We start from the raw sequence: 114,159 nt of genomic DNA, 5'->3' as shown, positions 1-114,159 counted from the left end.
GCGCCGGGTCGCGTGCGCGAGGGCGGCGACGGCGTCCGGACCGGCGAGCCCGACGGTCGCGTCGGTCAGGGCACGTGTGTAGTCCTCGACGGACACGACGGCGATCTCGCGCCGCAGGGCCGCGAGCGAGCCGACGTGCTTGTAGAGGCTCGGCGTCGCGACGCCCGCCTGCGCGGCGACCTTCGCGAGCGTGAGGTCGGCGAAGCCGGTCGGCCCGCCCGCGTCGACGAGGTCGACGGCGATCCGCACGACCGCCGCGTGCGAGAGCCCCGCCCTAGCCACGGGTGCCCTCCGTCCCTTCGCGGCGCGCGCCCGCCGGGCGCGCGGCGCCGTCCGGCAGCTCCGCGAGGAACGCGAGCGTCGCGGCCACGACCTCCTCCGGCGCCTGGAGCTGGGGGTAGTGGCCCACCTCGGGCAGCACGAGGGTCGTCGCGCCGAGCGACTCCTGCGCCCACGCGGCCTCGGCCGCGGGGTCGGCGTAGTCGGGGTCGAGCGCGCCGAAGACCGCGAGCGCGGGCGCCTCGACGTGCGCGACGCGGGGCTCGACGACGCGGTGGTCGAGCTGGAGGGTCAGGTCCCGGAAGGAGCGCAGGCGCCCCGGCTCGGAGAGGTTGGCGCGGATCGCGGCCTGGTGCGCGGCGAGGCGCGCGGGCGTGCGGCCCTTGTTCAACGAGCCGTAGAACGAGGACCAGAACGCGGCGCCCCAGGGCCGGGCGAGCGCGAGACGGTACAGCACGCGCATCGCACGGAGCTTCGCGGGCGACGACGGCTCGCGGAGGAACCCGTCGAGGAGGACGAGCCCGCGCACGAGGTCGGGACGCTCGGCCGCGGCGATCACGGCGGCCGACGCCGCCATGGAGCTCCCGAGCAGGACGGCGGGGCCCGCGCCCAGGTGCTCGACGAGCGCGACGTAGTCGGACGCCGTCGCCTCGTCGCCGTGGGTCGAGAACGTGGTGTCGCTGTCGCCGTGGCCGCGCAGGTCCGCGACGACCACGCGGTAGCCCGCGGCCACGAGGTGCGGGGCGACGTCGTCGTAGGTCGAGCGCAGGTCGCCCATGCCGGGCGAGGCGACGAGGAGGGGACCGGTGCCGGCGTCCGTGTAGGCGAGACGTCCCTCGGCCCGGGCGAGGTGGTGCACGGTGGACTGCTGGCTCGTATTCATAGCCACAAGGCTAATGCCATTAGCCGCAGCGCGCAAGAGGTCGGGTGCAGGACGCCCCGGCCGCCCCGGAACGACCCGCGTAGGGTAGGGAGACCCGCGTCCGCGCGGGCTTCCTGCACCCGACGAGAGGCAACCTCGTGACCGACCAGCCCACCCTTCCGACCGCATCCGGATCCTTCGGCGACAAGCCGACGCTCACGTTCCCGGAGACGGACGCGCCCAGCGGCCTCCAGGTCGTCGTGCTCAGCGAGGGCGACGGCCCGGCCGTCACGTCGGGGCGCAACATCGTCGTGCACTACCTCGGCCAGACCTGGGGCGGCCACGTCTTCGACAACTCCTACGACCGTGGCGACACCATCGCCTTCCCCATCGGCGTCGGCGCCGTGATCGGCGGCTGGGACAAGGGCCTCGTCGGCCAGAACGTCGGCTCGCGCGTGCTGCTCTCCATCCCGCCGGAGCACGGCTACGGCCAGCGCGGCGTGCCGCAGGCCGGCATCGCGGGCACGGACACGCTCGTCTTCGTGGTGGACGTCGTCGACGTCCAGTGACGCTCCCCGCTGAGCGCTGGGGGTCCGTCGTCGGCGAGCCGTCCTGACGACGAGCACCCAGCGCTCAGCGGCGCGTGGAGCGGGTGACGGTGAACTGCGGGCCGCGCGCGACCTGGGTCGTCGGCCCGACCGCGCGCTCCAGCGCCGGCCGGTAGCGCAGGTGCGAGTTCCACACGCACCACAGCTCGCCGCCCGGGCGCAGCACCCGCCCCGCCGTCGCGAACATGCGGTGCGCCGCGTCGGTGCGCAGGGCCGCGCCGTCGTGGAACGGCGGGTTGAGCAGCACGACGTCGGCGCTCGCGTCGGTCAGGGTCGCGCCCGCGTCGTCGCGCACGGTGCGCACGCGGTCGCCCACCCCGTTCTGCCGCGCCGTGAGCGCCGCCGACCGCACCGCCGCGTCGGAGCGGTCGGCCGCGACGACGTGCGCCTCCGGCCAGCGCCGGGCCGCCCACGTGGCGAGCAGTCCGGTCCCGCAGCCGAGGTCGACGACGTCGCGCGGGCCCGCGCCCGACCCGCCGGGCGCCGGCCCGTCCGGGCCCGCGGCGCCGAGCTGCTCGAGCAGGAACCGCGTCCCGAGGTCCAGGCCCGCCCCCGCGAAGGCCGCCCCGAACGCCGCGACCCGCAGCCCGTCGTCGGGCAGGTCGGCCGTCACGGGGTAGGTGAACCCGCCGCGTGCGGGGCGCGGCGACGACGCGAGGAGCACGCGGGACTTGCCGCGCGCGAGGCTCGCGCGCACGTCGGCGAACGACTCGCCGAGGACGTCGTTCATGGCACGGGTCATGTGCTTGACGCGTCCGCCCGCCAGCAGCACGACGCCCGGGTCGGCCTCGCGCGCGACGTGCTCCGCGACGTCGCGCAGCGCCGCGAGGCTGCGGGGCAGGCGGAGCAGCACGACGCGCGTCCCGGCGAGCAGCCCCGTCCCCAGGCCGTGGCGCGCGTACGCGCCGGCCAGCCCGAGCGCCGCCGCGTTCGCGTCGAGCGCGGCCTCCGCGGTGCACGCGTCCTGGTGGACGCGCACCCTCGCAGCAGGCATGTCGCCCGATGCCGGCCCCTCCTCGGTCGACGCCGTGGCGGTGAGCAGCGCGGCGCCGAGCGTGAGAGCCCCGTACCGGTCGTCGATGATCGCCACGGCCTCCGACCCGGCACCCGCGAGCCTCGGTGCCGCCTCGTCGAGCAGGAGGTCGAGCAGCAGCCGGTCGACGGGGTCCACGGCGACCGGGGCGTCCTCGCGGTCCGGGCCGGTGTCGTCGGTACGCAGGCGCGCGAGCAGCGCGGCGAGGTCGGACGGGGAGGTGGTCACCGGTCCAGTCTCCCCGACGGCGCGCCGCTCCCCGCCCGGTCGCGCCCGCGCCGTCGCTCCACCGAGCCTCACCCGGCGTCGCCGTGCCGTGCGCCGCCACGAGCGCTACTGTGCGGTTCCCGGACAGCGAGGAGGCACCCGTGGACGTCCCGCGAACCCTGGCCGAGTCCCGCGCGGCGGGGCGCGCCCTGCGCGACCGGGTGCCGCGCCGCACCCAGGGGGCGCTGCTGCTCCCCGAGCGCGACCCGGTCGCCATCATCGAGGAGCAGAACCGCGACCGGCTCCAGGAGCTCGTCCCGCTGCGGATCGGGCGGATGCTCGAGTCGCCGTTCGCGTTCTACCGGGGCACGGCGGCCACGATGGCCCACGACCTGCGCGACGGTCCGCAGACCGGGGTGCACGTCGTCGCGTGCGGCGACGCGCACGTCTCGAACTTCGGCCTGTTCGCGTCGCCCGAGCGGCGCGTCCTGTTCGACCTCAACGACTTCGACGAGGCGTCCGACGCGCCGTGGGAGTGGGACGTCAAGCGTCTCGCCGCGAGCATGTACGTCGGCGGCCGGGACAAGGGGTTGTCCGAGGCGGACTGCGCCGACGCCGCGCGCAGCGCCGTCCGGGGCTATCGCGAGACGCTCGCCGAGGCGTTCGCGCGCAGCGCCCTCGACCGGTTCTCGTTCCAGATCGACACGGACCTCATCGAGCCGTTGCTGCTCAAGGAGGGGCGCCAGGAGCTCCAGCGGACCCTGAAGAAGGCACGGCGGCGCACGTCGGAGCAGGTGGTCCAGAAGATCACCGGGCAGACCGAGGACGGGCGCACGCGGATCGTCGACCAGCCCCCCGTCACCCAGCACGTCACCACGGCGAGCCTCGACGAGCTGACCGCCCTGTTCGAGACCTACCGCGAGCCGCTGCGCGCCGACGTCCGGCTGCTGCTGAGCCAGTTCACGGTCGTGGACTACGTGCTGCGCGTCGTGGGGGTCGGGAGCGTGGGGACCCGCTGCTACATCGTGCTGCTCGAGGGGCCCGCGGGCGAGCCGCTCGTGCTCCAGGTGAAGGAGGCGACGTCGTCGGTGCTCGCGACCTACGGAGGGATGGTCGACGCGCTCCCGGCGGGTCTGGTCCCGGCCGGCGCGCTGCCCGCCCAGGGGCGCCGGGTCGTGGCCGCCCAGCGGATCCTCCAGGCGCAGTCCGACCCGTTCCTCGGCTGGACCACGGTCGAGTCGCCCGAGCGCACGGGGCGCCCGCGCGTCGACTTCTTCTGGCGGCAGTTCCGCGACATGAAGGGCTCGGTCGAGCTCGACCGGCTCTCCGCGAACCAGTTCGTGCGGTACGGCGAGCTGTGCGGGCGCGTGCTCGCCCGCGCGCACAGCCAGTCGCCGGGCACGCGGGTGGCCTCCGGGTACCTCGGTCGCTCTGACACCTTCGACGACGCGATCGCGCACTGGTCGCGCGCCTACGCGGACGTCGTCGAGAGCGACTACGCCGCGCTGGAGGCCGCCGTCGCCAGCGGGCGGCTGCCCGCCGAGCGGGACGCCTGAGGAGGGGCGCCCACCCGTAGGCTGGGCGCCATGACCGACGACGCCGGGTCGCCCGGACCCGAGGCCACCGCGCCCGCCGACCCGCCGCGCGGGACCGCGCGCGTCGCGGTGGAGTACTGCACGCAGTGCCGGTGGCTCCTGCGCGCCGCGTGGGTCGCCCAGGAGCTGCTCCAGACGTTCCGCACACGGCTCGGCGAGGTCGCACTGGTGCCGGGGACGGACGGCGTCTTCCGCGTCACGCTCGACGCCGGCGACGGCCCCGTGCTGCTGTGGGACCGCAAGGCCGACGGCGGGTTCCCCGAGATCCCCGACCTCAAGCGGCGAGTGCGCGACGCCGTCGCCCCGGACCTCACGCTCGGGCACACCGACCGGGCCGCGGCCCGGTCCGCCGGGGTGGGCGAGGCCACGCCCGCGGAGTGACGCTCCGGGCGGCTCAGGCGCCGGGCGGCCGCTCAGCCCTTCTTGGCGCGTGCGGCGGCGAGCCGCTCCTCCTCGGCGCGGACCTTCTTCTGCACCTCGCGCTCGGTCGCGAGCCACGCGGGCGGGTCCTGGCGCAGCGCGTCGATCTCCTCGGTGGTCAGCGGCTCGGTGAGCCCGCCGCGCGTGAGGCCGGAGATGGAGACGCCCAGGCGCCCCGCGACGACGGGCCGCGGGTGAGGGCCGTTGCGGCGCAGGTCCGCGAGCCACTCCGGCGGGTTCTTCTCGAGCTCCTCGAGCTGGGCGCGCGTGATCGTGCCCTCCCGGAACTCCGGCGGCGTGGCGGGCAGGTACACCCCGAGCTTCTTCGCCGCGGTGGCGGGCTTCATGGTCTGCGCGGACTGCTTGGGGGTCATGGGCTCCAGGGTAGTCGGCCGGTCGGGCATCGACGGCGCGCCTAGGCTGGTCGGGTGGACGACGACGCGGGCACGGCCCCCGAGGTGACGAACGGCGAGACCCCCGACGACGGCGGGGTGCGGCGGTTCCGGCTCGCGTACGTGCCCGGCGCGACGCCGGCGAAGTGGGTGCGCACGTGGCGCGAGCGCCTCGCCGACGTGCCGCTCGACCTCGTGGCGGTCGAGGCGGGCGACGCCGAGCGCGCGCTGCGCGACGGCGAGGCCGACGCCGCGATCCTCCGCCTGCCGGTCGACCGCGACGTGCTCAGCGCGATCCGGCTCTACGAGGAGGCGCCGGTCGTGCTCGTCTCGCGCGACCACCTGCTCGCCGCGCTCGAGCCCGAGGAGGCGGTCGCGCTCGCGGACCTCGCCGACGACGTGCTGCTGCGACCGCTCGACGACGTCGTGCCGTGGGCGGGCGAGCCCGGCGCGGGGGACGACGCCCCGGAGCCCCCGGGTCGGCCGGCCGTCGAGCGTCCGGCGACGACGGGCGACGCCGTCGTGCTCGTGGCCGCGAACGTCGGGGTCGCGGTCGTGCCGCAGTCGCTCGCGCGTCTGCACCACCGCAAGGACGTGACGTACCGGCGCCTCGACGACGCGCCGACCGCCCCGGTGGCGCTCGCGTGGGTGGCCGACCGGGACGACGAGCTGGTCGAGGAGATGGTCGGCATCGTGCGGGGCCGCACGGTCAACAGCTCGCGCGGCCGGCGCGCCGGTACCGTGCCCGAGGAGGCTGCGACGCCTCGCCCGCAGAGCGGGCGCGGCGGCACCGGGGGCCAGGGTGGGCGCGGCGGGTCCGGGCGTGGGGGAGCGGCCGGTGGGCGGGCCGGCGGAGCCAAGCAGGGGCGCGCCGGGAGCCAGAAGGGCCGGGGCTCCCGCGGGCGGGGCGGGAAGCGGCGGTGACGGCCCGGCCCGGGGCGCGCGCGACGACGGGCCCGCTGTCGCCGGGGTCCGACGGGGACGGCTCGCTCGGGCTCGTGCTGCTCGACGCCGTGCCCGGCGACGAGCACGACGACCTCCTCGCGGCGGCTCTCGCGCTGCGGCTCGGCCCCGGCCAGGACGCGTTCGTCCCGCCCGCCACCGACGTGGTGGACGCGGCCCGTGCCGACCCTGACCGGCACCTCCTGGTCGCCCGCGCGGCGTCGGGCGACGTCGTCGCGCTCGGGGTGCTGCACCCGGGCGGCGCGCCCGCGGAGGTCGTGGCGCTGCTCGGCGGCGTCGGCGCGGACGACGTGGTGCTCTTCCGCGGCTTCCTCGTCGACGTCGCGTCGCAGGGCGCGGGGGTCGGCACGCGCGTGACGTCGCTGCTCCCGGGAGCGGTCGCGGACCTGGCGCGCGTGCGCCGTCGGGTCGCCCCGTACGCCGCGCTGGTCCTCACGGTCAACGACCGCAACGCCGCGGGCCGCCGCGCCTACGCGCGCGCCGGCCTGACCGACCGCGGTGCCTACCTCGGCGGGAGCGCCGGCCCGCAGCGCGTCATGGCGAGATCCCTCGATAGGGCTTGACTTATATAAGTCGGAAGTGAAGCATGAGGGTCATGGAAGCGTTCGACGTCCTCGGCGACCCGGTCAGACGCCGGTTGCTCGAGCACCTGGCCCGGGGAGAGCGTCCGGCGGGGGAGCTCGCCGCGCTCGTGGGCGAGGAGTTCGGGATCAGCCAGCCGGCCGTGTCCCAGCACCTCAAGGTGCTGCGGACGAGCGGCTTCGCGACCGTGCGGCCCGAGGGGACCCGACGCGTCTACGCGCTCGACCCCGCGGCGCTCGACGAGGTCGAGGACTGGGCGGCGGGACTGCGCCGGTTCTGGGAGCAGCGGCTCGACGCGCTCGGCACCGAGCTCGCTCGCGGTGCCCGCGAGCGGCGCCGCGCCGCGGCCGCCGACGAGGGGGCCGGACGCCCGACCGACACCACCAGGAGGACAGCATGAAGGACTTCATCGCCGAGCTCGAGGCCGCTCGACGCTCCGTCGGGACGGGGACGCTCCCCGCGGGCGAGGCCCGCGTGCTCACGATCGAGCGGACCTACCCTGCCGACGTCGAGGACGTGTGGGACGCCGTCACCGACCCCGAGCGCATCCCGCGCTGGTTCCTGCCGGTCACGGGCGACCTCCGCGTCGGCGGCACGTACCAGGTCGAGGGCAACGCGGGCGGCGAGATCCGCGCGTGCGACGCGCCAACCCTCCTCCGGCTCACGTGGGTCATGGGCCCGCCGACGCCGGAGGACTCGTCGGTCGTCGAGCTCCGCCTCGCGCCCGCGCCTGACGGCGGCACGACACTCACGCTCGAGCACACCGCCGTCGTGCCGCCGGAGATGTGGGACGTGTACGGCCCGGGCGCCGTGGGCGTCGGCTGGGACGGCGCGCTGCTGGGCCTCGGCCTGCACCTCGACGGTGCCGGACCGCTCGACCCCGAGGAGATCCTCGCGAGCCCCGAGCTGCGCAGGTTCAACGTCGCGAGCAGCGAGGCGTGGGGAGCGGCGCTCGCGGAGGCGGACGGGCTGGGCGCGGACGAGGTCGCGGCGCGCGTCGCCGCCACGACGGCGTTCTACGTCCCGGCCGACGACACCCCCGACGCGCGGTAGGTCCGGCCCCGGGGGGACGGCCGGCGGCGGACGTCCCCCGTGGGGCGGATGTTCACCTGCCGTTCACCCGGCTTACCCTCGTGCGATGACTCCGCCCGATTCGTCCCGTCCCTCGACCCTGCTCGACCGCCCCGACGCTCCGGACGTGACCCGTCCGGCCACGCGCCCGCGCGTGCTGCCGGACCCGCCCGCGGACGCGTCGTCCCGGGTGGCAGGTCAGGTCCTCGTCGCGGTGTCGTGGCTGGTCGGGGCGGCGCTAATCGTGCTGGTCGCGCGGCTCCTGCGCGGCCCGAGCGAGACGGTCTACCTCGCGATCACGGCGCGGACCGCCGAGCTCCCGGGGTCGGGGCTCGTCGCGGAGGGCGGGGTGCTCGTGCTCCTCGGGCTGTGCGCGGTCGTCGCGTGGCGGGCGCGGCGCGCGGGCGCGTCCGCCGTCGCGACGACGCTCGTCGCCGGGGTGGGCGCCGTCGCGGCCTACGCGGCGAGCGAGGCCGTGAAGTCCCTGGTCCGCCAGCCCCGGGGGTGCTGGGAGCTCGTCGAGGTCGCGCACTGCCCCGCGGCCGGGGACTGGTCGTTCCCCAGCAACCACACCGCCATCGCGTTCGCCCTCGCGACGGCCGTCGTCCTGGCCGGTGCGCCCGCCGTGCGCGTCCCCGGGGCGGTGCCCGCCCGGCACGCCTACCGGTCGCCGCTGCGCCAGGTCGCGGTGTGGGTCGTGCTGCCCGTGGCGCTCGCCGTCGCGGTCGCCACGGCGCGGGTCGCCGAGGGCGTGCACTTCCCGCACGACGTCGTCGCGGGCGCGGCCGTCGGCGTCGCCGTGGTCGTCGCGGCGGTGACGGTCCTGGCCGGACCGGCGACGGTCGCGGTCACCGCGGCGTGCCGCGTTGATGGTGTCCGCAAGGTCCTGCTGGCGCGGCCCGCCTGAGGAGCCTCAGGGGCGGCGGCGGGCGCGGGCGATCCCCGTGACCCCCAGGGCCACCGCGGCGACGAGCAGCACGGTGCCGAGCGCGGCCTGCGGCACGTCGACCGACGGCCCGACGGCGAACGTGCCGTCCGTCGTCGTGCCGTCCGACCGGCACGTGAGGGTCACGCCGCCCGCGTCGCTCGCGAACGAGGACTGCGCACGCCAGTGCCGGGGCACGCGGAGGTCCTGCTGCGACATCGAGACGCGGAGCCCGACGTCCTCGCCGTCGGGTCCGGTGCCCTCGCACCGGACCTCGCCCCAGGCGGCGGCCGTGTCGGCATAGACGGTGTGGTCGCCGGCGGAGAGCTCGAGGCGCGCCGTCTCGCCGAACGGCGTCGCGCCCTGGACCCGGAAGCCCGGGAGCGCCCACAGCCACAGCACGCCCAGCAGGCAGGCGCCCGCGAGCAGCAGGGGGACGAGCCCCGGGCGCGGGTGCTCGCGTCGTGCGGTCATGCCGGCACGGTACCGGCACGGGAGGCCGGGCGAGGCCAGGGCGTCGCCGTCAGCGCGGCGCGGTGACGAAGACGTCGAACAGCTCCGGGTGGTGGGCGTGCACGAGCACCGCGAACACCACGACGTCGAACAGCAGGTGCACCGCGACGACGTACGTGAGCGACTTGCTCCACGAGAAGATCCAGCCCTGGACCAGGGCGAACGGGACGGTCAGGAGCGGTCCCCACTCGCGGTACCCGAGCTCCCACAGGAACGACACGAAGACCGCCGCCTGCAGGAGGTTCGCCGTCCACAGGCCGAAGTGCTCGCGGTACAGCGCGAACACGACGCACACGAAGAACAGCTCGTCCCAGATCCCCACTGCGTTGACGCCGACGAACAGCCGCGCGATCTCCTGCCCGCCCGTGATCTCCGGCCAGTTGCCGTACGCGCCCGAGCCGATGAAGTAGAACGGCAGGATCAGGTACCCCGCGACGACGACCACGAGGAGGTACACCACCTGTCCCCGGGTCCAGCGTCGCCCGGTGGCGACGGGGAACCGGATGACGTCCTCGCGGAGCACGAACCGCGACAGCGCCCACGGCACGAGCACCGCGAGGGACAGCACGACGGCGAAGCGCACCATCCCCGCGTCCGACAGGTCCGCCTCGAGCGAGATCGTCGAGATGATCGCCATGCCGGTGCCGACGAGCGCGAGGTCGCGCCCGAGGCGGCGGTCCACGGCGAGCCCGAGCGCCACGCCGAGCACGAGCGGCACGTACCCGAGCGGGCGCACGTGCACCGCGAACAGGAGCACGGCCGAGCCGGACACGAGCAGCGCGGCGAGCAGCCGCAGCGGCGAGCCGACCGCCCAGGGCGGTCGCGCGGCGTCGGGCACCGGGGCGAGGGCGGGGGACGTCACCCGCACACGGTGCCACGACCGGCGGGTCCAAGCACGTGCCGCGGCGGGCGGTGGGTTCAGAGCTCCTCGTACACCGCGGGGTCCTGGTCGTTGGTGCGTCCGTCGGGCCGGGCGAGGCCCGTGAGGGCGTTCATCTCGTGGGTCGTGAGCTCGAACGAGAAGACGTCGAGGTTCTCGCTCTGACGCTCCGGCGTCGACGCCTTGGGCAGCGGCACGACGCCGAGCTGCACGTGCCAGCGCAGGATCGCCTGGACGGGGGAGACGCCGTGCGCGGCGGCCACCGCCGTGACGGCGGGGTCGCGCAGGAGGTCGTTCGCACGGCCGATCGGGCTCCACGCCTCGGTGACGATCCCGCGCTCGGCGTCGGCGGCCCGCTGCGCGGGCTGCGGAAAGTACGGGTGCAGCTCGACCTGGTTCACGACCGGGGTCACGCCCGTCGCGGCGATCACCGCGTCGAGGTGCTCGGGCAGGAAGTTCGACACGCCCACGTGACGGATCAGCCCCCGCTCGCGGCACTCCACGAGCGCCTCGTACGCCTCGACGTACCGCCCGACGCGCGGGTTCGGCCAGTGGATCAGGTACAGGTCGATGCGGTCGAGACCGGTGCGGAGGAGCGACTCCTCGACGGTGCGGATCGCGTCGTCGTGGGCCTGGTGGCGACCGGGGAGCTTGGACGTGACGATCACGTCGTCGCGCGGGACGTCCGCGCGTCGCACCGCCGCGCCGACCGCGCCCTCGTTCTCGTAGCTGAACGCCGAGTCGATCAGCCGGTAGCCCGCGTCGATCGCGCGCGCGATCGTCGCCGCGCCCTCCTCACCGTTGAGGCGGTAGGTACCGAACCCGATCGCCGGGATCGTCGTGCCGTCCTGGGCGCTGAGGGTGGGGATCGTCATGGGCCCCATCGTGCGTCGGACCCGTCGCGGCACGCACCCCGGCGGGCGGGGCGCCGTGGCGTCGCGCGGGCGAGACGGGACGTGGCCCCCGGTCCGCAGGGACCGGGGGCCACCTCTCACCCCTCGGCGGGTGCTACGCGGCGCTCGGGAAGGGGACGCCCGTGGTCGCGTGGCAGCGGTAGCCGTTCGGGTTCTTGTCGAGGTACTGCTGGTGGTAGTCCTCGGCGTAGTAGAACGGGCCGGCCTCGGCCGCGGGGCGCATCTCCGTCGTGACCGGGTCGTAGCCCTTGGCCTCGAGCACCGCGGAGTAGCGCGCCGCGGTGTCGCGGACCGCCTGCTCCTGCTCCGGCGTCGTCCAGTAGACGGCGGAGCGGTACTGGGTGCCGACGTCGTTGCCCTGGCGGTAGCCCTGCGTCGGGTCGTGGCGCTCCCAGAAGATCTTGAGGAGCTCCTCCTCGGAGACCTTCGTGGGGTCGTACGCGACGAGCGCCGTCTCGGTGTGGCCGGTGCGCGCGGTGCACGCCTCCTCGTAGGTGGGGTTCGGCGTCGTGCCGCCCATGTACCCGACGGCGGTGCTCACCACCCCGGGGACCTGCCAGAAGATCTCCTCGGCACCCCAGAAGCAGCCCATCGCGAGGTAGAGCACGCGCGTGCCCTCCGGCCACGGACCGGTGATGGACGTGCCGAGCACGGTGTGGGGACGCGGGGTCTGCAGCACGGGCGACTGGCGCCCGGGCAGCGCGTCCTCGGGGGCGATCATCGTCGTCTTGCCGGACGAGCCGAAGATCGCGTCGAAGATCGAGTTCATCGCTTACCTCCTGAGGTACCTGGACGACCGGGGCGCTGGCCCACGACGCATCGTCCTGGCACGGGGTAGAACGTCCCAGGGGCGGCGGGTGTTCCGGGCCGACGCGGCGCGCAGGTGCACGACGGTCCGCCGCCTGCTCGGTGCAGGGGGGCGCGCCGTAGGCTGGGCGGGTGAGCACATCGAGCGAGCACCCCGACTGGACCACCACCGGTTTCTCCACGCGTGCGATCCACGCGGGGCAGGACCCGGACGCGACGACCGGCGCCGTCGTGCCGCCGATCCACCAGGTCTCGACGTACAAGCAGGACGGCGTCGGCGGGCTGCGCGGTGGCTACGAGTACTCGCGCTCCGCGAACCCCACGCGCACCGCGCTCGAGGAGGCGCTCGCGGCCGCGGAGTCCGGCGGCCTCGGCCCGACGGCGGACGGGTCGCCCGCCGCGCGCGGGTTCGCCTTCGCGTCCGGCCTGGCCGCCGAGGACACGCTGCTGCGCGCCGTCGTGCGACCCGGCGACCACGTGATCGTGCCCGACGACGCGTACGGCGGCACCTACCGGCTCATCGCCCGGGTGTTCGGGCCGTGGGGCGTGGAGCACACGCCCGTCGACCTCACGGACGTCGAGGCGGTCCGTGCCGCGATGCGCCCCGAGACGCGCGTCGTGTGGGTCGAGACACCGACCAACCCGCTGCTCGGTGTCTCCGACATCGCGGCGCTCGCGGGCGTCGCGCACGACGCCGGGGCGCTGCTCGTCGTCGACAACACCTTCGCGACGCCGTACCTCCAGCAGCCGCTCGCGCTGGGCGCGGACGTCGTCGTGCACTCGACGACCAAGTACGTCGGGGGGCACAGCGACGTCGTCGGAGGAGCGCTCGTCGTGGCGTCGGGCGCGCAGCTCCCGGGAGGGCTCGAGTCGCCCGCGGGCGGGACCGACGTCGCCGGCGCGGTCGGGTTCCACCAGAACGCGTCGGGCGCCGTCGCCGGGCCGTTCGACGCGTGGCTCACGCTGCGCGGCCTCAAGACCCTCGCGGTGCGCATGGACCGCCACCAGGCGAACGCGGCGGCCGTCGCGGACTTCCTCGCGGCCCACCCCGCGGTCACCGAGGTGATCTACCCCGGCCTCGCGTCCCACCCCGGGCACGAGCTCGCGGCGCGCCAGATGAGCGGGTTCGGCGGCATGGTGTCGTTCCGCGCGGGCAGCGAGGCGAAGGCGCTCGACGTGTGCGCGCGCACCCAGGTCTTCACGCTCGCGGAGTCACTGGGCGGCGTCGAGTCGCTCATCGAGCACCCGGGCCGCATGACCCACGGCTCCGTCGCCGGGACGGCGCTCGAGGTCCCCGACGACCTCGTCCGCATCTCCGTCGGCATCGAGGACGTCGAGGACCTCGTCGCGGACCTCACGCAGGCGCTGGGGTAGCACGTGACGCCCCGCCCGGGCGGGGAGATCCTGCGCACACCGGGCGCGTCGCGGGTATTCAGCGCCGCGAGCCGAGGGTCGCTCACCTAGGGTTGCGCTGTGAGCGCGCAGACGGACCAGCACAGGACCCCCGACCCGCTTCCTCCCGGGCGCCCCGGCGCCGCGGCGGTGCCCGACTCGGTGCGCTCGGCCGCCGCCTGGTCGTGGCGGCTGCTGCTCATCGGGCTGACGATCGCGGCCGGCCTCTGGCTCGTCACGCAGCTCAAGGTGATCGTCGTCCCCATCGCGGTGGCGCTCTTGCTCACGGTGCTCCTCACGCCGGTCCAGCGGTTCTTCCGGCGTCACCTGCGCATGTCGCGCGGGCTCGCGTCCGGAGCGGCGCTCATCACGCTCGTGGTCGTCGTCGCGGGGCTCGTGGCGATCGCGGGGCAGCAGATCGTCAGCGGTTTCCAGGACCTGCGCGACCAGGCGGTCGAGGGGTTCGAGCAGTTCACCGAGTGGCTCGCCGACGGGCCGCTCGGGCTCGACTCGACGACGATCTCGCACTGGCTCGACCAGGCCGGGACCGCGGTCTCGGAGAACCAGGACTCGATCGTCTCCGGCGCGCTCGGCGCGGCCACGACGATCGGCCACGTGGTCGCCGGAGCCCTCATCGCGCTGTTCTGCACGTTCTTCTTCCTCCTCGACGGGCGCACGATCTGGTCGTGGGTCGTCGGCCTGCTTCCCCTGCGTGCCCGCGACGACGTCCACCAGGCCGGCCGCCGTGGCATCGTGACGCTCGCCGCGTACACGCGCACGCAGATCCTCGTCGCCGCCGTCGACGCCGTCGGCATCGGGATCGGCGCCGCGTTCTTCGTCCCCTCGCTCGCGCTGCCGCTGGGCATCCTCGTGTTCGTCGGGTCGTTCATCCCGATCGTGGGTGCCATCGTCACCGGCTCGATCGCGGTGCTCGTCGTGCTCGTCGCGCAGGGCTGGGTCCAGGCGCTGGTCATGCTCGGCATCGTGCTGCTCGTGCAGCAGATCGAGGGACACATCCTCCAGCCGTTCCTCATGGGCCACGCCGTCTCGCTGCACCCCGTCGCCGTGCTGCTCGTCGTCGCGGCGGGCAGCTTCGCCGCCGGCATCGTCGGCGCGCTGTTCGCGGTCCCGATCGCCGCGGTCCTCAACACCGTCGTCCTCTACCTGCACGGGCACGACAAGTTCCCCGAGCTCGGGACGGACGACCGCGTCGTGGTGCGGGGGAGCCCGCAGCCCCCGGTCATCGCGCGCGCGGAGGCGGACCTCGAGGACGCGGGCGCGCGCCGTCGGACCCGCGCGGGCGCCGGGGAGGACTCCGCCGTCGTCGACCCGCAGGACGCCGGACCCGTGGAGGACGCGCCCGGGGAGGTGCGGTGACCTCCGGTCCGGTACCGGTCACGCTCGACGACGTCCGCGACGCCGCCCGCCTGCTCGACGGGGTCGCGTACCGCACCCCGGTCCAGACGACGCGCGCGATCAGCGAGGCAGCCGGCGTCCGCGTGCTGCTCAAGTGCGAGAACCTCCAGCGCGCGGGGTCGTTCAAGGTGCGCGGCGCGTACGTGCGCATGGCGCGCCTGAGCGACGACGAGAAGGCCCGCGGCGTCGTCGCGGCGAGCGCCGGCAACCACGCGCAGGGCGTCGCGTTCGCTGCCGGTCTGCTCGGCATCCGCGCCGTCGTGTACATGCCGGTCGACGCCGCGCTGCCCAAGGTCGCGGCGACGCGCCAGTACGGCGCCGAGGTCCGGCTCGTCGGCGCCGACGTGGACGAGACGCTCGCCGCCGCGCGGGCCGAGGCCGACCGGACGGGCGCCGTGTTCATCCACCCGTTCGACCACCCCGACGTCGTCGCCGGTCAGGCGACGATCGCGCTGGAGGTCCTCGAGCAGGTGCCCGACGTCCGGACCGTGATCGCGCCGCTCGGCGGCGGCGGGCTCGTCGCGGGACTCGCCGGGGCGTTCGCGCAGACGGCGCCGCACGTGCGCGTGATCGGGGTGCAGGCGGAGCGCGCCGCCGCCTACCCGGGCTCGCTCGCCGCGGGGGAGCCGACGACGGCGCGGCTCGCCGCGACCATGGCCGACGGCATCGCGGTCGGGACGCCCGGGCACGTGCCGTTCGGGATCCTGGCGCAGCACGGCGTCGAGGTCCGCACGGTGACCGAGGAGGAGATCTCCCGGTCGCTGCTCATGGTCGCCGAGCGCGCGAAGCTGCTCGTCGAGCCCGCCGGGGCGACCGGCGTCGCCGCGCTCCTCTCGGGGACGGCCGCCGTCGACGCGGGCGCGGCGGACCCGGTCGAGGGGCCCGTCGTCGTCGTGCTGTCCGGGGGGAACATCGACCCGCTCGTGCTGCTGCGGGTCGTGCGGCACGGACTCGCGGCGGCCGGCCGATACATCCAGCTCCAGGTGCTGCTCGACGACCGTCCCGGCGCCCTCGCGCGCATGCTCGAGGTCATCGCGACCAAGCGCGGCAACATCATGCACATCGACCACGACCGCACCGACGTGGGCCTCGCGATCGGCGAGGCGTGGGTGCGCATGCAGGTGGAGACCAAGGGCCCGGAGCACTGCGACGAGCTCGTCGCGCACCTGCGCTCCGAGGGCTACCGCGTCGAGCGCAGCGACGGCGGATCGCCCGGCCTCTGACGAGAAGCGAGAAGTGGCCCTTCCGGGACGTCCCGGAAGGGCCACTTCTGCCGTCTCGGCTCCCGTGGACGTCCCCGTGCGCGGTCGACGACACCGGATCAGACGATCCGGCGCGCCGAGGTGACGACTCGCGAGCGCGTGTCCGCGTCGTGCGCGTCCGGGACCTCCGCCGGGCGGACGCCGCGGTCGAGGAACGCCTGGAGCACCCGGCCCTCGGTCGACGTCCAACGGCCGAGGACGTCGTAGGCGAAGAGCACGATCACCCGCCAGCCCAGGCGTTCCATCTCCTCCTGTCGGGCGACGTCGTTCAGGCGCTGGCGCGCGGAGGTCAGGTGGTGCTGCCCGTCGTACTCCAACGCGATCCGCAGGTCCGGCCAGCACAGGTCCGGACGCGCGAGCCAGCGTCCGTCGTCGTCGAAGACGTCGGCGCCGACGACAGGGCAGGGAAAGCCGGAATCGATCAGCCGTAGGCGCAGTCGCGTCTCCATGGGCGAGTCCACGAAGCGCCGGGCTCGGTCCAGCGCGGACGCGAGCGGGACGGTTCCGCGCCGACCCCGCACGCCTCGCAGGCGCTCGGCCAGCCGGTCCGGCGGGAACGGACGGACACGCCCTCGGCCGCCGAGCACCGAGTCCACGACGACGACGAGGTCGGTCTCCGTGAGCCCGTGCCCGCCTGCGGCGACGAGGGCCGCCAGATCGGCGATGGTCCGGTCCCGACCGGTCACGTCGAGGCCGTGCCGGACGACGACGTCGCGTGCCGGCAAGCCTCCGTGAGAGACGACGCCGGCGGCGTCGAGGGGCCGCGTCCCGGACGGTCCCGACACGTGCAGCGGATCGAGGCCCGTGACGTCCCGGGGCAGCGGCAGGTCCCACAGGGCTGCGGCTGTCGTGTGGGAGAAGGCGGCCGTCCGCGGGAGCGCGAGTCGGACGGCGGTGGCGACCGACCGCACGTCTTCTCGCCGTGCGGAGTCCATCCGGACACCCCTCACCGGGGCGTGGAGCCGAGGTGATCGCAGCTGCTTGCGGGTGACACCGAGACGGAGCGCCTCGCTGACGAGGAAGGGCGGGTCGGGGACGGGAACGGACATCCCGAGAGTCTGGCCGAGGACGCCACCGGGACGCTGACGAGCGGCGCGGACCTGTGGACGACATGGGCACGAGACCTCGAGATACGAGAAGTGGCCCCTTCGAGAGGTCTCGGAGGGGCCACTTCTCTCGTCTCACCGAGCGGTGCGGCCGCGGGTGGCGCGTCAGCCCTCGAAGGGCTTCGCGGCGACGATCTTCACGGCGATCTCGTTGCCGTTGGGCGCGGTGTAGCTCGTCTCGTCGCCGACGGTCTTGCCGTCGATCGCGGCACCGAGCGGCGACGTCGGCGAGTACACGTCGAGGTCGGTCGTGCCGGCGATCTCGCGCGAGCCGAGGAGGAACGTCATCTCGTCGCCCGCGACGACCGCGGTGACGACCATGCCGGCCTCGACCATGCCGTCGTCCGGCGGGGTCCCGACCTGCACGTTGCGCAGCTTCTCGGTGAGCTCGCGGATGCGGGCCTCGTTCTTGGCCTGCTCCTCACGCGCGGCGTGGTAGCCGCCGTTCTCCTTGAGGTCGCCCTCGTCGCGCGCGGCAGCGATGCGCTCCGCGATCTCGGTACGGCCCTCGCCGGACAGGTGGGCGAGCTCGGCCTGCAGCCTGTCGTACGCCTCCTGGGTCAGCCAGGTGACGGTGGTGTCGGTCACGGTTCGCTCCTTCCTTTCCATGGTCGACGGCCGGGTCGGTCGCACGGCCGTACGGGTACGGGCAGCCGGGGCGCGTGCGTTCGCGGTGCGCCTGCCTGCCCGGGTCGGTGACGCTGGCCGGGTGGCAGCGCGTAGGACTGGTCTCCCGCTGGTCGCCGGGGCGCCCGGAGGACGCGTGCCTGTCACCGGCACGCAGTCTCGGGCTCCACACGATCGGGTGCGGGAATCCCTCAGGATAGCAAAGCACAGGGTGCCGACAGCGACGTCGCAGGTCAGCAGGCGCCCGGGGCCGACGCCTCGGGGTGCGTCAGGGGACGACGCGGCAGGACTGGACGATGCCCGTCGTGGCGAGCTCTGAGGTCGCCACGCTCACCGTGTACCGGGACTCCGTGACCTCGACCGGGCCGACCGTCACGTCGACCGTCCCGACCTGGGCGAAGCTCTCGGCGAGGGCGTCGAGCGTGCACGTCGCCGTCGTCCCCGGGTCCATGTAGACCTCGAACGTCACGTCGACGCGCTCCGGGCTCACGACGGTGTAGCCGAAGTCCTTGAACCGCACCGGCTCGTTCGCGTACCGCAGCCCGATGACGAGCGTGATCGCGAGCCCGACGATCGCGACGAGCACGATCCCGACGACGGCCAGGCGTCGGCGCCGCTCGGTCGGCTCGGGCCCGTAGCGGCCCGCCGGCGGTCGCAGGGGGGCACCCGGGCTCGGCTGCGGGGCGGTGGTCTCGTTCGTCATGGTGCGGTCCCGTGGTCGGTGCCGCCGCGTCCGGTCACGGACCCGGCGTCCTGCCGGTGGTCCCGGCGGTTCGTCAGGTGTGGGCGCGGTGGGGGATCATGTCCTCGACCCATCTTCGCAGAGCCCGGACGCTCGTCGTGCACCCACGACAGGTCCGGCCGCGCGAGGAGACGTACGACGTACCCGGGAGGACCAGTGGCCGAACCCGCGGCCGGATCGACCACCCACCGCGAGCAGCCGGAGACGCTCCGTCTCCTGGCCGTGCACGCCCACCCCGACGACGAGTCGAGCAAGGGCGCCGCGACGACCGCCCGCTATGCGGCCGAGGGCGTCGACGTGCTCGTCGCGACGTGCACGGGCGGTGAGCGCGGCGACATCCTCAACCCGAGCTTCGGCGAGGGGCCCGACGGCATCGAGGGCATGCGTGCGCTGCGCCGCGTCGAGATGGCCTCCGCAGCGCGCGCGCTCGGCGTGCGTCAGCAGTGGCTCGGGTTCGTCGACTCGGGCCTCCCGGAGGGCGACCCCCTGCCCCCGCTGCCCGAGGGATCGTTCGGCCTGGTGCCGCTCGAGGAGGCCGCAGCGCCGCTGGTCGAGCTCGTGCGCGAGTTCCGCCCCCACGTCGTGACGACGTACGACCCGTCGGGCGGCTACCCCCACCCCGACCACGTGATGTGCCACCGCGTCGCGTTCGAGGCGTTCCACGCCGCGGGCGACCCCGACCGCTACCGCCGCGAGGGCGGGGCCGCCCCCTGGGCGCCGCTCAAGCTGTACTACAACCACGACTTCTCGATGAACCGCATCCGCACGCTGCACGAGGCGATGCAGGGCGCCGGCCTGGAGTCGCCGTTCGGCGACTGGGTCGAGTCCCGGTCCGCGCGGGAGATCCCCGAGCGCGAGGTCACGACCCGCGTCCACGTCGCGCGCTACTACGCGCAGCGCGACGCGGCGCTCATCGCGCACGCCTCGCAGATCGACCCCGACGGCTTCTTCTTCGCGATCCCGCGCGACCTCGAGGTCGACGTGTGGCCGTTCGAGGAGTTCGAGCTCGCCGAGTCGCGCGTGCCCACGCAGCTGCCCGAGGACGACCTCTTCGCGGGCGTCCGCGAGCTCGTCGCGAGCGAGGGGGCGGCCTCGTGACCACGACGACGTCCCTCGCGGGCTCCCTGGCGGTGACCGGTGCGGGCGGCCCGGGCTGGGCGGCCGGCGTCGTGGCCGAGACCGCGACGCCGAGCCCCTCGGACGACCCCTTGCGCGAGGACCTCGACCCGAACGACGTGTCGCCCGGCCTCGTCGGCTTCCTCGCGATCTTCGCGGTCGCCCTCGCGACCGTGGGCCTGTTCTTCGCGCTGTCCCGCCAGCTCCGGCGCATGCGGCACAACGCCGAGGTGCAGGGCATCGGCGCGGACGGTCCGCTGGAGCCGGGCGACGGCACGGCCTCCGACGGCGAGTCGCCCGACGGCACGACGGGTCACGACGGCACGCCCGACGGCAGCGCTCCCGACGGAGCACCCGGCAGCGGTCCCGCGCGGCAGGGCTGACCGTGGCCACCGGGGCGCGGGTCACGATCGGCCAGCTCGAGGTGTCGGCCGACCACGCGGCCAACCTCGTCACCGTCGGCGCCGCGTTCCGGGAGGCGGCACGCGTGCACGCGGACCTGCTCGTGCTCCCCGAGTACGCGGCCGGCTTCGACCCGCGAGGCACGGGCGTCGAGCACGCCGAGCCGCTCGACGGGCCCTTCGTGACGAACGTGCGCCGGCTCGCGCGCGAGCACGGGGTCGCCGCGGTCGCGGGCACCCTCGTGCCCGGCAGCGCGGCGGGACGTGCGGTCAACGTGGTGGTCGCCGTCGACGCGTCCGGCGAGCTCGTGGGCACGTACCGCAAGGTCCACCTCTACGACGCGTTCGGGCACCGCGAGTCCGACCGGCTCGACGCCGGCGACCCGGCCGCGCCCCCGCTGGTCCTGCGCCTCGGCGACCTGACGTTCGGCGTCATGACCTGCTACGACCTGCGGTTCCCCGAGAGCGCGCGGCGGCTCGTCGACGCCGGCGCGGACGTGCTGGTCGTGCCCGCGGCATGGGCGGCGGGCGACCTCAAGGCGGACCAGTGGCGCACCCTGGCCCGGGCGCGGGCGATCGAGAACACCGCCGTCGTCCTCGCCGTCGGGCAGGCGGGCAAGGGCGTGACCGGTCGCTCGCTCCTCGTCGGCCCGGACGGTCAGGTGGGTCTCGAGCTCGGCGAGCGCGCCGAGCTCCGCAGCGCCGACCTCGACCCCGAGGCCCTGGCGAGCGTGCGCGAGCGCAACCCGTCGCTCGCCAACCGCCGCTACGCCGTCGTCCCTCGGGACTGAGCCCGCGGCGGCGCGCTCAGCGCGCCGCGACCGCCGCCAGCATGATCGCGACGTAGTGGCACGTGAAGCCGACGACGGTGAGCACGTGGAAGATCTCGTGGAAGCCGAACCAGCGGGGGCTGGGGTTCGGCTTCTTGATGCCGTAGACGACGGCGCCGAGCGTGTAGGCGAGCCCGCCCGCGGCGACGAGCCAGACGATCGCCGGCCCGTTCGTCGTGGTCCAGAACTGCGGCATGTAGCCGACGGCGACCCAGCCGAGGGCGACGTAGACGGGCACGTAGACCCAGCGGGGGGCGTCGAGCCACAGGATCCGGGCGAGGAGGCCGAGGACGGCGCCGCCCCACACGATCGCGAGCAGGATCGTCGCGGTCCGCTGGGGGAGCAGGAGCACGGCGAGGGGCGTGTACGTGCCGGCGATGATGAGGAAGATGTTGGAGTGGTCGGCACGCCGGAGCACCCCGGCGACGCGCGGCGACCACGTGCCGCGGTGGTAGACCGCGCTCGTGCCGAAGAGCAGGCACGCGCTGAGCCCGAAGATCGCGCACGACACCTTGCCCGCGACCGGCGGCGCGACGACGACGAGGACGATGCTCGCGACGAGGACGAACGGGAACGTCCCGGCGTGGATCCATCCGCGCAGGCGCGGCTTGACCGCCTCGGCGACCTTCTCGACGGCGTCGCCCACGCTCTCGCGGGCGTTCTCCAGGACGCCGGCGTCGGGTGCGCTGGGGGTGCGGTCGCGGTCGGTCGGTCGGTCCACGGCGTCTCCTCGGGGTCGGGCCGGATCGGGCGCGGTCAGGGTCGTGCACGGTCTCACGGGCGGGCGGCGCGCGGCGTCGCCCCGCCTACCTACGCCATCGTAGGTTACGGCAGCGTAGGTAGACGACCGGGGACGGCGCCGCGGTGTGAAGATCCTGGGCAGGGGCGTGCGCGGCCGCCGCAGCCCTGCCGTCCGGGCGGCGCGGGGCGGTAGCGTGTGCGGGTTCGGCCCGCGCGTCCCGACCAAGGACCAGCCCGCCGGGCGACACCCGTCCTTCCATCGTCGAGGAACCGTCGTGCGCCTGCCCCGCCCTGTCTACGGACTCTACGAGCGTCGCCTCGCCGCGACCCTCTCGCACGAGAGCGTGCCCCGCCACGTGGGCGTCATCCTCGACGGCAACCGGCGCTGGGCTCGCTCGTTCGGCGAGTCGACGGCGACCGGCCACCGCCGGGGTGCGGACAAGATCGCGGAGTTCCTGGGCTGGAGCGAGGACCAGGGCGTCGAGGTCGTCACGCTGTGGATGCTCTCGACCGACAACCTCTCGCGCTCGCAGGAGGAGCTCTCCGCGCTGCTCGACATCATCGAGGACGCGGTGCGCGACCTCGCCGACTCGGGCCGCTGGCGCCTGCGGGTCATGGGTCGGCTCGACCTGCTCCCCGAGCGCCTCGCGGCCGCGCTGCGCGAGGCGCAGCAGCGCACCGCCTCGGTCGACGGTCTCCAGGTGAACGTGGCCATCGGGTACGGCGGCCGGCACGAGATCGCCGACGCGGTGCGCTCGTACCTCCGCGAGCAGGCGGCCGCGGGCGCGCGCCTGCAGGACCTCGCGGAGAACCTGGACGTCGAGCACATCGAGGAGCACCTGTACACCAAGGGCCAGCCGGACCCGGAGCTCGTCATCCGCACGTCGGGCGAGCAGCGCCTCGGCGGGTTCCTGCTGTGGCAGAGCGCGCACTCCGAGTTCTACTTCTGCGAGGCCTACTGGCCCGACTTCCGGCGCGTGGACTACCTGCGTGCGCTGCGCGCGTACTCCCAGCGCGAGCGTCGCCTCGGCCGCTGAGCCCGCCCACGACCCGGTAGGGTCGATGCGAACGCATCGATCGAGTCGTCCGGGGGGTGTCATGATCGAGCAGGGCCACCACGACGACGGACCCGTGACCGCACCCGGCCACGCGAGCCCGCGCCTCGCGGTCGAGACGTGGGAGTCGCTCTTCCGGGCGCAGGTCACGATCATGCGCAGGCTCCAGTCCGACCCCGTCTGGGACGGTCTGACCCTGCGCGAGTACGACGTGCTCTTCTCGCTCACCAAGGGCCCCGACGAGGGGATGCGCCTGCGCGACCTCAACGTCTACATCCTGCTCAGCCAGCCGTCGCTGAGCCGCATGGTGGACCGGCTCGCGACCCGCGGTCTGGTCGACCGGACGTCCGCGCCCGACGACGCGCGCGGCACGCTCGTCCGGCTCACCCGGGCGGGCCGGGACCTCCAGCGGGCGACCGGCCGCGCGCACGCCCGGGCGATCGCGACCTACGTGGGCGGGGCGCTCGACGACGACGAGCTCGCGACGCTCGGCGAGCTCCTCGAGCGGCTGCGCGCGGCGCAGAGCGGCATCCCCGACGCGGTGCCGGACCCGCGGGCGGCCGAGCGGCGCCCCTGAGCGCTGTGGCGGGGAACACGTCCGGTCCGTCCGTTCCCGGGCGGACCGGGAGGGCCCGCGCTGCCTAGGATGCGAAGCGTGTCCTCAACGCCGAGCACCACCCAGACCGGTTCCCCGCAGCGCCCCGACGGCCCGCTGCGCGTCGTCGTCGCGCCCGACTCGTTCAAGGGCAGCCTGAGCGCCGCGGACGTCGCGCACGCCGTCGCCGCCGGGGTCCGCAGCGTCGTCCCCGACGCCGAGGTCGTCGAGCTCCCCATGGCCGACGGCGGCGAGGGGACGCTCGAGGCGCTCCTCGCCGTGTGGGGCGTGCCGGCGCGCGAGGTCGCGACGGTCGACGCGATCGGGCGCCCGCGCACCGCGCGGTACGGGGTCTCCGCCGACGGGCGTCTGGGCGTCGTGGAGCTCGCGGAGGCGAGCGGCCTGCCGCAGGTGAGCGACGTCGCGCTCCAGCCCCTGCACGCGCACACCCTCGGCACCGGGGCGGCGGCCGCGGCCGTGCTCGACGCGGGCGTGGACGAGGTGATCGTGTGCCTCGGCGGGTCGGCGTCGACCGACGGCGGCTCGGGGATCCTCACCGGCCTGGGCGGGCGGCTCCTGGACGCCGCCGGGGAGCAGGTGCCCGACGGCGGAGAGGGCCTCGCGCGCGTCGCGCGCCTCGACCTGTCCGGGCTGCACCCGCGTGCCCGCGACGTGCGCTGGCGCCTCGCGGTCGACGTGACCAACCCGTTGCACGGCGAGCGGGGCGCGGCGCACGTGTTCGGCCCGCAGAAGGGCGCTCAGGAGGCGGACGTGGCGTTCCTCGACGACGCGCTGCGCCGCTGGGCGGGCGTGCTCGTCGAGGAAGCCGGGTTCGACGTGTCGGAGCTCCCGGGCGCCGGGGCGGCGGGCGGTGTGCCCGCGGCGATGGTCGGCGTCCTCGGTGCCGAGCTGGAGCCCGGCGCGCGGCTCGTGGCGGAGGCGGTGGGGCTGCCGGACGCGATCCGTCGTGCGGACCTGGTCGTCACGGGCGAGGGGTCGTTCGACTCGCAGTCGGTCAACGGGAAGGTGGCCGACGCCATGGGCGCGCTCGCAGCCGAGGCGCCGCACCGCCCGCCGGTCGTCGTGCTCGCGGGGCGCGTCCTGCTGCCGGCGCACCAGGCGCGCGATGCCGGCATCGCCGCGGCGTTCAGCATCGCCCCCGGCCCCATCGAGCTCGACGAGCTGCTCGACCGCACGGCGTCCCGGCTGACCGACCTCGCCGCGACGGTCACGAGCCTCCACGTCGCCTCGCGGCGCTGAACGCCCCGCCGAGGCGAGGGCTCCCAGCCCGGGGCCCCGCGCGGCCGGAGTCACCGCCGGGGCCAGGTCCAGGGCGGCTGGTCGAGCAGACCCTCGCGCCCGGCGACCGTCGTCTCGCCGAACGGCGTGCGGACGAGCTCGACCTCGAGGAGGTCCCCGGGACCCGGCAGGTCGGCCGCGCCCGACGCCGTCGCGTCCCGCAGCGCCTCGACGAGCGGCGTCGCATGGGTCACCACGACGACCTGCGTCTGCCGGGCCGCGGCGTGCACGAGCGCACCGAGCGCCGGGAGCAGGTCGGGGTGCAGGCTCGTCTCCGGCTCGTTGAGCACGAGGAGCGCGGGCGGTCGCGGCGAGAGCAGGGCGGCGACGAGAAACAGGAAGCGCAGCGTCCCGTCGCTCAGCTCGGCGCCGGTGAGGGGCCGCAGCAGCCCGTGCTGGTGGAGGGAGATCTCGAACCGCCCGTCGTCGGCGTGGACCGCGAGCCGGCTCCCGGGGAACGCGCGGGAGACGGCGGCGTCGAGCTCGTCGCCGCGGCCGAGGTCCCGCACGGTCTCGAGCGCCGCAGCGAGGTCGGCGCCGTCGTGCGCGAGGACCGGCGTGCGGGTGCCGACCTGCGGCGCGCGCGCCGGGGCGTCGGCGTCCGTGCGGAGCTGGTCGTAGAAGCGCCACGAGCGCAGGGCCTCCCGCACCGCGACGACCTCCGGCGCGCCCACCGGGTCGACGAGCTCGGTGAGCACGCTGTCGAACGACCGGAGGCGAGCGGGGGAGGTGACCCAGACTCCGGCGTCGTCCCGCACGCGGACGGCGGGGCCACGCCGCTCGACCTGGAGCGTCGCGGGGCGCGGGGCCGGTCCGGACCAGATCGTCTCGACCTTGAGCTCCGGGTCGAGGGCGAACGCCGACCCCGGGTGCTGCGGCAGCCCGAGGTCGACGGCGTAGCCGAGGTCACCCGGAGCGGCGCCCGCGAACCCCAGCCGCAGCGCGACGGGCGCGGTCCGCCGGGTGCCCTGCACCGGTCCGCCGCCACGCAGCGCACGGCTGCCGCCCTGCTCGGGCCCGGCCCACAGCGTCGAGCGCAGCCCGCCCTCGCGCGCGACCGCCCCGACCGCGCCCCCGAGGGCGCACTCGGCGAGCAGGCGCAGCGCGCGGTACAGGCTCGACTTGCCGGTCCCGTTGGCCCCGGTCACGACCGTCAGCCGGTCGAGCGGCAGTACGAGGCTGCGCAGGGAGCGGTACCCCTCCACGGCGATCGTCGCGAGCATCGTCACCTCCGCCGCGCACGCTACGCGTCGCCTCCCACGCGGGCGCGGCCGGTGCCGCGGACGCCCGTACCCGAGGTTGCGGTCCTCCGTATCCAGGAATGCGGGAATGCGCGTCCAGGAATGCCGGGAACCACGTCCGGAAATGCCGAGACCAGCGTCACCACGACGCACCTGGACGCATTCGTCCGGCGGTTTCTAGGCTGCTTTCTCGTGGGAATTCTCGAGCTCGTGGTGGTTGCCGTCGCGCTCGCGGCGGACGCGTTCGCCGTGGCGCTCGCGCAGGGCACCCGGATGCGCCGCCCGACGTGGCGCGAGACCGCGCGCGTCGCTGTCCTCTTCGGCCTCTTCCAGGCGCTCATGCCGCTCGCCGGGTGGGCGCTGTCCACGTGGTTCGCCGGCGCGGTCTCCGGTGTGGCGCCGTGGATCGCGTGCGGGATGCTCGCCGTCGTGGGCGCGCACATGGTCAAGGAGGGCCTCCGGGACGAGGCCGAGCACGCCGTCGAGCACGTGGAGGGACCGGCGGGAGCGCAGGCCGCGGCCGCGGACGGAGGTGTCCTCGGCGCGCCGGGCGCCGTCGCGACGCTCGCGCCGGCCGTCACCCGGCGCCCCCGCGTGGCCTACCGCGTGCTGCTCCCGCTGGCGATCGCGACGTCGATCGACGCCGCCGCCTCCGGCGTCACGTTCGCGGTGCTCGGCGTCCCGATCCTCCCCGCCGTCGCACTCGTGGGCGTCGTGACGCTCGGGCTGTCCGGCCTCGGGGTGCGCCTCGGCGCCCGCGTGGGCGAGCGCCTGGGCCGCTGGGCGACCGTCGTGGGCGGCGCCGTGCTCGTCCTGCTGGGCCTGCGCATCCTGCTCGCGCACCTGCTCTGACCGTCGACCGGCTGTGGGCATGAAATGGGCCCGGTTCTCGACCGAGAACCGGGCCCATTTCATGCCCATAGCGCGGGGCGGGATCAGTCGGTGATGGCGAAGGCGTCGATCTCGACGAGCATCTCCTCGCGGGGCAGGCCCGTGAACACCGTGGTGCGGCCGGGGAGCACGCCCTGGGTGGTGTGCTGCGCGACGAACGCGCCGTACGCGTCGTTCATGATCGGGAAGTCCTCGCGCTTCGTGAGGTAGACGCGCAGCATGACGACGTCGTCGAACGTCGCGCCGGACGCCTCGACGATGGCCTTGACGTTCTCGAGCGTGCGCGTGGTCTGCGCGGCGACGTCACCGGGGTACAGGTACTCGTTCGTCGCGGGGTCGACCGGGCCCTGGCCCGAGACCTGGACGAACGGGCCCTTGCGCACGCCCTGGTGGAACGTGTGCGCGGGGGCCGGGGCGTCGGGGGTCGAGATCGCGGTCTTCTCGCTGGTCATGGTGTCCTCTCGGTTCTACGGGCTCGCTGGCTGGAGGTGGTCACGGGCGATGGTCAGAGATCGATGGTCGCGAGGTCGACGACCTCGTCGCCGCGCACGACGGCGGCGACGCGCCAGCGGTCGAACGTCGTGCAGGGGTGGGAGATGCCGAACCCGACGACGTCGCCGGGGCGGACCTGGGCGGTCGCGGGCCCCGTGACCTGGCCGGCACCCGCGTCGAGCGCGAGGTAGAGGTGCTGGTCGTTGAGCGCGGTGACGCGCGTCCCGGCGAGCTCGCGCGCGGGCAGCCAGCCGTCGTCGGACTGCGAGCGCAGCCACAGCGCGACGGGCAGGTCGATGTCGAACGACACGTCGCGGCGCCCGATGCCGCAGATCGCGAGACCCGGCTCCGGGACGGACAGGACCTGGCCCCAGACGATCGCCGCGCCCCGGAGCGGCTCGGCGCCGGGGATGCGGCTCCACGGGTCGGTGCGCGAGTAGAAGCCGTGGTCGTGCGTGACGTACGCGCCCGAGCGGACGACGACGCGGACCTCGACCTCACGGCCGTCGGCGCCGGCGACCGGACCGGGCAGCTCGGCCAGCACGACGTCGAGGAACGAGCTGCCGCCCGCCGAGAGCACGAGCGGCTCGTCGACGCCCGCGAGGCCCTCGCGGGCGAACGCGGCGCCGAGGTCGCGCAGCCCGTCGCACCACGCGGCGACGGCGGCGAGCTCGTCGTCGGTCGTGCCGCCCGCGACGGAGCCCTCGTAGCCCGTCACGCCGAGCAGGCGCAGACCCGACGCGCGCACGGCGCGCGCGAGGTCCAGGGCGGCCGCGGTGCTGCGCACACCCGTGCGCCCGCCCGCGACGCCGAGCTCGACGAGCACGCCGAGGCGCGCCCGGACGGCTGCGGGCGCGTCGGCGAACCCGCGCGCGAGCAGGTCGACGCCGTGCGGCGAGTCCACGCACAGCCACACCTCGTCGGGGGCCCCGTCGAGGACGCCCGACAGGTCCTCCCGCAGCCCCGCGATCTCGCGCGGGTCGAGCAGCTCGTTCGCGAGCAGCACGCGCGGCACGCCCCAGTCGCGCACCGTCCGGAGCTGCCCGGGGGTCGCGACGGTCGCGCCCCACGCGCCCGCCGCGGCCTGCCGCGCGTAGAGGGCGCGCGACATCGTCGTCTTCACGTGCGGCGCGTGCTCGACGCCGCGCTCCGCGCACACGCGCGCGACGACGCCGACGTTGTGGTCGAGCGTCGCGTCGTCGAGCGCGAGCAGCGGCCAGGAGAAGGCGCCGTCCGTGACGCGCGGCGAGCCCGTGAGCACGTCCGCGACGGTCGCCGGGGCGTCGAGCCGCAGCCCCTTGGTCCGGGGCCCGACGACGTCGCGCGCCCACGGTCGGTCGGGTGCGGGACGTGCGGCGTCGTCCGTCGTGCCGGTCATGTGGTCCTCCTCGGGAGTCGGGCTCTCGTGCTGGACGGCTCGCGGCTCACGCTGCAGGCCCGCTCGCGCCCGCCCCCGGGCGCAGCGGCCGGCCCGCGAGGGCGTCGGTGAGCGAGCCGTCGCGCAGGACGGGCACGCCCGCCACGAGCACGTCGTCCACGCCCGACGCCGGTCGCCGCGGGTCCTCGTACGTCGCCTCGTCGCGGACCCGGTCGGGGTCGACGAGCGCGAGGTCCGCGACCGCGCCCGGCGCGACCACGCCGCGCCCGGCGAGCGCGAACCGCTCGGCAGGCCGCGTCGACAGGTGCGTGACGGCGTCGTGCCACGTCCAGTCCCCGAGCGTACGCACGTGCTCGGCGAGGAACCGCGCGAAGGCGCCCCACCCGCGCGGGTGCGGTCGGCCACCGCCTCCGACGGGCGCGTAGATCGCGTCGGACCCGCCCACGTGCGCGCGGTGGCGCAGCAGGGCGCGCACGGAGTCGGGCGAGTTGGTCGGGGGCTGGGCGAACACGCACGAGGCGCGCAGGCGCGTCGCGACGAGAAGGTGCACCGCGGCCTCGGCAGGGTTCAGGCCCAGTCGAGCGGCGACGTCGGGCAGCGCCATGCCCTCGGCCCAGGCCAGGCCGTCGGCGGCTCCGCCGTCGGGGGCGCCGGCGGCGGCGCCCGTGGGGACGGCTGCCATCGTGACGCGGGGCCACAGCTCGGCCAGGGCGGGGAAGTGCTCGCGGTGCAGGCGGTCGAGGACGGCCGGGTCCGTCAGTGCGGCCACGGTCGCGTCGACGTCGGCGATGGGCAGCCAGGTCGGCAGGGACACCATCGACAGGATCGAGCAGCCGCGCAGGTAGGGGTACGAGTCGAACGTGACGTCCAGGCCCTGGGCGTGGGCGTCGTCGACGTACCCCAGCAGCTCCGCGGCCGGGCCGTGGTAGTGCGAGACGTGCGTCGCGACCCCCGACGCGCGCGCCACGCGCACGAGCTCCGCGAACGCCGGGCCTGCCTTGTCCTCGTACCCGCGCATGTGCGACACGTGGGGGAGCCCGCGCGCTGCGAGGATGCTCGCGAGGGCGACGAGCTCGGTCTCGTCGGCGTACGTCGCCGGGACGTACTCCAGGCCGGTCGACATGCCCAGCGCCCCGTCGTCGAGCGCCGCGGCGAGCAGCGCGCGCATGCGGTCGGTCTCGGCGGGCGTCGCGGCGCGGGCCGCGGCGCCCAGGACCGCGTACCGGATCGTGCCGTGCGGGGCGAGGTACCCGACGTTGACCCGGGTCGTGCGGTCGTAGGTCGCGAGCAGGTCCGCGACCGACCCGCCGCGGAACGTGGGGTGCTCGCCGTTGATCGCGGCGAAGTACCCGCTCGCCCAGGTCGCGGCGTCGTGCAGGCCCGACGCCGTCTCGTCGCCCGGTGCGCGCTGCTCGCCCGGGGCGGGCGAGGGCGCGTAGGACACCCCGTCCTGCCCGACGACGACGCTCGTCACGCCCTGGCGCAGCATCGCGAGCTGCACGTCCTCGTCGAGCACCGCGGCCTCGCCGTGCACGTGCGCGTCGACGAGCCCGGGCAGCAGCAGCCGACCGCCCGCGTCGAGCACGTCGGCGCTCCCGGGCGCGACGGACCCGGCCGGGGAGACGCTCTCGACCCGGCCCGTGCGGACCGTCACGTCCACGGGGGAGGAGGCGTCGCCGTCGGGCTCGACGAGCCGGGCGCCGCGGACCACGAGCGCGCTCATGCGGGGCCGCCCTCGTCCTCGTCGCGCCCTTCGACCCAGCCGCCGACGCCGCGCAGCCCGCCCGCGGCGAGCTCGGCCGCGCGGTCGCGCGGCCAGCCCGCGACGCCGGGCCTGGTCTGCCACGGCTGCGGGCCGTCGAGCGGCCGGTACTCGACCCCGTACGCGTCGAGGCGCGGCAGGTGGTGCGTCACCAGGCGCTCGCGGAACGCGCGCGACGCGGGCGAGCCGGGAGAGCGGTCGGCCGCGGGCGACCACATGACCTCCGCGAACGCCGCGAGGCGCGGGAACGCGGCGTAGTCGACGCGGCGGGCGGACTCGAGGTGCTCGGACCACAGCTCGGCCTGGCCGCCGAGCAGGACGCCCGACCGGTCGCCGTCGGTGCTCGGCGCCGAGTCCGCTCGCGAGCCGGCGAGCTCCGACGGCAGCGGCTCGAACGCGTACACGTCGTCGAGGGTCGTGAGGAAGCCGACGGGTACCGGCTCGTCGGGGGTGTCGCCGCCGCGGTGGTCGAGGTAGACGACCTGCTCCGGGGCCATGACGACGTCGTGGCCCGCGGCGAGCGCGTCCGCCCCGACCGCCCAGCCGCGCCACGACGTCACGACCACGTCGCGCGGGAGCGCGGGGCCGAACGCCTCGTCCCACACGACCGCGCGGCGCCCGTGCGACGCGACGTGCTCCGCGAGCCGGGCGAGGAACCAGCCGTGCAGCCCGCCGACGTCGTCGAGGCCGAGCGCCTCGGCGCGTGCCACGATCGTGGGGTTCTCGCGCCACAGCGTCGTCGGCACCTCGTCACCCCCGATCGCGACGAACGGCGCGTCGAACACGTCGAGCACCTCGTCGAGCACGTGCCGGAAGAACGTCAGCGAGTCTTCGGACGGGTCGAGCACCTCCGTGCTCACGCCCCACGTGGTGCGGACCTCGTGCGGCTGCTTGCGCGTGCCGAGCTCGGGGTACGCCGCCACGGCGGCCTCGACGTGACCCGGGGCGTCGATCTCCGGCACGACCGTCACGCCGCGCTCGCGCGCGTACGCGACGATCTCGCGCAGGTCGTCCTGCGTGTAGAAGCCGCCGTGCGGGCGGCCGTCGAAGACGCCGGCGCGCCACGTGCCGACGCCCGACTCGCGCCGCCATGCCCCGACCTCCGTGAGGCGCGGGTAGCGCGCGATCTCCATCCGCCAGCCTTGGTCGTCCGTGAGGTGGAGCTGGAGCACGTTGAGCCGGTGCGCCGCGGCGAGGTCGACGAACCGCAGCACGTCGGCCTTCGGCAGGAAGTGGCGCGCGACGTCGAGCAGCACGCCGCGCCACGGGAACCGGGGGTGGTCGGTGATCGTGACGTGCGGGAGGACCAGCGCCGGCGTGGCGGCGGTGCCGGCCGGGGCGCGGCGGAACGCGGCCGGGCCGGCGAGCTGGCGGAGCGTCTGCGCGGCGGCGTGCGCTCCGTCGAGGTCTCCCGCGTCCACGCGGACCCCGGCGGCGTCCACCGTGAGGCGGTGGCCCGACGGCGGAAGGCCGCCGTCGAGCGCGAACGTCACCACGGGGCGGGCGTCGGCGGGCACCGGTGGCGTGCGGTCGGCCGTGCGGTCGGCGGGGAGGGGGGTCGTGGGCTCGACCGCGCGAGGGGTCGAGGCATCGGCGGGTACGAGGTCGAGGCCGAAGGCGTCCTCGGTCGTCCGACGCCACCAGCGGGCGGCGGCACGCAGCGCCGGGTCCGCGACGACCCGTGTCCCGTCGGGGATCGCCGTCGTCCCTGCCCCGGGGGTCAGCGCCGCAGGAGCGGGGACGATCCCGAACGGGTCCGTCGTGGACGCGGGGCGGGGCGCGGGCACCTTTTGGAAGGACACCGAACGAGCCTAGCCGCAACCGCCGCTGTCGCCCCATTCCACCCGCCCCGCCCCCGCCCCGCCCCGCCCCCGCCCCCGCGCCGAGCACGACATGGCGGTCGGTATGAGAGCCAGAACGACCGTCATGTCGTGCTCGGCAGAGCCGTTCGGCCCGCGCGGGCCTGCGCGATCCGCCTTGACGCAAGCATGCGTTCGGGCGGCCCGGAATCACGCAAGCGGCTTGCAGCGGCGCGTATAGTCGACGGCATGTCGAGACGTCTGGCGGAGGTCGCCACCAAGGTCGGTGTCAGCGAAGCCACGGTGAGCCGCGTGCTCAACGGGAAGCCCGGGGTGTCGCAGGCGACGCGGGACGCGGTGCTCACCGCGCTCGACGTGCTCGGCTACGAACGGCCGACCAAGCTGCGCGGCGAGCGCGGGCGTCTCGTCGGGCTCGTGCTCCCCGAGCTCGTCAACCCGATCTTCCCGGCGTTCGCCGAGGTCATCGGCGGCGCGCTCGCGCAGCAGGGCTTCACCCCGGTGCTGTGCACGCGGACCGCGGGCGGTGTCACGGAGGCCGAGTACATCGACCTCCTCCTGGGCCAGCACGTGTCCGGCGTGATCTTCGCGGGCGGCTTCTACGCGGAGCGTCTGGCCGACCACGCGCACTTCCGGCGCCTCGAGAAGCTCGGGCTGCCGGTCGTGCTCATGAACGCCTCGATCGAGGACCTCGACTTCCCGCGGGTCTCGTGCGACGACCTCGTCGCGATGAACCAGGCGCTCGGCCACGTGCTCTCGCTCGGCCACGAGAAGGTCGGGCTGCTGCTCGGGCCGGCGGACCACGTGCCGTCCGAGCGCAAGCTCGCCGCGGCGCAGGCGTTCGCCGAGCGGCAGGGCCACGTGCTCGACCCGGCGCTCGTCGTGCACAGCCAGTACTCGCTGGAGAGCGGGCAGGCCGCGGCGAACCGCCTGCTCGAGGCCGGCGCGACGGCCATCGTGTGCGCGAGCGACCCGCTCGCCCTGGGCGCCGTCCGCGCGGTGCGGCGCGCGGGCCTCGACGTCCCGACGGACGTCTCCGTCGTCGGCTACGACGACTCGAACCTCATGAACTCCACCGACCCCGCGCTGACCACGGTCCGCCAGCCCATCGAGCCGATGGGCCGGGCCGCCGTCGACCTGCTCGCGAGCATGATCGCGGGCGCCGACGTCTCGCGCGACGAGCTCCTGTTCGAGCCCGAGCTCGTCGTGCGCGGCTCGACCGCCGCGGCGCACGCCGCCGCCCGCGACGCGGCGGCCTCCTAACCACCCGCTACTCACCAGGGCCCCGGCCCGGCCGCCTCGTGCGCGCCGGCCCGGGGCCCTCGTCGTCGTCCCCCCGTGGCGCGCGACCCGGGGCCTCCGGTCGCGCCCGACCGTCGAACCCGGGGTCTCGTGGCACCCGGGGGCTCCCCGCGACCCACAAACCCGGGTTCGGCGCTGGGTCCCGCAACTCGCGTTCGAGGCCAGGCCCGCGAACCCGGGGTTGCGCGTCGTTCGGGGCTGCGCGTGACACGTAACCCCGGGTTCGGCGAGCAGCGGCGACTGCCGCCGCGACTGCCGCCCCGACCGCCGCCGTGATGGTCGCTGAGATCGCTGTCGTGTCGCACCGGAGCGCTGGGTCGCAACGTTCGTAGGTCTCTCGACGTCGAGAGATAGCGTTTCGATAACGGCACTGTCAGATTCTTGCGCGCATCCTGTCGTCTAGTTACAGTCATCCACGACGGCGCGGTCGGCACCCGGTGCACGACGGCCGTCCCGGGCGCCCACCCGGTCGGATCGAACGCAGTGCGCAGCAGCAGGCGAGGCACGGCCCAGGCACGTGCAGCCCACGAACTCACGGAAGAGGACGCGGTGAGCAACGATCACCCCCGAGTCGCCGACGGCGAACCCACCCCCGACGCGACTCTCGCGCAGGCGGTGCGGGCGCCGGGGGCGGCGTCGCCCGACTGGTGGCGCGGCGCCGTGATCTACCAGGTGTACGTGCGCAGCTTCGCGGACGGGAACGGCGACGGGACGGGCGACCTCGCGGGCGTGCGTCAGCACCTCACCTACCTGCGCGACCTCGGGGTCGACGCGATCTGGTTCACCCCCTGGTACGTGTCCCCGCTGGCCGACGGCGGCTACGACGTCGCGGACTACCGCGCGATCGACCCCCAGTTCGGCACGCTGGCCGAGGCCGAGCAGCTCATCGCGGAGGCGCGCGAGCTCGGGATCCGCACGATCATCGACGTCGTCCCCAACCACGTCTCGTCCGAGCACGAGTGGTTCAAGGCGGCCCTCGCGGCCGGCCCCGGATCGCCCGAGCGCGAGCGCTTCTGGTTCCACCCGGGCAAGGGCGAGGACGGCTCCGAGATCCCGACGCGCTGGGTCTCCGAGTTCCAGGGCAGCACGTGGACGCGCACGACGAACCCCGACGGCACGCCCGGCGAGTGGTACCTGCACGTGTTCGCGCCCGAGCAGCCGGACCTCAACTGGAACCACCCCGACGTGCGCCGCGAGCACGAGGACATCCTGCGGTTCTGGTTCGACCGCGGCGCCGCGGGCATCCGCATCGACTCCGCCGCCCAGCTCGTCAAGGACCCGGCGCTGCCCGAGGTCCCGGCCCACCCCGGTCCGGGCGAGCACCCGCACGTCGACCGGGACGAGCTGCACGACATCTACCGCGGCTGGCGCGCCGTCGCCGACTCCTACGAGGAGCCTCGCGTGCTCGTGGGCGAGGTGTGGCTCGCGGACCGTGCCCGGTTCGCCCAGTACCTGCGCCCGGACGAGATGCACACGGCGTTCAACTTCGACTTCATGGCGCGCCCGTGGGACGCGAAGGCGCTGCGCGAGTCGGTCCAGACGACGCTCGACGCGCACGCCCCGGTCGCGGCGCCCGCGACGTGGGTGCTCTCGAACCACGACGTGACGCGCCCGGTGACGCGGTACGGCCGCGAGGACAGCTCGTTCGCTTTCGCGACCAAGCGCTTCGGCACGCCGACGGACCTGGAGACCGGGCGCCGTCGGGCCCGCGCCGCCGCGCTGCTCTCGGCCGCGCTGCCGGGCTCTCTCTATCTCTACCAGGGCGACGAGCTCGGCCTGCCCGAGGTCGAGGACCTTCCGCTCGACGCGATCCAGGACCCCATGCACTTCCGCTCCGACGGCGTCGACCCCGGTCGCGACGGCTGCCGCGTCCCCCTCCCGTGGACGCGCGGCGGCACGAGCAACGGGTTCGGGCCCGACGGCGGCGCGCGGCCCTGGCTGCCTCAGCCCGCGGGCTGGGGCGAGGTGTCCGTCGAGGCGCAGGCCGACGACGAGACGTCGATGCTCGCGCTCTACCGCCGCGTGCTCGCGACGCGGCGCGCGGAGCCCGCGCTGCACGGCGAGGCGTTCCGCTGGCTCGACTCCCTCGGTGGGGTCGCGCTCGGCGACGACGTGCTCGCCTTCGTCCGCGGGGACACCCGCGGTGACGACGACCGCGCGGTCACGTGCGTGGTCAACCTCGGGGCCGAGGACGTGCCGCTGCCCGCGGACGCCGAGGTCCTCCTCCACAGCGGCACCCCGCACGGGGCGGACGCGTCGGAGCCACCGACGCGCCTCGCCCCCGACACCGCGGTCTGGCTGCGCACGTGACGCCGCGCACGAGCCGTCGGGCCTGACCGCCACCAGTCCCCGGGCCGCGAGCCGGTCGGCCCGGACACCCAGCACTCACCCAGCACACACCCAGCACCACCGGAACACAGGAGTGACGATGAAGTCCACACGTCAGGCGATCGCCTTCACCCTCGCGGGGGCGCTCGCGATCAGCACGCTCGCCGCGTGCTCGAGCGGCGGCTCGGGCAGCGACGACGAGAGCAGCGGCTCGGACGGCGACGGGAAGGTCACCCTCAAGGTGGTCTCCCTCCTCCCGGGCTCCGAGCAGGAGGCGATCGACGCCTTCAACGCCCAGGTCGAGGAGTTCGAGACCGCGAACCCCGACATCGACATCGTGCCCGAGGAGTACGAGTGGAAGGCGACGACGTTCGCCCCCCAGCTCGCCGGCGGCACGCTGCCCGACGTCTTCGAGATCCCGTTCACGGACGCGAAGACGCTCGTCGAGAACGGCCAGCTCGCCGACCTCGACGAGCAGTTCCGCACCCTGCCCTACGCCGACAAGTTCAACCCGGCGATCATCGAGGCGGGTACGGGCGCCGACGGCCACGTCTACGCGATCCCCGCGAAGAACGTGTACGGCGTGGGCCTGCACTACAACCGCGCGCTGTTCGAGTCCGCAGGGCTCGACCCCGACCAGCCGCCGACCACGTGGGACGAGGTCCGCGAGGACGCGAAGAAGATCGCGGACGCGAACCCCGGCGTGGCGGGCTACATGCAGATGTCGCAGAACAACACGGGCGGCTGGCAGCTCACGGTCAACACCTTCGCGCGCGGCGGCCGCACGCAGGAGGTCGCGGACGACGGCACGGCCACCTCGACGCTCACGAACGACGGCACCAAGGAAGCGCTCGAGTGGCTCAAGGCCATGCGCTGGGAGGACAACTCCCTCGGGAGCAACTTCCTCCTCGACTGGGGCACGATGAACCAGGCGTTCGCCGCCGGCCAGGTCGCGATGTACACGTCGGGCTCGGACGTCTTCACGTCGCTCGTCCAGACGAACGCGATCGACCCCGCCACCTACGGTCTCGCGGCGCTCCCGCTCGAGGGCGACGACGCGGGCGTCCTCACGGGCGGCACGCTCGCCGCGATGCCGGCGAACGTCGACGAGTCGAAGAAGGAGGCCGCGATCAAGTGGATCGACTTCTTCTACCTCGGCAAGCTCGTCGACGAGAAGCGCGCCGTCGCCGACGCCGAGACGCTCGTCGCGAACGACCAGCCCGTGGGCACCCCGGTCCTGCCGATGTTCTCCCAGGAGCAGTACGAGCAGAACCAGGAGTGGATCAAGGACTACATCAACGTCCCGCTCGACCAGATGACGAGCTACACGGACACGATGTTCGACCTGCCGCTCGTCGGTGAGCCGTCGCAGAAGACGCAGGAGATCTACGCCCTGCTCGACCCGGTCGTCCAGGCCGTCCTGACGGACGAGAACGCCGACGTGGACGCGCTGCTGGAGCAGGCGAACACCGAGGCGCAGGCCCTGCTCGACCAGGGCTGACGCCCCGCGGTCGCGCGGCCCGCACCGGGCCGCGCGACCCGCAGACCCGGGTCGGCCGGCAGCGCCCCCTGCCGGCCGACCCGTACCCCGCCGGTGCCCGACGGCGCGACGCACCTCGCGTCGTCGGGCACCTCCCCACCGCACCGAAGGACGTTCGCCCGTGACCGCCACCACCGCCCCGCCGCGACGGGGACCCGCCTCCCACGCGCGGGCCGACCGCGACGGCCGACGCCGCAGCCCCGTGACGTGGTTCCGTGGCGGCGGCCTGAGCAACCTCGTCTTCCTGCTCCCGCTGATCCTGATCTTCGGCGTCTTCTCGTGGTTCCCGATCGTGCGCGCGGTGATCATGAGCTTCCAGGAGACGAACCTCGTGAGCGACCCGACGTTCGTCGGGCTCGACAACTTCCGCCAGGTGCTGAACGACCCGCTCCTGTGGAAGGCCGTGAAGAACACGCTGTACTTCGCGTTCCTCGCCCTGCTGTTCGGGTACCCGATCCCGCTCGTCGCCGCGGTGCTCATGCGGGAGGTGCGCCGGGCGCGCGGGCTGTACTCCGCGCTCGCGTACCTGCCGGTCGTCGTGCCGCCGGTCGTCGCGGTGCTGCTGTGGAAGTTCTTCTACAACGGCAGCCCGACGGGCGTGTTCAACACGATCCTCGGCTGGGTCGGGCTCGGCCCGTACCCGTGGCTCCAGGACGCCTCGACGGCGATGCCCTCGCTCGTGCTCGCCGCCACGTGGGCCGGCGCGGGCGGGACGATCATCATCTACCTCGCCGCCCTGACGAGCGTGCCGCCCGAGCTCTACGACGCCTCCGAGGTGGACGGCGCGGGGCTGTGGCGCAAGATCTGGCACGTGACGCTCCCGGCGCTGCGCGGCGTCCTGTTCATCACGCTGATCCTCCAGGTGATCGGCACGGCGCAGGTCTTCCTCGAGCCCTACCTGTTCACGGGCGGCGGGCCGAACAACGCGACCCTGACGATCCTGCTGCTCATCTACCGCTACGCCTTCCAGAACAGCCTCGGCGGCGACTACGGGGCGGCGACCGCGCTGTCGATCATGCTCGCGGCCGTCCTCGCCGTCTTCTCGATCCTCTACTTCCGGCTCACCCGGTCCTGGAGCACGTCATGACTCTCTCGCCCACCGACAACCCGAGCGAGATCGGCGTCGTCTCGCAGGACTCCGCGGCGACGGCCGACAGCACGCCGGCGGGCCCGACGGGCGGCACGGGGACCTCGCGTCGCGCCGCCGAGGCCAGCCGCAACCGGCGCGAGTCCGAGCGCCGCAAGGTGCGCGCGCGCCGTCGCAAGGCGCTCGACGGGGTCGAGGACCGCGGCGCGCTCTCCGAGGCGGACTGGCGCCGCCCGTCGATCCGGTGGGGGATGGGTACCACGCACGTCCTGCTGCTCGTGATCCTCGTCGTCGCGGGGCTCGGCCCGATGCTGCTGCTCGCCAAGTACGCGGTCACGCCGACGCAGGACATCCTGCGCACGCCGATGGCGATCTTCCCGAACGGCATCGCGTGGGACAACCTCGACAAGGCGTGGAACGACGTCCAGGTCAGCCGGTACTTCCTCAACACGATCTGGCTCGCGGTCGGGTCGTGGGCGTCGCAGATCCTGGTCGCGACGACGGGCGGCTATGCGCTGTCCGTCCTGCGGCCGAGGTACGGGAAGGTCGTGCAGGCGCTCGTCCTGTCGACCATGTTCGTCCCGGCGATCGTCCTGCTCGTCCCGCTGTACCTGACGATCCTCGACCCGCCGCTGCTGGGCCGGTCGCTCATCAACAGCTTCTGGGCCGTGTGGCTGCCGGCGGGCGCGAGCGCGTTCAACGTGCTGCTCGTCCAGCGGTTCTTCGACAGCCTCCCGCGCGAGGTGTTCGAGGCCGCGCGCATGGACGGCGCCGGGCCGTACCGGCTGTTCTGGTCGGTCGTGCTGCCGATGTCCAAGCCGATCATCGGCGTCGTGTCGGTGTTCGCGGTCATCGCGGCCTGGAAGGACTTCCTCTGGCCGCTCCTGGTCCTCAAGGACCCGGCGATCCAGCCGCTCTCCGTGCGCCTGCCGTCGATCGAGGCGTCGACCGACCTCGGCGTGTTCCTCGCGGCGCTCGCGATCTCCACGCTCATCCCGGTCGCGCTGTTCCTGGTGTTCCAGCGCATGTTCCTCCAGGGCGCCGGCCTGGGAGGAGCGGTCAAGGGCTGACACGTCCGTCGCCGAACACGACTTTGGTGTCGTTATCCCGCGGATAACGACACCAAAGTCGTTCTCGACCGCGCGCAGGGGTCGTGGTCAGCCGCGGCCCCGGCCCTGCATGGCGCGCAGGACGGCGTCGTGGACGTCGGTGTTGCGCTGCGCGCCCGCGAGGCGTGCGGCGCCGGGGCCCTGCGCGGTGATCGGCGTGGCCTCGCCGGTGTGGCCGCCCGTGGTCCAGTCGACCGTGAACTGGAGGTCGGACCCCGCGAGGTCGAACGGGCCGTCCTCGGTCGTGGCGCCCTCGCCGCCCTCGTCCTCGGGGTCGACGTTCTCGATCGCGAGCCCGCCCGTCGCGTGGTCGCCCACGACGAGCACGAGCGTGCCCCGGTTCTCCTTCGCGAAGTCGAGCGCGAGCGCGACGGTCTCGTCGAGCGCCTGCCCGGCCTGGATCGTGCGCGTCGCGTTGCTGCGGTGCGCGAACTCGTCCACCGCCTCCTCCTCGACGAGCAGGAAGAACCCGTCACGGTCGCGCTTCAGCACGTCGAGCGCCTTGGCCGTCATGTCGACGAGCGGCACCTCCGGCTCGTACAGGTCGCCCTCGCCCTCGTTGCGCTGCTCGAACATCTCCTCGTTGGCGAACAGGCCGAGCAGCTTGCGACCGCGCGCGTCCGCGAGCCCCTCGGCGTCGCTCACGTAGGTGTAGCCGAGGTCCTGCGCGCGCTCGACGAGGTTCCCCTCGGTCCCCTTGCTCTGCTCGGTGGGGTCCTTCGCGGGGTTGTCCTCCCACGCGCCCGGGTCACCCGCCGGGAACCACCAGTCCTCGCCGCCGCCGAGCACGACGTCGGGCCGCGAGCTCTCGAGGAACTGGCGCGCGATCTCGCTCTGGTCGCCGCGGTCGGGCACGTGCGCGCCGAACGCCGCGGGCGTCGCGTCGGTGACCTGCGCCGTCGTGACCAGCCCGGTGGCCTTGCCCGCGCCCCGGGCCGCCTCGAGGAGGGTCGGGACCGGGTTGCCGTCGACGTCGACGCCGACCGCCCCGTTGTACGTCCGCACCCCGGACGCGAACGCGGTCGCGCCCGCGGCGGAGTCGGTGACCGCCTCCTCGGGGTCGGCCGAGTCCGTGGTGGTCCAGCCGGCGTGCTCGAGCGAGTCCATCGCGAGCTGCCCGTCCTTGCCGACCGTCGCGAGCCGGATCAGCTCGCGGTGCGACAGGCCGAGCCCGTCGCCCTGGATGAAGATGACGTTGCGGGCGCGGTCGTTCCCGTGGCCCTGGCCGTGGCCGTGACCTTGGCCGTCGCCCCGCTCGCTCCCGCCGAACGGCAGGAGCATCACGAGCGCCGCGGCCGCCGCGACCCCCGTGGTACCCGCCCGGAGCTGTCCTCGTCGTGACTGCATGAGCCTCCCCTTCCCACCGGCGTCGCTGCCGGTGCCGGCACGGCCGCGGAGGGGACGGTGTCGCCGTCGCGCGCGGGCCGCGCCCGACGGCGTCGGTGCCGCCGGTCCCAGTCCACGCTAGGCACAGGGTCGGCACTGGCAACCCGGGTCGGGTCGCCCGGCGCTCACCAGCGGTTGTGGACCTCCTCGGCCCAGCCGACGAGCCCGTCGAACTGCACCGTCCCGGCGTCGTGCCCGTCCGACGTCTCGCCACCTGACAGGGTGAACGTGCCCGACCAGGTGCCGAAGCTCTGGTCGGTCGACGACGACACGACGCCGAGGTGCGTGCGCGTGACCTTGGTGTGGAAGGGCTCGAACGTCGCGTCGAGCCCGCCGCCGGTGACGCGCCACGGCCGGTCCGGGTCGGCGAGGTCGTAGTCCCAGACCAGCTCGTCGGGGAGGTGGTGGAGGCGCCCGTCGACGAGGACCGCGTTCTCGGTCGAGCCCGTGCCGACCGTCCAGCGTCCGCCCACCTGGATCCCGACGACCCGCCCGTGGCTCTTGCCCGAGCCCGCGCCCCAGTTCCAGCGCACGTCGTACGGCCAGCGGCCGCGCCCGTGGTCGAGCACGGCCCACGACGACCCGGCGGGCACGTCGACCGTCCGACCGTCGACCCACAGCGTGCCGTGCGCCGGGCGCGCGACGTCCTTGACCGTGTACTGGAAGAGCGTGTCGTTCCACGGCACGACGACGGCGAGCCGCTCGTGCCCGGGCGGCAGCTCGGCGACCACGTCGAACGAGACGTCCCGGGTCCGCGCGCGCAGGCGCGTCCCGCCGTCGACCTCGTCGAGGTCGATCGCGAGGTTCTTCGCCCGGGCGCGCGCCGGGCCGTCCCCGAGCGACCCGGGCAGCTCGACGCCGCGCGCCGGGACGACGGTCGCGGCCTCGCCCCACGTGCGGCCCGTCTCCCGGTCCAGCACCCAGACCTCGTGCACCGCGGCGTAGTCGAGCGAGGACACCGTCAGCGCGAGGACGTGCGTCGGGGTGACGACGCCCCAGTACTCCCAGCGCTTGTTCCGGCCACGGTGACGGCTCCAGCGGCAGCGGCCGTCCCGTGCCACCCCGGACGTGTCGACGAGCGGCTGCCGCGCCCAGCCGACCGACCGGCGGTCGAGGCTCCCGTCGGGCAGGGTGAGCGCGACGCGCTCGGTGATCTCCGGGAGCGGCACCGCTCCACCTCCACGTGGTCCGGCTCGGGCGGTCCTGCGCGGCGGGCGACGGTGCCCGATGCCCGGCCCGAGGAGCGAGCGAGGCCGAGTCTAGGGGCCGCGGGAAGCGGCCGGGACGAGGTGACACTCTGTCCCGTCAATGTCACGTCCGCCCGGCTCGTTTCCCGGCGGGCGGGCCCCGGAGCAGGTGCCATGATCGGGAGCATGCCCCCGTTCTCCCCCCAGGACGTCGCTGCCGACGCGGGTCGGGCCGCTGAGCCCGCCGCCGCCCCTGCGAGCGCCGTCGACCCCGGTCCCACCCCCGACCTGCGCCCCTACGACGCGCTGCTGCTCTACTCGTTCGGCGGGCCCAACAAGCCCGAGGACGTCGTGCCGTTCCTGCGCAACGTCACCGCGGGCAAGGGCATCCCGGACTCGCGCCTCGAGGAGGTCGGCGAGCACTACTACGGCTTCGGCGGCAAGAGCCCCATCAACGAGCAGAACCTCGCGCTCAAGGCCGCGCTCGAGGCCGAGCTCGCGCGCCGCGGCGTCGAGCTGCCCGTCGTGTGGGGCAACCGCAACTGGGAGCCGTACACGACGGACGCGATCGACGAGCTCGAGGCGCTGGGCGCGAAGAACGCCGTCGCGCTCGTGACCTCGGCGTACTCGTCGTACTCGGGTTGCCGCCAGTACCGCGAGGACCTCGCAGTCGTCCTCGACGGGCGCGGCCAGCTCGGCCCCGACGGCTCGACGGGCGTGCAGTTCGACAAGGTGCGCTCGTACTTCAACCACCCGGGCTTCGCGCAGGCGAACGTCGACGCGGTGCTCGACGGCTACGCGGCGCTCGCGGAGAAGGGCGGCGACGGCACGGCCGCCCGGCTCGTGTTCGTCACGCACTCCATCCCGGACACGATGGAGGCGGCGTCGCGCATCTCCTTCGCCACGTACTCCGAGCAGCACCTCGACCTCGCGCGCGTCATCGCGGCGGAGGTCTCGGCGCGCCTGGGTCACGACGTCGCGTGGGACCTCGCCTACTGCTCGCGGTCCGGCCCGCCGAGCCAGCCGTGGCTCGAGCCCGACGTGAACGACCATCTGGAGGCCCTCGCGCAGGACGGCGTCCGCGACGTCGTGCTGTCACCGATCGGCTTCGTCTCCGACCACATGGAGGTCGCGTACGACCTCGACACCGAGGCGATGGAGACCGCGGCGGGGCTCGGGATGACCGCGGTCCGCGCGGGCACCGTGAGCACGCGCGAGCCGTTCGTGCGCGGTCTCGTGGACCTGCTCGTCGAGCGCGCGGCGCTCGCGCGGGGCGAGGCCGTCACCGAGGCCACCGTCGGCAGCCTGCCCGCCTTCCGCTCGGTGTGCGCGCCCGGCTGCTGCCTGCGTCGCGACGGGGAGCCGAGCGGCGTCCCCGCGCTGTGCAGCACGGACGTCCACAGCTGAGCCCCGTACCGATCAGGGAGGAACCCCGATGAACGACGCCGCGCGCGTCCCCGCGGACCACGAGCAGATCAACACCACCATCCGCTACGCGATGTGGTCCGTCTTCGCGACGGCGGCGCCCCTGCCCGCCGACGCGGACGAGCGCGCGGGCCTCGTGGCCGACGCGCTGACCGCCGTCGGCGGCGGCGACGACCCGGCCGCGACGGACGGCGACCTCGTCGTGCGCGGCTGGTACGACGTCGCGGGCCTGCGCTCGGACGCCGACCTCATGGTGTGGTGGCACGGCCCGACGGTCGAGTCCGTCCAGGGCGCCTACCAGCGCCTGCGCGCGAGCGGTCTCGGCGCGCACCTGGAGCCCGTGTGGTCGAACGCGGCGCTGCACCGCCCGGCGGAGTTCAACCGGGGGCACGTGCCCGCGTTCCTCGCGGGCGAGGCGCCGCGCGACTACCTGTCCGTCTACCCGTTCGTGCGCTCCTACGACTGGTACCTCCTGCCCGACGCCGAGCGCCGCACCATGCTGCGCGACCACGGGCTCGCGGCGAAGGACTACCCGGACGTGCGCGCCAACACGGTCGCGTCGTTCGCGCTCGGCGACTACGAGTGGATCCTCGCGTTCGAGGCCGACGAGCTGCACCGCATCGTCGACCTCATGCGCGAGCTGCGCGCGACCGAGGCGCGCCGTCACGTGCGCGAGGAGGTCCCGTTCTTCACGGGCCCGCGCACCACGCTCACGGCCTGGGCGGACCGCCAGCCCTTGGCCTGACCCGGCCCTGCGCCGAGAACGACTCTGGTGTCGTTATCCGTCGGATAACGACACCAGAGTCGTTCTCGGCAGCGAGCAGCGTCGTTCTCGGCGCGGGGGAGCGTCGGCGCCCGAGATGCTCAGCATGCTGAGTGATGTCACGCTGGAGGCATGACCACAGCAGCCGTCCCGGCGGGCGCCGTCCCCGCCCCCGCGCCCTCCGACCGCGTCCGCCAGGTCGTCGTCCTCGTCGGCTCGCTCGTCGCCGCCGGGGCCGCGGCCTACGGTGCGGGCGCGTTCGGCGGCACGGCCGTCGAGCAGACCGCCGGGGGAGCGCTGTCCTCGACCGCGACGCCCGTCGCGCCCGACAACCCGGCGTTCCGCATCTGGTCCGTGATCTACCTCGGCCTCTTCGCGTTCGCCGTCTACCAGGTGCTGCCGCGGCACGCGACGAGCCCGCGGCTGCGCGCGACCGCGTGGTGGGTCCTGGTCTCCATGGTCCTCAACGCCGCGTGGATCGGCGTCGTGCAGGCCGGGTGGATCCCGTTCAGCGTCGTCGTCATCGCGGCGCTGCTCGCGGTCGACGCGGTGGTCGTCGTGCGGCTCGTGCGCCGGCGGCCCGAGTCGACCGCGCAGGCCGTCGTTCTGGACGGGACGATGGGCCTGTACACCGGCTGGGTGAGCGTCGCGACGCTCGCGAACGTCGCTGCGGCGCTCACGGACGCGGGCGTCGGCGAGCTCGGCCTCGGCGCGACGGGCTGGTCGGTCGTGCTCGTCGTGCTCGCCGCGGCGCTGTCCGTCGCGTGGGCGGCGTTCGCCGCCGGCCGCCGCGCGGTCGCCCTCGGCATCGGCCTCGCCATGTCCTGGGGTCTCGCGTGGATCGCCGTCGGGCGGTTCCAGGGCGAGCTCGTGGACACCACCGTGGCCGGGGCGGCCGTCGCCGCCTCCGCGGTCGCGCTCGTCGCGGCGGTCGTCGCCGCGACCCGCCCGGCGCGCGCCTGATCACCCGCCGAGCACGCGGTCCGCGACCGGGTCGAGCCCAGGACGGCCGCAGACCCGTGCTCGGCGGGGCCTCCCCTCGCAGGTCAGGGGTAGAGGCCGCGGATCTGGTGCGCCTCGGCGACGCGCTGCACGCCGATGACGAGCGCGGCGTCGCGCAGGCTCAGCTCCTCGCGGCGTGCAAGGCCCGCGACCTCGTCGTACGCGTGCAGCATGCGGTGCTCGAGCTTCTCGCCGATCTCCTCCGCGGTCCACCAGTACGCCTGGTTCGCCTGCACCCACTCGAAGTAGGAGACGACGACGCCGCCCGCGTTCGCGAGCACGTCCGGCACCACCGTCACGCCGTTCTTGGCGAGCACGCGGTCGCCCTCGGCGGTCGTCGGGCCGTTGGCGCCCTCGACGACCCAGCGCGCGCGCACGGTGCGGGCCGTGTCGCCGTCGAGCACGCCCTCGACCGCCGCGGGGACCAGCACGTCGACGTCGAGCGCGAGCAGCGCGTCGTTGTCGACGGGGTCGGCACGGTCGAAGCCCACCACGCTGCCGGTCGCGGCGACGTGCTCGAACAGCGCGCGCACGTCCAGCCCGTCCGGGTCGTGCACGCCCCCGTACTGGTCGGAGACCGCGACGACGCGCGCCCCGCGCGCCGCGAACAGCGCCGCCGCGTGCGAGCCGACCTTGCCGAAGCCCTGGATCGCGACGCGCACGTCGGACAGCGGCACGCCCGCCTCGTCGAGCGCCGCGGCGGTGACGTGCACGACGCCCGCGCTGGTCGCCGTCGTGCGCCCGAGCGACCCGCCCACGGTGATGGGCTTGCCCGTCACGACGGCCGGGATCGTGTAGCCCTGGTTGACCGAGTAGGTGTCCATGACCCACGCCATGGTCTGCTCGCTCGTGCCCATGTCGGGCGCCATGATGTCTCGCTCCGGGCCGATGACCGGCATGATCTCCGACGTGTAGCGGCGCGTGACGCGCTCGAGCTCGGCGTCGGAGTAGCAGCGCGGGTCGATCGAGACCCCGCCCTTCGCCCCGCCGTAGGGCAGGTCGACGAGGGCGCACTTCCACGTCATCCACATCGCGAGCGCGCGCACCTCGTCGATGTCGACGCTCGGGGAGTAGCGGAGCCCGCCCTTGCCGGGTCCGCGCGAGACGTTGTGCTGTACGCGGTAGCCGTGGAAGAGGACGGTGCGGCCGTCGTCCCGCCGCAGCGGGACGGCCACGTTCACCTCGCGCCGTGGTGTCGCGAGCATCTCGTGCAGGCCGTCGTCGTAGCCGAGGAAGTCGACCGCGCCGGCGAGCTGCGCGTGCGCGGTGTCGAGCGCGGACGCCGGTGCGGTCGCGGCGTCGGGTCGGGAGGTCGTACGGGGAGCGGGGTCGTTCGGGGTGGTTTCGCCGCCGGTGAGGGTGGTCGGCACGGACGTCGTCGTCACGGTTCCTCCGGTTCGAGGTTTCTCCTCGGTGCCGCGGGGGTGTGCGGCACCGAGGGTCACGCTACCCCCGGCGCGGGCGCTCGCCCCTCACGCGCCCCGGCGGTGCCCCAGGGCGTCGATCGCCGCGAGCTCGTCCGCGGAGAGGGAGAACCCGGTCACCGCGAAGTTCGCCTCGATGCGCGACGGCGTCACCGACTTCGGGATGACGACGAACCCGTGGTCGAGGTGCCAGCGCAGCACGACCTGGGTGGGCGTGACGCCGTGCGCGGCCGCGATCTCGGCGAGCACCGGCGCGTCGAGGTCGGTGCGCTTGAACGGGCTGTAGCCCTCGAGCACGACGCCGCGCTGCGCGAGCTCGTGCACGACGCGGTGGTCGTAGTCGGCGGGGCTCCACGGGATCTGGTCGACGGCGGGCGTCTCGCCGACCTGGTCGGACAGGACGTCGACCTGCTCGACCGAGTAGTTGCTCACCCCGATCGAGCGCACCTTGCCCTCGTTCCGCAGCTCGACGAACCGCTCCCAGACCCACGGCGACGCCTCGCCGGACGGCGGCCAGTGGATGAGCCACAGGTCGACGTGGTCCGTGCCGAGGCCGCGCAGCGACGCCTCGAGCGTCTCGCGCTCGCGGCCCGCGGCGTCCGGCGGGAGCTTGGTCGTGACGAAGACGTCGGCGCGGTCCACGGACGAGTCGGCGAGCGCGCGCCCTACCTGCGCCTCGTTGCCGTAGCCCGTCGCGGTGTCGACGTGCCGGTAGCCCACGTCGAGCGCGTGGCGCACGGCGCGATAGGCGTCGTCGCCCTCGGACTGCCACGTGCCGAGCCCGAGCAGCGGCATCGCGCCGCCGGGCAGGTCGACGGTCGGGACAGGGCCGGCGGAGGCGCCGGGGGAGGAGCTGGTAGAGGTCATGCGGTCAGTCTCCGTGCCCGACGGCGTCGCTCGCCACCGCGGCGGGCCCACCGGGGGCTGTGCGTCACCGGAGCACGCCGAGCCCGGGGTTGGCGGTCAGCCGGCGCCCGGAGCGACCCGCAACCCCGGGCTCGGCACGGGCGGATCCGGCGGCGGCCGTGCCGTGGGCGGTCAGCGGCGGGTGCGCCGGCGGTAGTGGGCCGGGGTCTCGCCCGCGAGGCGCGCGAACGTGCGGGTGAACGACGGCTGGTCGTAGAAGCCGCTCTCCGCCGCGATCTCGCCGATCGAGGTGGTGCTCCCGGCGAGCAGGCGCGTCGCGTGGTCGACCCGGGTGCGCAGCACGAGCTGGCGCGGCGTCACGCCGTACACGCTCCGCACGCGCCGGTCGAGCACCGCGGGCGTGCACCCGGCCGCCTCGGCGAGCCGCGACGTCGTCCAGCGCGCCCCGAGGTCCGCCTCGACCGCGGCGACGAGCGCGGCGAGGGAGTCCATCGTCGCGTCGTCCGCCGCGCCCGCGCGCAGGTCGTGCGAGACCGAGACGATCCCCACGAGGCGACCCGCGTCGTCGTGCACGGGGAGCTTGGACGTGAGGAACCAGCCCGACGTGCCGCCGAGCCGCCGGATGCGCTCGAGCTCGCCCCGCAGCGCGCGCCCGCGCAGCACCTCGGCGTCCTGCTGCTCGTAGCGCTCGGCGAGCTGCGGGACGAACAGGTCGCGCGCGCGTCGGCCCAGCACCGCGCGGCGCGAGCGCTCGTTCGTGCGCGCGACGAACACCGGGTTGACCGCGACGTACCGGCCCGTGACGTCCTTCGCGCAGAACATCGTGTCCGGCAGCTCGTCCATGAGCGCGACCATGGCGGGGCTGAGCGCTTCGAGGAGCCGGTCCGCCGCGGGCGGCGAGGTCTCCGCGTTGTCGAGGACGGGTGCCATGTCGCCCAGGATCGTACAAGACGAGTCACCGCGACCCGAGGCACCCTGGAGGGATGAGCAACGACGCGCCCGCCCGGCCGCTCCCCACCCCCGGAGCCGTCGGCGACACGACCCTCACCTCCCCGGAAGACCTCGTCGAGGAGGCCGTCACCCTGGCCGGGCGCTGGCTCGCCGCGAGCGAAGGGGCGGGCGACGCGCGCGCCCGCCGGACCGCCGAGCGGCTCGGTGCGCTCGTCTCCGACCCCGCGGGCCTCGAGCTCGCGGTCCGGTTCGTCGACGACGTCGCGCGCCCCCAGGACGTGCACGTCGCCGCGCGGGCGCTCGGCCGTCTCGGTGAGCTCGCGGGCAGCGCGGGGTCGTTCCTCGGGCCGGTCGACCGGTCCCTCCTGCGCGTCGGTGCGGGCGTCGCGCCGGTGCTGCCGCGCGTCGTCGTGCCGGCCGCGCGCGTGCGCCTGCGCCAGCTCGTGGGCCACCTCGTGGCCGACGCCGGTCGCGGCCTCGGCCCGCACCTCGCCCGGACCCGCGCGGAGGGCTACGCGCTCAACGTCAACCTCCTCGGCGAGGCCGTGCTCGGCGAGGCCGAGGCGGACGCGCGGCTCGAGCGCACGCTCGCGCTCGTGCGGCGCCCCGACGTCGACTACGTGTCGGTCAAGGTCTCGTCCGTCGCGTCCCAGCTCGTCACGTGGGACCTCGACGGGTCGTGCGAGCGCGTCGTGGAGCGGCTGCTGCCGCTCTACCGGGCGGCGCGCGACCACGGCGTGTTCCTCAACCTCGACATGGAGGAGTACAAGGACCTCGCGCTCACGACCGCGGTCTTCCGCGAGATCCTCGCGCACGACGACCTGCACGACCTCGAGGCCGGGATCGTGCTCCAGGCGTACCTGCCGGACGCGCTCGGCGCGCTCGACGGGCTCACCCGCTTCGCGACCGAGCGCGTCGCCGCCGGGGGAGCGCCGATCAAGGTGCGTCTCGTCAAGGGTGCGAACCTCGCGATGGAGGCCGTCGAGGCCGAGCTGCACGGGTGGCCGCAGGCGCCGTACCCGACCAAGCCGGACGTCGACGCGAACTACGTCCGCCTGCTCGACCACGCGCTGCGCGAGCCCCGCACCGACGCCGTGCGCATCGGCGTCGCGAGCCACAACCTGTTCCACGTCGCGCTCGCCGTGCTGCTCGGCCGGGCCCGCGGCGTGAGCCACGCGCTCGACGTCGAGATGCTCCAGGGCATGGCCCCCGGTGAGGCGCGCGCCGTGCGCGACGAGGTCGCGGCCGACCGCGTCGAGACCGGCCCGCACGCCGGGCGCGGCGGGCGCGTCGTGCTGTACACGCCCGTCGTGCGCGACGAGGACTTCGACGTCGCGATCTCCTACCTCGTGCGCCGCCTCGAGGAGAACGCCGCCGAGCAGAACTTCCTCCACGCCATGTTCGCGCCCGACGCGTCGCCCGCGGCCAGCCCGATGGAGCGGCAGGAGGCTGCATTCCGCGCGTCCGTGCGCCACGGCGTGCACTCCGCGGAGGCCGACGTGACACCCCGCCGCCGGTCCCGCCTCGCTGCCGAACCCGGGGTTTCCGGCCACGACGGCGCCGAACCCGCCGGTAACCCCGGGTTCGGCGGGTTCGCGAACGCGGCGGACACCGACCCCGCCGTCGCCGCCGCGCGCGACTGGGCGCGGCGCGTCACCGGGACCGGCTCCGGGTACGTGCCCGTCCGCACGTCCCCGCTCACCTCCGTCGCGCAGGTGGACGACGCCGTCGCGACCGCCGTGCGCGCGACCGTGGCGTGGTCGCGGGTCGCCCCGGCGGCCCGCGCCGCCGCGCTGCGCGCCGTCGCCCGGCGCCTGGAGGAGGCGCGCACCGACCTCGTCGCCGCGATGGTGCACGAGCCGGGCAAGACCGTCGCCGAGGCCGACCCCGAGGTGAGCGAGGCCGTCGACTTCGCGACCTACTACGCGCGGTCGGCCGAGGACCTCGAGCGCGTCCCAGGGGCCCGCTTCACGCCCGACGGCGTCACGCTCGTCACGCCGCCGTGGAACTTCCCCGTCGCGATCCCCGTCGGCGGGGTCCTCGCGGCGCTCGCGGCCGGGTCGGCCGTGCTCGCCAAGCCCGCGCCACCCACACCGCGCTGCCTCGAGGTCGCCGTCGAGGCGATCCACGCGGGCCTGCGCGACGCGGTGGCTGCGGAACCCGGGGACTTCGCGGGGCTGGACGCGGGCTCGGTGACCGAGGTCGTGCAGTACGTCCGCGTCCCCGACGACGAGCTCGGCACACGCCTCGTCACGCACGACGACGTCGCGCGCGTCGTGCTCACGGGCTCGATCGAGACCGCGCAGCTCTTCGCGCGGTGGAAGCCGTCGCGCCCGGTGCTCGCCGAGACGTCGGGCAAGAACGCGCTGGTCATCACGCCGTCGGCGGACCTCGACCTCGCGGTCGCCGACCTCGTGCGCTCGGCGTTCGGGCACGCGGGGCAGAAGTGCTCGGCCGCGTCGCTCGCGATCCTCGTCGGCTCGGCGGGCGACCCGCGAACCGAGACGGGGCGGCGCGTGCGGCGCCAGCTCGTGGACGCGGTGCGCTCGCTCGCCGTCGGTCCGGCGACCGACGTCTCGACGACCATGGGCCCGCTCACCGAGCCCGCCTCGGGCAAGCTGCTGCACGCGCTGACGACCCTGGAGCCGGGGGAGTCGTGGCTCGTGCGGCCCCGTCGGCTGGACGGCGGGCCGGACCTGGAGGGCCGCCTCTGGACGCCCGGCCTCAAGGAGGGCGTGGCGCCCGGGTCGCCGTTCCACCTCACCGAGTACTTCGGCCCCGTCCTCGGGATCATGACCGCCGCGACGCTCGACGAGGCGATCGCGCTGCAGAACGCCGTCCCGTTCGGGCTCACCGGCGGCATCCACAGCCTCGACGACGCCGAGGTCGCGCGCTGGCTCGACTCCGTCCAGGTGGGCAACGCCTACGTGAACCGGCACATCACCGGCGCGATCGTGCAGCGGCAGTCGTTCGGCGGCTGGAAGCAGTCCGCCGTCGGGCCGGGCGCCAAGGCGGGCGGCCCGAACTACGTGGCGCAGCTCGGCCGCTGGGCCGACGCCACGGGCGAGGGCGTCGACGAGGGCGCGGGCACCTCGTCGGGCGCCACGGCGCCCGGACGAGCCGCGCCCGCCGATGCCGCACCGCCCGCGCGCGAGACCGCGCCGGAGACGTGGCTCGCGTGGGCGACGGCCGACGACGCGCTGTGGTGGGAGCGCGAGTTCTCCGCGGGCCACGACCCCTCGGGCCTGCGCGTCGAGTCGAACGTCTTCCGCTACCGCCCGGTCGACGTGCTCACCGTGCGCGTCGGCGCGGACGCGCTGCCGGTCGAGGTCGATCGTGTGCTGCAGGCCGCGCGCACGGCGGGGGTTCCGGCGATCGTCGTGCCGAGCACGGGCGACGCCGCGGTGAGCGACGAGGAGTTCGCGCGTCGCGTCGCGTCCGGAGCGGTCCGGGGCCGGGTCCGCGTCGTCGGCTCCGCGCCCGGGCTCCACGAGGCCGCGGCCGAGCGGGTCGGCGAGGTCACGGTCCTGGACCACCCCGTCGTCGCGAGCGGCCGCCGCGAGCTGCTCACGGTCCTGCACGAGCAGGCCGTCAGCCGCACGACCCACCGGTACGGCCACGTGAAGCGCTGAGCCCGCGACGTCGTGGGTGCGGTCTACGCCGACGAGACGGTGACGGACGCCGCGTCGCGGAACGCGCGCAGGCGCTCGGCCTGCGCGGCGACGGCGTCCGTGAGGTGGGCGTCCCACGGGGCCCAGGGGGCGGTGAGGACCGTGAGTCGTCGGCCCGACGTGCGGGGCCGCCACGTCCCGACGACCTCGCCGTCCGCGAGCACCGCCCCGGGCCGGCCGAGGACGCGCCACAGGTCCTTGGCACGGGCCTCGTCGGGCACGAGGGTGGCGCGGTCGCGGAGCTGGAGGTACAGGTCGTACGGGCCGACGAGCCGGACGTCGGGCGCATCTCCGCTCCGGCGCGCGTCGCGGTGGCGCGCCGCGGCGCCCGGGAGCTGGTCGACGTCGTCGGCCAGGACCCAGCGCTCGGCCGGGCGCGTGCCGGGCTCCGCGTCGGTGATCTCCACACGCACGGCGTCGCCGGGCCAGTGGGCGCGCACGTCCTTGACCGGCGCGTCGAGGAACCCCGCGACGTCCTGGACGCTCGCGGCCGGGAAGAAGCGCAGGTAGCCCCGGACGACGTCGAAGCGCGGCGCGGCGTCGGTCCCGACCCGGCCGTAGAGCGACGGCTCGAGGCCGGGCACCCGTCGCAGCACCGGCGGCGACGTGCCGGGCTCCAGCTCGAGCCCGGCCTGGAGAGCCGCGAGGCGGAACGTCTGCTCGTAGCTGTGCGTCGCGCCGCAGGAGCGGCACCAGCGCAGGTGCGGCTCGGGGAGGCGCTGCGTGAGCCGCGTGGAGAGGTCGCCCTTGACGGTCGGGTCGACGACGAGCTCGCGCTCGAGCCGCGCCTGCGTGCGCAGCGCGTCGAGCACGGCGAGGCCCGCCGCGCGCAGCGGCTTGCTCGCGTCGAAGACCCGCTTGGCGGCGTCGGCCTCCGAGAGCGGGGCGGTCGCGACGGCGACGTCGGCCAGGTCCGCGCGACGGTAGACGTGCGGTGCGCCGCGCAGCGTCCACGCGAGGGCGAGGTCCGGTGGCAGGGTGCCCGGCGGCACGACCGGGGCGCCGCGGACGGCGAGGGCCCAGGCGGCGCCGTCGGGCCCCGTGTCCTGCACTCCCAGGTCGAGCACGGCCACGTCGGTGGGGGAGCCGGCCGCGTCGGGTGCGCGGTCGAGCTGCTGCGCGTGCCAGCGCGCCCTGAGCACGTCGGCGCGCGAGAGCGGGGTCGGGGGTGCCGAGGACGAGGTCACGAGCTCAGGCTAGGAGCGACCACCCACGCCGCCGCGACGCCCGTGCCGAGCGTCACGGGAGGATCAGACCGAGTCGCGCTCGACGAGCTCCGGGGAGAGGACCTGCGACGCGATCTCGTCCCCCCGCCCACCGACGAGGTCGAGCAGGAGGTCCGTCGCACCGCGAACCATCTCGACCATCGGGTTCTGGACCGTGGTGAGCGGCGGCACCGTCGAGGCCGCGGTGGCGAGGTTGTCGAAGCCGACGACGGACACGTCGCCCGGGACCTCGCGTCCGTGCGCGGCGAGGACACGCAGCGCGCCCTCCGCCATGAGGTCCGAGGCGACGAAGAGGCCGTCCACGTCGGGGTGCGAGGCGAGGATCCGTTCCATCGCCGCAGCGCCGCCCGAGACGGCGAAGTCGCCGATCTCGACCGCGTCGTCGGGCAGGCCGGCAGCCTGGAGCACCTCGCGCCAGCCCGCGAGCCGGTCGACGCCCGCCGTCATGTCCTGCGGGCCGGCGATCGTCGCGATCCGACGGCGGCCCGCCTCGACGAGCCGACGTGCCGCGAGACGGCCGCCCTCGACGTTGTCGACGTCGACGTAGAGGAGGTCGGGCGTCGGGCGGAACGGCCGCCCGACGAACACCGCGGGCAGCCGGGCTGCGAGCAGCGCCTCCTCGAGCTCGTCGTCGCGATGGTGCGACGCGACGATCGCGCCGTCCACGTGCCCGCTGCTCAGGTACCGCACGATGCGGCCCGGCTGCTCGTCGGGCCGGGCGAACAGCAGGACGAGCTGGAGGTCCGTGCCGCCCAGCGCGGCGCTCACACCGCGCATCGTGCCCGCGAGGAACGGGTCGGTGAGGATGCGCTCGTCCGGCTCGGGGACCACGAGGGCGATCGAGTCGGTGCGCCGGGTCACGAGGGAGCGGGCGGCGCGGTTGGGCGTGTAGCCGAGCTGGGCGACGGCGGCGTCGACCGCCGCCTGGGCCTCGGGCGACACGCGCAGGCCGCCGTTGATCGCGCGCGACGCGGTCGAGCGCGAGACACCCGCCGTCTGGGCCACCTCGTCCAGGGTCGGCGCGGAGCGCAGGCTGTTCATCAGGACAGTATCCCGCGCGCGCCCGGCCGACCGCACCGCCCCGCTCACCGTGTCGTCACTCCCCGGCGGCGGCGTCCGCGGCGCGTGCCGGCACCGCGTTGTCGCGCGCGACCTGCGCGTACCAGGCGCCGCTCGCCTTGACCGTGCGCTCCTGCGTCTCGTAGTCGACGCGGACGATGCCGAACCGCTTGGTGTAGCCGAGCGCCCACTCGAAGTTGTCGAGGAGCGACCACGCGAAGTACCCGCGCACGTCCGCGCCGGCGTCGATCGCGTCGCGCGTCGCGCGCAGGTGCGCATCGATGAACTCGAGCCGGTCCTGGTCGTCCACCGCGCCGTCCTCACCCACCTCGTCGGGGTAGGCCGCACCGTTCTCCGTGATGTACATCGCCACGCCGCGCGGGCCGGTGAAGTCCCGCTGGAGGCGCGTGAGCAGGCGCGTCAGCCCCTCGGGCTGCACCTCCCAGCCCATGTCCGTCCGGGGCAGGCCGCGCGAGCGGTCGTGCGCGTCGTCCGCGGCCGGGAAGGGGGACGACGTCGCGCGCACCGGCGCGTCGTCCGCGGCCTCGTCGCGCACGCCCTCGGGGCGCGTTCCGCCGCCGGACTCGGTCGCGGGCAGCGGGTGCCCCGAGACGGCGCCGCCGTTGTAGTAGTTGACCCCCAGCGTGTCGATCGGGGTGGAGATGATCTCGAGGTCGTCGTCCTTGACGTGGTCCAGGAGCCCGTAGGGCGCGACGTCCTCGAGGACGTCCTCGGGGTACTCGCCGTGGAAGACCGGGTCGAGGAAGATCCGGTTGAACTGCCCGTCGATGCGGCGCGCGGCGTCGACGTCGGCCGGGTCCTGCGGGTCGACAGGGTCGGAGACCGTGAAGTTCAGCGTCAGGCCGAGGTTCGCCTCCGGCGCGCGCTCGCGCAGCGCCTGGACGGCGAGGCCGTGGCCGAGCAGGAGGTGGTGCGCCGCAGCGAGGCCGTCCTCGCGCGACTGGCGGCCGGGCGCGTGCACGCCGGCGGTGTAGCCGAGGAAGGCCGAGCACCACGGCTCGTTGAGCGTCGTCCACACGCCCACGCGGTCGCCGAGCGCCTCGTGCATCGTCACGGCGTACTCGGCGAAGAGGTAGGCCGTGTCGCGCGAGGTCCAGCCGCCCTTCTCCTCGAGCGCCTGGGGGAGGTCCCAGTGGTACAGCGTCAGCCACGGCAGGATGTCCGCGCCGAGCAGCTCGTCGACGAGGCGGTCGTAGAAGGCGATGCCCGCCGGGTTGGGCGCGCCGCCGTCGGGCCGGACGCGCGCCCACGACGTCGAGAACCGGTACGTGCCGAGGTTGAGCTCGCGCATGAGCGCGACGTCCTCGCGGTACCGGTGGTAGTGGTCGCACGCGACCATGCCGTCGTCGCCGTTCACGACGGCGCCCGGGACGCGGGCGAACGCGTCCCACACCGAGTCCGTGCGGCCGTCGGTGTGCCCCGCGCCCTCGATCTGGAACGCGGCGGTCGCGGCGCCCCAGAGGAAGCCCGGGGGCATCTCGACACGTCCGGTCGCGGTCGCCGGGTTCGGGAGGAGGGGCGCGGACGGGACGAAGCTGGTCATGGGTCGATTGTCCTTCGAGGGTCGAGGAGTGGCGCGCGGGCGGGCCGGTGGGCCCGCCCGCGCGACGGTCTGCCGCGCGGCGTCGCGCACCGGGGGGTGCGCGGGCGCACGGTGGCGCCGGGCGTCAGCCCTTGACGGCGCCTTGCATGATGCCTGCCACGAGCTGGCGGCCGGTGAAGATGAAGATGACGATCAGCGGCAGGGTCACGAGGAAGATCCCCGCCATGACGAGCGAGTAGTCGACGAAGAAGTTCGACTGGAGCGACCGCACCACGAGAGGCAGCGTCGGGTTGTTCTGGTTGAGCACGATCGACGGCCAGAAGAAGTTGGTCCACTGCTGGACGAACGTGAAGAGGCCGAGCATCGCCGCCGCCGGGCGGGCCGCCGGGAGGGCGATCGACCAGAACGTGCGGAACATCGACGCGCCGTCGACGCGAGCCGCCTCGATGAGCTCGTAGGGCAGCGCCTCGCCGAGGTACTGCGTCATCCAGAAGACGCCGAACGCGGTGACGAGCGCCGGCACGATGACGGCCTGGAGCTTGCCGATCCACCCGAGGTCCGACATGAGGATGTACATCGGGATGACGCCGAGCTGCGTGGGGACCGCCATCGTCGCGATGACGAACACGAGCAGCGGCCCGCGGCCCCGGAAGCGGAGCTTCGAGAACGAGAAGCCGGCGAGCGTCGAGAACAGCACGACGGACAGCGACGTGAGCACCGCGACGACCACCGAGTTCCAGGCGGCCTTCCAGAAGTTGATCGCGTCCGAGCTCATGACCTCGGCGAACCGGTCGAACAGGCTCGCGTCCGGCAGGAGCTGCGGCAGCGCGCTGCGCGAGATCTCCTCCGGCGTGGAGGAGCCCAGGATCAGCGTGAAGTACAGCGGGAAGATCGAGACCAGCAGCACGATCCCGAGGATCGTGTACGTGACCCACCGGGGGCGGCGCTGGGTGCCGCCGACGTTCTTCCCGGCGCCGCGGCGTCGGGCGGCGGCGCGGGCCGCGCCCGGCCCGGCGGTCTGGGCGATGACGGGGACGGAGCTCATCGCTTCCTCCGGTCGGTCGTGCTGGCGGCGGTCGTGTCGGCGTCCGTGTCACCCGTGCCCGCGCGCTGGGCCGACATGGCGCGCTCGGCGCGCACGCGCTTCTGGGTCTCCTGGCGGCGACGGACCCACCGCGGCGGGCGTGGCTGGGCGTTGGACGTGGCGATCCGTCGGGTGACGAGGAAGTTGACGATCCCGATGAGGATGATGAGGAGGAACAACAGCCAGGCGACCGCGGCCGCACGGCCGAAGTTCTTCTGGTTGCCCCACGCGACGTCGTAGAGGTAGAGCACGGTCGTCATCCACTGGCGGTCGGCGCCGCCGAGGCCCTGCGCGTCGAACATGCGCGGCTCGTCGAAGATCTGGAGGCCGCCGATCGTCGAGGTGATGACGACGAAGATGATCGTCGCGCGGATCTGCGGGACGGTCACCGAGAAGAACTGGCGCACGCGGCCGGCGCCGTCGATGATCGCGGCCTCGTACAGCTCGCGCGGCACGGCCTGCATCGCGGCGAGGAAGATCAGCGCGTTGTACCCGGTCCAGCGGAAGTTCACCATCGACGCGATGGCGACGTGGCTCGCGAGCGCGTCCGCGTGCCAGCGGATCGGCTCGATGCCGACCAAGCCCAGGAGCTCGTTGATGAGGCCGTACTGGTCGGCGAAGAGGCGGCCGAAGATCATCGAGACCGCGACGGGCGCGACGACGTACGGGAGCAGGACGCCCATGCGCCAGAAGGTCGCGGCACGGAGGTTCTGGTCGAGCAGCGCGGCGATCGCGATGGCGGCGATCACCTGCGGCACGGACGACAGGACGAAGATCGAGACGGTGTTGCGCAGCGACTTCCAGAACGTCGGCTGCGCGAGCACGTCCGTGTAGTTCTGGAGGCCGACGAAGTCGCCCTGGCCGCCGAGCAGGTTCCAGTCGTAGACCGACACCACGGCCGTGTACACGAGCGGGAAGAGACCCGTGATCGCGAACAGGATGAAGAAGGGCGAGATGTAGAGGTAGGGCGAGACCTTGACGTCCCAGCGGCTCAGGCGCTGGGAGAAGCCGACGCGTCGCGGCGTGCGCGGCGTCGGCCCGCTGAGCCCCGGGGAGGGCTGGGTGGGCGAGAGGACGGCCATGTGGGATTCCTGGGCTGCTGGTGACTGCGGGTGGCGGTCGGGTGGCCGCCGGGCGGCGGCGCCCGGCGGTGGACGCGAGCGGGGCCGGGGCGGCACCGTGGTGCCGCCCCGGCCCCGTCAGGTCACAGGCCCAGGTCCTGGAAGGACTGGAGCGTCTTCTGCCACGAGGACGCGGCGTCGTCGGTCTTCTCGACGTCCACGCGCTTGATGCCGTCCTGGACGGTCGTGTGGATCGAGAAGTAGTTGGCGCCCTTGAACGGCGCGCTGTCGATCGCGAGCGCACGGTTCACGAAGATCGTGCCGACCGGGGCGTCGTTGAAGAAGTCGTTCGTGAACGACTGCACGGCGTCGGACTCCTGCGCCTCGATCTGCGACGGGAACGTGCCCGCGTTCTCGAAGGCCGTCGTCTGCTGCGCCGGGTCGGTCAGCCAGGCAGCGAGCTCCTTGGCAGCCTCGGCGTTCGGGCCGGAGGCCGGGACCGTGAGGAACGAGCCGCCCCAGTTGAGGCCGCCGCCGGGGAAGACGTCGGCGACGTTCCAGCCGGTGACGCCACCCGAGCGCTCCTCGACCGGGCCGGTCATCCACGCGGGGCAGATCATCGTCGCGAAGCCGTCGTTCTGGAACGCGGCGTCCCAGTCGCCCGACCACTGCTCGAGGCCCGCGGAGAGCTCGTTCGTCGTCGACTGCTCGAGCACCGTGTCGTAGATGTCGATGATCGGCTGGTTCGTGGCGAGGTCCTTGGGCGTGCCGTCGGACTCCTCGTACGCGTTGTCGATCTGGTTGACCATCGCCTGCGAGATGGACATCGCGGAGTCGTACCAGGCCGAGTCGCTCGCGGCGACGAAGGTCTTGCCCGCGGCGAAGTAGTCGTCCCACGTCGCGTCCTCGCCACCGAGGAGCTCCGCCACCTCGGCGGGGTCGGTCGGCAGGCCGGCGGCCTCGAAGAGGTCCTGGCGGTAGCAGATCGCGCTCGGGCCGATGTCGGTGCCGTAGCCGATGAGCTTGCCGTCCGGCGTCGTCGCCTGCTGGACCTTCCAGTCCACCCAGCGGCCGTCGAGCGACGAGTCGGTGAGGTCGGTGAAGAGGTCGGGGTACTGCATGAGCTCGGGGAGCCAGTCGACCTCGATGGCCTCGATGTCCGCCAGGCCCTCGCCGCCGGCGGCGAGCTTGGTGGTGAGGTTGGTGCGCGCGTCCTCGGACTTGGCGGCCTTGGTCTGCTTCACGGTGACGTTCGGGTGCGCCTCCGTGTACGCCGCGAGGAGCTCGTCGGTGTAGCCGAAGTCGTTGAACGTGGCGACGGTGAGGGTGATCTTCTCGCCGTCGCCGGAGCCCGTCTCGTCGTCGTTCGAGCCGGAGCCGCTCGAGCACGCGGTCAGGGTGAGGGTGATAGCCGCGAGGCCTGCGACGGCGGCGATCGCCTTGCGGGGCCGGCGGGTCGTACGGGTGCTGCTCAGCACGGTGACTCCCTTGTCGGTGGGGCGGGGGAGTGGCAGCGCTCCCACCTCCAATGTGGTAGCGCTTCCACACAACGGAGTGATCGTGCTTTCCCCGCCGAACCGATGTCAAGCGCCGATCACCCTGGACGTGGTGTGGTCGCGCTCCCACCGACGCGTCGCCGCAGGTCAGAGCGTTTTCACTGCCTACCAGGCGGTCGGGGTCGCCGGAAATCGTTACCGGTTCGAGACCGGCTCGGCGGGCGCGCGGGCGTCGGCGTGCAACCTCAGCGGGCGAGCCACTCCCGGCCCGCGGCCTCCTCCGCCGCCAGCGCGGCGCGCACGGCCTCGGCGGCCGCCTGCTCGATCGCGCCGCCGAACAGCGGCACCGAGGCCTTCACCTCGCCCGCGTAACGCTCCACGGTCCCGTCGCCGGCGGGCGAGAGCGTGACCGTGCCCGTGAGCCGCACCGGGGCGCCGGTGATCTCGAGCGAGACGGTCCCGGACCGCTCGCCGTCGCGCTCCGGCTCCCACGCCTCGGCCTGCCGGATCTCGAGCTGGCCCCCGACGAACGACCGGACGTGGGCCGGGATCTGGTCGGTGGGCAGGGTGCGGCGGACCGTCACCGTGAAGCCCTCGGCGGCGTCGCCCGTGACGTCGACCTGCTCGACGTGAGCCCCGTCGCCGCCCGAGCGTGCGGCGCGCCAGCGCACGAACTCCTCGTCAGCAAGCATCGCGCCGACCACGGGGACGGCGGCGGGGTAGCGGAGCTCGACGCTCAGGTGCACGGGACCTCCTCGGGCCCTGGGGCGACCTGCGGCCGGCCGTGCGGGTCGGCCGTCGGGTCGGTCGGCGGGTTCGGGCGACCGCGCGCGCGGGCGCTGAGGGGACTCTACCGGTCGGACCCCCTTACGCTGGGGTCCGTGTCTGCCATGAGTGACCTCATCTCCCGCCACGCCGAGCTCAGCCCGGCGGACAACGAGTGGTTGCACCTGCTCGTGGGCGACTGGCAGGTGATCTCCGACCTCGCGTTCGCCGACCTCGTCCTGTGGCTCCCCACGACCGACGGCAACTTCGTCGCCGTCTCGCAGTGCCGCCCCTCGACCGGAGCGACCGTCCACTACGACGACATCGTGGGCTCGTTCGCCCCCGAGGGGCAGCGCCCGCAGCTCGAGCGTGCGCTCACCGAGGTCCGCTCCCAGCGCTCGCGCGAGCCGCGCTGGTTCGGCGCCTACGCGGTCCGGGAGGAGGCGATCCCCGTCCTGCACGCCGGGCGCGCGATCGCCGTCGTCGCGCGGCAGACCAACCTCGGCAGCGGGCGCACGCCCAGCCGTCTCGAGCTCAACTACGTCGAGGCCGCGGACGACCTCATCGCGATGATCTCGCGCGGCGAGTTCCCCTTCCCCAACGCGGCGACGGGACCGCGTCGCGGCGCCCCGCGCGTCGGCGACGGCCTCATCCGCCTCAACTCCGAGGGCGAGGTGCTCTACGCGAGCCCCAACGCGCTGAGCTGCTTCCACCGGCTCGGCGTCATCGGGCCGCTCGTCGGACGGTCGCTCGCCGAGGTCACGGCCGACCTCATCGAGCACCAGACCCCCGTCGACGAGTCGCTCCCGCTCGTCGTCATGGGCCGCGCCCCGTGGCGCACGGAGATCGAGGCGCAGCGCGTCGCGCTCTCGCTGCGCGCGTTGCCGCTCACGGAGTCGGGCCAGCGCATCGGCGCCGTCCTGCTGTGCCGCGACGTGTCGGAGCTGCGGCGGCGCGAGCGTGAGCTCATCACCAAGGACGCGACGATCCGCGAGATCCACCACCGCGTGAAGAACAACCTCCAGACCGTCGCCGCGCTCCTGCGTCTCCAGGCGCGCCGCATGGACGTCCCCGAGGCGCGCGCCGCCCTCGAGGAGGCCATGCGTCGCGTCGCGACGATCGCGCTGGTGCACGAGAGCCTGTCGCAGACCCTCGACGAGGAGGTCGAGTTCGACGACATGGTGGGCCGGGCCCTGCGCCTCGCCGCCGACGTCGCGTCCGCGGACACGAGCGTGCGTACCGTCCGCACCGGGAGCTTCGGCCTCGTGCCCGCCGAGGACGCGACCCCGCTCGCGCTCATCCTCACCGAGCTCGTCACCAACGCGGTCGAGCACGGCCTCGCGAAGCAGGACACCGGGACCGTCGAGGTCGCGGTCGAGCGCGAGGGCTCCGCACTGCGCATCGTGGTCGCGGACGACGGCGTCGGCATGCCCGACGGCGACGTCGCCCGGGCGGGCAAGGCTGCGAAGAGCGGCCTGGGGACGCAGATCGTGCGCACGCTCGTCACGAACGAGCTGGGCGGCAGCATCGAGTGGTCCCCGCGACCCGGCGGGGGCACGCAGGTCGTGCTCGCCCTCGTCCTGCGCGACGGCAACCGGCAGGGCTGAGCCCTCGGGTCCCGGCGCGACCGTCTGGATCGACTGCCTGGTACGACGACGGGCCGCCACCCCCGAGGGTGACGGCCCGTCGTCGACGTGCTGCTCGACGCCCGTGCGGGCGGAGCGTGTTCAGCCGGCGCGGCGCGCGCGGGCGGTGCGGCGCTTGAGGGCGCGGCGCTCGTCCTCGGAGAGGCCGCCCCAGACGCCCGCGTCCTGCCCGGACTCGATGGCCCACTTGAGGCACGTGTCGACGACGTCGCAGCGACGGCACACGGCCTTCGCCTCCTCGATCTGGAGGAGCGCCGGTCCGGTGTTGCCGATGGGGAAGAAGAGCTCGGGGTCTTCGTCGAGGCAGGCTGCGCGGTGGCGCCAGTCCATGATCGTCGTCTCCTTGGCAGAGGGGAGCCTGGTCGCGAGGTGATGACTCGTCGCGGTGATGCCCGGCAGGGGGCTGCCTGGACCAGGGCTCGAGGCGGGGGTGATTGATGCTTGAACCAGGTTCACACCTCGTGAAGCGCAGCACAAGGGGTTACGAGAAAGTTTCCGTCGCATGAATCGTGAGGTCTTCGTCACACGGGTGTGAAGCCGCAGGTCGGCGCGTACGCTGGGTGATCGTGCCTCCCCGCAAGCCCTCCGGACAGCCGCCCGAGCAGCCTCCGACGCCCGACCCGGCGCCTGGCGCAGCGTCGCGCCCTCCGGCGCTGACCGCGCTCCTCGTCGGGGTCGGGATCGAGGTCGCGGTCCTGGTCGTCGGCGCCGTCCTCCTCCTCGTCGAGCTCGTGCGCGGCGGCTCGCAGTCGGTCGGGGTCAGCATGTTCCTCGTCGTCTTCGCGCTGGGCGTCGCCGCGGTGCTGGCCGCGAGCCTGCGCGGCCTGCTGCGCGGGCAGCGGTGGGCGCGGTCGCCGGTCGCGACCTGGCAGATCCTCCAGGCCGTCGTGGCGATCAGCTCGCTCCAGGTGGGCGTCACGCCGTGGGTCGTCGCCGCGCTCGTGCTCGCCGTGGTGGTCTTCGTCCTGCTCATGCTGCGGCCGGTCGTCGAGGCCACGACCCGTGACTCCCGGGCCGCGGCCTGACTCCTGGGCCGTGCCTGGCGCCTGGACACCGGGTACGTCACGACTGACGCCCTGGCTGCGCGGACGTCCCTGATCCTCGACCGCCCACGGAGGGCAGCGCGAGCTGCACCGGGGTGAGCCGGGCACCCTGGACGAGCACCCCGCGGCCGGGCCGCGGCCGTCCCGGCTCGGCGAGCAGCTCGAGGCCACGACCGAACACCTCGGTGCTGCCGCGCTCACCGGGCGCGAGGACGACGCCGGCGCGCACGCCGCGCAGGTCCGCGAGCGGGCCGCGCAGCGCCGACGCGGCGCCGCCGGTCGTGGCGGACGCGAGGAGCACGAGGCCGTCCCGGCAGGCGGTCGCGAGCCGTTCGGCCTCGACCACGCAGAGCTGGACGAGCACGTCCAGATCGTCGACCACGACCACGTCGGGCGGTCCCGACGGACCGTTCTCGCGCCCGTCCTCCTGCCCGGACGCGCGCGTGCCGGCGGCGACGGCGTCGAGGAGCGCGCCGACGTCGGCCGGCGCGTACCGGCGGACCACGCGCGTCCCGGCCAGTGCGGCTTCGGCGAGCGCGTCGTCGCGGGTGACGACCGCACGCAGGACGCCCGCGCGCGCGACGTGCCGCGCGAGGAGGGCCAGTGCGCTCGTGCGCCCCGATCCCGGGGGGCCGACGACGAGCGCTCCGCCCGACACGTCCAGCGTGACCGTGGCGGCGGCGTCGCCGCCCCGTCCCACCGGGACGTGGAGCGCCTCCGACGCGAGCAGCGAACCGGCCGGCGCGCGGTGCGTGCGGTCCGCCGCGCGGCACGGACCGGGCGGGGCGGCGTCCGTACCGTCCGCCGCGCGGCGTGGACCCGGGGTGGCGAGGTCGGCGGCGACGACCTGCGCGGGCAGCGGCAGGAGGCGGAACGCACCGGGCCGCGCGTCTCGGTCCGGCGCGCCCGACCCGAGGGCGGCGGCCGGGCGCCTCGACCTGCCGGGAGCGGGCCCTGACGGAGGTTGCGCCGGGAGGGCGACCTGGCACAGGACCGGCTCGGCGGGGCCGAGCCAGACGGCCCTCCCCGGCGGGCCGCCCCGTCCGGCGAGCGGGGAGGGCGCGCCCAGCGCCACGTCGTCGTGGCGGTCGCGCGACACCATGACCGCGCGTACCCCGACCAGCGACGACAGCCCCGCGAGCGTCGGGCCGCCACCTGCCACGGCGACCGCGACAGGGCCGGAGAGCACGTCCGTGAGTGCGTCGGTGCCGGTCCCGCCCGCTACTCCTGCGAGGGTCGTCCGGACGGCCTCGACGTCGTCCACGAGCAGGAGCACCCTGTCGGTGGCGGTGTCGGTCCCCGGGGGGCGCCCCTGGCCGTCGTCGTGACCGGCGAGCAGCCGCAGGAGTCGGACGAGGCGGCGCGGGTCGTCGCGGTCGACGACCGTCCCCGCGCCGGGGCGGGTCGCGAGGTCGGCGAGCCCCGACCCGACGGCGTGGATCGCCCACCCGCGCGCGAGGGCGGCCAGGGCCACGGTGCGCAGCGTCGTCGTCCGGCCCGAGCGTGCGCGGCCCAGCACTGCGAGGTGCCCGTCGCGGGGGTCCCACCGGACGACGGTCCGGCGTTGCAGGTCGGGGACGTCGCCGAGCGCGACGGGCAGCCCCGCGACCCCGGCGCGCACCGCGCCAACCTCGGAGCCGGCCCGACCATCGCCGGGGTGCGCAGCGTCGCCCGACGAGCCGGCAGCCCCGAGCCTGCCGTCGGTCTCGAGCTCGCCGTCGTGCGCCGCGGTGCCGGCCGCGCGCGCGAGGTCGGCAAGGTCGTCCTGCCCGACCCGGTCGGGCAGGGCGGGCAGCCACGGCGGCGGCGCCGGGCGCAGGCCGGCGCGCTCCGCGACGTCGCGGGCCGCAGCCACGATCCGGGGAAGCCGGTCGACAGGGGGCCGGGGTGCTCCAGCGCCGGCCGCGGGGCCGTCGCCGTCCGCGGGGGCAGCACCGACCAGCCCTCGTGCGACGCCCCACGGGGGAGCGCCGCGCGCACCCGACGCCCGGGCTCGCGCCGGCGCCCCGGCCCGGGCGCACTGCACCGCGAGCGGCGGTTCGGCACCCCGGCGCAGGACGAGCCGACCCGGTGCCGACGCCGGGACGAGCGCAGCGAGCGGCGACTCGACGACGTCGCGCGAGTCGGCGACGTCGACCACCCGCAGGGCGAGGCGCAGCGTGATGTTGGCCCGCACGTCGGGGCTCACTGCCCCGGCGGGCCGCTGCGTCGCCAGGACGAGGTGCACGCCGAGGGAGCGGCCCTGGGCGGCCACGCGCAGCAGTCCGGGCAGCAGGTCGGGCAGGTCGTCGGCCAGCGCCCGGAACTCGTCGACCACGACGACGAGGCGCGGCAAGCACCCTCGAGGGAGCTCGTCGAGGCTGGTCGCGCCCGCCGCGGCGAGCACGCGCTCACGCCGGCGCAGCTCGGACCGCAGCCCGGCGAGCGCGCGGCCGGCGAGACCCGGGTCGAGGTCGGTCACCGTACCCACGACGTGCGGCAGGAGCCCGCACGCCCCGAAGCTCGTGCCGCCCTTGAAGTCGACGAGCGCGATCGACAGCTCCGCGGGCGACCGCCCGAGCGCGAGTCCCGTGACGAGCGTCTGGAGGAGCTCCGACTTGCCCGCGCCGGTTGTCCCGGCGACGAGCACGTGCGGGCCGTCGCAGACGAGGTCCACCGTCACCGGCACGCCCCCGGACCCGACGCCCAGCACGACCCGCAGGCCGGTCCCGTCGCGCCGCGCCGCGTCCTGCCACCGGGCGTCGACCCACGCCGTGAGGTCGTCCGGCCCGCTCGGCAGGCCGAGGAGCTCGCCGAGCGCGACGTCCGGCGGCAGCGACGGCGAGGTCGGGTCGCCGGGGTCGTGCCCGGCAGGGTCGGTGCCGTCCAGCCGGCCGAGGTGGTCCGCCGCGGCGATCCGACGGGCGAGCGCGGCGGCCCACTCCTCGCTCGCTCCGACGTGCTCGCGCACGGTGCGTGCGTCGTCCGGGCCGGTGACCACCACCGTCGGGCCGGCGACGTCCACGACCGTCCGGCACCATGCCGGGACGCGCGCCGCGTCGGCGAGCACGAGGAGCAGGTCGGTCCCCGCAGCCCCGAACCGCTCCCAGGCCCGGGCGAGCTCGCCCGCGGAGGGTGCCCCGTCGACGACGAGGACCGCGGCGCGGCCGGTCGGCGGTGGTGCGGTGTCCAGCGTGGCGACGGCGCGCGCCCATGGGAGCCAGCGGCACCAGGCCCAGTCGGCTGCGGCGTGCGGCGGGTGCCAGAAGGTCGGCACGGCGCCCGTCGACAGGAGCTCTCCGAGCACGGCCCGTGCGGCGGCGAGCGCGAGGGCGCGGGGACCGACGACGGCGACGCAGCCGTCGGGGAGCCGCACGGGCGCGACGGGTGCGACCGCGGCGGCGCTCGGGTCGGCGCCCGGGCCCGACGGAGCCCCACCGGGCGGCGCGGCGACTGGTGCGAGCCGGGCGAGCGTCGCCCAGGTGAGTGCGTCCGCGGGCCGAGGGTGCAGCGGGTCGACGGGCGTCGTCGCCCGCGCACCCCCGTCACCCGCCGGACGCCCAGCGCCGGACCCCGGACCCCCGCCGCCCCGACGGGTCACGCGGCGTCGGCGGGCCTCGACGAGCGCGGGGATCAGGAGCGCCAGTGGCCCGGCGAGGGCGAGCAGCGCGTACAGCGGCTGGCGGAACGTCACGGCGAGGGTGAGCGACGCGACCGCGGGCACGGCCGCGGTCGCGAGGTGGCCGGCGCTCGGCCGACCTGGCGACGCGTCGGCGGACCCCGGGTCGACGGGGCCGGTGCGGGGTCCGTGCACGAGGACGGGGCGCGGTCGCAGGGCGTAGACGCCGTGGGGCGTCGCGAGGGCGTCGCCCGTGCGCCAGCGGACCGTGCGCCACGACGCGACCCGGCGGCCGGCCCGGGCGGGCCGTGCGACGAGGACCGCCGCGTCGTCGGGCACACGCCGGGTGCCGCGCGGCGTGCGGACGCGGACCCGCGTGCCGCGGCGCGTGACGCGGCGGCGGACGTCGAGCGCGTCGACCTGGGTGCGGCCGGCGCCGTCCGGGACGGCGACGAGCCGCCCCGCGTCCCCGCCGGCGAGGACGGCGACGTGGAGCGGGGCGGCGAGCGCGGCGTCGGGGCGGGCCGCCGCGGCGGCCCGCCTCCCGCCCGCGGGCTCGACGGCGACCGTCGCCCCGGGGAGCAGAGGGCGGGTCCCGCAGCGCTGGTCGTCGTCGACCGGGACGCCGTCCACCAGCAGGGCGGCGGTGCGCAGCTCCGGGCGGCACACGAGCTCGGCGAGACCGGCGCGCAGGTCGCCCAGACGCGCCCCGGCCGGGAGCAGGACGTCCGTGGCCGGGTGCACCGTGACGCGCAGCCACGCCTCGTCCCGGGTCACGGCGCGCTCGGGCGCGAGCGACGCGAGGTCGATGACGGAGGCGGGAGCGGGCGGCACGTGGCGATGGTGCCCGACACCGCGACCTCCGCGCCCGGGAACGAGCGCGCCCCTGTGGACGGAGGTCCGTCCACAGGGGCGCGCGTCGACCGTCAGGCCCGACGAGCCGCGGCTCAGTCCACGGCGAGCGCCGCGACGGGCGACGTGCGGGCCGCCGTCCGGCCGGGCACGACGGACGCGACGAGCCCCGCCACGAGCGCGACGACGAGCACGAGCGCGACGTCCCGCCACGGCACCGCGAGCGACACGTCGCCCATGACGCTCAGCGCCGTCGCCGCACCGGCCCAGCCGTAGAGGACGCCCAGCACGATGCCGAGGACCGCGCCGACGCCCGCGATGAGCATGCCCTCGATCGCGAGCATCCACCGCAGCTGCGCCCGGCTGAGGCCGATCGCGCGCAGCGTCGCCGACTCGCGTCGCCGCTCGATGACCGAGAGCGACAGCGTGTTCGCCACACCGATGAGCGCGATGACGACGGCGACCGCGAGCAGGCCCACGATGACCCCGAGGATCGTGTCGATGACGCTCTGCATCGCCGCGCGCTCGACGGCGATGCCGGCCACCTCCACCGGCGTGTCCGACTCGACGATCGCGTCCTGGATCGCAGGCACGACCTGCGTCGCGTCGCCCGTGTCGTCGAGCCCGACCCACAGCCGGGACACGAGGGCGTCCGGGGCCAGGGTCTTCGCGTCGTCCGCGTCGAGGAGCCAGCCGTCCCCGATGGCGCCGACGTGGGCCGTCAGCTCGAGGGTCGCCCCGTCCGGCCCGGTGAGCTCGAGCGTGTCGCCCTCGGCGACGTCCCAGGACTCGGCGTCGGCCTCGGGGACCATGACCGTGCCCGGGGCGAACGCCGCGAGCACGTCGGGCGAGCGCACGACGGCACGCGCCTGGTCCGGGTCGACGCCGTGCATCGTCATCTCGACGCCGTCGAGCAGCGTGACCGTCGCCGCGGAGAGCTCGACGACGCGGGAGACGCCCTCCGTCCCCGAGACGGCGCGCACCACGTCGCTCGGCACCGCGTCCTCGGTCGACCCGTAGGCGTCCGTCGCGACGAGGACGTCGACCGGGTACTGGTCGTCGAGCGCGGCGTCGAGCGACGTACGGGCGCTCGCGGCGCCGGTCGACATCATCGCGACGAGCGTGACGCCGATGAGCAGCGCGGTGCTCGTCGCCGTGGTGCGGCGCGGGTTGCGCAGCGTGTTCGCGGTGGCGAGCCGCGCCGTCGACCCGGTGCCGGCGAGCAGGCGGCCCACGAACGACACGACGCCCGGCAGCCAGTACACGGCGCCGACGAGGACGCCGACGAACGACAGGGCGCCGCCCGCGACCCCGGCGAGGAGGCCGGCCTCGGGGCTGCCGGTGCTGCCGAGCCAGATCCCGCCGCCGAGGACGGCGAGGCCCCCGAGGGTGAGCAGGGTCGCGATCACCAGGCGCGCGCGACCCCCGCCGCGCGTCAGGCTCGGCGCGTCGGCCGGGCGCAGCGCCTCGAGCGGCGCGACGCGCGTGGCGGCGCGCGCCGGGGCGAACGACGCGACGACCGTCACGAGGGTTCCCACGAGCAGCGGCACGAGCACGACCGCGGGCGTCACCGTGATGGTCGCCGGGATCGGCACGCCCAGGTCGGCACCGCGGGCCACCAGGAGCGCGACCTGGGTGAGCAGGCAGCCGAGCAGGATGCCGCCCACGGAGGACAGGACGCCGAGGATCGTCGCCTCGGTCAGGACCGACCGGGCGAGCTGCGAGCGGTTCGCGCCGACGGCGCGCAGGAGGGCCAGGGTGCGCGTGCGCTGCGCGACGAGCACCTGGAACGTGTTCGCGATGACGAGCGCCGCGACGAGCAGCGCGACGGCGGCGAAGCCGAGGATGACGTACGTGAAGACGTCCTGGCCGCCCGTCATCTTCTGGGCCTGCGCCTGGGCGTGCTCGTCGGGCGTGACGGCCTCGGCCTCGTCCGGCGACGCGGCGACGAGGGCCGCGCGCGCCGTCTCGAGGTCGGTGCCCGGGGCGAGTCCCACCATCGCGGCGGAATAGGTGCGCTCGGGGTCGTCGGGCATCGCCTGCGCGGCCTGCCACGCGGCCACGTCCTCGGCCGTCACGACGACGGCCCCGCCCATCTGGGCGTACGCGCCGTACGGGTCGTCGGTCGTCCCGACGACGGTCAGCGCGTCACGGACCTCCTCGTAGTCGCCGCCGTCGGGCGCGGAGGCGTCCCACACGTTGCGCGAGCTCGTGACGGTGTCGCCGATGCCGACGCCCAGGCGCTCGGCGACGGCGGTCGGGAGGGAGAGCTGGCCGGGCGCCGTCGGCATCGAGCCCTCGACGACCTCCAGCGCCTCGAAGCGGGGGTCGGAGGGCGCGGGGACGCCGAGCTGGAACACGCGCTTCGCGCCGTGGGAGAGGTCGAGGTAGGTGAACTGGACCGCGTCCACCGCGTCGACGCCCGCGACCGAGCGCAGGGCGTCCACGTCGGACGCCGTGAGGTCGCTCGGCGCGGAGACGACGAGGTCCGCGTCCGCGAACTGCGCGGCGATCGAGTCGTTCGTGGTCTGGGTGATGACGGTGCCCGCGATCAGGGTCGCCGTGACGAACGCCGTCCCGATGACGATCGCGACGCCGGCCGCGACGAGGCGGCCGATGCTGCGGCGCATCTGCGCCAGGGTGAGGCGGAGCATCAGGCGCGCACCGCCTGCGACGCGGTCGGGGCGGAGCCGTCGGCGCCCGGCGCCTCGATCGTGCGCAGGGCGTCGAGCCCGGCGAGCACCGACTCGGGCGTCGGGTCGCTGATGTCACCGGCGATCCGCCCGTCGGCGATGAGCACGACGCGGTCCGCGTAGGCGGCGGCCGTCGGGTCGTGCGTGACCATGATGATCGTGCGGCCGAGCTCGCGGACCGACCGGCGCAGGAAGCTCAGCACCTCCGCGCCCGAGCGCGAGTCGAGGTTGCCCGTCGGCTCGTCGGCGAAGACGACCTCCGGCCCGGCGATGAGGGCGCGCGCGATGGCGACGCGCTGCTGCTGCCCGCCGGACAGCTCGCTCGGGCGGTGGCTGAGGCGCGCCTCGAGGCCGAGCGTGCGCACCAGCGTGTCGAACCACGCGCGGTCGACCTTGCCGCTCGCGAGCTCGACGGGCAGCGTGATGTTCTGCTCCGCCGTGAACATCGGCAGCAGGTTGAACGACTGGAACACGAAGCCCACCCGGTCGCGGCGCAGCTGCGTGAGCGCGTTGTCGTTCAGGCCCGTGACCTCGGTGTCGCCGATGAAGGCGTGCCCGCTCGTCGCGGTGTCCAGTCCCGCGAGCAGGTGCATGAGCGTCGACTTGCCCGAGCCCGACGGTCCCATGATGGCCGTGAAGTGGCCGCGCTCGAAGTCCACGTCCACGCCGTCGAGCGCGTGCACCGCCGCCTCGCCCGTGCCGTAGGTCTTGCGCAGCGAGCGGGCCCGGACCGCGGGCGGGCCGGCGGGGGCGGGGTCGGTGGGGCGGTACACGGTCGTGTCCACGTCATCTCCTGGGTACGTCGTCGAGGTTCGTCGTCGGGTCCGTCGCGCGCTCGGACCGATCGGGGTCGGAGGCGTGCGCCGGGGATCGTGGACGACGCTACGGACCGGGCCCGGCCGGCCGCGTCCGGCGAGGGTCGGGTCCTGCACAGGAGGCGGGTCATCCCGTGGTCGTAGAGCCCTGGTGCCGAGGGCTGACACGACGGCGCCCCACGGGTCCGGGGACCGGTGGGGCGCCGTCGGGACGGACGGAGGTCAGGCGCCCGGGCGGACCAGGCCCGTCTCGTAGGCCGTGACGACGGCCTGGACGCGGTCGCGCGCGCCGAGCTTGGCGAGGATGCGGCCGACGTGGGTCTTGACCGTCGCCTCGGCGACGAACAGGTCGCTCGCGATCTCGGTGTTGGACCTGCCGCGCGCCATGAGGACGAGGACCTCGCGCTCACGCTCGGTGAGGCCCTCGACGGCGGCGTGCGCGGGGGAGTCGTCGGCCTGCTCGGCAGGCAGGGCCGTCACCAGGTGCTCGAGCAGGCGCCGGGTGGACGACGGCGCGATCACGGCGTCGCCGCGGTGCACCGTGCGGATCGCCGCGAGCATCTCCTCGGGCGGCGCGTCCTTCAGCAGGAACCCGCTCGCGCCGGACCGGATGGCCTCGAGCACGTACTCGTCGAGGTCGAACGTGGTGAGGACGATGACCTTGGGCGCGTGCCCGCCGTCGGCCGCCGCCGCCGTGAGCCGGGCCGTGGTCTGGAGCCCGTCGAGGTGCGGCATGCGGACGTCCATGAGCACGACGTCGACCGGGTGGTCGGCGAGCAGACGCAGGGCCTGGAGCCCGTCGCCCGCCTCGACCGCGACGGTGAGGTCCGGCTGCGAGTCGATGACCATGCGGAAGCCCGCGCGCACGAGCTGCTGGTCGTCGACGAGCGCGATGCGCACGGGCTCGAGGGGCTCGAGCGGGTCTGCGGCGTACGCCCCGTCGGGGACGGGGAAGGCGTCGGTCATGATGTCCTGTCGGTCGGTCGGTCGAGGGCCGGGTTCGAGGAGTCGGCCCCGACCGGCGGTGGTGGAAGCGGGGGCGTCACGGCGGACGGGCGGCCCGGAGCCATCCTGCCCGACGGCGCGGGCGGCGGTGCAGGGACGGGCTGTCCCGGAGGCCGGGGGACGACGCCCGGAGCGGGCGCGGCGCCCGGCAGGGCGGGCACGGGGATGCGCAGGTGCACGCGGAAGCCGCCGCCGGGACGCGGACCGACCTGCACGGACCCACCGAAGAGCGCGGCGCGCTCGCGCATGCCCAGCACGCCGTAGCCGCCGGGCCGGGCGTCCTGGCGCGCCGCGGCGGACGTCGACGCGCCCCGCCCGTCGTCCTCGACCTCGAGGTCCAGGGTCGCGACGCCCCACCGCACGACGACCGTGACCTCCGGGTCGGGTCCGGCGTGCTTGAGCACGTTGGTCAGTGCCTCCTGGCACACGCGGTAGACCGTGAGCCCCGCCCCGGGCGGCAGCGGGCGCGCCTGGCCGACGCGGACGAACGACACCCGCATCCCGCTGTCGCGCACCTGCGCGACGAGCGTCTCGAGGTCGGCGGTGTCCGGCTGGGGGGCGCGCTCGAGCGCGGCCGTCGCGGCGCTCGCGGGCGCAGGGTGCCCCGGTGCGGTAGGCCCGTACGGCGAGCCGTCGGGCGGTGTTCCCGCCGGGCCGCGTCCCGACGGCAGCGCGAGCGTCCCGGCCGGCCCGACGGCGGCGCCCGGGGGCACGACGACGCGCGGCGGCTCCGAGCGGAGGACGCCGAGGAGCCGGCGCATGTCGGCCAACGCCGCGCGGCCGGTCTCGGACACGGTCGCGAGCGCGCGCGTCGCGGCCTCGGGGTCGTGGGCGGCGGCGTAGCGGCCGCCGTCGGCCTGGGCGATGACGACGGAGAGGGAGTGGGCGACGATGTCGTGCATCTCGCGCGCGATGCGGGCCCGCTCGGCGGCGGTCGCGATCTGCGCCTGCTGGTCGCGCTCGACCTCGAGCCGTTCCGCGCGGTCGACGAGCGCGGCGATCGTCTCGCGCCGGGAGCGGCGCACGAGGCCGAACGCCCACACCGCGAGGAAGGTCATGCCGCCGAACGCGGACGTGAAGAAGACCATCGTCGCGAGGTCGGTGAGGCGTCCGGACAGCAGGCCGAGCGCGATCCCGAGGACGACGGCCCCGACGAGGGAGGACACGATGGCCGTCCGGTGCGCCCAGCGGGGCCCGTAGACCGTGACGGAGTAGAGCGCGACGAGCACCGCGAAGTCGGCGGGGAAGATCACGAGGTAGCCCGCCAGCAGGTGCACGAGCGCGACGGAGTACACCGTGATCGCCGACGCGAGCGGGCGGGAGCGGCGCCAGGGCAGCGGGGCGAGGAGGAGCAGCGCCCAGAAGGCGGCCCACCCGCCGCTCGTGCCGCCACCGCCCCCGCCCATCGACGTGAACGCCGCGGACGCGGGCACGAACACGACCGCGAGGACGAGCGTGACGGTGAGGTCCACACCGAACCGGTGCTCGTCGGACCACTGCCCGAGGCGCTCGTACCATCCCATGCCTCAAAGCCTAGGCAGGGGGCGGTCGCGGGGCGTCCCACCACGGTCGCAGAGATCACGGGACACGATGGGACCGAAGTCGTACTGATGCCCTAGCATGAGCGAATGACCCACGTACTGCTAGCGGAGGACGACCCGGCGATTGCCGAACCTTTGGCGCGCGCACTGACACGTGAGGGTTACAACGTCGTCGTCCAAGGAACTGGTCAAGGGGCGATCGACTCTGCGAGCGGTGCGGACATCGTGGTACTCGATCTGGGCCTTCCGGACATGGACGGCCTCGACGTCGCGCGCGAGATCCGTCACAAGGGTCTCACCACGCCGGTGCTCGTGCTCACCGCCCGGGCCGACGAGGTGGACCTCGTCGTGGGCCTGGACGCCGGTGCCGACGACTACGTCACGAAGCCGTTCCGGCTCGCCGAGCTGCTCGCCCGGGTGCGGGCGCTCCTGCGCCGCTCGCACGGCGAGCAGGTGGACGAGGAGGAGCTCGCCGCGCAGGACGTGCGCATCGACGTCTCCGCGCACCGCGCGTTCCAGGGCGAGCGCGAGCTGCACCTGACCACCAAGGAGTTCGAGCTGCTCCGCGTGCTCGTGGCCAGCGCGGGCTCGGTCGTCGTGCGCGACGCCCTCATGCGCGACGTGTGGGGCTCCGAGCCGGTCGGCTCGACCAAGACGCTCGACATGCACGTGTCGTGGCTGCGCCGCAAGCTCGGCGACGACGCGAACGCGCCGCGCTACATCTCGACCGTGCGCGGTCTCGGCTTCCGTTTCGAGACCGGCGAGAGCTGACCGACCCCGACCAGGGGACGAGGACACGGGAGCGAGGAGCAGCGTGCGGCGTCGGATGCTGCAGGCGACGGTGGCGGCCGTGGCCGTGGCCGTCATCCTCCTCGGGTTCCCGTTGGCCTTCTACGGCGCGCGGTTCGTGCTCCAGGGCGAGGTCGACGACGTCACGTCGCGCGTCGAGCGCCTCGCCCGGTCGATCGACGCCCGGCTCGCCGCCGGCGACGAGATCCCGGACTACGTCATCGAGGACGCGGTCCAGCCCCGCGCGAGCGACCCGCCGGCCCAGGTCTACGTCACGCTGCCCGACGGCACCGTGCTCACGGCGGGCCCGGAGGTCACCGGACGTGGGATCGAGCAGCCCCTGCACTCCGAGTCGGGTGCGCTCGTCACGCTCACCGTCTCGTACTGGGACGCGTACCTCCAGGCGGCACAGGTGGTGCTCCTCGTCGTGGCTGCGGCCATCGTCGCGTTCGCCGCGGGCATCGGCATGGCGGTGTGGCAGGCCAACCGCATCGCCGCGCCCCTCGTCTACCTCGCGGCCTCCGCCGAGCAGCTCGGCTCGGGACAGGTGCGCCCGCGCCTCGAGCCGTCGGGGGTCGAGGAGATCGACCTCGTCGCCGCCGAGCTGGCCCGCAGCTCCGACCGCCTCGCGGGTCGCCTCGCCGCAGAACGCCAGTTCGCCGCGGACGCCTCCCACCAGCTCCGCACGCCGCTCACCGCGCTCAGCATGCGGCTCGAGGAGATCTCGATGGCCTCGGACGACCCTGCCGTGCAGGAGGAGGCCCGGATCTCGCTCGAGCAGGTCGAGCGCCTGGTCGGCGTCGTCGACGACCTCCTGGCGTCCTCGCGTCGCGCCCAGGGCGGCACGACGGAGGCCGTCAACCTGCTCGACGTCGTGCACCAGCAGGAGGAGGAGTGGGTCCCGACGTTCGCCAAGGCGGGGCGCGAGCTCGTCGTCGACGTCCCCGCGGAGTACCAGGTGCTCGCGACGCCGGGGGCGCTCGCGCAGGTCCTGGCGACGCTCATCGAGAACTCGCTCAAGCACGGCGGCGGGACGACGACGGTCCGCGCCCGTCCGTCCGGCACGAGCGGCGCGATCGTCACGGAGGTGTCGGACGAGGGCGCCGGCGTCCCCGACGACCTGGCGCCGCGCATCTTCGAGCGAGAGGTGACCTCCGGCGCCGGGACCGGGCTGGGGCTCGCGCTCGCGCGTGACCTCGCGGCGTCCGACGGCGGTCGGCTCGAGCTCGCGCAGCGTCGTCCGGCCGTGTTCGCGCTCTTCCTCGCGGGTGTGCCGCGGCGCCTGGACCCGCGCGTGGTCCTGCCGACGGGGGTCGCGGTCTCCGCGCACGGTCGGCGTCGGCGCCGCCGCGGCTGACGTCCCGCCGCGCGTGCTGCGCCGGGCCCGTCAGCGTGCTGCGGCGTCCTGAGGCGCGGTGGGGGCGTCCTGCGCACGGTCGCCCGTGAACACGAGGCGCCGGTAGGCGACGTAGCGGAACGCGGTGCCGAGCGCGAGCCCGACGACGTTCGCCGAGATGTTCTTCGCGAGCGGCGACGTGAGGCCGAGCGCGTACGTGGAGATCGCGAGGCAGCCGACCGCGATGAGCATGCCACCGACGTTGACCACGACGAAGGCCGCGAGCTCGCGACCGCGCGCCTGGGTGCGGCGTGCGGAGAAGGTCCAGTACCGGTTGCCGACCCACGCGACGAGCGTCGCGACCGTGACGGACACGATCTTGGCGGTGAGCGGCTTGTGCCCGAGGAGCTCGCCCGGTCCGAAGCTGAGCAGGTTGAACAGGCCCAGGTCGACCACGTAGGCGACCGCGCCGACGGACCCGAACTTCGCGAGCTCCCGCACCCGGGCGAGGACGCGCTCGCGGCGCGGCAGGGCCGCCGCGTCCGCCTCCGCTCGGCGGTCCAGGTCGCTCGTCACCCCACGAGGCTACCGGGCGCTCCTGAGCGTCGCCCGGGTGCCGTCGTTCGCCCCGGGGTGGGCCGGCCGACCTCCCGGGCGTCCCGGTACGCGGTCCCGGCGTGGTCCCGTGGCGCCCAGGCACTAGGGTGGGTGCACGTGGCAGCCCCAGTGATCGCCGTGGTCGGCGGAGGACAGCTCGCGCGCATGATGGCCCCCGCGGCCGGAGAGCTCGGCGTGCACCTGCGCGTGCTCGTGGAGGCCCCGGACTCGTCCGCGGCCCAGGTCGTGGTCGACGCCCCCGTGGGCGTCGCGTCCGACGAGACCGCGATCCGCTCCCTCATCGCCCCCGCGGGTGCGACCCCGGCGGACGTGCTGACCTTCGAGCACGAGCACGTCCCGAACGCGCTGCTCACGGACCTCCTCGAGCACGGTACGCCCGTGCGTCCCGGACCCGACGCGCTCGTGCACGCGCAGGACAAGATCGTCATGCGGCGGCGGCTGACCGAGCTCGGCGTGCCGTGCCCGCGCTGGGCCGCGCTCCCCACCGCGCCCGACGCCGCCCGCGCGGCTCTCGCGGGCTTCCTCGCCGAGGTCGGGGGAGAGGCCGTGGTGAAGACGGCGCGCGGCGGGTACGACGGCAAGGGGGTGCGCGTCGTGTCGGTCGCCGAGGGCGGCCCCGAGCAGGTCGCGGAGTGGATCGAGGCGGCCGCCGCGGGCGGCCCCGAGCTGCTCGTCGAGGAGAAGGTGCCCTTCACGCGCGAGCTGGCCGTCCTCGTGGCGCGCCGTCCTTCCGGGGGGATCGACGGTCGGGGCGAGGTCCGGACCTGGCCCGTGGTCGAGTCGATCCAGCGCGACGGCGTGTGCGCCGAGGTGATCGCGCCCGCGCCCGGTCTCACCGACGCCGAGGCGGAGCGCGCGCGCGACGCGGCGGTCCGGATCGCCGAGGGTCTCGGCGTCACGGGCGTGCTCGCCGTCGAGATGTTCGAGGTCGCGGGCGAGGACGGGCCGCGCGTGCTGGTCAACGAGCTCGCGATGCGCCCCCACAACTCCGGGCACTGGACCATCGACGGCGCCGTGACGAGCCAGTTCGAGCAGCACCTGCGCGCGGTGCTGGACCTGCCGCTCGGCGACACGACGGCCACGGCGCCCTGGACCGTGATGGCGAACGTGCTGGGGTCGACGCTCGTCGAGCTCACCGACGCCCTGCCCGCCGTCCTCGCCACCTTCCCCGACGCGAAGGTGAACCTGTACGGCAAGGGCGTGCGCCCCGGGCGCAAGCTCGGGCACGTGAACGTGAGCGGCGACGACCTGGACGAGGTCCGGCGTCGGGCCCTGGCCGCGGCCGCGATCCTGCGGGGCGAGGACCCCGAGGGCACCCCGAACGAGGAGCGAGCATGAGCGAGAACCCTGTCGTCGGCATCGTCATGGGGTCGGACTCCGACTGGCCCGTCATGGAGGCCGCGGCCGACGCGCTCGCCGAGTTCGGCGTCCCGGTCGAGGTGGACGTCGTCTCCGCACACCGCATGCCCGTCGAGATGATCGACTACGGCCGCACCGCCGCCGAGCGCGGCCTGCGCGTGATCGTCGCGGGCGCCGGGGGTGCGGCCCACCTGCCGGGCATGCTCGCCGCCGTGACGCCCCTGCCGGTGATCGGCGTCCCCGTGCCCCTGCGTCACCTCGACGGCATGGACTCGCTCCTGTCGATCGTCCAGATGCCCGCGGGCGTCCCCGTCGCGACGGTCTCCGTCGGCGGGGCGCGCAACGCGGGACTGCTCGCCGCGCGCATCCTCGCGGCCGGCACGGACGACGACGCCGCGCGCCTGCGGGACCAGATGATCGCCTTCCAGGCGGACCTCGGTGACCAGGCGCGCGCCAAGGGTGCACGCCTGCGGGCCTCGCGGGCGGACGCCTAGGACTCCGCCCGTCCGCGAGACCGGCCCGTACGTCCCAGATCGACCTCCTGAAGGCCTACCTGACGACCTGCGGGTCGATCTCGTCGCTGGTTACTGCGGGAGCCCACCGACCTGCCCCGGGGGCAAGTTGCCGTCGCGGACGTCGACCCAGAACTGGCCCACGGTCTCGGGGTCGAGCTGCACGGTCGACCCGACGTTGCCGCCCGGGCGGTAGTCCGGGTTCGAGATCGGCGGCGTGCCGGTGATGCCCTCAGGACCGTTGGCCTTGCGGAACGCGAGGGCGAGCTTGCCGAGGTCGACGATGCCGGTGCTCTGGTCGACCGTGAGCGACCCGAGGCCGGAGTCCAGCAGCGAGACCTGGTCGCCGGGGCGGAACAGGATGCTCGGGTTCGCCGCCTTCGAGCTGATGGCGCCGATCACCTGGCGCTGGCGCTCGGCGCGACCGATGTCGCCCTTCGGGTCGGAGTAGCGCATCCGCGAGAACGCGAGCGCCGTGTGGCCGTCGGCGACGTGGCACCCCGCCGTCCAGACGAGCTCGCTCTTCGGGTCGTCCACGTCGTAGTCGAGGCACAGCTCGACGCCGCCGACGGCATCGACGATGCCCTCGACCCCGCCGAACCCGACCTCGACGTAGTGGTCGACCGTGAGGCCGGTGAGCTGCTCGACGGTCTGCACGAGCAGGGGCGGGCCGCCCCACGAGTACGCCGAGTTGAGCTTGCTGGCGCCGTTGCCGGGGATCTCCGCGTACGTGTCGCGCGGCAGGCTGATGAGCGCGACCGGGCCGCTGGGCGGGGCGTGCAGGACCATGATCGTGTCCGTGCGCGCGCCCTCGGTGCCGTCCTCGCTGATGCCCTCGCCGCGCGCGTCCGAGCCGGCGAGGAGGTAGGTGTTCCCGGGGGTGCCGGGCGCGCCGGAGAGAGCCTCGACGTGCTGGATCTTGCCGTTGGCCCAGATGAGCAGGCCGACCGGCCAGGCCAGGAGCGCGACGATCACGACGCAGGCCACGAGCCCGACGACGCGACCCTTGCGGACGCGGAAGCCGCCCCCGCCGGTCCGCGGCGCACCCGTGCCCGACGGCGGTCGCCCGCTCCCGCCCCCGGCCCGGCTGCTGCTCGGCCGGGGCGCGGCGCTCGGACGGCTCCGCGTCGTCGCCGGCGCGGCCTGGGCGCCCGCGTGGGGCGACGACGAGACGCGCGGGGGCGTCGCCGGCGCCTGGCGGGGCTGACGGGACGGGGCGACCGACGGAGGGAGCGCCGACGCCGCGGCGCTCGCCCGCGGGCGGGAGGCGCGCGCGGGAGGTGCCGGCGGGGGAGTGCCCTTGCGCGCGGGGGTCACGGGGATCTCGCGGGACGACTGGCGCTTGATGCGCGGTTCCAGGCGCACGGCGTCGTCGGGCACGGCGGGGCGGGATCGCGCCGGGGCGCGTCCGCTGTTGCCCACCGCGATCGCGTCGTCGACGGACGAGGGCCGCGGGGCGCGGCCACCCTGGGGCGTGAAGCTGGGCGGGAGCGACCGGGGGTCGCGCGACGGGTCGGTCATGGCGTCACCCGCACTGGGCGGTCTCGTCGGCGGCGGAGAACGCCTCCTTGCCGGCTTCCTTCGTCTGCACCGGGGCGGGCTCCGACGACGCGTCGTCCGTCGGCGCGTCCGCGCCGGCCTGGGACGGCGGCTCGGTGGCCTCGACGGCGTCGCCGGACCCGCCTGCGGTCTCGTCGGCGGCGGGTGCGGGCGCGACGATCGGCTCGTCGGCGCGCACCTTCGCCCAGAGCTCGTCGGCCTCTGACGTCCAGACGACCTTCGCGTCGGGGTCCTGGGGGTCCGGCGCGTTGGGAACGGTCATGAAGGTGATGTTGCCACTGGTCGCGCCCTTGAGGCTGAAGGCGAGCCCGGCGAGGCTCGGGATCGACGAGAGGTTGTCGCTCATGGTGAGCGACTTGGTGCCCGCGTCGACGAACCCGTAGATCTGGCCGAGGTCCGAGAGGACGTTCTTCGAGAGCACCTGGTTCACCGTCGCGGCGAGGAGCTGCTGCTGGCGGCCGATGCGGCTGAGGTCCGACCCGTCGCCCACGCCGTAGCGAGCGCGGGCGAACCCGAGCGCCTGGGCGCCGTCGAGGGTCTGCATGCCCGCCTCGAGCCGGAGGTCGGCCTTGGGCGAGTCGATCGCCTCGGGGATGCAGATCGGAACACCGCCGATCGCCGTGACCATGTTCTGGAAGCCGGCGAAGTCGACCACGACGAACCCGTCGACGAACACGTCGGTGAGGCTCTCGACGGTGGTGATCGTGCAGGCGGCGGCCGAGTCGACGTCGCCACCGACGGTCGCGCCGTTGGCGAACGCGGCGTTGAAGCGGGTGCTCACGGGTGCGGTCGTCCGGCCGCTCGTCGTCTTGCACGCCGGGACGTCGACGCGCGAGTCGCGCGGGATCGAGACCATCTCGACGCGTGAGCGGTCCGCGGAGACGTGCACGAGGATCGTCGTGTCCGAGCGCATGCCCTCCACGCCCGCGACCTCGTGGCCGTTCTCGCCTCCCCGCTCGTCCGAGCCCATCACGAGGATGTTGAGCGGCTTGCCGGCGTTGGGGTCGGTCGGGTCGGGCTGCGCGGGCCGGTCGGTGAGCAGGCCGTCGATGTTCGAGCTGGTGATGTTGCCCTGGATGTTCGACAGCGCCGACGCCCCGCCCACCGCGCCGAACGCGAGCACCGCGGTCGCCACGAGGCCGACCGTCCGGGCGGCCCCGTGCGTGCGGAGCGCCCGCGCGTGCGACGGCCCGCGCGACTGCCGGTCGGCAGCCGCGGCGCGAGCCTGGGCACGGGAACGAGACGTCACGGGCATCGAGCATAAGCGGCACGTGCGAGGCCACGGCGCGGGCCGGGAGCGTGCGGGGTGGAGGAGTTGTGTGGGCTACTGTGCGTCCACGACATCGGACGCTGTCGATGCTGGCCAGTTCGACGGAGAGTGAGGTCAGGACGGTATGCCTGCGCCATGGAGCTACCTGCGGACCGTGCGATCGCTCGCGCACCGCATCGTCCACATCGACGAGACGACGTCGGCGGCGTACACGCGTTCCGAACGGCACGAGGCAGAGCTCGCCGGACTCGTCCGCGAGGTGGCCCGCCTCTCCGAGAGCCTGTCCCGCGCCGAGAAGGACCGGGCGGCACGGGAGAAGGTGCTCACCAAGGCGCTCGACGCGGTGCGCGACTCCGTCCACCTCGTCGCACGCCGAGGGACCCTCGAGCGCCCCACGACCAGGGTGGTATTCCTCGTGCACCACATCGAGGCGTGGGACAGCTACCACGAGCTCTACCTGCTCATGAGCAGGGCGCCCGACTTCGATCCCGTGGTCGTCTCGTTGCCGCGCAACTTCGCCGACAGCGGGACGCTCCGCGACGAGGACGTCGTCCACCGAGGGCTTGCCGAGCGGGGCGTGAGCCACGTCCGCGCCGCCGTCGACAGCGTCGACGACGTGGGCCGGCTCGTGAAGACCCTCGCGCCGGACGTCGTCTTCCGGCAGTCCCAGTGGGACAAGGACATCGACCCGGCGCTGTCGACACCGGCACTGAGCCATGCGCGCCAGTGCATCGTCTCCTACGGGACCATGAACCTCGTGGAGAACGTGCCGGCGGCGACGACGCGGAACACGGCGGTCGACAGCGAGCTGCACCGGACGGCGTGGCTCGCGTTCTGCGCGAACGCCGACATGCTGGAGGCGGCACGTCGCGACAACCTTCTCGGGGGTGCCCGGTTCCGCGTCGTCGGCCACCCCAAGGCGGACCAGCTGCGCCGGGCGGAGCCCGCGTGGCCGGTGGCGGGGACCTCGGCGGGTCGCCCCCGCGTCGTCTGGTCCTCGCACCACTCGATCGGGGACGGCTGGACCCGATTCGGGGCGTTCCCCGCGATGGCCGAGGACATGCTCCGGTGGGCGGAGTCCGGTGAGGTCGAGATCACGTGGATGCCGCACCCCGCTCTCGTGCCGTACATCTCCACGCCACGCTCGCCGTACCGACCGGAGCAGCTCGACGACTGGCTCGAGCGGTGGGAGCGGCTCGACAACACGGCCGTCTTCACGAGCGGGTACTACGCCCCGCTCCTCGCGGCCTCGGACGTGATGGTCACCGACGGCCTGAGCATGCTCATCGAGTTCCAGGTCTTCGAGCGACCGGTGGTCTTCGTCGAGCGCGAAGGTCACCGACCGTTCACCGGCATCGGGGAGAAGGTCGTCGCGGGCACCCACCGGGTCGGCGACGCGGAGGCCGCTCGCGCGTGCGTCGAGTCCCTCCTGCGCGACGGTGACCCGCTGCTCGACCGCCAGCGCGAGAACGTCGTGGAGCTGCTCGGAGCGCCGGGTTCGGCGGCCAGGATCCTCGAGGTCCTGCGAGAGGAGATCGCGACCGAGCGCCGCTCGGGCACGACTCGGGCAGACGTCGTACCCGTGCGACTCGGGTAGCCTGCTCGCCGTGCCAGCAGATCCGAGTGCCGCGTCCGAAGCCCCCCGCGTCGTCGCGGTCGTCGTCGCCTACAACCGCCGTGACCTGCTGGTCGAGGCGCTCGACGCCCTCGCCGCGCAGACGCGGCCCGTCGACCAGGTGGTCGTCGTCGACAACCGCTCCGACGACGACTCTGCCGTCGTCGCCGCCGAGCACCCGGTCGGTGCCGAGGTCGTCGGGCTGAGCCGGAACACGGGGGGCGCCGGCGGCTTCGCCGTGGGTCTCGCGCACGCCGTCGACGTCCTCGACGCGGACCTCGTCTGGCTCATGGACGACGACACGATCCCCACCCCGGACGCGCTGCGGGCGCTCCTCGAGGCGCGGGACGAGTACCCCGGCCCGGTGGCGCTCCTGGGCAGCCGCGTCGTGTGGCACGACGGACGCGACCACCCGATGAACACTCCTCGGGTCCGTCCCGGGGCGTCCGGGGCCGAGATCGCCGCCGCGCGGGCGGCGCGCGCCGTGCCGGTGCGGTCGTCGTCGTTCGTCTCGATGCTCGTGGACGCACGCGCCGTGCGGCACCACGGGCTCCCGGTCGCGGACTACTTCATCTGGAACGACGACTTCGAGTACTCGGCGAGGCTGCTGCGGCGCGGGACGGGGCTCTCCGTCCCGGCCTCCGTCGTCGAGCACCGCACCAAGACGTTCGGCTCGACCGACGCCGACCCCGGCGAACGCTTCTACTACGAGGTGCGCAACAAGATCTGGATGATCACCCGGTCGTCGTCGCTCGACCCCGTCGAGCGGCTCCTGTACAGCGGGGCGAGCGCGCGTCGCTGGGCCCGCACGTTCCTGCGGAGCGAGCGCCGTGACGTGCTGCTGCGCGCCGGGGCGCGAGGACTGCGGGACGGCGTGCTGCGCGGCCCCCGCCCGTCCGCGCAGGTCCTCGACGGAGCCGGGCCCGAGGCTCGTTCCGTCGCGGCGGTCGACACGGGGGCGGCGGGAGCGCGGTGACGTCCTTCTCCGTCCTCCTGCCGGTCTACCACCGCGACGACGTCGCGTTCCTGCGCCGGTCCTTCGCGTCGGTCACGACGGAGCAGGAGCTCGCCCCGACCGAGGTCGTCGTCGTCGAGGACGGCCCGCTCGGCCAGGCGCTGGACCGCGCGCTCGACACGCTGGAGAGCGAGTCCCCGGTCCCCGTGCGCCGTGTCCGGCTGCCGCGGAACCGTGGGCTCGCCGTCGCGCTCGAGGAGGGCCTGGCGCAGTGCGCCCACGAGATCGTCGCGCGCCAGGACGCGGACGACGTCAGCCGCCCCGAGCGGTTCGCGGTCCAGGTACCCCTGGTCGAGGGCGGCCTCGACATCGTCGGGTCGGCCATCGAGGAGTTCGAGGCCGACGAGCCGGCGTCGGGCGTCGGCGCCGGCCTCGTCCGCGTTCCGCCGCTGAGCGCCGAGGAGATCGACCGTGCTGCGCGGTTCCGCTCACCGTTCAACCATCCGTCGGTGGTGTACCGCCGCTCGGCCGTCGCTGCCGTCGGCGGGTACGAGGACCTGCCGCTGATGGAGGACTACTGGTTGTTCGCGCGGATGCTGGCGAACGGGGCCCGGGCTCGTAACGTCCCCGAGCCCTTGGTCCTGTATCGCGTGGGCGCCGGCGCGTACGCGCGGCGGGGCGGGTCGCAGCTCCTGCGGTCCGAGCTGGAGCTCCAGCGCCGCCTGCACGGCATCGGGTTCACCACGACGATCCAGGAGATCCGCAACTCCGTCCTGCGCGGCGGCTACCGCCTCGTGCCGGAGGTGCTGCGCCGCGGCGCGTACCGGGCGGACGCCCGCCGTCGCTGACGGGCGCTCGTGCAGGTCAGGACTGCTCGGCGCGCGCCTCGCCGACGGTCGTCTCCTCGAGCCGGTCGACCGACTCGTCGACGGCGGCGAGGCGCGCCTCCGCGAGGCTCAGCTCGCGCGTCAGCAGCGTGATCTTGCGGCTGAGCTGGTTGGAGCGCCGGTGGCTCGTGGCGATGTAGCTGACGAAGGCGATGACGAGCGCGTAGAGGACGAGGTCGGTCCCTCGACCGACACCCACGGCCTTGGCGAGCATCGACAGCACGTTCGGGAAGATGATCGCGAGCACGGCGGCCACGACGAACCCGGCGAGCAGGAGCCGCCGGATCGCCTGGTGCCGGGCGTTCGCGGTCGAACGGGTGAGCATGACGGTCACGACGACGACCGCCAGGATGAGGATGACCTGGATCAGCACTGTTCTGGCTCCCCGCTCACTTGAAGATGAGGTCGACGAGGATGTTGACCGAGTTCCACACGGACTGGCCCTTTCCTCGCGAGTAGTCCGTGTACAGGACGTGCACCGGGGCCTCGCGCCACGGCAGGCCGCTCTTGGCGAGCTGGTCGACGATCTCGCTCGCGTGCGCCATGCGGTCCTGCTTCATGTCCACCGCCAGTGCGGCGTCGCGACGCAGCACGCGCAGACCGTTGTGCGCGTCGGAGAGCTTGAGGCCGGTCGTGGCGTTCGTGAACCACACGGCCGCGCGCAGGACCAGCCGCTTGATCAGCCCGGGCTTGGTGCGCTCGTCGAGGAAGCGCGACCCGAAGACGATCGCGACGTCCTCCGAGCGCGCGAGCTCGACCATGGCGACGGCGTCCGAGACCTGGTGCTGGCCGTCCGCGTCGAACGTCACGAGGTACGTCGCGCTGGGCTGCTCGCGCGCGTACTCGATGCCGGTCTGCAGTGCCGCGCCCTGGCCGAGGTTCACGGCGTGGCGAAGCACGATCGCTCCCGCCGCGCGCGCCTGCTCGATCGAGTCGTCGGAGCTGCCGTCGTCGACGCACACGATGTGCGGGAACGTCGGCAGGGCGTCGCGCACGACGTCACCGATCACCGAACCCTCGTTGTAGAGGGGGATGACGAGCCAGGCGTCGTCGATCGGAGCCGGGACCGGAGCCGCGGTCTCCGGGGCGCGGGCAGGCGCGTGCCCACGCGTCTGTGGCGGATGCATGGCCCCCATTGTGACAGTTCTGCCGCCCTGCGGGGGACACGCGCAGACGTGCGCAACTCGCGCGGATCGGGTGAAGCCGTGCACATACTGGCAGCCGTGAGCACCGAGCGACGGGGCACGGCGAGGAGCACTGGGGGTGGCAGGGTGCGGGGACGGACGGTCTGCATTGCGGGGATGGTGGCTTTGGCCACGGCGGTCACCGGGCTCTCGGGGCCGGCGGTGGCGGCAGGAGGGGGTGCACCGGTCGCCTCCGAGCAGGCTCCCCCGCCGACCACCGACGTCGCGCCGGCCGACGAGGGAGGTGCGGCGCGGCTCGAGGAGACGCCGCTGACCCCCGACGCCGAGATCACCGATCAGGTGGACGAGATCCTCGCGGACGACCCCGCCGGGGACGCGACGCTGACGGAGGAGGAGCAGACCTCGCCCGAGGCACTGCCGTTCGTCGTGCCCCATGACGAGGAGGAGGCGACGACCACGACCCCCGAGCCGTCGGGGACGGTCCTCACCGCACAGGGGTCTGCCTCCGGGATCACCGTCGTCGGGGTCACGTGGGAGCACGGGACGGCGACCGACGCCCTCGCGGTGGAGGTCCGGACCCGCACCGGCGACCGATGGAGCGAGTGGCAGCACGTCTCCCCGGAGCCCACCGAGCGCACGTCCGAGGACGACGGCGTCGTCGGGCGCGACGGCACGGAGCCGTTCCTCGCGGGCGTGGTGGACGCGGTCGAGGTGGCGGTCCGCGACGACGGGGCCGGGCCCCGCGACGTCCGGCTCGCCGTCGTCGACGAGGCGGACGACGGGGCGGCCGTCGAGGAGGACGGCGGGACCGACGGGGCGGCCGTCGAGGAGGACGGCGGGACCGACGGGGCGGCCGGCACGCGGGGTCACGACGACTTCGTGGACCTGTCCGCCGCGGACGTGGAGTCCGTGGCCTGGACGCCGTCGGACGTGCAGGGAGCGGCCGCGCTCGACCAGGCGGCCGTCGGCACCATCGCGTCGTCACCCGCCGCGCGGCCGACGATCTACTCGCGCGTCGCCTGGGGGGCCGACGAGTCGATCGCCACGTGGACACCGGCGACGGGCAGGATCACGGCGGCGACGGTCCACCACACCGTCGGCACGAACTCGTACACCGCCGGCCAGGTGCCGTCGCTGATCCGAGGGATCTACACGTACCACGCGCAGTCCCGCGGATGGGGGGACATCGGGTACAACTTCCTCGTCGACAAGTACGGTCGCGTCTGGGAGGGTCGCAAGGGCGGGGTCGACCGCGCGATCGTCGCCGCGCACGCGTCCGGCTACAACTCGGTCGCGTTCGGCGTGTCCGTGATGGGCAACTACGACGTCGCTGCCGTCCCCGGTGCGGTCGTCTCCGCCGTGGCTCAGGTGATCGCGTGGAAGTTCGACCTGCACGGCGTGACGACGGCCGCCACGACCTCCGTGGGTGGGGTGACGCGGCCGACGGTGTTCGGGCACCGGGACGTCGGGCAGACGGCTTGCCCGGGCCGGTACCTCTACGACCGGCTGCCCGAGATCCGGTCGCGCGTCGCCGCGCTCCGGGGCGAGGCGTCCGGGCGGATATATCGTCGAGACCTCGGCGGCGACTCGTACGCCGATCTCCTCGTCCGAGGGTCCAGCAGGGTCGTCCTGCAGACGACGACGGGGTCAGGGTTCGCCACCCCTGCCACGATCGGGTCGGGCTGGCCCGCGGCCCGCACCATCTCGCCCGGGGACTGGGACGGTGACGGTCGCGCCGACATGATGCTCGTGGACGATGCCGGCAAGCTGTGGCTCTACCCGCGTTCCGCTAGCGGGTGGAAGCCTCGTTCGTTGATCGGCAGCGGTTGGAACGGGCTCGAGGTCGTCGGCGGGCACGACTGGGACGGCGACGGCAGGCCAGACCTCCTCGGTCGCGCGCGGTCGTCCGGCGCGCTGTACCTCTATCCCTCGAACGGGTCGGGCGGGTTCAAGGCGCGGCGGACGATCGGCTCCGGGTGGGACGGCTTCTCGCGGATCGCGGTCATCGGCGACCTCGCGAACGGCAACCCGGCGGTCGTCGCCCAGACCCCCGGAGGCTCCCTGTACACGTACCGCAGCGACGGCGCGGGGAACTTCCTCCGCGGACGGACCCACGTGGGCACCGGGTGGCACGTCATGACGGCGCTCGTCGGTGCGGGTGACGTCAACGACGACGGACGTGCGGACCTCGTCGCGCGTGACAGGTCGGGGAACCTCTGGCTCTACCCGGGTGACGGCAACGGCACCTTCCGCGGCCGGTCCCTCGTCGGGAGCGGCTGGAACGGGTTCGGGTCCGTGCACGCGCTGTACCGGCAGGGGAACGGGCAGACGTTCGTCGCCGTCACCACGGCCGGGAGCATGCGTTCCTACGACTTCCGCGGCGTGGCGCGCTTCGACCGTCCGGTCACGACGAGCGTGCCCGTCACGGGCTCCGTGGTCGAGGTCGTGAGCCCGGGGGACTGGGACGGCGACGGCAGGGCGGACGTGATCCTCCGGCACGCAGACGGTCGGCTCATGCTGCACCGGGGGACGGGCGGAGGCGCGTTCGCGTCGACGGGTCGACTCGTGGGGTCGGGATGGCAGGGGTTCGACCAGGTGGTCCCCGGGGGCAACTGGGTCGGGGACGGCCGGCCGTCGCTGATCGCGCTGAACCGTTCCACGGGTCAGATCTGGCTCTACCCGGGGGACGGCAAGGGCGGGTTCCACGCCAAGGCCCTGCTGGCCTCCGGCGTGTCCGGCGTCGACCGGATCGCGACCGGTGGGCTGTGGTCCAGCGGTCGTGCCCCTGACCTGCTCACCCGGGAGGCCTCGACCGGCCGGCTCCAGCTCCGGCGCGGCAACGGCGCGGCGCTCCTGTCCGCGCCGACGACGGTGGGGAACGGCTGGCAGTCGCTCGCCGGGTTCGTCGGCACGGGTGACGTCGACGGGGACGGTCGCCCGGACGTGGTCGGGATCATGCCCGACGGGCGCCTCTTCCTCTACGCCGGGAGCGGTACCGGTGGCTTCCTCGAGGTCCGGCCGTACGGGACCCTCGCCGCGGGGAGCGTCGTGTCGTAGCGGGCTCGCTTTGGGGTCCATGGTCCCGCACGTCGGGCCGTCTGCTCGGGGTAGCCTTCCGGGGGTGCCCGACGCGGTCGGGGCAGGACCGTCGAGAGGCGAGGATGAGTACACGCATTGCACCGAGCGCCGATGTCGCCGCTGACGCGGTGATCGGCGACGGGAGCCAGGTCTGGCACCTGGCGCAGGTCAGGGAGGGCGCGACCCTGGGCGAGTCGTGCGTCGTGGGGCGCGGCGCCTACCTCGGCACCGGCGTCGAGCTCGGACGGAACTGCAAGATCCAGAACTACGCGCTGGTGTACGAGCCCGCACGTCTCGGCGACGGCGTCTTCGTCGGGCCTGCGGCCGTGCTGACGAACGACACCTACCCTCGCGCGGTCAACCCCGACGGTTCCCTCAAGAGCGCCGACGACTGGCACGCGGTCGGCGTGACGATCGAGGACGGGGCCTCGATCGGCGCTCGTGCCGTGTGCGTGGCGCCGGTACGGATCGGTGCGTGGGCGACCGTCGCGGCGGGCGCCGTGGTGACGAAGGACGTGCCGGCGCACGCGATCGTCGTCGGGGTCCCCGCGCGCCAGGTCGGCTGGGTCGGCCGGGCCGGCCGCCCGCTGGAGCGTGCGGAGAGCGGATGGGTCTGCCCCGCGACGGGCGCGCGATACACAGAGATTGACGGAGCACTCACGGAGGTCGACGACGCATGAGCCAGCCACTGATCCCTGCCGCGAAGCCGATCATCGGCGACGAGGAGAGGGCCGCCGTCGACCGCGTCATGCGGAGCGGCATCATCGCCCAGGGCCCGGAGGTCGCGGCGTTCGAGGCCGAGTTCGCCGCGACGCTCGTCGGCGGACGGACGTGCGTGGCGGTGAGCTCGGGGACGGCCGGTCTCCACCTGGGCCTGCTGGCGGCGGGGATCGGGGAGGGCGACGAGGTCATCGTGCCGTCGTTCACCTTCGCCGCGACGGCCAACTCCGTGGCGCTCACCGGGGCCACCCCGGTCTTCGCCGACATCGACCCGACGACGTTCTGCCTGGACCCCGCGTCGGTGCGTGCGTCCATCACGGAGCGGACGCGGGCGATCATGCCCGTGCACCTGTACGGGCACCCCGCCGACATGGACTCCTTCACCGCGATCGCGGCCGAGCACGACCTCCTCCTGTTCGAGGACGCCGCGCAGGCGCACGGGGCGACGCTCTCGGGGCGCCCGGTCGGGAGCTTCGGCACGTTCGCGATGTTCAGCCTGTACCCGACCAAGAACATGACCTCGGGTGAAGGCGGCATGGTCTCCTGCGCCGACGAGACGATCGCGCGCGCCGTCCGTCTGCTCCGCAACCAGGGCATGGAGCGCCAGTACGCGAACGAGGTCATCGGCTTCAACTCGCGCATGACCGACGTGCACGCGGCGATCGGGCGCGTCCAGCTGACCAAGGTCCTGGGCTGGACCGAGCGGCGACGCAGCAACGCCGAGTTCCTCACGACCCATCTCGAGGGCGTCACGACCCCGAGCGTGGCCGACGGTGCCACGCACGTGTACCACCAGTACACGATCCGCGTCCCCGAGGACCGGGACAGGGTCGTCCAGGCGCTCCGCGAGGAGCACGGCGTCGGCTCGGGCGTGTACTACCCCATCCCGAACCACCGGCTCCAGAGCCTGGAGCGGTTCGCTCCCGGACTCGACCTCCCGGAGACCGAGCGCGCGGCCGCGCAGGTGATCTCGCTCCCGGTGCACCCCTCGCTCGAGCAGGGCGACCTCGAGCGCATCGTCGAGGGCGTCGGCGCCGTCGTCAAGGCAGGTGCGTGATGGCCGCGCTGCGGGCCGGCCTGATCGGGCTGGGCGCGATGGGCCGCCACCATGCGCGCGTCCTGCGGGAGATCGACGGCGTCGAGCTGGTCGCGGTCGCCGACCCGGGGGGAGATCCCTTCGGCGTGGCCGGGTCGCTCGACGTCCTGCCCGACGTCGACGCCTTGGTCGGCGCAGGGATCGACATGGCCGTGGTGGCCGTCCCCACGGTGTTCCACGAGGAGGTGGGGCTGACGCTTGCCCGCCGCGGCGTCCACACCCTGGTCGAGAAGCCCGTCGCGGCCGACAGCGACGCCGGCCGTCGGCTCGCCGACGCGTTCGGGTCGGCCGGGCTGGTGGGCTGCGTGGGCCACATCGAGCGATTCAACCCGGCGCTCCAGGAGCTGCGACGCCGCGTCGCGCTCGGGGAGCTCGGGGACGTCTACCAGATCGTGACCAGGCGACAGGGACCGTTCCCGGCGCGGATCGCGGACGTCGGGGTCGTCAAGGACCTCGCGAGCCACGACATCGACCTCACGGCATGGGTCGCGCAGAGCCCGTACGCGACGGTCGCCGCGCAGACGACGCACCGCAGCGGGCGCACGCACGAGGACATGGTCATCGCCACGGGCAGCCTCGAGAACGGGATCATCGTCAACCACGTGGTCAACTGGCTCTCGCCGATGAAGGAGCGCGTCACGATCGTGACGGGTGAGCGCGGGGCGCTCGTGGCCGACACGGCCACCGCCGATCTCACGTTCTTCGCGAACGGCGTGGTCCCCACCGAGTGGGAGGCCGTCTCGGCCTTCCGGGGCGTCTCGGAAGGAGATGTCGTGCGCTACGCGTTCGCGAAGCGCGAGCCGCTGCGCGTGGAGCACGAGGCGTTCCGGGACGCCGTCCTCGGCGTGCGCGACGACGTCGTCTCCATGGCCGAGGGGCTGCGCACGCTCGAGGTCGCCGAGGCGATGCTCTCCTCGAGCAGGACCGGCGGGTCGGTCGTCAGCCTGGGAGCGTCCGCCTGATGGGTCGGAGGACCCGCAGGAGCGATCGCAGCGCGGTGACCCTCGTCTCGCGGATCTTCGCGCCGGAGGCCGCTGCCGCGTCGTTCCGGCTGTCGGCGCTCGTCGCCGGGCTCCGCGGGGAGGGGGCCGACGTCCAGGTGCTGACGGTGCGTCCTCCCCGGGGCCTGGCGAAGGACGACGTCCCTGGCGTCGACGTCCGCCGGGCACCGGTGCTGCGGGACGCGACCGGCAACGTCCGCGGCTACGCGTCCTACCTGTCGTTCGACGTCCCGGTGCTCTTCCGTGCTCTCTTCGCCCGGCGGCCCGACGTGTTCGTCGTCGAGCCGCCACCCACGACGGGGTTCGTCGTCATGCTCGTCGGGCTGCTGAAGAGGGTGCCCGTGGTGTACTACGCGGCGGACGTGTGGTCGGACGCGTCGGCCTCGACCGGGGCGCCGGCGGTCGTCTCCTCGGTGCTGCGCGCCGTCGAGTCCTGGGTCTACCGTCGCGCGGCGACCGTGATCGCGATCTCGGACGGGGTGGCCGAGCGCGTCGCCGAGCTCGGCGGTCGCCGCGTCGAGGTGGTCCAGAACGGCATCGACACCACGGTCTTCACCCCGTTGGAGGCCGGTGAGGCCCGCAGCGACGACGCCGGGTACCTCGTCTACGCAGGCACGGCGTCCGAGTGGCAGGGAGCGGTCGTCTTCGCGGAGGCGATGCCCGCGGTCCGCGCGAAGGTCCCCGACGCACGCCTCGTGTACATCGGTCAGGGCACGGAGTGGGATCGCATCACGGCGCTCGCTTCCGCCCCCGGCAGCGGTATCGAGGTCCGCGGCCCGGTGCCGCCCGCGGAGGCTGCGGAGCTCCAGCGGCGGGCGGCCGCGGCGCTCGTGAGCCTGCGTCCGGGTCTCGGCTACGACTTCGCGTTCCCCACGAAGATCTACGCCTCCCTGGCGAGCGGCACGCCCGTCGTGTTCGCGGGACCCGGCCCGGCGCGCGAGCGCATCCTCGAGTCGGACCTCGGCGCGGCGGTCGACTACGACCGGCAGCAGGTCGCGGACGCGATGGTGGCGGCGTTGACGGAGCCGCCGACGACCGAGCGGCGGCATGCGCTCGCGCGATGGACGGACGAGAACGCGTCCTCCCGTCGCAGCGGGCGGCGGGCCGCCGAGATCGTGCTCCGCCTCGTGCGTCGCTGACGGCTGTGCGGGCCGGGCGAGTCCTCCTCGACCGGGGCGACCGCCCCGGGGCTGCTCCTCGCCCCGCGCAGCGGGTAGCTCGCCGGCAGGGCGAGCGTGCCGCCCTCGTGGCGTCTGACGCGCCTCAGCGGGAGAGCAGCGTCGCGACGACCGCCCGACGGTCGGGCAGGCCGCTGAGGACGCACCAGAGGATCGCGTAACCGCCGAAGGCGGCCAGAGCCACCCCCGTCCGCGTGTCCGTGACGGCGAGCGCTGCACACGCCACGAGGCCGACGGCGAGCACGACGAACCGGAGGTTGACGAGGCGCCACCTGAGGCCGAGCTCGCTGCTCGTCCGGGCCGTGAGCGCGACGAGGGGCGACGCCGTCGCGGCGAGGACGCCGAGAGCGACGCCGACGTTGCCCAGCCAGGGGGCGAGGACCGCCCAGAGGATCGCGCCCATCACCGCGCCCGCCGCCGCGACGACGGCCGCGTACCGGACCCCGCGCTGGCCCGACACGACGAGTGCGTTGGAGACCGGCATCTGGGCCGTCAGCGCGAGCATCGCGAGGCCGAGCACGGCGAGGGGGACCGCGGCCGGCCGGAACTCTGCGTCGTAGAGGAGCCCGAGGATCGGCACCGCCCCGATGGTGACGACCCCGAACGCGAGCATGCTGATGCTGGCGACCCCGCGGAAGGCGGAGTCGACGAGGTCCGGGAAGGCGCGGGGGTCGGCCGACGCCCGCGCCGCGGCCATGCGTGGCACGACGATCATCGCGATCGCGGTCGAGATCATCGACAGGGGCGTCGCGATGGAGAAGGCCGCGGCATAGAGGCCGGAGTCGAGGTCGGACCCCGCCCACTGCGCCACGATCATCGAGGCCTGGAGCATTCCTCCGGTGGCGATCGACGCGACCGAGCCGAACGCCACGAAATGGCGGATCTCGTGGCGGAGCGCGAGGGGGACGACGCGCTCACGCGGCCGCCGCGGCCAGTTCACGACGGCTGCGAGCGCGTATCCCACCGCGAGAGGGGCCAGCACGAAGGTGTCGGCACCGACCGCGAGGACGGACAGGAGCGTCACGATCGCCACGACACCGGCGAGGACGTCCGAGCCGGCGGCCCGTCGTGCTCTGAACCGGGCGAACTGGACGGCGCGAGCGAAGACGTAGGCGGAGTAGGAGACCGTCAGCACGCCCGCCGAGGCCGCGAAGAGCAGACCGCGGTCGGACAGCAGCTCGACCCCCAGCGCGACGGCGACGCCGAGGAGCGTCCCGGTCACCAGCAGCCAGCGCGCCAGGAGCCAGGCGACGGCGTCGGGGTCCGCCCGCAGTCGCGCCTCGGACGCCTCGACGTCCGCTGACGCGGCCGTCCGGTACGTGGCGTCGGCGACGAACCGGGTGGCCGCGTTCGCGATCGCCTGCGGGAGCAGGATCGAGGCGAACAGGGCCGAGGAGACCGCGGCGGAGACCGGGCCGAGGAAGGCTGGGCCGCGCAGGTTCCCGATGAGCAGGTTGTAGACGAACCGGGCACCACCGTTGACGACGATGCCCGTCGTGGAGAGCACGACGTCGAAACGACCCGAGCCTCCCGGAGCGTTCCGAGCAGGGCCCTCAGCGGGCACGGAGCGCCTCGAGGACGTGCGCCGCCGCCCGGCCGTCGCCGTAGGGCGTCGCGTCCGTCGCGGGCGGTGCCGGCCGCGTCACCGCGGCGGCGACCTTCGCAGGCTCCGTCGCCAGGACGTTCCAGCCCAGGTCGACTGTCTCGGTCCACTCGGTCTCGGTCCGCAGGGTGGTGCACGGGACCCGGAGGAGGAACGCCTCCTTCTGAAGGCCGCCCGAGTCCGTCGCGACGCCGGCGGATGCGCGGACCGCGGCGACGAGCTCGGGGTAGGCGAGGGGTTGGACCGGCCGCAGAGCGCCCCCGTCGAGGGAGAGGCCGTGCTCCGCCACCTTGGCCGCGAGGCGCGGGTGGGTGAGCAGCACCGTCGGTCGGTCCAGTCCGCGGAGCGCGTCGAGGATCCCGGCGAGCCGCTCCGGGTCGTCCGTGTTCTCGGCGCGGTGGACGGTCGAGACGTAGTACTCGCCGGGCGCGAGACCGAGCGCGTGGAGCGCGGCCGGCTGGTGCTCGCCGACCGTCTCGGCCACGTGGAAGAGCACGTCGGTCATGACGTCGCCGACGAGCTCCGTGCGGTCTTCGAGACCCTCGGTCCGCAGGTGTGCGACAGCGGTCTCGCTGGGCGCGAGGCACAGGTCGGCGGCGTGGTCGGTGAGCACGCGGTTGTGCTCCTCCGGCATGGCTCGGTTGAACGACCTCAGGCCCGCCTCGAGGTGGGCGAGCGGGATGCCGAGCTTCACGGCGGAGAGCGCGCCGGCGAGCGTCGAGTTCGTGTCGCCGTAGACGAGGACCCAGTCCGGGCGGTGCTCCTCGAGCACGTCGTCCATGGCGGCGAGGATCGTCCCCGTCTGCTTCCCGTGGCTCGCCGAGCCGACGCCGAGGTGCACGTCCGGGTCGGGGATGCCGAGGTCGCGGAAGAAGACGTCGGAGAGCATGGGGTCGTAGTGCTGTCCCGTGTGCACGACGACGTGCTCGACGTCGGCTGCCGCGGCGAAGGTCGCCGAGATGGGCGCGAGCTTGACGAACTGCGGACGGGCGCCGACGACGCTCAGGATCTTCACGGGCGACGAGTCTACGGGGTCGGGGGCGGGCCCGAGGGGACCGGGTGCGCAGGTAGGCTGCACCCATGCGTGTCCTGGTCGTCACCGCGTGGTTCCCCAGCTCACGCAATCCCGCTCTCGGGTCGTTCGTCGAGAAGGACGCCGCGGCGTTGAGCGCCCGGCACGACGTCGAGATCGTCCACCTCGTCGCACCGGCGCTCGCCGAACCCACCGCTCCGGCCCGGCCGGGACCGCTCGTCCACCCTGTGCCGATGAGCCCGTCCCGGCCCGACGACTGGGTCCGTGCGGCCCGCCGCGTCGGGTCGATCGCGCAGGGTTTCGACCTCGTGCACTCGATGGCGTTCCCCTCGCTCCTCCCGCTGCTCGTCTCCCGGCCCCGGGTGCCGTGGGTGCACACGGAGCACTGGTCGGGCGTGATCCGCCCGGAGACCCTCCCCGCGTCGTGGCGGGTCGGCATGCCGGTGCTGCGTCAGGCGCTCCGGCGGCCCGACGCCGTGACGGCCGTCACCGACCAGCTCGCGGACGCGATCCGGCGCACACGCAGGCGCGGTGCGACGGCGACGGTGCCCACGGTCGTCGACCCCCCGGCCTCGGTCGCCCCGCTCCCGGACGGAGACGCGCTGCGCCTGGTCGCGGTCGGCGGTCTCGTGGACGGCAAGGACCCCCTGCTCGCCGTGGAGACGCTCGCCGAGCTCCGGCGCCGGGGCACGGACACGAGCCTGACATGGGTCGGCGGCGGGCCGCTGCGCGAGGCGGTCGAGCTCCGGGCGCGTGAGCTCGGCGTCGCTGAGCACCTCCGGCTCACCGGTGCGGTCCCACCGACGGCGGTCTTCGACGAGATCGACCGGCACCACGTGTTCCTCCTGCCGACGCGGCACGAGAACTTCTGCACGTCCGCGGCAGAGGCGCTCGTGCGCGGGCGACCGGCGGTGGTCGGGTCCAACGGTGGCCACGCCAGCTACTTCACCCCCGAGATCGGTGTGCTGGTCGACGAGCGAACTTCGCTATCGTTCGCTGACGGGGTCGAGTCCGCTCGGTCGCTCCTGGCACGTCGTGGTCCGGAGGAGATCGCCGGGGAGGTCGCGGGCAGGTTCTCGTCCGCTGCGGTCCTCGAAGGATTCGAACGTTCCTACGCGGCGGCGATCGCACGACACCGCTGAACGAGGGGACCGGTGCGAGCGCACCGGGACCGAACAGCTCTCGAAGGAGTAACACGAGCATGCGTATCGCTGTGGTGGCCCTCGGCAAGATCGGCCTTCCGCTCGCCGTCCAGTTCGCCGACGCCGGCCACGACGTGGTGGGGGTCGACGTGAACCCCGCGGTCGTGGAGAAGGTCAACGCCGGCGTGGAGCCGTTCCCCGGCGAGGCGCACCTGGCGGAGAAGCTGGCCGAGCTCGTGCCGGCCGGCCGGCTGCGGGCGACGACCGACTACGCCGACGCCGTCCCGGGCGCGGACGCGGTCGTGCTGGTCGTGCCGCTGTTCGTGGACGAGGAGACGGCGCAGCCGGACTTCGCCTGGATGGACGCCGCGACGCGCTCGCTCGGCGAGCACCTCACCCCGGGGGCGCTCGTGTCGTACGAGACGACCCTCCCGGTGGGCGCGACGCGCAACCGGTGGAAGCCGATGCTCGAGGAGGTCTCCGGTCTGCGGGAGGGCGAGGACTTCCACCTGGTCTTCTCGCCCGAGCGCGTGCTGACGGGGAGGGTCTTCGCCGACCTGCGCCGCTACCCGAAGCTCGTCGGTGGTCTCTCGGAGAAGGGCGCTCGACGCGCGCGCGCGTTCTACGAGGCCGTGCTGACGTTCGACGAGCGGGACGACCTGCCACGGCCGAACGGTGTGTGGGACCTCGGGTCCGCGGAGGCTGCGGAGCTCGCCAAGCTGGCCGAGACCACGTACCGGGACGTCAACATCGGCCTCGCGAACGAGTTCGCCGTCTTCGCGGAGCAGCACGGGATCGACGTGTACTCCGTGATCGACGCGTGCAACTCCCAGCCCTACAGCCACATCCACCGGCCGGGCATCGCCGTCGGCGGTCACTGCATCCCCGTGTACCCGCGGCTGTACCTCTCGGTCGACCCGGCCGCGGACATCGTCCGCACCGCGCGCGCGGTCAACGCGAGCATGCCGGAGCGCGTCGTCTCCCGCGCCGTCGAGCTCCTCGGCTCGCTGGACGGCCTCCACGCCGTCGTGCTCGGCGCGGCCTACCGAGGTGGCGTGAAGGAGACGGCGTTCTCCGGTGTCTTCGCGACCGTCGCGGCGCTCGAGTCACGTGGTGCGCGGGTGAGCGTCCATGACCCCCTCTACACCGACGACGAGCTGAGCGCGCTCGGGTTCACGGCGTTCCACGTCGGCGAGACCGCGGACGTCGTCGTCGTCCAGACGGACCACGCCGAGTACCGCACGCTCACGCCGGCCGGCGTACCGGGCGTCCGGCTCCTGCTCGACGGGCGCAACGTCACCGACGCCGCGACGTGGACGGGCGTGCCTCGCCTGGTGCTCGGGCAGGGCGGCTGACCGGCCGGACGGAAGTACGCGTTCGCCTAGGCATCGCGGCCCCGGACGGCGCACACTCGAAGGATGAGAACGTTCGTCCGGAGGGCGCTCGCCCTCGTGACCGTCCTGTGCTGCGTCGGTGTCCTCGCCGGGCAGAGCGCGACCGCGGCGAGCGTGCCCGCGACCTTCACGCTGAGCGGCTCGGGGTTCGGGCACGGCGTCGGCATGCCGCAGTACGGGGCGTACGCACAGGCGCTCGCCGCGCGCCCGCCGTCCACGATCCTCAAGAGCTACTACACCGGCGTCTCGATCCAGTGGCGCACGACGCCGACGACCCTCGCCGTGCAGGTCTTCGGCCCCGAGCCGTACGGTTACGCACCCGGCCGGTACTCCGACGAGCGGACGTCGACCCGACTGACCGTCTCCGGCGGCTCGTGGCGGCTGCGGAGCAGCGGCGGGGCGACCCTCGCCTCCGGGTCGGGGACGACGTCGCTCGCCGTCTCCAGCTCGTCGGCGGGACTCGCGGTCACGGTGGGCGGCCGGACCTACTCGGGCAAGCTCCTGCGCCTCCACTGGTCAGGGACGCGCTACTACGCCGCGAGCGGGCCGGCCGCGCTGGTGCGCATCGACGGGGCGGCCGGGGTGTACCGACACGGCCGGATGACCATGCAGGCGATCGGCGGGAAGGTCAACGTCGTCAACGACGTGCTCCTCAACACCGAGTACCTGTACGGCGTCGCCGAGATGCCGTCGTCCTGGGGGAGCAAGACCACGGGTGCGCTGTCCGTGCAGGCGATCGCGGCGCGGTCCTACGCCATGACCAAGCCCTGGAACAACCGGTGCGGCTGCAACGTCGTCGACGACGTGCGGGACCAGGTCTTCACGGGATGGTCGAAGGAGAACGAGGGGACGTCCGGGTCCTGGGGGAAGCTCTGGAAGAAGGGCGTCGACGCGACGAACCGGTCCAGCTCCGAGGCGATCGTCATGACCTACGGCGGAAAGCCGGTGGCGGCGCACTACTTCTCGTCGTCCGGGGGGCGGACCGAGAACAGCGAGGCGGTCTGGACGTCTGCGATCCCGTACGAGCGTGGCGTCGCCGACCCGTGGACGGCGCAGGCACCGGGCAACTCCTACGCCTCGTGGACCCGGACGATCACCCAGGCCAAGGCGGCCGCGTTGTTCGGGCTCCCGGACGTGGCGACCATCGCCGTGACCGCCCGTCACGGCGGGGGCACGATGCGCACCGTGACGGCCACCTCGTCCAACGGCACGGTGAAGTCCCTGACCGGGTCGTCGGACTCCTTGCGCTCGAAGATCGGCGCCGCGACGTCGACCGGGAGCCTCCCGTCCGCGTGGGTGCGCGGGATCTCCGCGTCGTGAGCCCGCGCGGTGCCGCCGCGGTATCGGCCCCGTGAACGCCGGGTGAACGCTCGGCGCCTGCGCGGCAGGACCGCGTCGGTCTGGCCGGTGTCGTTGCTAGGATCACCCCGTTTGGTCTGAGAACGGGAGGGGCGCGCCGTCGTGGCGGAATGGATGAGCACCGCAACGATGGCGCTGCTGGCAGTGGTCGTGCTGTGGGGCCCCGGCCTCGCCGTGGGGTACGCGGGCGGCCTGCGAGGCGTCACCGCCTGGGGGACCGCGCCGCTCCTCTCGCTCGCCGTGGTCGGCGCGACGTCGATCGCGACCGGCTTCGGGCCGAGCTGGTCGTGGGCCACCCTCGCCGCAGGGACCGCGGTCGTCACCGTCGCCGCGGCGGCCGCGTGGTTCGCCGCCGCCCGGTGGCGCAGCCCGGCCGTGCGCTCGGTCCCTCGTGTCCGGCGCCAGGTCCTCCTCACCGTCGCAGGCACCCTGCTGATCGCAGCAGCCTTTCAGGCCCGACGGCTCATGGTCGCGATCGGCGGGCCGGAGCGCGTCGCTCAGACGTACGACACCCCGTACCACCTCAACTCGGTGCGCAAGCTGCTGGAGACGGGCGACGCCTCACCGCTCCACATGACGATCGCGGACCCCTCTGCGACGTCGGGCTTCTACCCGGCGTCGTGGCACGCGGTCACGGCGCTCGTCGCGCAGTCGGGGGACGTCGCGGCCGCGGCGAACTGGGTGTCCGTGGTGGTCACCGCGCTCGTGTGGCCGGCGTCGATGCTCGTCCTGGGACGCATGCTCTTCGGCCCGCGGCCGGTGTTCCTGGCGCTCACGATCGTCCTGAGCCTCTCGATGACCCAGTTCCCCGTCAAGCTCACGGCCTTCGGCGTCCTCTACCCGAACCTGCTCTCGTACGCGGTCCTCCCGGCGCTGCTCGCCCTCGTCCTGCTGACGCTCTGGCGCGCGCGGGGGCGACGACGTCTGGCGCCCCTGTTCCTGACCGGGGCCGGGACCTTCGCGGTGCTCCTGGCTCAGCCGAACGGCCTCTTCACCCTCGGCTATGTCCTCGTGCCGGTCCTGATCCACTACGTGGCGCACGTGACGGCCCGGCTCCGTCGCGCAGGCCGGAGCCCGGCAGTGACCGTGCTGCCCGCGGTGGTGCTCGTCGTCGGGTGCCTCGCCGCGTACTGGTTGGCCGGGCGTTCGGAGCTCGTCCGGGCGTTCCGCACGAGTGTCTCCTGGCCCGAGCGGCTCTCGGGGCGTCAGGCGTTCGAGGACGCGCTCAGCCTCGCGGCCATGCACCCGACGCAGACGCCGAACGTCCTCGTGGCAGGCCTCGTCGTCATCGGTCTGGTCGCGTCCTTCTTCGTCGTTCGGTGGCGCTGGCTGCCCTTCGCGTACGGTGTGCTCGTCGCACTCTTCGTGGTCTCGGCGAGTGCTCCTGAGTACTGGCGCGCGCTGCTCACCGGGTACTGGTACGGGGACGTCCAGCGGCTGGCCGCGCAGCTCCCGTTGCTTGCGGTCCCCCTCGCCGTGATCGGCGCCTGGGTGGTCGTCCGCGGGGTCAGCGAGCTCGCGGCGCTCCACGGCCCGGACCGGCAGTGGTGGCGTCGGTGGACCTCCGTGCCGGCTTTGGCGGCCGTGCTCGCGCTCGTCGTCGTGGTCGTGCTCCCGCGGACGATGACGTTCCGGGAGGCGTACGAGTACGTCACCTACCAGTACCGCGTCGACTCGGAGCGCTTGTCCGAGGGGCTCGTCGAGGAGTACGAGTACGCGATGATGGACGAGGTCGCGCGCATCGTGCCCGAGGGCGTGGTCGTGGCGGGGAACCCGTGGAACGGCAGCACGATGACCTGGGCCCTGGCGGACCGGGAGCCGCTGTTCCCGCACACCAAGACGGTCGCCGACCCGGACCGGGTCCTGATCGCGACCCGGTTGGGGGACGCAGGCGAGGACCCCGCGGTGTGCGAGGCTCTCGATCGTCAGGACGTCGGGTTCGTCCTGACGTCGCCCAGCATGCTGTGGGGACGGCATCCCGAGGGGTTCGAGGGGCTCGAGCCCGCGCAGGTCGCCCGGGTGGGCGAGGTGGTCGCGCGGGTCGGGTCCGTGCGGCTGTGGGAGATCACGGCCTGCGACTGATCGGCGCAGTACCGACCGAGACTAGGCTGGGCGCTGCCCGGTCGCTACACACGGCGCGGAGCGCCGTCAGAAGAGACATTGGAGTGTGCGTGGACACGGATCTTGTCGTCGTGGGGTCGGGCTTCTTCGGCCTGACCGTCGCTGAGCGGATCGCCGAGGAGTACGGCCGGAAGGTCCTCGTGATCGACCGTCGGCCGCACATCGGCGGCAACGCGTTCAGCGAGGCGGAGAAGACGACGGGGATCGAGGTGCACCGCTACGGGGCGCACCTCTTCCACACGTCGAACGAGCGCGTGTGGGAGTACGTCAACCGCTTCACGGCGTTCACGAGCTACGTCCACCGCGTGTACACCACGCACCGGGGCGAGGTCTTCCCGATGCCGATCAACCTCGGGACGATCAACCAGTTCTTCCGGTCCGCGCACGGACCCGACGCCGCGCGCGAGCTCGTCAAGGAGCTCTCCGCCGAGCTCGGGGGCAAGAAGCCGGAGAACCTCGACGAGCAGGGCGTCTCGCTCATCGGGCGCCCGTTGTACGAGGCGTTCATCCGCGAGTACACCGCCAAGCAGTGGCAGACCGACCCGCGTGAGCTGCCGGCGTCGATCATCTCCCGCCTGCCCGTGCGCTACACGTACGACAACCGGTACTTCAACGACGCGCACGAGGGTCTGCCCGTCGACGGGTACACCGCGTGGCTCGAGCGGATGGCGGACCACCCGAACATCGAGGTCCGCCTCGGGGTCGACTTCTTCGACGAGTCGCAGCCGGTGAGCAAGGGCAACGTCGTGGGGAACGTCCCGGTCGTGTACACGGGTCCGGTCGACCGCTACTTCGACTACGCCGAGGGCGACCTGTCGTGGCGCACGCTCGACTTCGAGGAGGAGGTGCTCCCGGTCGGCGACTTCCAGGGGACCTCCGTGATGAACTACGCCGACGCGGACGTGCCGTACACGCGCATCCACGAGTTCCGGCACTTCCACCCGGAGCGGGACTACCCGACCGACAAGACCGTCATCATGCGGGAGTTCTCGCGGTTCGCCGAGCGCGCCGACGAGCCGTACTACCCCGTGAACACGTCGGCCGACCGGGAGCGACTGCTCAAGTACCGCGACCTCGCAGCGGCGGAGCGAGACGTGCTCTTCGGCGGGCGCCTGGGCACGTACAAGTACCTCGACATGCACATGGCGATCGGCGCCGCGCTCTCGATGGTCGACAACAAGCTCGCCCCGCACTTCGGTCGGGGCACCGCGATCGAGAGCGGCGGCGTCGACGCCTGATCGTCACGCCGCCCGCGCGGTGGTCGCGCGACGATGCCCGCGTCCGGTGGCGCGCACCCGCACGGGTGCGCGCCACCGGCGTCAGGAGACCGTGATCCGCTCGGTGGCGACCAGCCGCGCCAGTGCGGCCTCGTCCTCGGCCAGTACCTGAGCGCGGCCGGGGGAGAGCTGGACGACGGACCCGTCGTCGGCCAGGACGGCGAGCACCGTGCGGAGCGCCTCCTCGAGGCGGCTGTCGCCTCGTGCCAGGACGCGGGCGCCCGTGGTCGCGCCTTCCGGGTACGGCGAGCCCGGGACGAGGTCCGCGTGCGAGGCGACGGTCCCGGCGGCGCTCTCGAGCGCGGCCGACCCGCGGTCCGGCTCGGGAGCCCAGCCGACCTGGTCCCCGTACGTCATGACGGCGGACGCGGCGTCGACGGCGCCGGCCGGGAGGTCCCCGTCGAAGCGCCGTGCGAGCGCGGGGAGCGCGACGGCCACGAGCTCGGCGCGGGTGCCCCTCCAGCGGTCGGGGCGTGCCGTCACGACGACGTCCGGTCGCGTGACGCTCGTACCCGTCGTACCGTCGTCCTCGACGGCCGAGAGCACGACCGTGGTCCCGACGCGCCACGCGGCGAGCGCCCAGACGACCGTGCGCCAATGCACGGGAAGGTCGAGAACGACGCGTGTGCCGGGGCCGGCGTCGAATTCTTCGACGAGCAGGTTGGTCGTCTTGTTGACCCAGTTCTCGAGCACGGCGCCGGAGAGCTCGACGCGTTCGCCGTCGTCGCCGTACCACGTGAGCCGCGGTCGGCCCGGGTCCCGGGTGACGAGACGTAGCAGGTCAGCGACGTGTGCCGGGCGCTCGGCGCGGGGGCCGGTGGGATGGGGAGCGGTCACCATGGACACCACCCTAGAGTGCGGGTATCCGCTCCCGACATGTCGGAATTTCACCCCTCGCCTCCTCCTCGCTATCACATTTCGGCTTGACGCCTGAGGACGACACGCGTGTAATTTCTTCAATGCAGTTTCCGGCGGGGTTCTCGCCACGAGGCCCGGCGAACGGCATGAAGGGGCGCACGATGTGGAACATGCTGGACGGGACGGGAGGGGTCTTCCCCTCCGACGCTGAACGAGAGGTGGAGCGCGTGGCACCGGTGCTGCCGCTCTTCGGTGAGCCGGTCGACGACTCGCTCATGGGGTGGCAGGAGCGGGCGCTGTGCGCCCAGACGGACCCGGAGGCCTTCTTCCCGGAGAAGGGCGGGTCCACGCGCGAGGCCAAGAAGGTCTGCACGGGCTGCGAGGTCCGCGCGGAGTGCCTGGAGTACGCGCTCGAGAACGACGAGCGGTTCGGCATCTGGGGCGGTCTCTCAGAGCGCGAGCGCCGCAAGCTCAAGCGCCGCGTCGTCTGACGACGAGCGCACCGCGGACGGGTCCGCGTACGGGTCGCCGAGCCGCATCGTGACGGGGTGACGACACCCGCCACACCGGGGCGCGCAAATGCCGCGCCCGGAGCCGTGTCCGTCGCATGATCGACGGGACATGACTTCCTCCGACCTCACCACCTCCGCGCGCAGCGCACGCCCCGGCGACCTCACTCCGGGGGCGGCCGCGCGTGCCGCCGCGGTGCCGGGCGTCGTCGCGGCACCCGAGATCGTCGCCGCCGTCACCGGGGCGCTGCCCGTCGTCACGACCGTCACGGCCGTGGTCGTCACGCGCGGGAGCACGCCGTTCCTCGCGCACACGATGGCCGCGCTGCGTGCCCAGACGACGAGCCCGCACGCGGTCGTCGTCGTCGACGCCGCCGCCGGCGACGCGACCCGCGAGCACCAGGGCCTCCAGCTGGGGGACGCGCGGTTCGTCGCGGCCCCGCGGGCGCGCTCGTTCGGGGACGCGGTCGACGCCGCGCTCACGCACGTCGAGCCGGGCACGTGGCTCTGGTTGCTCCACGACGACTCGGCGCCCGCGCCCGACGCGCTGGCCGAGCTCCTGCGCGCGGTCGAGCACTCGACCGCGGTCGCGGTGGCGGGGCCCAAGCAGGAGCGGTGGACGGTGGGCACGGGGACCGGTCCCGCCGCGCCGTTCGAGCCGGGCACGGCGAGCCGCCTCGTCGAGGTCGGCGTCACGACGACGCCGCTGGGGCGCCGCATGACGGGGATCGACGACGACGAGATCGACCAGGGTCAGCACGACGCGCGCGACGACGTGCTCGCCGTCGGGCTCGCGGGCGCGCTCGTGCGCCGCACGGTGTGGCAGGAGCTCGGCGGGACCGACCCCGAGTACGGCCCTTTCGGCGACGGCCTCGACCTGTGCCGCCGGGCACGGCTCGCCGGGCACCGCGTGATCGTCGTGCCCTCGGCGGTGGTGCGGCACGCACAGGCGTCGCTCCTCGGGCTGCGCGACCGCCGCCGCGGCGCGACCACGCTCCCCGCGCCCGACCCCGACTCCTCCTCCGCCGCGCGGCGACGCTCGCAGCTCCACGCGCGGCTCGTCGGTGTCGCGGCGCCGTGGCTGCCGTTCGTCGCGCTGGCGATGGTGCTGGGCGCGCCGTTCCACGCCGCGTACCGGCTGCTCGTCAAGCAGCCCGGCCACGCGCGGGACGAGCTGCTCGCCCCGCTGTGGGCGCTCGTGCGGGTCGGGCCTGTGTGGCGCGCGCGGCGCGCCGCCCGGCGTACCCGACGACTCCCGCGTCGTGCCCTGCGCCCCTTGCGCGGCACGTGGCGCGAGGTCCTTGCCGAGCGCCGCGACCGTCGCCTGGCCCGGGCGGAGCAGCGGCGCACCGCGTGGGCCCCGACCGACATCGAGCGACGGGAGCTGCGCGCCCTCGCGTTGCGACGGCGGGCGGGGCTCGCCGCGACGGTCGTGGCCCTCGGGGCTTACACGGCCGTCGTTTTCGGCCCGCTCGCCGGGGCGCTGCTCGCCGGCGGGCGCCTCGTCGGCGGCTCGTTGCTCCCCGCGACGGGCTCGCTCGGCGACGTCTGGCGCGCCGCCACGACAGGGTGGGTCACGACCGGCCTCGGCGCGCCGGCGCCGGCCGACCCCTACGTCACGGCGCTCGTCCCCGCCTCCCTGCTCGCCGGGGGTGCGACGCAGACCGCGGTGAACCTGCTGGTGCCGGCGTGCTTCGTCGCGGCGGGGCTGGGCGCCTGGTTCGCCGCGGGGGCCGTCGTCCGCTCGGTCCCGGCGCGCGCCTGGGCCACGCTCGTGTGGGTGGCCGCGCCGGCGCTGCTCTCCGCCGTCGGGGCGGGCCGCATGGGTGCCGTGCTCGTGCACGCGACCCTGCCGTGGCTCGCCCTCGCTGTCGTCCGTGCCCTCGGGCTCCAGCGCGTCGACGCGGTCGCACCGGCCGCGCCCGACGCCGCGCGCCCCTCCCCACGGCGCGAGCCGGGGTCGCTCGCCGCAGCCGCGACCGCCGGCCTGCTCTTCGCCGTCGTCGTCGCCGGATCGCCCGTGCTCCTCCCGGTCGGCGTCCTCGTGCTCGTGGTGGTCGCGGTCGGGGCGCCCGCGCACCGCCGCTACCTCGCGCTCGTGCCCGTCCCCGCCGTCGTTCTCTTCGCGCCGTTCCTCGTGCACGTCGCGAGGACCGCGGGCGACGGGGGGTGGCGCCTCCTGCTGGCCGACCCCGGCGCGCCCGTCGCTGCCACGGCCGCGCCGCCGTGGCAGCAGCTCCTCGGCCTGCCGGTGCCACCGGACGCATGGTTCGGCCTCGACGGCTCGGGCGCCGTCGACCTGCTCGCGCGGTGGGCGCCGTTCGCGGCCGGGGCGGTGGTCGTGGCGCTCGCCGTCGTGGCCGTGCTCCGCGGCCGTCGCCTCGCCGTCGGCGCGTGGTTCGTCGCGGCGATCGGCCTCGCGACCGCGATCCTCGCCGGTTCCACCGTCGTCGCGGCCGGGACGTCGCCGGACGCTCCGGTGACGGGCTGGCCCGGGGCGGGCACCTCGCTCGTGCTCCTCGCGCTCCTTGGCGCTGCGCTCGTCGGGGCGCCGCGGCTGCCCGACGGCGGCGCGCCGCCCTGGCGCTCCGGTGCCGTCGTCGCTCTCGGCCTCGTCGTGACGCTGCTCCCGCTGGGCACCGCGGCGTCGTGGACGGCGGGCGTGCTCGACCGGGACGACGCGCGGGTCGGCGCGGTCCGCGCGACGACCCAGCCCGTCGTCCCGCCGGTCGGTCGACAGATGCAGTCCTCCCCGCGCCAGGCCCGGGTCCTCAGCCTCGAGCTCGCTCCTGGCGGGGTGGTCGAGTACGCGGCCCTGCGCTCGGACGGGCCGCAGGCCGTCGACTCCTCGGTCGTCGTGGAGGCGTGGCGGGCCGCAGACTCCGGCGCGACCGAGGGCGCGCTGCCCCGGCTCGTCGCCGACCTCGTCTCCGGGACGTCCGCCGACGTGGCCGACGGTCTCGGGCGCCTCGGCGTGGGCGCGGTGCTCCTGCCGGCGTCGGTCGAGCAGGACCAGGCGCGCGCGGAGCTCGTGGCGCGCCTCGACACGGTTCCCGGGCTCGAGCGCATGACGGAGGGCCACGCCGGACTGGTGTGGCGCGTGGCGCCCGAGGGGGTCGAGCCCGCCTACGCGCGGGTCGAGTCGGCCGCGGGGACGCAGCCGCTCGACGCCGACCGTGAGGCGCTCCGACCGGTCGACACGGCCGTGCCGGCGGGATCCGAGGACCGTGTCGTCGTGCTCGCCGAGGACGCCTCCTCCGGGTGGCGGGCGACGCTCGACGGCCGCCCCCTGGAGGCCGTCGACCCGTCGACCACCGGTGGGCTCCAGGCGTTCGCCCTCGGTGCTGCCGACGGGCACCTCGAGGTGTTCCACGCGGCAGACCACCGGTCGGGCTGGATGACGGTGGCAGGGGTGACCCTGCTCGTGTACGTGCTGCTCGCGGTGCCGGTACGGCGTCGACGAGCGGGGACGAGGTAGCGCGGTGACGACGCAGGACGAGAAGGGTCGGGACCAGGCCGTCCCGGACGAGGCGAGCGTCGGGACGCCCCGCGGCAGTCGGCGCGCGGTGGTGCGACGCGTCACGACGACGGGCGCCGGCCTGGTCGGGATGCTCGCGGCGGGTGCCGTGGCGGCGTTCGGGAGCACGGGCGCGACGCTCGTCCCCGCCGCGCCGGACCCCGTCGACCCGGTCGAGCAGGTCGCCGTCGAACCAGGCCCGGAGGTCTCGGTCTGCCCGGGCCCCGCGCGGCTCACCGATCCGGAGACGGTCGGCGACGCGCAGTTCGGCCCGGCGCCGGTCGGCACCGAGAGCAGTCTGCGCGCCGTCGTGGAGGGCGACGGGTCGGCCGAGCTCGGCGCCTTCGACGGCACGGCCGCGCGCGCCGACGCCCGAGCCCTCGAGCGCGCCCCCGACGCGGTCGCGACGGTGAGCACCGTCGAGGACCCGGCCACGGGCACGGTCCTGACCGTCCGCCCGGGCGAGGGCCCCGGGGCGCGGGTCGCGGCGTCCGTCGGCTCCGTGACGACCGCCGGCGACCTGCGCGGCCTCGCCGCGGCGAGCTGCGCACGGCCGGGCATCAGCCAGTGGCTCGTGGGCGGGAGCACCCAGATCGGCAGCAGCACGCAGCTCGTGCTCCAGAACCCCGGCCTCACCCCGGCGGTCGTGCAGGTGGACGTCTGGGGGCAGGGCGGCGCGGCCGTGCTCTCCGGGGGCGGGCAGCAGCTCGTCGGGCCGGGGGAGGAGGTCGTGACGCTGGTCGAGGCCGCGGCTCCCGAGCAGCGCCGCCTCGTCGTGCACGTCGCGGCGACGGGCGGGCTCGTCTCCGCCTACCTCCAGCACTCCACGCTCGACGGGCTGGTCCCGCTGGGGGTCGACTACGTCGTCCCGGGCGCGGCGCCGGCGCACGACCTGGCCGTCGCCGGCGTCGCGAGCGTCGGTGAGGCGGTCGACGACCCGCACGCCCCGCAGCTGCGCCTCCTCGCCCCGGGCGAGGCGACCGGGACCGCGCGCGTCACGGTCTACGGCGCGGACGGGCCGGTGCCGCTGCGTGGCGTGGAGGACGTCGCCCTCACGCCGGGGGTCGTCACCGACGTCTCGCTCGGCGGTCTCCCCGAGGGGTCGTACGCCGTGGCCGTGCACGCGGACGTCCCTGTCGTCGCGGGGGCGTCGGTCGACAGGCGCGGCGAGGCGGACCCCGACCTGCTGCACGAGGAGCGTCAGTACGACCGGGCGTGGATCGCGGCCCGCGCGCTGACCCCCGCCACGAGCGCCCCCGCGGGCGGAGACGCCCCCGTCGACGAGGACGTCGCGCGCGCCGGTCAGGTCGCGCTCGTCCCCGGGACGTCGTCGGCGCTGACGGTCGCGGCGGTCCCGACGACGGACGCGGCGGAGGACGGCGACGACGCGGCCGGACGCCTCGAGCTCCGGGTCCGCGCCTACGACGAGGACGGCGCCGAGGCCGGGACGACGACCGTGACGCTCGCCGCCGGCACGGCGCAGACGCTCGACCCCGCCACGCTGCGTGCCGAGGGCTCGGAGGCGGTGGTCGCGGCCGTGACGGTCGACGTCGTCGGGGGGCGCGGGGACCTGGACGCGGTCTGGTCGGTCACGGCGAGCGCGGGTCCGCCGAGCGGCGACGACGGCGACGAGACGCCGAGCCTGCTCTCGGTCCTGCTGCCCGTCGTCGACGCGCCCGCACCCGGCGAGGTCGCGGTCCGCGCGTCGGACACCGCGGGACTCGGGGACTAGGGACCGGCGCTCGCTCAGCGGTCGCCGGTGTACCGGGGGTCGATCTCCTCCGGGGTCCGCGCGAGCAGGTGCGCCACCTGTTCGACGAGCACGTCGCGGACGAGGTCCTCCAGGTCCTCGGCGTCGAACGCGCGGGCCTCGACCGGGCGCCGGTAGACGACGATGCGGGCGGGCTGCCCCGACTCCGCGGGGAAGCACCGGCCGAGCGGGACGCCGCCGTCCTCCCAGGGCGCCGGGTCCGACGGCGGGACGTCCTCGACCGCGAACTCCGTCCCGCGCAGCTGCTTGGCCCACGAGCGCTCGACCCGCTCGACGACGTCGACGACGACGTCGTCGAACTTCTCCGCCCGCGTGCGGCTCGCAGGTGCCGTGGGGGGCAGGAGCGGTCCGCGGATCCCGCGACCACGGCGGTCGCGGCGTCGCGGCACCGGGCCCTGTCCGCCCGGGCCGGGCGCACGGGGCGGGATGACGAGCTCGTCGAACGAGACCGGGGGCGGGGTGGCGGCGCCTCGCCGCGACCAGCGGTCTCGGGCTCGGCGCCCCGTGCCGGCGGGCTCCGGCCGTGAGCCGGGGAAAGGAGTGTTGCCACGCACACGACGACTGTAGCCCGCCGACGCCCGGCGCAGCGCGCCCACCTGCGGCGGCACGGCGTCCCGGACGGCGTGTGCCGACCCCACGACACGCCCGGAGGGCGTAAGGTCAGCGCGTGAGATCCGTCAGGCAGTGCTCGCGCACGGCGTGCGTCCGTGCCGCCGTCGCGACCCTCACCTACGTCTATGCCGACTCCACGGCGGTCCTGGGCCCGCTCGCGCACCTCGCCGAGCCGCACAGCTACGACCTGTGCGCCGAGCACGCGGAGCGCCTCACCGCGCCCCGCGGCTGGGAGGTCGTCCGCCTCTCGCCGCAGTTCGTCGAGACCGGCCCGAGCGACGACGACCTGTCGGCGCTCGCGGACGCGGTGCGCGAGGCGGGCAAGGTCCGGACGGAGCCCGAGCCGCCGGACGTCACCGAGGTCGGACGGCGCGGCCACCTGCGCGTGCTGCGCGCCGAGGGCGACTGAACCCTCACGCCCCGAGCGTGCGCACGTACGCGTCGACCTCGTCGGCGCGGGGGAGCGCACCGGCCTCGAGCGCGGCCCGCAGCGACGGGGCGGCGGCGTCCTTCGCGGAGAACGACGGGACGAGGGCGCGCCCGTCAGGACCGGTCGTCGGCCAGTCGATCGCCAGGTCCGGGTCGGTCGGGTCCACGCCGTGCTCACGCTCGGGCGCGTAGCCGCTCGAGCAGAGGTAGACGACGGTCGCCCCGTCCTCGAGCGCCATGAACGCGTGCCCCACGCCCTCCGGGAGGAAGACGGCGCGGCGCTCGTGCGCGTCGAGGGTCACCGCGTCCCAGCGCCCGAACGCCGGGGAGCCGACCCGCAGGTCGACGACCACGTCGAGCACGGACCCCGCGACGCACGTCACGTACTTCGCCTGCCCGGGCGGGACGTCGGCGTAGTGGACGCCGCGCACGACGCCGGCGCCCGACACCGACGCGTTCGCCTGCGCCAGGTCGAGGTCGCGTCCGGTCGCCCCGCGCAGGGCCGACGCCGTGAACCACTCGAGGAAGACCCCGCGCTCGTCGGCGTGCTGGCGCGGGGTGAGCTCCCACGCGCCGGGGACGGTCAGCTCACGGACGTTCATGCTGCTCCTCGGTAGGGTGCGTGCGGAGGTGGTCGCGGTGCGATGGACGGTCACGGGTGCCGGGGGGATGCTCGGCACGGACCTCGTCGCCCTGCTGCACGCCCGGGGTGAGGACGTCCGGGCCCTCGACCGCGCGGGCCTGGACGTCACGGACGCCGACGCGGTCGACGCGGCGGTGCGGGGGTCGGACGTCGTCGTCAACGCCGCCGCGTACACCGCCGTCGACGCGGCGGAGGACGACGAGGCACGCGCGTTCGCCGTGAACGCGGTGGGGGCGCAGCACGTGGCACGGTCCGCGGCCCGGTACGGGGCACGGCTCGTCCACGTCTCGACGGACTACGTGTTCGACGGCGGGGCGACGCGCGCGGGCGGCTACGCCGAGGACGCCGCGCTCGCGCCGCGCTCCGCGTACGGGCGCTCCAAGGCGGCCGGGGAGCGGGCCGTGCGGTCCGTGCACCCCGATGCCCTGGTGGTCCGCACCGCGTGGCTCTACGGCGCGCACGGCGCGTGCTTCCCCCGCACGATCGCGCGCTTCGCGCGCGACCGCGGATCGGTCGACGTCGTCGACGACCAGGTCGGTCAGCCGACGTGGACCGTGGACCTCGCCGACCTCGTGGTGCGTCTTGTCGGCGCGGGAGCGCCCGGCGGTGCTTACCACGGGACGGCCCAGGGCCAGGCGTCGTGGTGGGAGCTCGCGCGCGAGGTGGTCGCGGCCGCGGGGCTCGACCCGGAGGGCGTCCGGCCGACGTCGAGCGCGGCCTTCGCCCGGCCCGCGCCCCGTCCCGCGTGGTCCGTGCTGGGGCACGACGCGCTGCGCCGCCTCGGGGTTGAGCCGATCGGGGACTGGCGCGAGCGGTGGCGTGCCGCCGCCCCGCACGTGCTCGCCGGGCTCGAGGACCCGGGCGCTCACGTGTCGAGCAGCGACAGCAGGTAGGTGCCGTAGCGCGACGGCGCGAGCGCGGTCGCCCGCACGCGCAGCTCCTCGTCCGAGAGGAACCCGCGTCGCCACGCGACCTCCTCCGGCGCCCCGATCTTCAGCCCCTGGCGGTTCTCGATCGTGCGGACGAAGTCGCTCGCGTCGAGCAGCGAGTCGACCGTCCCGGTGTCGAGCCAGGCCGTCCCGCGCGGCAGGACCTCGACCTGGAGCCGCCCCTCGCGCAGGTAGTGCAGGTTGACGTCCGTGATCTCGTACTCGCCGCGCGGCGACGGCCGGAGCGAGCGCGCGACGTCGACGACGTCCGCCGAGTAGAAGTAGAGGCCGGGGACCGCGTAGCTGCTCCGAGGCCGGGCCGGTTTCTCCTCGATGCTCAGCGCGCGCCCGGACTCGTCGAACTCGACCACGCCGTACGCCGTCGGGTCGGCGACGCGGTAGGCGAACACGGCGCCGCCGTCGATCCCGGCGAAGCGCTGGAGCCGGTCGCCGAGACCCGGCCCGTAGAAGATGTTGTCGCCGAGGACGAGCGCCGCCGAGTCGCCGTCGAGGAAGTCGGCCCCGAGCACGAAGGCCTCGGCGAGGCCGTTGGGCTCGGCCTGCACGGCGTAGGAGATGGAGACGCCGAGCTGCGACCCGTCGCCCAGCAGCCGGTGGAACGCCGCCGCGTCGTGCGGGGTCGTGATGACCAGCACGTCGCGGATCCCGGCGAGCAGGAGCGTCGAGAGCGGGTAGTAGACCATCGGCTTGTCGTACACGGGCAGCAGCTGCTTGCTCACCCCGAGCGTGATCGGGTGCAGACGCGTGCCCGCGCCACCTGCCAGGACGATCCCCTTCATCCCGGCAGGCTCTCACGAGGAGGAGGGCCGGGGGAGGGTGAAATGCCGTCCGACGCGCCGGTGCGCGCGGCCCCCGTCGCTAGACTCGCGGGCGGCAGGGGAACGGGTCGAGGAGGTCGTCGGTGCGGGTGCTCGTGACCGGCGGGGCCGGCTTCATCGGGGCGAACTTCGTGCGACGCACGGTCGAGACACGGCCCGACGTCGAGGTCGTCGTGCTCGACGCCCTCACCTACGCGGGCGACGAGCGGTCGCTGGACCCTGTGCGCGACCGGGTGGCGCTGGAGGTGGGCGACGTCGCAGACCCCGCCGTCGTGGACCGGCTCGTCGGGTCGACGGACCTCGTGGTGCACTTCGCCGCCGAGTCGCACAACGACAACTCGCTCGCCGACCCGGCGCCGTTCGTCCGGACGAACGTCGTCGGGACGTTCACCCTCCTCGAGGCCGTGCGCCGCCACGGCGTCCGGCTGCACCACGTCTCGACCGACGAGGTCTACGGGGACCTCGAGCTCGACGACCCGGGCCGCTTCACCGAGTCCACGCCGTACGACCCGTCCTCGCCCTACTCGTCGACCAAGGCGTCGAGCGACCTGCTCGTGCGGGCCTGGGTGCGCTCGTTCGGCGTACGCGCGACGATCTCCAACTGCTCGAACAACTACGGCCCGTACCAGCACGTGGAGAAGTTCATCCCGCGGCAGATCACCAACCTCCTCGACGGCGGCCGGCCCAAGGTGTACGGCGCGGGCCAGAACGTCCGGGACTGGATCCACGTGGACGACCACAACGACGCGGTGTGGGCGATCGTCGAGCGAGGCACGGTCGGCGAGACGTACCTCGTCGGGGCGGACGGCGAACGGACCAACCTCGACGTCGTGGGCGACCTGCTCGAGATCTTCGGGCGCGACCGCGACGACTACGACCTCGTCGCCGACCGTGCAGGGCACGACCTGCGCTACGCGATCGACGCGACGCGGCTGCGCACCGAGCTCGGCTGGGCGCCGCGCTACACGTCGTTCGCCGAGGGGATCGCCCGCACGGTCGACTGGTACCGCGACCACGAGGCGTGGTGGCGTCCCGCGAAGGCGCGCACCGAGGCGCGGTACGCGGCCGGCGGGCAGTAGTGGGCGCGCCGCCGACCGGCGGCGGGCGCCGCAGGCGCCGATAGGCTGGGGCGCGTGACGACCGACCTCTCCCACCTCATCAAGGCGTACGACGTCCGCGGCACCGTCCCGGACCAGCTGAACCCTCGGGTGGCGAAGGCCATCGGCGCCGCGTTCGCCCGCGTGGTGGCCCTACCGGAGGTGTCCGTCGCGGCGGACGACGCGCCGGCCCGGGCGAGCGT

At 74.6% G+C, this 114,159-nt stretch carries 99 protein-coding genes (2 of these 99 cut by a window edge); 53 read left to right on the top strand and 46 right to left on the bottom strand.

Annotated elements, in window-relative coordinates; translation table 11 throughout:
- Positions 1-282, bottom strand: partial view of a TetR/AcrR family transcriptional regulator gene (locus tag AC6CH9_RS09605; protein WP_498154670.1) — the 5' portion only. The gene continues 309 nt to the left of window position 1, outside the view; only the first 282 of its 591 coding nucleotides appear in the window; it begins with the start codon at positions 280-282; the stop codon falls past the left edge of the window.
- Positions 275-1,162 (bottom strand): alpha/beta fold hydrolase, encoded by an 888-nt coding sequence (locus AC6CH9_RS09600; protein ID WP_498154669.1) that lies wholly within the window; start codon positions 1,160-1,162, stop codon positions 275-277. The genes AC6CH9_RS09605 and AC6CH9_RS09600 overlap by 8 nt, the downstream gene beginning before the upstream one ends.
- Before the next feature lie 137 nt (positions 1,163-1,299).
- Between AC6CH9_RS09600 and AC6CH9_RS09595 the strand changes: the two genes are divergently transcribed.
- Entirely contained in the window at positions 1,300-1,710 is a 411-nt protein-coding gene (locus AC6CH9_RS09595) for an FKBP-type peptidyl-prolyl cis-trans isomerase (protein ID WP_047232052.1), read from the top strand.
- A 64-nt stretch (positions 1,711-1,774) separates the two neighbouring features.
- On the opposite strand, the gene AC6CH9_RS09590 is transcribed toward AC6CH9_RS09595, so the two are convergent.
- Positions 1,775-3,010, bottom strand: coding sequence for a class I SAM-dependent methyltransferase (locus AC6CH9_RS09590; protein WP_498154668.1), 1,236 nt, complete (start codon positions 3,008-3,010; stop codon positions 1,775-1,777).
- Positions 3,011-3,150: 140 nt separating this feature from the next.
- Here AC6CH9_RS09590 and AC6CH9_RS09585 point away from each other — a divergent pair, with 140 nt between their 5' ends.
- Together AC6CH9_RS09585 and AC6CH9_RS09580 are read left to right on the top strand one after the other, a co-directional pair.
- Complete coding sequence (locus AC6CH9_RS09585) at positions 3,151-4,545, top strand: DUF2252 domain-containing protein (RefSeq protein ID WP_498154667.1); 1,395 nt, start codon at positions 3,151-3,153, stop codon at positions 4,543-4,545.
- Positions 4,546-4,575: 30 nt separating this feature from the next.
- Positions 4,576-4,965 carry an Rdx family protein gene (locus AC6CH9_RS09580; protein WP_498154666.1) on the top strand — a complete coding sequence of 130 codons (390 nt, stop codon included), beginning with the start codon at positions 4,576-4,578 and terminating at the stop codon, positions 4,963-4,965.
- Between the two features lie 32 nt (positions 4,966-4,997).
- On the opposite strand, the gene AC6CH9_RS09575 is transcribed toward AC6CH9_RS09580, so the two are convergent.
- Positions 4,998-5,378: a DUF5997 family protein gene (locus AC6CH9_RS09575; protein ID WP_498154665.1), complete on the bottom strand. Its 381-nt coding sequence runs from the start codon at positions 5,376-5,378 to the stop codon at positions 4,998-5,000.
- Positions 5,379-5,432: 54 nt separating this feature from the next.
- On the opposite strand from AC6CH9_RS09575, the gene AC6CH9_RS09570 reads away from it, so the two are divergent.
- The 5 genes from AC6CH9_RS09570 to AC6CH9_RS09550 all read left to right on the top strand — a co-directional run bounded on the left by AC6CH9_RS09570 (position 5,433) and on the right by AC6CH9_RS09550 (position 8,919).
- On the top strand, positions 5,433-6,320 hold the full coding sequence (locus tag AC6CH9_RS09570; RefSeq protein WP_498154664.1) for a LysR substrate-binding domain-containing protein: 888 nt from the start codon (positions 5,433-5,435) through the stop codon (positions 6,318-6,320).
- Positions 6,317-6,922 carry a GNAT family N-acetyltransferase gene (locus tag AC6CH9_RS09565; RefSeq protein WP_498154663.1) on the top strand — a complete coding sequence of 202 codons (606 nt, stop codon included), beginning with the start codon at positions 6,317-6,319 and terminating at the stop codon, positions 6,920-6,922. Before AC6CH9_RS09570 ends, AC6CH9_RS09565 begins: the two co-directional genes overlap by 4 nt.
- A gap of 32 nt (positions 6,923-6,954) precedes the next feature.
- The gene (locus AC6CH9_RS09560; protein WP_498154662.1) at positions 6,955-7,341 is read left to right on the top strand and encodes an ArsR/SmtB family transcription factor; all 387 of its coding nucleotides are present in this window, start codon (positions 6,955-6,957) and stop codon (positions 7,339-7,341) included.
- A complete protein-coding gene (locus tag AC6CH9_RS09555; RefSeq protein ID WP_498154661.1) occupies positions 7,338-7,994 on the top strand; it encodes an SRPBCC family protein in 657 nt (218 codons plus the stop codon). Before AC6CH9_RS09560 ends, AC6CH9_RS09555 begins: the two co-directional genes overlap by 4 nt.
- A gap of 85 nt (positions 7,995-8,079) precedes the next feature.
- Positions 8,080-8,919, top strand: a complete 840-nt coding sequence (locus AC6CH9_RS09550; protein ID WP_498154660.1) for a phosphatase PAP2 family protein — start codon at positions 8,080-8,082, stop codon at positions 8,917-8,919.
- 6 nt (positions 8,920-8,925) lie between these two features.
- Here AC6CH9_RS09550 and AC6CH9_RS09545 read toward each other — a convergent pair whose 3' ends face one another.
- The 4 genes from AC6CH9_RS09545 to msrA form a co-directional block, all read right to left on the bottom strand.
- Positions 8,926-9,411 (bottom strand): hypothetical protein, encoded by a 486-nt coding sequence (locus AC6CH9_RS09545; RefSeq protein WP_498154659.1) that lies wholly within the window; start codon positions 9,409-9,411, stop codon positions 8,926-8,928.
- 49 nt (positions 9,412-9,460) lie between these two features.
- The gene (locus tag AC6CH9_RS09540) at positions 9,461-10,288 is read right to left on the bottom strand and encodes a CPBP family glutamic-type intramembrane protease (protein WP_498154682.1); all 828 of its coding nucleotides are present in this window, start codon (positions 10,286-10,288) and stop codon (positions 9,461-9,463) included.
- Positions 10,289-10,368: 80 nt separating this feature from the next.
- Complete coding sequence (locus AC6CH9_RS09535) at positions 10,369-11,205, bottom strand: aldo/keto reductase (RefSeq protein ID WP_498154658.1); 837 nt, start codon at positions 11,203-11,205, stop codon at positions 10,369-10,371.
- A gap of 133 nt (positions 11,206-11,338) precedes the next feature.
- Complete coding sequence (gene msrA / locus AC6CH9_RS09530) at positions 11,339-12,013, bottom strand: peptide-methionine (S)-S-oxide reductase MsrA (protein WP_047232060.1); 675 nt, start codon at positions 12,011-12,013, stop codon at positions 11,339-11,341.
- 170 nt (positions 12,014-12,183) lie between these two features.
- Here msrA and AC6CH9_RS09525 point away from each other — a divergent pair, with 170 nt between their 5' ends.
- From AC6CH9_RS09525 to ilvA, 3 genes are all read left to right on the top strand, one after another.
- Positions 12,184-13,425 (top strand): cystathionine gamma-synthase, encoded by a 1,242-nt coding sequence (locus AC6CH9_RS09525; protein WP_498154657.1) that lies wholly within the window; start codon positions 12,184-12,186, stop codon positions 13,423-13,425.
- A gap of 99 nt (positions 13,426-13,524) precedes the next feature.
- The gene (locus tag AC6CH9_RS09520; protein WP_498154656.1) at positions 13,525-14,820 is read left to right on the top strand and encodes an AI-2E family transporter; all 1,296 of its coding nucleotides are present in this window, start codon (positions 13,525-13,527) and stop codon (positions 14,818-14,820) included.
- Complete coding sequence (gene ilvA, locus AC6CH9_RS09515; protein ID WP_498154655.1) at positions 14,817-16,082, top strand: threonine ammonia-lyase; 1,266 nt, start codon at positions 14,817-14,819, stop codon at positions 16,080-16,082. Before AC6CH9_RS09520 ends, ilvA begins: the two co-directional genes overlap by 4 nt.
- 98 nt (positions 16,083-16,180) lie before the next feature.
- Here ilvA and AC6CH9_RS09510 read toward each other — a convergent pair whose 3' ends face one another.
- The 3 genes from AC6CH9_RS09510 to AC6CH9_RS09500 all read right to left on the bottom strand — a co-directional run bounded on the left by AC6CH9_RS09510 (position 16,181) and on the right by AC6CH9_RS09500 (position 18,557).
- On the bottom strand, positions 16,181-17,056 hold the full coding sequence (locus AC6CH9_RS09510) for a putative endonuclease domain-containing protein (RefSeq protein WP_498154654.1): 876 nt from the start codon (positions 17,054-17,056) through the stop codon (positions 16,181-16,183).
- Positions 17,057-17,332: 276 nt separating this feature from the next.
- On the bottom strand, positions 17,333-17,815 hold the full coding sequence (gene greA, locus AC6CH9_RS09505; protein ID WP_047232065.1) for a transcription elongation factor GreA: 483 nt from the start codon (positions 17,813-17,815) through the stop codon (positions 17,333-17,335).
- Positions 17,816-18,122: 307 nt separating this feature from the next.
- Complete coding sequence (locus AC6CH9_RS09500) at positions 18,123-18,557, bottom strand: DUF4307 domain-containing protein (RefSeq protein ID WP_426309352.1); 435 nt, start codon at positions 18,555-18,557, stop codon at positions 18,123-18,125.
- A 195-nt stretch (positions 18,558-18,752) separates the two neighbouring features.
- On the opposite strand from AC6CH9_RS09500, the gene mca reads away from it, so the two are divergent.
- The 3 genes from mca to AC6CH9_RS09485 are packed head-to-tail and all read left to right on the top strand — an operon-like array spanning position 18,753 to position 20,904.
- Positions 18,753-19,694, top strand: a complete 942-nt coding sequence (mca, locus tag AC6CH9_RS09495; RefSeq protein ID WP_498154653.1) for a mycothiol conjugate amidase Mca — start codon at positions 18,753-18,755, stop codon at positions 19,692-19,694.
- On the top strand, positions 19,691-20,095 hold the full coding sequence (locus AC6CH9_RS09490; RefSeq protein ID WP_498154652.1) for a hypothetical protein: 405 nt from the start codon (positions 19,691-19,693) through the stop codon (positions 20,093-20,095). Before mca ends, AC6CH9_RS09490 begins: the two co-directional genes overlap by 4 nt.
- A 2-nt stretch (positions 20,096-20,097) precedes the next feature.
- Positions 20,098-20,904, top strand: coding sequence for a carbon-nitrogen hydrolase family protein (locus AC6CH9_RS09485; RefSeq protein WP_498154651.1), 807 nt, complete (start codon positions 20,098-20,100; stop codon positions 20,902-20,904).
- A 16-nt stretch (positions 20,905-20,920) separates the two neighbouring features.
- On the opposite strand, the gene trhA is transcribed toward AC6CH9_RS09485, so the two are convergent.
- Positions 20,921-21,664: a PAQR family membrane homeostasis protein TrhA gene (gene trhA / locus AC6CH9_RS09480; RefSeq protein WP_498154650.1), complete on the bottom strand. Its 744-nt coding sequence runs from the start codon at positions 21,662-21,664 to the stop codon at positions 20,921-20,923.
- A 295-nt stretch (positions 21,665-21,959) separates the two neighbouring features.
- On the opposite strand from trhA, the gene AC6CH9_RS09475 reads away from it, so the two are divergent.
- The 3 genes from AC6CH9_RS09475 (at position 21,960) to AC6CH9_RS09465 (ending at position 24,594) form a co-directional block, all read left to right on the top strand.
- A complete protein-coding gene (locus tag AC6CH9_RS09475) occupies positions 21,960-22,721 on the top strand; it encodes an isoprenyl transferase (RefSeq protein WP_498154649.1) in 762 nt (253 codons plus the stop codon).
- A gap of 61 nt (positions 22,722-22,782) precedes the next feature.
- Entirely contained in the window at positions 22,783-23,316 is a 534-nt protein-coding gene (locus AC6CH9_RS09470) for a MarR family winged helix-turn-helix transcriptional regulator (RefSeq protein ID WP_498154648.1), read from the top strand.
- A 69-nt stretch (positions 23,317-23,385) separates the two neighbouring features.
- On the top strand, positions 23,386-24,594 hold the full coding sequence (locus AC6CH9_RS09465; protein WP_498154647.1) for a glycerate kinase: 1,209 nt from the start codon (positions 23,386-23,388) through the stop codon (positions 24,592-24,594).
- Between the two features lie 50 nt (positions 24,595-24,644).
- Here the strand turns inward: AC6CH9_RS09465 and AC6CH9_RS09460 are convergent, their stop codons facing one another.
- Positions 24,645-25,856, bottom strand: a complete 1,212-nt coding sequence (locus tag AC6CH9_RS09460; protein WP_498154646.1) for an AAA family ATPase — start codon at positions 25,854-25,856, stop codon at positions 24,645-24,647.
- Between the two features lie 210 nt (positions 25,857-26,066).
- Between AC6CH9_RS09460 and AC6CH9_RS09455 the strand changes: the two genes are divergently transcribed.
- Positions 26,067-26,726 carry a manganese efflux pump MntP gene (locus AC6CH9_RS09455; protein ID WP_498154645.1) on the top strand — a complete coding sequence of 220 codons (660 nt, stop codon included), beginning with the start codon at positions 26,067-26,069 and terminating at the stop codon, positions 26,724-26,726.
- Between the two features lie 83 nt (positions 26,727-26,809).
- On the opposite strand, the gene AC6CH9_RS09450 is transcribed toward AC6CH9_RS09455, so the two are convergent.
- From AC6CH9_RS09450 to AC6CH9_RS09435, 4 genes are read right to left on the bottom strand one after another with little or no spacing between them, the layout of a single operon-like run.
- A complete protein-coding gene (locus AC6CH9_RS09450; RefSeq protein ID WP_498154644.1) occupies positions 26,810-27,217 on the bottom strand; it encodes a RidA family protein in 408 nt (135 codons plus the stop codon).
- Between the two features lie 53 nt (positions 27,218-27,270).
- A complete protein-coding gene (locus AC6CH9_RS09445; RefSeq protein WP_498154643.1) occupies positions 27,271-28,635 on the bottom strand; it encodes an alanine racemase in 1,365 nt (454 codons plus the stop codon).
- Between the two features lie 46 nt (positions 28,636-28,681).
- Positions 28,682-30,358, bottom strand: a complete 1,677-nt coding sequence (locus tag AC6CH9_RS09440; protein WP_498154642.1) for an N-acyl-D-amino-acid deacylase family protein — start codon at positions 30,356-30,358, stop codon at positions 28,682-28,684.
- Positions 30,355-32,199, bottom strand: a complete 1,845-nt coding sequence (locus tag AC6CH9_RS09435) for a beta-N-acetylhexosaminidase (RefSeq protein ID WP_498154641.1) — start codon at positions 32,197-32,199, stop codon at positions 30,355-30,357. The genes AC6CH9_RS09440 and AC6CH9_RS09435 overlap by 4 nt, the downstream gene beginning before the upstream one ends.
- 246 nt (positions 32,200-32,445) lie before the next feature.
- On the opposite strand from AC6CH9_RS09435, the gene AC6CH9_RS09430 reads away from it, so the two are divergent.
- From AC6CH9_RS09430 to AC6CH9_RS09410, 5 genes are all read left to right on the top strand, one after another.
- The gene (locus tag AC6CH9_RS09430; RefSeq protein ID WP_498154640.1) at positions 32,446-33,477 is read left to right on the top strand and encodes a LacI family DNA-binding transcriptional regulator; all 1,032 of its coding nucleotides are present in this window, start codon (positions 32,446-32,448) and stop codon (positions 33,475-33,477) included.
- Between the two features lie 654 nt (positions 33,478-34,131).
- Positions 34,132-35,826 (top strand): glycoside hydrolase family 13 protein, encoded by a 1,695-nt coding sequence (locus tag AC6CH9_RS09425; RefSeq protein WP_498154681.1) that lies wholly within the window; start codon positions 34,132-34,134, stop codon positions 35,824-35,826.
- A gap of 118 nt (positions 35,827-35,944) precedes the next feature.
- Positions 35,945-37,345 (top strand): ABC transporter substrate-binding protein, encoded by a 1,401-nt coding sequence (locus AC6CH9_RS09420; protein ID WP_064315298.1) that lies wholly within the window; start codon positions 35,945-35,947, stop codon positions 37,343-37,345.
- 160 nt (positions 37,346-37,505) lie between these two features.
- Positions 37,506-38,471 (top strand): carbohydrate ABC transporter permease, encoded by a 966-nt coding sequence (locus tag AC6CH9_RS09415; protein ID WP_172820007.1) that lies wholly within the window; start codon positions 37,506-37,508, stop codon positions 38,469-38,471.
- On the top strand, positions 38,468-39,541 hold the full coding sequence (locus AC6CH9_RS09410) for a carbohydrate ABC transporter permease (RefSeq protein WP_237843516.1): 1,074 nt from the start codon (positions 38,468-38,470) through the stop codon (positions 39,539-39,541). Before AC6CH9_RS09415 ends, AC6CH9_RS09410 begins: the two co-directional genes overlap by 4 nt.
- 87 nt (positions 39,542-39,628) lie before the next feature.
- On the opposite strand, the gene AC6CH9_RS09405 is transcribed toward AC6CH9_RS09410, so the two are convergent.
- Entirely contained in the window at positions 39,629-40,927 is a 1,299-nt protein-coding gene (locus tag AC6CH9_RS09405; RefSeq protein ID WP_498154639.1) for an alkaline phosphatase, read from the bottom strand.
- 164 nt (positions 40,928-41,091) lie between these two features.
- Positions 41,092-42,135, bottom strand: coding sequence for a DUF2804 domain-containing protein (locus tag AC6CH9_RS09400; RefSeq protein ID WP_498154638.1), 1,044 nt, complete (start codon positions 42,133-42,135; stop codon positions 41,092-41,094).
- Positions 42,136-42,339: 204 nt separating this feature from the next.
- Between AC6CH9_RS09400 and AC6CH9_RS09395 the strand changes: the two genes are divergently transcribed.
- The 3 genes from AC6CH9_RS09395 to AC6CH9_RS09385 all read left to right on the top strand — a co-directional run bounded on the left by AC6CH9_RS09395 (position 42,340) and on the right by AC6CH9_RS09385 (position 45,304).
- The gene (locus AC6CH9_RS09395) at positions 42,340-43,560 is read left to right on the top strand and encodes a ferrochelatase (protein WP_498154637.1); all 1,221 of its coding nucleotides are present in this window, start codon (positions 42,340-42,342) and stop codon (positions 43,558-43,560) included.
- A 28-nt stretch (positions 43,561-43,588) separates the two neighbouring features.
- A complete protein-coding gene (gene hemQ / locus AC6CH9_RS09390) occupies positions 43,589-44,323 on the top strand; it encodes a hydrogen peroxide-dependent heme synthase (RefSeq protein WP_498154636.1) in 735 nt (244 codons plus the stop codon).
- Positions 44,324-44,473: 150 nt separating this feature from the next.
- Complete coding sequence (locus tag AC6CH9_RS09385; protein WP_498154635.1) at positions 44,474-45,304, top strand: TspO-related membrane protein; 831 nt, start codon at positions 44,474-44,476, stop codon at positions 45,302-45,304.
- 83 nt (positions 45,305-45,387) lie between these two features.
- Here the strand turns inward: AC6CH9_RS09385 and AC6CH9_RS09380 are convergent, their stop codons facing one another.
- The 3 genes from AC6CH9_RS09380 to AC6CH9_RS09370 all read right to left on the bottom strand — a co-directional run bounded on the left by AC6CH9_RS09380 (position 45,388) and on the right by AC6CH9_RS09370 (position 48,564).
- Positions 45,388-46,728 (bottom strand): Glu/Leu/Phe/Val family dehydrogenase, encoded by a 1,341-nt coding sequence (locus tag AC6CH9_RS09380; RefSeq protein ID WP_498154634.1) that lies wholly within the window; start codon positions 46,726-46,728, stop codon positions 45,388-45,390.
- Between the two features lie 87 nt (positions 46,729-46,815).
- The gene (locus AC6CH9_RS09375) at positions 46,816-47,634 is read right to left on the bottom strand and encodes an aldo/keto reductase (protein ID WP_498154633.1); all 819 of its coding nucleotides are present in this window, start codon (positions 47,632-47,634) and stop codon (positions 46,816-46,818) included.
- Positions 47,635-47,805: 171 nt separating this feature from the next.
- Positions 47,806-48,564 (bottom strand): helix-turn-helix transcriptional regulator, encoded by a 759-nt coding sequence (locus tag AC6CH9_RS09370; RefSeq protein ID WP_498154632.1) that lies wholly within the window; start codon positions 48,562-48,564, stop codon positions 47,806-47,808.
- Positions 48,565-48,617: 53 nt separating this feature from the next.
- Between AC6CH9_RS09370 and AC6CH9_RS09365 the strand changes: the two genes are divergently transcribed.
- Positions 48,618-52,217 carry a proline dehydrogenase family protein gene (locus AC6CH9_RS09365; protein ID WP_498154631.1) on the top strand — a complete coding sequence of 1,200 codons (3,600 nt, stop codon included), beginning with the start codon at positions 48,618-48,620 and terminating at the stop codon, positions 52,215-52,217.
- Positions 52,218-52,240: 23 nt separating this feature from the next.
- Here AC6CH9_RS09365 and AC6CH9_RS09360 read toward each other — a convergent pair whose 3' ends face one another.
- From AC6CH9_RS09360 to AC6CH9_RS09330, 7 genes are all read right to left on the bottom strand, one after another.
- Entirely contained in the window at positions 52,241-53,443 is a 1,203-nt protein-coding gene (locus AC6CH9_RS09360; protein WP_498154630.1) for a DNA glycosylase AlkZ-like family protein, read from the bottom strand.
- 63 nt (positions 53,444-53,506) lie between these two features.
- A complete protein-coding gene (locus AC6CH9_RS09355; protein ID WP_498154629.1) occupies positions 53,507-54,523 on the bottom strand; it encodes a LacI family DNA-binding transcriptional regulator in 1,017 nt (338 codons plus the stop codon).
- 55 nt (positions 54,524-54,578) lie between these two features.
- Positions 54,579-56,105: a glycoside hydrolase family 1 protein gene (locus tag AC6CH9_RS09350; RefSeq protein WP_498154628.1), complete on the bottom strand. Its 1,527-nt coding sequence runs from the start codon at positions 56,103-56,105 to the stop codon at positions 54,579-54,581.
- A 124-nt stretch (positions 56,106-56,229) separates the two neighbouring features.
- Positions 56,230-57,150: a carbohydrate ABC transporter permease gene (locus AC6CH9_RS09345; protein ID WP_498154627.1), complete on the bottom strand. Its 921-nt coding sequence runs from the start codon at positions 57,148-57,150 to the stop codon at positions 56,230-56,232.
- Positions 57,147-58,271 (bottom strand): carbohydrate ABC transporter permease, encoded by a 1,125-nt coding sequence (locus tag AC6CH9_RS09340; protein ID WP_498154626.1) that lies wholly within the window; start codon positions 58,269-58,271, stop codon positions 57,147-57,149. Before AC6CH9_RS09340 ends, AC6CH9_RS09345 begins: the two co-directional genes overlap by 4 nt.
- Positions 58,272-58,393: 122 nt before the next feature.
- On the bottom strand, positions 58,394-59,728 hold the full coding sequence (locus tag AC6CH9_RS09335; protein WP_498154625.1) for an ABC transporter substrate-binding protein: 1,335 nt from the start codon (positions 59,726-59,728) through the stop codon (positions 58,394-58,396).
- 263 nt (positions 59,729-59,991) lie between these two features.
- Positions 59,992-60,492, bottom strand: coding sequence for a DUF2505 domain-containing protein (locus AC6CH9_RS09330; protein WP_498154624.1), 501 nt, complete (start codon positions 60,490-60,492; stop codon positions 59,992-59,994).
- Positions 60,493-60,636: 144 nt separating this feature from the next.
- Here AC6CH9_RS09330 and AC6CH9_RS09325 point away from each other — a divergent pair, with 144 nt between their 5' ends.
- On the top strand, positions 60,637-62,118 hold the full coding sequence (locus AC6CH9_RS09325; RefSeq protein WP_498154680.1) for a sensor histidine kinase: 1,482 nt from the start codon (positions 60,637-60,639) through the stop codon (positions 62,116-62,118).
- A 120-nt stretch (positions 62,119-62,238) separates the two neighbouring features.
- Here AC6CH9_RS09325 and AC6CH9_RS09320 read toward each other — a convergent pair whose 3' ends face one another.
- A complete protein-coding gene (locus AC6CH9_RS09320) occupies positions 62,239-62,487 on the bottom strand; it encodes a WhiB family transcriptional regulator (RefSeq protein WP_021481972.1) in 249 nt (82 codons plus the stop codon).
- A 236-nt stretch (positions 62,488-62,723) separates the two neighbouring features.
- Here AC6CH9_RS09320 and AC6CH9_RS09315 point away from each other — a divergent pair, with 236 nt between their 5' ends.
- Complete coding sequence (locus AC6CH9_RS09315; RefSeq protein ID WP_498154623.1) at positions 62,724-63,182, top strand: hypothetical protein; 459 nt, start codon at positions 62,724-62,726, stop codon at positions 63,180-63,182.
- Between the two features lie 37 nt (positions 63,183-63,219).
- Here AC6CH9_RS09315 and AC6CH9_RS09310 read toward each other — a convergent pair whose 3' ends face one another.
- From AC6CH9_RS09310 to AC6CH9_RS09290, 5 genes are all read right to left on the bottom strand, one after another.
- Positions 63,220-67,632 (bottom strand): FtsK/SpoIIIE domain-containing protein, encoded by a 4,413-nt coding sequence (locus AC6CH9_RS09310; RefSeq protein WP_498154622.1) that lies wholly within the window; start codon positions 67,630-67,632, stop codon positions 63,220-63,222.
- 113 nt (positions 67,633-67,745) lie between these two features.
- Positions 67,746-70,304 carry an ABC transporter permease gene (locus AC6CH9_RS09305; RefSeq protein WP_498154621.1) on the bottom strand — a complete coding sequence of 853 codons (2,559 nt, stop codon included), beginning with the start codon at positions 70,302-70,304 and terminating at the stop codon, positions 67,746-67,748.
- Complete coding sequence (locus AC6CH9_RS09300; RefSeq protein WP_498154620.1) at positions 70,304-71,128, bottom strand: ABC transporter ATP-binding protein; 825 nt, start codon at positions 71,126-71,128, stop codon at positions 70,304-70,306. The genes AC6CH9_RS09305 and AC6CH9_RS09300 overlap by 1 nt, the downstream gene beginning before the upstream one ends.
- Positions 71,129-71,380: 252 nt before the next feature.
- Entirely contained in the window at positions 71,381-72,124 is a 744-nt protein-coding gene (locus AC6CH9_RS09295) for a response regulator (protein WP_426309321.1), read from the bottom strand.
- Complete coding sequence (locus tag AC6CH9_RS09290; RefSeq protein ID WP_498154619.1) at positions 72,121-73,686, bottom strand: sensor histidine kinase; 1,566 nt, start codon at positions 73,684-73,686, stop codon at positions 72,121-72,123. Before AC6CH9_RS09290 ends, AC6CH9_RS09295 begins: the two co-directional genes overlap by 4 nt.
- 105 nt (positions 73,687-73,791) lie before the next feature.
- On the opposite strand from AC6CH9_RS09290, the gene AC6CH9_RS09285 reads away from it, so the two are divergent.
- Both AC6CH9_RS09285 and AC6CH9_RS09280 read left to right on the top strand, forming a co-directional pair.
- Positions 73,792-74,475, top strand: a complete 684-nt coding sequence (locus tag AC6CH9_RS09285) for a response regulator transcription factor (RefSeq protein WP_031316534.1) — start codon at positions 73,792-73,794, stop codon at positions 74,473-74,475.
- A 43-nt stretch (positions 74,476-74,518) separates the two neighbouring features.
- Positions 74,519-75,850, top strand: a complete 1,332-nt coding sequence (locus tag AC6CH9_RS09280) for a sensor histidine kinase (protein ID WP_426309319.1) — start codon at positions 74,519-74,521, stop codon at positions 75,848-75,850.
- A gap of 30 nt (positions 75,851-75,880) precedes the next feature.
- Here AC6CH9_RS09280 and AC6CH9_RS09275 read toward each other — a convergent pair whose 3' ends face one another.
- Entirely contained in the window at positions 75,881-76,405 is a 525-nt protein-coding gene (locus AC6CH9_RS09275) for a GtrA family protein (protein WP_231581746.1), read from the bottom strand.
- 138 nt (positions 76,406-76,543) lie between these two features.
- Here AC6CH9_RS09275 and AC6CH9_RS09270 point away from each other — a divergent pair, with 138 nt between their 5' ends.
- Both AC6CH9_RS09270 and purE read left to right on the top strand, forming a co-directional pair.
- The gene (locus AC6CH9_RS09270; protein WP_498154618.1) at positions 76,544-77,785 is read left to right on the top strand and encodes a 5-(carboxyamino)imidazole ribonucleotide synthase; all 1,242 of its coding nucleotides are present in this window, start codon (positions 76,544-76,546) and stop codon (positions 77,783-77,785) included.
- Complete coding sequence (purE, locus tag AC6CH9_RS09265) at positions 77,782-78,300, top strand: 5-(carboxyamino)imidazole ribonucleotide mutase (protein ID WP_400573898.1); 519 nt, start codon at positions 77,782-77,784, stop codon at positions 78,298-78,300. Before AC6CH9_RS09270 ends, purE begins: the two co-directional genes overlap by 4 nt.
- 90 nt (positions 78,301-78,390) lie before the next feature.
- On the opposite strand, the gene AC6CH9_RS09260 is transcribed toward purE, so the two are convergent.
- Positions 78,391-79,839 (bottom strand): LCP family protein, encoded by a 1,449-nt coding sequence (locus AC6CH9_RS09260; protein WP_498154617.1) that lies wholly within the window; start codon positions 79,837-79,839, stop codon positions 78,391-78,393.
- A 4-nt stretch (positions 79,840-79,843) separates the two neighbouring features.
- Positions 79,844-81,127: an LCP family protein gene (locus AC6CH9_RS09255; RefSeq protein ID WP_498154616.1), complete on the bottom strand. Its 1,284-nt coding sequence runs from the start codon at positions 81,125-81,127 to the stop codon at positions 79,844-79,846.
- A gap of 145 nt (positions 81,128-81,272) precedes the next feature.
- Here AC6CH9_RS09255 and AC6CH9_RS09250 point away from each other — a divergent pair, with 145 nt between their 5' ends.
- Genes AC6CH9_RS09250 through AC6CH9_RS09240 form a run of 3 tightly spaced genes read left to right on the top strand, consistent with a single transcriptional unit; the run spans position 81,273 to position 84,566 of the window.
- The gene (locus AC6CH9_RS09250) at positions 81,273-82,745 is read left to right on the top strand and encodes a hypothetical protein (RefSeq protein ID WP_498154615.1); all 1,473 of its coding nucleotides are present in this window, start codon (positions 81,273-81,275) and stop codon (positions 82,743-82,745) included.
- Positions 82,746-82,755: 10 nt separating this feature from the next.
- Positions 82,756-83,739 carry a glycosyltransferase gene (locus AC6CH9_RS09245; RefSeq protein WP_498154614.1) on the top strand — a complete coding sequence of 328 codons (984 nt, stop codon included), beginning with the start codon at positions 82,756-82,758 and terminating at the stop codon, positions 83,737-83,739.
- A complete protein-coding gene (locus AC6CH9_RS09240; protein ID WP_498154613.1) occupies positions 83,736-84,566 on the top strand; it encodes a glycosyltransferase in 831 nt (276 codons plus the stop codon). Before AC6CH9_RS09245 ends, AC6CH9_RS09240 begins: the two co-directional genes overlap by 4 nt.
- Before the next feature lie 16 nt (positions 84,567-84,582).
- Here the strand turns inward: AC6CH9_RS09240 and AC6CH9_RS09235 are convergent, their stop codons facing one another.
- Together AC6CH9_RS09235 and AC6CH9_RS09230 are read right to left on the bottom strand one after the other, a co-directional pair.
- Positions 84,583-84,978, bottom strand: coding sequence for a DUF2304 domain-containing protein (locus tag AC6CH9_RS09235; RefSeq protein ID WP_498154612.1), 396 nt, complete (start codon positions 84,976-84,978; stop codon positions 84,583-84,585).
- 16 nt (positions 84,979-84,994) lie between these two features.
- Positions 84,995-85,732, bottom strand: coding sequence for a glycosyltransferase family 2 protein (locus AC6CH9_RS09230; RefSeq protein WP_498154611.1), 738 nt, complete (start codon positions 85,730-85,732; stop codon positions 84,995-84,997).
- A 174-nt stretch (positions 85,733-85,906) separates the two neighbouring features.
- Here AC6CH9_RS09230 and AC6CH9_RS09225 point away from each other — a divergent pair, with 174 nt between their 5' ends.
- The 5 genes from AC6CH9_RS09225 to AC6CH9_RS09205 all read left to right on the top strand — a co-directional run bounded on the left by AC6CH9_RS09225 (position 85,907) and on the right by AC6CH9_RS09205 (position 92,784).
- Positions 85,907-88,807 carry an FG-GAP-like repeat-containing protein gene (locus tag AC6CH9_RS09225; protein WP_498154610.1) on the top strand — a complete coding sequence of 967 codons (2,901 nt, stop codon included), beginning with the start codon at positions 85,907-85,909 and terminating at the stop codon, positions 88,805-88,807.
- Between the two features lie 104 nt (positions 88,808-88,911).
- Positions 88,912-89,508 carry an acyltransferase gene (locus AC6CH9_RS09220; RefSeq protein WP_498154609.1) on the top strand — a complete coding sequence of 199 codons (597 nt, stop codon included), beginning with the start codon at positions 88,912-88,914 and terminating at the stop codon, positions 89,506-89,508.
- Positions 89,505-90,605 (top strand): DegT/DnrJ/EryC1/StrS family aminotransferase, encoded by a 1,101-nt coding sequence (locus AC6CH9_RS09215; RefSeq protein ID WP_498154608.1) that lies wholly within the window; start codon positions 89,505-89,507, stop codon positions 90,603-90,605. Before AC6CH9_RS09220 ends, AC6CH9_RS09215 begins: the two co-directional genes overlap by 4 nt.
- Positions 90,605-91,606 carry a Gfo/Idh/MocA family oxidoreductase gene (locus AC6CH9_RS09210; protein ID WP_498154607.1) on the top strand — a complete coding sequence of 334 codons (1,002 nt, stop codon included), beginning with the start codon at positions 90,605-90,607 and terminating at the stop codon, positions 91,604-91,606. Before AC6CH9_RS09215 ends, AC6CH9_RS09210 begins: the two co-directional genes overlap by 1 nt.
- Positions 91,607-91,641: 35 nt before the next feature.
- Complete coding sequence (locus AC6CH9_RS09205) at positions 91,642-92,784, top strand: glycosyltransferase family 4 protein (protein ID WP_498154606.1); 1,143 nt, start codon at positions 91,642-91,644, stop codon at positions 92,782-92,784.
- Positions 92,785-92,908: 124 nt separating this feature from the next.
- On the opposite strand, the gene AC6CH9_RS09200 is transcribed toward AC6CH9_RS09205, so the two are convergent.
- Positions 92,909-94,330 (bottom strand): lipopolysaccharide biosynthesis protein, encoded by a 1,422-nt coding sequence (locus AC6CH9_RS09200; RefSeq protein ID WP_498154605.1) that lies wholly within the window; start codon positions 94,328-94,330, stop codon positions 92,909-92,911.
- Between the two features lie 46 nt (positions 94,331-94,376).
- The gene (gene wecB / locus AC6CH9_RS09195) at positions 94,377-95,441 is read right to left on the bottom strand and encodes a non-hydrolyzing UDP-N-acetylglucosamine 2-epimerase (protein ID WP_498154604.1); all 1,065 of its coding nucleotides are present in this window, start codon (positions 95,439-95,441) and stop codon (positions 94,377-94,379) included.
- Positions 95,442-95,506: 65 nt separating this feature from the next.
- On the opposite strand from wecB, the gene AC6CH9_RS09190 reads away from it, so the two are divergent.
- From AC6CH9_RS09190 to glf, 5 genes are all read left to right on the top strand, one after another.
- A complete protein-coding gene (locus AC6CH9_RS09190; RefSeq protein ID WP_498154603.1) occupies positions 95,507-96,601 on the top strand; it encodes a glycosyltransferase family 4 protein in 1,095 nt (364 codons plus the stop codon).
- Between the two features lie 59 nt (positions 96,602-96,660).
- A complete protein-coding gene (locus tag AC6CH9_RS09185) occupies positions 96,661-97,956 on the top strand; it encodes a nucleotide sugar dehydrogenase (protein ID WP_498154602.1) in 1,296 nt (431 codons plus the stop codon).
- 63 nt (positions 97,957-98,019) lie between these two features.
- Positions 98,020-99,315 carry a SpoIID/LytB domain-containing protein gene (locus AC6CH9_RS09180; RefSeq protein ID WP_498154601.1) on the top strand — a complete coding sequence of 432 codons (1,296 nt, stop codon included), beginning with the start codon at positions 98,020-98,022 and terminating at the stop codon, positions 99,313-99,315.
- Positions 99,316-99,468: 153 nt separating this feature from the next.
- The gene (locus AC6CH9_RS09175; RefSeq protein ID WP_498154600.1) at positions 99,469-101,436 is read left to right on the top strand and encodes a DUF6541 family protein; all 1,968 of its coding nucleotides are present in this window, start codon (positions 99,469-99,471) and stop codon (positions 101,434-101,436) included.
- Positions 101,437-101,525: 89 nt separating this feature from the next.
- The gene (gene glf, locus AC6CH9_RS09170; protein ID WP_498154599.1) at positions 101,526-102,713 is read left to right on the top strand and encodes a UDP-galactopyranose mutase; all 1,188 of its coding nucleotides are present in this window, start codon (positions 101,526-101,528) and stop codon (positions 102,711-102,713) included.
- A gap of 81 nt (positions 102,714-102,794) precedes the next feature.
- On the opposite strand, the gene AC6CH9_RS09165 is transcribed toward glf, so the two are convergent.
- Positions 102,795-103,592 carry a TIGR03089 family protein gene (locus tag AC6CH9_RS09165; protein WP_498154598.1) on the bottom strand — a complete coding sequence of 266 codons (798 nt, stop codon included), beginning with the start codon at positions 103,590-103,592 and terminating at the stop codon, positions 102,795-102,797.
- A 179-nt stretch (positions 103,593-103,771) separates the two neighbouring features.
- On the opposite strand from AC6CH9_RS09165, the gene AC6CH9_RS09160 reads away from it, so the two are divergent.
- From AC6CH9_RS09160 to AC6CH9_RS09150, 3 genes are all read left to right on the top strand, one after another.
- A complete protein-coding gene (locus AC6CH9_RS09160; RefSeq protein WP_082141085.1) occupies positions 103,772-104,101 on the top strand; it encodes a WhiB family transcriptional regulator in 330 nt (109 codons plus the stop codon).
- A 130-nt stretch (positions 104,102-104,231) separates the two neighbouring features.
- Positions 104,232-107,597 (top strand): glycosyltransferase, encoded by a 3,366-nt coding sequence (locus AC6CH9_RS09155; RefSeq protein WP_498154597.1) that lies wholly within the window; start codon positions 104,232-104,234, stop codon positions 107,595-107,597.
- A 4-nt stretch (positions 107,598-107,601) separates the two neighbouring features.
- Positions 107,602-109,368 (top strand): DUF5719 family protein, encoded by a 1,767-nt coding sequence (locus tag AC6CH9_RS09150; RefSeq protein WP_498154596.1) that lies wholly within the window; start codon positions 107,602-107,604, stop codon positions 109,366-109,368.
- A gap of 14 nt (positions 109,369-109,382) precedes the next feature.
- On the opposite strand, the gene AC6CH9_RS09145 is transcribed toward AC6CH9_RS09150, so the two are convergent.
- Positions 109,383-109,796 (bottom strand): metallopeptidase family protein, encoded by a 414-nt coding sequence (locus tag AC6CH9_RS09145; RefSeq protein ID WP_498154595.1) that lies wholly within the window; start codon positions 109,794-109,796, stop codon positions 109,383-109,385.
- A gap of 278 nt (positions 109,797-110,074) precedes the next feature.
- On the opposite strand from AC6CH9_RS09145, the gene AC6CH9_RS09140 reads away from it, so the two are divergent.
- On the top strand, positions 110,075-110,428 hold the full coding sequence (locus AC6CH9_RS09140) for a DUF3499 domain-containing protein (protein ID WP_047232115.1): 354 nt from the start codon (positions 110,075-110,077) through the stop codon (positions 110,426-110,428).
- Between the two features lie 4 nt (positions 110,429-110,432).
- On the opposite strand, the gene AC6CH9_RS09135 is transcribed toward AC6CH9_RS09140, so the two are convergent.
- A complete protein-coding gene (locus tag AC6CH9_RS09135) occupies positions 110,433-111,050 on the bottom strand; it encodes a dTDP-4-dehydrorhamnose 3,5-epimerase family protein (protein WP_498154594.1) in 618 nt (205 codons plus the stop codon).
- Between the two features lie 37 nt (positions 111,051-111,087).
- Here AC6CH9_RS09135 and rfbD point away from each other — a divergent pair, with 37 nt between their 5' ends.
- Entirely contained in the window at positions 111,088-111,984 is an 897-nt protein-coding gene (gene rfbD / locus AC6CH9_RS09130; protein ID WP_498154593.1) for a dTDP-4-dehydrorhamnose reductase, read from the top strand.
- Here the strand turns inward: rfbD and rfbA are convergent.
- The gene (gene rfbA, locus AC6CH9_RS09125; protein WP_498154592.1) at positions 111,957-112,820 is read right to left on the bottom strand and encodes a glucose-1-phosphate thymidylyltransferase RfbA; all 864 of its coding nucleotides are present in this window, start codon (positions 112,818-112,820) and stop codon (positions 111,957-111,959) included. The genes rfbD and rfbA overlap by 28 nt on opposite strands.
- A gap of 122 nt (positions 112,821-112,942) precedes the next feature.
- Between rfbA and rfbB the strand changes: the two genes are divergently transcribed.
- Entirely contained in the window at positions 112,943-113,938 is a 996-nt protein-coding gene (gene rfbB, locus AC6CH9_RS09120; RefSeq protein ID WP_498154591.1) for a dTDP-glucose 4,6-dehydratase, read from the top strand.
- Between the two features lie 54 nt (positions 113,939-113,992).
- Positions 113,993-114,159, top strand: the start of a protein-coding gene (locus tag AC6CH9_RS09115) for a phosphomannomutase/phosphoglucomutase (RefSeq protein WP_498154590.1). The gene runs 1,306 nt beyond the window's last position; 167 of the gene's 1,473 nt are visible here — the first part of the coding sequence; its start codon is at positions 113,993-113,995; its stop codon lies beyond the right edge, outside the window.

It is taken from the genome of Cellulosimicrobium sp. GQ32 (assembly GCF_059758455.1).
Note: the sequence above shows the minus strand (reverse complement) of the source record. Positions and strands in the feature narration are given on the sequence as shown.

Bases quoted from the DNA above. Each gene is read 5' to 3' on its own strand.
- AC6CH9_RS09600 (WP_498154669.1), bottom strand. From the start codon at position 1,162: ATGAATACGAGCCAGCAGTCCACCGTGCACCACCTCGCCCGGGCCGAG.
- AC6CH9_RS09580 (WP_498154666.1), top strand. From the start codon at position 4,576: ATGACCGACGACGCCGGGTCGCCCGGACCCGAGGCCACCGCGCCCGCC.
- AC6CH9_RS09575 (WP_498154665.1), bottom strand. From the start codon at position 5,378: ATGACCCCCAAGCAGTCCGCGCAGACCATGAAGCCCGCCACCGCGGCG.
- AC6CH9_RS09560 (WP_498154662.1), top strand. From the start codon at position 6,955: ATGGAAGCGTTCGACGTCCTCGGCGACCCGGTCAGACGCCGGTTGCTC.
- AC6CH9_RS09555 (WP_498154661.1), top strand. From the start codon at position 7,338: ATGAAGGACTTCATCGCCGAGCTCGAGGCCGCTCGACGCTCCGTCGGG.
- AC6CH9_RS09550 (WP_498154660.1), top strand. From the start codon at position 8,080: ATGACTCCGCCCGATTCGTCCCGTCCCTCGACCCTGCTCGACCGCCCC.
- AC6CH9_RS09545 (WP_498154659.1), bottom strand. From the start codon at position 9,411: ATGACCGCACGACGCGAGCACCCGCGCCCGGGGCTCGTCCCCCTGCTG.
- AC6CH9_RS09535 (WP_498154658.1), bottom strand. From the start codon at position 11,205: ATGACGATCCCCACCCTCAGCGCCCAGGACGGCACGACGATCCCGGCG.
- msrA (WP_047232060.1), bottom strand. From the start codon at position 12,013: ATGAACTCGATCTTCGACGCGATCTTCGGCTCGTCCGGCAAGACGACG.
- AC6CH9_RS09510 (WP_498154654.1), bottom strand. From the start codon at position 17,056: ATGGACTCCGCACGGCGAGAAGACGTGCGGTCGGTCGCCACCGCCGTC.
- AC6CH9_RS09500 (WP_426309352.1), bottom strand. From the start codon at position 18,557: ATGACGAACGAGACCACCGCCCCGCAGCCGAGCCCGGGTGCCCCCCTG.
- AC6CH9_RS09470 (WP_498154648.1), top strand. From the start codon at position 22,783: ATGATCGAGCAGGGCCACCACGACGACGGACCCGTGACCGCACCCGGC.
- AC6CH9_RS09465 (WP_498154647.1), top strand. From the start codon at position 23,386: ATGCGAAGCGTGTCCTCAACGCCGAGCACCACCCAGACCGGTTCCCCG.
- AC6CH9_RS09460 (WP_498154646.1), bottom strand. From the start codon at position 25,856: ATGCTCGCGACGATCGCCGTGGAGGGGTACCGCTCCCTGCGCAGCCTC.
- AC6CH9_RS09450 (WP_498154644.1), bottom strand. From the start codon at position 27,217: ATGACCAGCGAGAAGACCGCGATCTCGACCCCCGACGCCCCGGCCCCC.
- AC6CH9_RS09445 (WP_498154643.1), bottom strand. From the start codon at position 28,635: ATGACCGGCACGACGGACGACGCCGCACGTCCCGCACCCGACCGACCG.
- AC6CH9_RS09440 (WP_498154642.1), bottom strand. From the start codon at position 30,358: ATGAGCGCGCTCGTGGTCCGCGGCGCCCGGCTCGTCGAGCCCGACGGC.
- AC6CH9_RS09430 (WP_498154640.1), top strand. From the start codon at position 32,446: ATGTCGAGACGTCTGGCGGAGGTCGCCACCAAGGTCGGTGTCAGCGAA.
- AC6CH9_RS09420 (WP_064315298.1), top strand. From the start codon at position 35,945: ATGAAGTCCACACGTCAGGCGATCGCCTTCACCCTCGCGGGGGCGCTC.
- AC6CH9_RS09410 (WP_237843516.1), top strand. From the start codon at position 38,468: ATGACTCTCTCGCCCACCGACAACCCGAGCGAGATCGGCGTCGTCTCG.
- AC6CH9_RS09405 (WP_498154639.1), bottom strand. From the start codon at position 40,927: ATGCAGTCACGACGAGGACAGCTCCGGGCGGGTACCACGGGGGTCGCG.
- AC6CH9_RS09395 (WP_498154637.1), top strand. From the start codon at position 42,340: ATGCCCCCGTTCTCCCCCCAGGACGTCGCTGCCGACGCGGGTCGGGCC.
- hemQ (WP_498154636.1), top strand. From the start codon at position 43,589: ATGAACGACGCCGCGCGCGTCCCCGCGGACCACGAGCAGATCAACACC.
- AC6CH9_RS09385 (WP_498154635.1), top strand. From the start codon at position 44,474: ATGACCACAGCAGCCGTCCCGGCGGGCGCCGTCCCCGCCCCCGCGCCC.
- AC6CH9_RS09375 (WP_498154633.1), bottom strand. From the start codon at position 47,634: ATGACCTCTACCAGCTCCTCCCCCGGCGCCTCCGCCGGCCCTGTCCCG.
- AC6CH9_RS09370 (WP_498154632.1), bottom strand. From the start codon at position 48,564: ATGGCACCCGTCCTCGACAACGCGGAGACCTCGCCGCCCGCGGCGGAC.
- AC6CH9_RS09365 (WP_498154631.1), top strand. From the start codon at position 48,618: ATGAGCAACGACGCGCCCGCCCGGCCGCTCCCCACCCCCGGAGCCGTC.
- AC6CH9_RS09355 (WP_498154629.1), bottom strand. From the start codon at position 54,523: ATGAACAGCCTGCGCTCCGCGCCGACCCTGGACGAGGTGGCCCAGACG.
- AC6CH9_RS09350 (WP_498154628.1), bottom strand. From the start codon at position 56,105: ATGACCAGCTTCGTCCCGTCCGCGCCCCTCCTCCCGAACCCGGCGACC.
- AC6CH9_RS09345 (WP_498154627.1), bottom strand. From the start codon at position 57,150: ATGAGCTCCGTCCCCGTCATCGCCCAGACCGCCGGGCCGGGCGCGGCC.
- AC6CH9_RS09340 (WP_498154626.1), bottom strand. From the start codon at position 58,271: ATGGCCGTCCTCTCGCCCACCCAGCCCTCCCCGGGGCTCAGCGGGCCG.
- AC6CH9_RS09325 (WP_498154680.1), top strand. From the start codon at position 60,637: ATGAGTGACCTCATCTCCCGCCACGCCGAGCTCAGCCCGGCGGACAAC.
- AC6CH9_RS09320 (WP_021481972.1), bottom strand. From the start codon at position 62,487: ATGGACTGGCGCCACCGCGCAGCCTGCCTCGACGAAGACCCCGAGCTC.
- AC6CH9_RS09305 (WP_498154621.1), bottom strand. From the start codon at position 70,304: ATGCTCCGCCTCACCCTGGCGCAGATGCGCCGCAGCATCGGCCGCCTC.
- AC6CH9_RS09295 (WP_426309321.1), bottom strand. From the start codon at position 72,124: ATGACCGACGCCTTCCCCGTCCCCGACGGGGCGTACGCCGCAGACCCG.
- AC6CH9_RS09290 (WP_498154619.1), bottom strand. From the start codon at position 73,686: ATGGGATGGTACGAGCGCCTCGGGCAGTGGTCCGACGAGCACCGGTTC.
- AC6CH9_RS09285 (WP_031316534.1), top strand. From the start codon at position 73,792: ATGACCCACGTACTGCTAGCGGAGGACGACCCGGCGATTGCCGAACCT.
- purE (WP_400573898.1), top strand. From the start codon at position 77,782: ATGAGCGAGAACCCTGTCGTCGGCATCGTCATGGGGTCGGACTCCGAC.
- AC6CH9_RS09260 (WP_498154617.1), bottom strand. From the start codon at position 79,839: ATGACCGACCCGTCGCGCGACCCCCGGTCGCTCCCGCCCAGCTTCACG.
- AC6CH9_RS09250 (WP_498154615.1), top strand. From the start codon at position 81,273: ATGCCTGCGCCATGGAGCTACCTGCGGACCGTGCGATCGCTCGCGCAC.
- AC6CH9_RS09230 (WP_498154611.1), bottom strand. From the start codon at position 85,732: ATGCATCCGCCACAGACGCGTGGGCACGCGCCTGCCCGCGCCCCGGAG.
- AC6CH9_RS09225 (WP_498154610.1), top strand. From the start codon at position 85,907: ATGGTGGCTTTGGCCACGGCGGTCACCGGGCTCTCGGGGCCGGCGGTG.
- AC6CH9_RS09220 (WP_498154609.1), top strand. From the start codon at position 88,912: ATGAGTACACGCATTGCACCGAGCGCCGATGTCGCCGCTGACGCGGTG.
- AC6CH9_RS09215 (WP_498154608.1), top strand. From the start codon at position 89,505: ATGAGCCAGCCACTGATCCCTGCCGCGAAGCCGATCATCGGCGACGAG.
- AC6CH9_RS09210 (WP_498154607.1), top strand. From the start codon at position 90,605: ATGGCCGCGCTGCGGGCCGGCCTGATCGGGCTGGGCGCGATGGGCCGC.
- AC6CH9_RS09190 (WP_498154603.1), top strand. From the start codon at position 95,507: ATGCGTGTCCTGGTCGTCACCGCGTGGTTCCCCAGCTCACGCAATCCC.
- AC6CH9_RS09185 (WP_498154602.1), top strand. From the start codon at position 96,661: ATGCGTATCGCTGTGGTGGCCCTCGGCAAGATCGGCCTTCCGCTCGCC.
- AC6CH9_RS09180 (WP_498154601.1), top strand. From the start codon at position 98,020: ATGAGAACGTTCGTCCGGAGGGCGCTCGCCCTCGTGACCGTCCTGTGC.
- AC6CH9_RS09175 (WP_498154600.1), top strand. From the start codon at position 99,469: ATGAGCACCGCAACGATGGCGCTGCTGGCAGTGGTCGTGCTGTGGGGC.
- AC6CH9_RS09165 (WP_498154598.1), bottom strand. From the start codon at position 103,592: ATGGTGACCGCTCCCCATCCCACCGGCCCCCGCGCCGAGCGCCCGGCA.
- AC6CH9_RS09160 (WP_082141085.1), top strand. From the start codon at position 103,772: ATGTGGAACATGCTGGACGGGACGGGAGGGGTCTTCCCCTCCGACGCT.
- AC6CH9_RS09155 (WP_498154597.1), top strand. From the start codon at position 104,232: ATGACTTCCTCCGACCTCACCACCTCCGCGCGCAGCGCACGCCCCGGC.
- AC6CH9_RS09135 (WP_498154594.1), bottom strand. From the start codon at position 111,050: ATGAACGTCCGTGAGCTGACCGTCCCCGGCGCGTGGGAGCTCACCCCG.
- rfbA (WP_498154592.1), bottom strand. From the start codon at position 112,820: ATGAAGGGGATCGTCCTGGCAGGTGGCGCGGGCACGCGTCTGCACCCG.